Consider the following 115,343-nt stretch of genomic DNA (forward strand, 5'->3'; position numbering starts at 1 on the left):
ACCATTATCTTCAACCATTCTGTTCAACACATCTCATCGCGACAAACCGATTTTCTTGCTGTAGCATTCTTTTTTACCAGCCGGAGATTGTTATGAAACACACGATTAAAATCGCGCTGATAGGTGACTATAATGTGGCTGTCGCCGCCCATCGAGCTATCCCATCAGCACTCGAACTGGCCGCACGCCATCTCAACCTCACGGTCAAATATCAATGGCTAAGCAGTGAAACCCTCTCATCTACTACGCTGTTAAAGCGATTTGATGCGGTATGGTGTATTCCTGCCAGCCCATATCGTAACGATGACAATATCCTCGCCGCGATCCGCTTTGCTCGGGAATCGCAGATGCCCTTCCTTGGCACCTGTGGCGGCTGCCAATATGCCCTGCTGGAATATGCACGTAATGTGCTCCAATGGCAGGATGCCAATAATGCTGAGGTAACACAGGAAGGCCGCCTGGTGATCACACCATTACAATGCGAACTGGTTGAAAAACAGGGTGATATCCATCTCGATCCCGAGTCACTCATCGGCAGAGCTTATGGGGTAATCGATATTACAGAAGGCTACCGTTGTCGTTATGGTATTAACGAAGACTTTCGTGCCGAATTTCAGATGGCTACCCTGAACGTTTCCGGCATAGATAACGAAGGCGATATCCGCGCCATTGAGTTATCCGATCATCCATTCTTTGTGGGTACCTTGTTCCAGCCGGAACGTGCCGCACTAAAAGGGATAGCACCGCCTGTAGCAATCGCCCTCGTTGAGGCAGCATTGGTACACTAAAAATCAACATTTATCGTTATAGCACCAGAGCGGGGCATTTATATAACAATGTTCTGTTTTGGTGCATTCCATACCTTTGATTTATCCCTCCATACCTATTATTTATGTCTTCCGAGTGCTGATACGATTTAATTCCCCCACCCATGAAATAATAATAACGACTTGGCATTATTTTTGCTTTCCTAGTGATGACGGCACAATGTCTATAGAACATAGAGCCGACAGACAGGGTAGGCGAAGTAAAACTGCGCCAAAAAACACAACAACACATAACTATTAACTAGGCTCATACGATGATTATGAAAAAAGTGATTATGTCTACACTGGTTGCCAGTGCTTCACTGTTTGCCTTCATCAATCAGGCACATGCTGGCGCAACGCTGGATGCGATTCATAAAAAGGGGTTCGTACAGTGTGGCATAAGTGATGGACTTCCCGGTTTTTCGTATGCCGATGCCAAAGGCAAATATACCGGTATTGATGTTGATATCTGCCGGGGTGTTGCTGCCGCTATTTTCGGTGATGCCACCAAGGTCAAATACACACCTCTGACAGCAAAAGAACGCTTCACTGCGCTACAATCCGGTGAAGTAGATATCCTTTCCCGTAATACCACCTGGACCTCATCCCGTGACGGTGGAATGGGTTTCCTGTTTGCTGGTGTTAACTACTATGACGGTATCGGTTTCCTTACCCATAGCAAAGCCGACCTGAAAAGCGCTACGGAGCTGGATGGTGCCACTGTTTGTATTCAGGCGGGCACTGACACCGAGTTAAACGTGGCGGATTACTTCAAAGAGCACCACATGAAGTATACGCCAGTGACGTTTGATCGTTCTGACGAGAGTGCTAAAGCGCTGGAGTCCGGCCGTTGCGACACACTTGCTTCCGACCAGTCACAGTTGTATGCCTTGCGTATCAAGCTGAGCAAACCAGCAGAATATGTTGTACTGCCAGAGGTTATCTCCAAAGAGCCTCTGGGACCGGTCGTTCGCCGTGGCGATGATGACTGGTTCTCCATCGTACGCTGGACACTATTTGCCATGCTAGACGCAGAAGAAATGGGCATAACGTCCAAGAATGTCGACCAATTGGCCGCTAAGCCGACTACCCCAGATATGGCGCACCTGCTGGGTGCAGAAGGCGACTTCGGTAAAGATCTGAAACTCCCGAAAAACTGGGCGTATAACATCGTTAAACAAGTGGGCAACTACGGTGAAGTATTCGAACGTAACGTAGGCCAGGGCAGTCCTCTGAAAATCAAACGTGGCCTGAACAGATTGTGGAACCAAGGTGGCATTCAGTATGCTCCGCCAGTTCGTTAATCCTTCCTGCTAAAAAAACCAGGTACGGCTGCATAGCCAGCCGTACCTCTGTTTTATCGTTACTGAGGCTCCGACATGCTGCAACGCCCAACTGTGAAAGGTGATATTTCACTAACTAATCCAGCGGTGCGCGCCTGGTTGTACCAAATCATTATTGTTATTGCCATTTTGTTTATAGTGATCTACTTGCTGCATAATGCCGTTACCAATCTGGACCGGAGTGGTATTAGATCAGGTTTTGCTTTTCTGCATGACAACGCCGGTTTTGGCATTATCCAGCATCTGATTGATTATCAGGAAGGCGATACCTATGGCCGCGTATTTTTTATCGGCCTGCTCAACACCTTATTGGTATCTGTCATCTGTATCATTTTCGCATCGCTACTGGGATTCGTAGTAGGGTTATCCCGTCTTTCTGACAACTGGCTGCTGCGTAAACTCTCCACTATCTACATCGAGACGTTCCGTAATATTCCACCGCTGTTGCAGATTTTCTTTTGGTATTTTGCGGTACTACGCAATCTGCCAGGGCCGCGTCAGGCATTCAGTGCTATGGACGCATTTTTTCTGAGCAACCGTGGTCTGTATATTCCAGCCCCCGGCCCTGGTCCCGGCGCATTACCGGCAGCCTTGGCGCTTATTATCGTGTTGGTACTGACTATTGTCATAAGCCGCTATAACAACCGCTATCACGCGCTGACAGGGCAACATCGCAGAACCTGGCCTATCCCACTGGTTGTATTGTTCATCCTGCTGGGTTTGTCTCATCTGGCTTTTGGTCATGCGATCCACTGGGATTTCCCGGCATTAAAAGGCTTTAACTATCGGGGAGGAATAGTACTGATTCCAGAACTGGCCGCACTGGCACTGGCGCTTTCGGTATATACCTCATCATTTATTGCCGAGATTATTCGTTCCGGTATTCAGTCTGTCTCTCATGGGCAGCATGAAGCCGCGCTGTCACTGGGTATTCCCAAACCAGTTACATTGCGTAAAGTCATTCTTCCCCAGGCATTACGCGTCATCATTCCACCACTAACCAGCCAATATCTGAATGTGGTGAAAAACTCCTCATTAGCCGCAGCAATTGGCTATCCAGACATGGTGTCTCTGTTTGCTGGTACCGTACTTAACCAGACTGGACAAGCAATTGAAACCATTGCCATGACGATGTCGGTATACCTGATTATCAGCCTGCTGATTTCGTTACTGATGAATATCTACAACCAGAAAATCGCCTTAATTGAGCGCTAGGAATAGGGTGATTATGATTACGAACACACCATCCAATCCAACACCTATCCACAGTGCTATCGCCTGGAGCCGGCGCAATCTGTTTTCCAACGTGACCAACAGCCTGCTGACACTGTTTTGTCTGTGGCTGCTATGGCAACTGATTCCACCGCTGCTGAACTGGACGATCTTCAATGCCAACTGGGTTGGGACATCACGTTCCGACTGTACCCGAGACGGGGCCTGCTGGGTGTTTATTCATGCCCGGTTTGGTCACTTCATGTATGGGTTGTATCCGACAAAAGAGATCTGGCGCATCAATTTCGCACTGACACTCGCACTGATCAGTATTCTGCCAATGTTCTGGAGTAATCTGCCCCGTCGTGGACGCTATATCGCTTGCTGGTGCGTCATTTATCCCGTGCTGGCATGGTGGCTGTTACACGGTGGAGTCGGTGGCCTGCCTCTCGTTGAAACCCGTCAGTGGGGTGGGCTTACACTGACAATAATTATCGCTGCCATAGGGATTGCTGGTGCTTTACCACTGGGAATACTTCTGGCATTGGGACGCCGTTCCCAAATGCCAGTGATACGGATACTCTGTGTTGTCTTCATTGAGTTCTGGCGCGGTGTGCCGTTAATTACCGTCCTGTTCATGTCATCAGTCATGCTGCCATTGTTCTTAACAGAAGGCACCAGCATAGACAAACTATTACGTGCGCTGGTTGGTGTCATTCTGTTCCAGTCAGCCTATGTAGCAGAAGTGGTTCGCGGTGGCTTGCAGGCACTCCCCAAAGGCCAATACGAAGCGGCACAATCTTTGGCTCTGGGCTACTGGCGTATGCAAGGGCTGGTTATTCTGCCACAAGCACTGAAAATGGTTATTCCCAGTCTGGTGAATACCATTATTTCATTGTTCAAAGATACCAGTCTGGTCATCATCATCGGGCTGTTTGATTTGTTCAGCAGTATCCAACAGGCGACGGTCGATCCAGCCTGGCTAGGGATGTCAACGGAGGGCTATGTCTTTGCTGCCATGATCTATTGGATCTTCTGTTTCAGTATGTCGCGTTATAGCCAATATTTAGAAAAACGTTTTAATACCGAACACTCGTCTCATTGAGGTCATCCATGAACCAGGATTCTTTAACATCGTTTTCCGATTGCATGATCGCACTGGAAAATGTGAATAAGTGGTATGGGCAATTCCACGTACTGAAAGATATTAGCCTGCGGGTAAAACAGGGCGAGCGTATCGTTCTGTGTGGGCCATCCGGCTCTGGAAAATCAACGACAATACGCTGCATCAACCATCTGGAAGATCATCAACAGGGTCGCATCGTTGTTGATGGCATTGAGTTGAACGGCGACAGCCGTAATGTCGAAAAAATCAGAACAGAAGTCGGCATGGTGTTCCAGCATTTCAACCTGTTCCCCCACCTGAGCGTATTACAAAACTGTACATTAGCCCCATGCTGGGTACGCCATATGCCAAAAAAGGAGGCGGAAGAACTGGCAATGCATTATCTGGAACGAGTTCACATTGCAGCACATGCCCATAAATTTCCAGGACAGCTTTCGGGTGGCCAACAGCAGCGCGTAGCGATCGCCCGTTCATTGTGTATGAAACCTAAAATCATGCTATTTGATGAACCCACTTCTGCACTGGATCCAGAAATGGTGAAAGAGGTATTGGATACCATGCTCGGTCTGGCAGAAGATGGCATGACCATGTTGTGTGTAACGCATGAAATGGGCTTTGCTCGCACAGTTGCCAATCGCGTTATCTTTATGGATCAAGGTGAGATTGTCGAACAGGCGCCGCCGGATATTTTCTTCTCTAACCCACGCTCAGAACGGACCCAAACGTTCCTGTCACAGATACTTCATTAAACTACCCGAACCGGCCGGCTATGTCATCACTCATGCCTGCCGGTTCGATTGTCGAACATTATTTCAGCAGAACCTCATATTGAGGATTGAATTCATCGAATATCGGCAAGGCTGCCGCGCCCAACGCTACAGTACCGGTACCGGTCATCCCGATCCTGAGCCGCTGGTCGTCGCGATATTTACTACGCACCGAGCGCAATTGTCAACGCCACGATCTTTGACCGTTATTTGCCATTTTCATGCCCGCTAGATGCTTTCTTTACTGATGCTGTCCGCTTTCCGCCATTTCATCGTCACTGATTGGCGTGGCGTTTTTGGTCAGCACCCCAGCTTTACGTTTTTCCTTCAACCTATAGCTTTCTCCTTTGATATTCAGCGTGGTTGAGTGATGCAGCAGCCGATCCAGGATCGCCGTAGCCAGCACGTTATCTCCGAACATCTCTCCCCAGTCTGCGAAGCCTTTATTTGACGTCAGGATGATGCTCGCTTTTTCATATCGTCTGTTCAGCAACCGGAAGAACAGGCTGGCTTCCTCTCTGGTCATCGGCAGATAGCCTATTTCGTCCAGGATCAGCACCCGGGCATAACTCAGTTGCTGTAACTGACGCTCCAGACGGTTTTCCAGTTTCGCTTTCATCAGCGTCGCGATCAGTCTGTCCAGTGGCATGAACAGTACCCGATGCCCTGCATCCGCCGCTTTCACGCCGAGAGCAACGGCCAGATGGGTTTTCCCGACACCTGGAGGACCCAGCAGGATCACATTCTCGCAGCGCTCCACGAACGCCAGACCGGCCAGCTCCCGGACAACCTTACGATCGATGCCCGGCTGGAAGGTGAAGTCGAACTGCTCCAGCGTTTTGACCCATGGCAGACGCGCCTGCTTCAGTCGGGACTCCATGCCGCGCTGATGTCTGCCGTTCCACTCCTGCTGCAGCGCCATGCACAGGAACTCCCGGTAGTTCAGCTCTTTTTTAGCCGCCTGCTCCAGCAGGCTTTCAACGTGATAGCTCAGGTGCTCCATTTTCAGGCGACTCAGCAGCGCTTCAAGTTCATGCATCACAGCAACTCCTCATAAGCACTCAGTGGGCGATGTTCTACCATGCTGACCTGCTGCCAGAGCGGGGCGTGGTGTTCCGGCACAGTCTGCCAGCCAGACGATGCTGAACAGAGTCGGTGTGACGCCACCTGTTGCTCATTGCTGTAGATCCGCAACTCATCATCCAGTGAGATCCGTATTGAGACCGGCTGTCCACACAAGGTTTCAGGAACACTGTAACGATTGCCGCCAACCTCGATATAACTGTCCCAGGACACATGGCGGATGTCGAAGTAGCTGGTATCGAAGTCTGTATCCGGCAACGGCTGCAGATGCTCCTGTTCCAGCGCGAAGCGCTGTTCCGGTGTTTCTTTGAACTGGCGAAGCTCCCGTTTATCAGCAACATCCGCCATCCACTGCTCCAGTTGCTGGTTAACATGAGCGAAGCTGTCGAACGTGCGGTACCGGACGAAGAAGTTCTCCTTGAGATACTTCACCATCCGCTCTACTTTTCCTTTGGTTCTGGCCCTGCGTGGGCGGCAGGCCCGTGGCAGGAAGTCATAGTGATCGGCCAGCAAGAGGAACCCGGAGTTGAACACCACTTTTCCGTTGTTATTTTTCAGCACCGCTGCCTTCTGGTTATCAACCAGCACAGTTTTCACACTGCCATCGAAGTAGCGGAAGGCGCGAACCAGCGACTCATAGGTGTGTTCAGCATCCTGCTTTGGCGCGGCGAAGACATGGAAGCGTCGGGAGAACCCCAGCGTATTAACCGCGAAGTTAACTTTACACCGTAGCCCGGCAACCTCCAGCTCGACTTCGCCCCAGTCGTGCTGGAGCTGATATCCCGGCTGGGTTTCGAAGCGAACCGTTCTTTTTGATGGGCGCATTTTACGTTTGGGCTGGATGTAGTAACGCAGCATGGAACGCCCGCCGGTATAGCCCATTGCCTTAATTTCCGCGAGGATGACCTCGCTATTCCAGACATTCTCGGCCAGGCGCATGTCAATGTAGTCCATAAACGGTTTCAGCTTAACCATTTTGTGGCGAGTCTTTCTGGCTGGCGGTTCAGGGTATTTGAGGTAGCGTCTGACAGTTCGTTCAGAGCAACCCACCTGAGTCGCAATATCGACAATGTACGCACCCTGCTGGCGCATTTGCTTTATCATGTAAAAGTCCTCTCTGCTCAGCATGTTGATGTCCTTTCTGGTGTGAGAACCTAAAGGAAACAACATGTAGGGTGGAGCGGACAATACTAATGGTGAATTACCGTCTTATATCACTGGCGCTAACACAATAACGAATGTAACCGGTCGACAATTTTTTTTCACCAGCGATTGCGGCATCTGGCCACCGATAATCACCGCTTCCGCGTCAAAGATACATTCAATGATATTGATTCCCTGACCGGCGGCAGGCAATGCCGACTCAATCCAGCGGTCGAAACCGCTCTCGTCCACCCCCAGCAGATCTCCAGGCATGGCGGTCATCGGATCGAGTCCACAGGCTTCTCAGGCCGACTGCAACGAAAGATAGCGCTCCAGGCAACCATGATTACCACAGGCGCAGGCGCGACCAGACGGCTGCACCACCATATGGCCGATCTCGCCAGCATTGTGGGCATGACCAGTATAAATATGGCCGTCGGTAAAAATGCCGGCACCCAGCCCGGTTCCGATATAAAGATAAATAAAGGAATCCAACTTTTTGGCCACGCTGTGAAAACGCTCGCCGATAGCCGCCACTGTGGCGTCATTCTCCAGAGTGATCGGTAAACCAGTAGCCGCCGACAATTCCGCTACCTGGTCCCCCGATAAGGTGTGATCATTGAATGACAAATTGCAACAGGCTATCACCCACAATGCAAAAAACCACCTCCTGGGAGATGGTTTAAGCCGATAATGAAAAAGCCCTCTGCTTTCACAGAGGGCTTCGTCTTGTTGAATGCCTGGCAGTTCCCTACTCTCACATGGGGAGACCCCACACTACCATCGGCGCTACGGCGTTTCACTGCTGAGTTCGGCATGGGGTCAGGTGGGACCACCGCGCTATCGCCGCCAGGCAAATTCTGTTTCATCCCGACCGTCACACTTCCGCGCAACCATCAGAACCAATCTCGGAACATCACTGAAAATATGTCGTCTCTCTTCCAAAACACCTTCGGTGTTGTAAGGTTAAGCCTCTCGGGTCATTAGTACTGGTCAGCTCAACGCATCGCTGCGCTTACACACCCAGCCTATCAACGTCTTCGTCTTAAACGTCCCTTCAGGGGCCTCTAAGGCCCAGGGAAGACTCATCTCGGGGCAAGTTTCCCGCTTAGATGCTTTCAGCGGTTATCTCTTCCGCACGTAGCTACCGGGCAATGCAATTGGCATCACAACCCGTACACCAGTGGTGCGTTCACTCCGGTCCTCTCGTACTAGGAGCAACCCCCCTCAATCTTCCAACGCCCACGGCAGATAGGGACCGAACTGTCTCACGACGTTCTAAACCCAGCTCGCGTACCACTTTAAATGGCGAACAGCCATACCCTTGGGACCTACTTCAGCCCCAGGATGTGATGAGCCGACATCGAGGTGCCAAACACCGCCGTCGATATGAACTCTTGGGCGGTATCAGCCTGTTATCCCCGGAGTACCTTTTATCCGTTGAGCGATGGCCCTTCCATTCAGAACCACCGGATCACTAAGACCTGCTTTCGCACCTGCTCGAGCCGTCACTCTCGCAGTCAAGCTAGCTTATGCCTTTGCACTAACCTCCTGATGTCCGACCAGGATTAGCTAACCTTCGTACTCCTCCGTTACTCTTTGGGAGGAGACCGCCCCAGTCAAACTACCCACCAGACACTGTCCGCAACCCGGTTCACGGGCCCACGTTAGAACATCAAACATTAAAGGGTGGTATTTCAAGGTTGGCTCCACGCAGACTGGCGTCCACGCTTCAAAGCCTCCCACCTATCCTACACATCAAGGCTCAAGGTTCAGTGTCAAGCTATAGTAAAGGTTCACGGGGTCTTTCCGTCTTGCCGCGGGTACACTGCATCTTCACAGCGAGTTCAATTTCACTGAGTCTCGGGTGGAGACAGCCTGGCCATCATTACGCCATTCGTGCAGGTCGGAACTTACCCGACAAGGAATTTCGCTACCTTAGGACCGTTATAGTTACGGCCGCCGTTTACCGGGGCTTCGATCAAGAGCTTCGCCTTGCGGCTTACCCCATCAATTAACCTTCCGGCACCGGGCAGGCGTCACACCGTATACGTCCACTTTCGTGTTTGCACAGTGCTGTGTTTTTAGTAAACAGTTGCAGCCAGCTGGTATCTGCGACTGCGCAACGCTCCATCCGCAAGGGACTTCACCTCGCACAGCGTGCCTTCTCCCGAAGTTACGGCACCATTTTGCCTAGTTCCTTCACCCGAGTTCTCTCAAGCGCCTGAGTATTCTCTACCTGACCACCTGTGTCGGTTTGGGGTACGATTCGATGTTACCTGGAGCTTAGGGGCTTTTCCTGGAAGCGTGGCATTTGTCACTTCGACACCGTAGTGCCTCGTCATCACGCCTCGGCGTTGACAGCGCTCCGGATTTGCCTGGAGCACCCACCTACACGCTTAAACCGGGACAACCGTCGCCCGGCCAACATAGCCTTCTCCGTCCCCCCTTCGCAGTAACACCCAGTACAGGAATATTAACCTGTTTCCCATCGACTACGCCTTTCGGCCTCGCCTTAGGGGTCGACTCACCCTGCCCCGATTAACGTTGGACAGGAACCCTTGGTCTTCCGGCGTGCGGGTTTTTCACCCGCATTATCGTTACTTATGTCAGCATTCGCACTTCTGATACCTCCAGCAATCCTCACAGACCACCTTCAACGGCTTACAGAACGCTCCCCTACCCAACGGACATATCCTTAAGTCAACTCGACGTAATGAACGCTTTGACGTCGCGGCGCTCCGTCAATCGGTTTTCGCATAATTGTCTTAAGTGATATGTCCGCTGCCGCAGCTTCGGTGCATGGTTTAGCCCCGTTACATCTTCCGCGCAGGCCGACTCGACCAGTGAGCTATTACGCTTTCTTTAAATGATGGCTGCTTCTAAGCCAACATCCTGGCTGTCTGGGCCTTCCCACATCGTTTCCCACTTAACCATGACTTTGGGACCTTAGCTGGCGGTCTGGGTTGTTTCCCTCTTCACGACGGACGTTAGCACCCGCCGTGTGTCTCCCGTGATAACATTCTTCGGTATTCGTAGTTTGCATCGAGTTGGTAAGCCGGGATGGCCCCCTAGTCGAAACAGTGCTCTACCCCCGAAGATGACTTCACGAGGCGCTACCTAAATAGCTTTCGGGGAGAACCAGCTATCTCCCGGTTTGATTGGCCTTTCACCCCCAGCCACAAGTCATCCGCTAATTTTTCAACATTAGTCGGTTCGGTCCTCCAGTTAGTGTTACCCAACCTTCAACCTGCCCATGGCTAGATCACCGGGTTTCGGGTCTATACCTTGCAACTTGACGCCCAGTTAAGACTCGGTTTCCCTGCGGCTCCCCTATTCGGTTAACCTTGCTACAAAATATAAGTCGCTGACCCATTATACAAAAGGTACGCAGTCACCCCACCCCAAAGCACTCACCGCTTGTCTTGTGTGTTGGGCGTCGCAAAAGACGCGCCGCCACCGCGATGCTGCTGTTGCGGTGCCTTCATCACCAGAGAATGCTTTGGTGGTGGGGCTCCCACTGCTTGTACGTACACGGTTTCAGGTTCTGTTTCACTCCCCTCGCCGGGGTTCTTTTCGCCTTTCCCTCACGGTACTGGTTCACTATCGGTCAGTCAGGAGTATTTAGCCTTGGAGGATGGTCCCCCCATCTTCAGACAGGATATCTCGTGTCCCGCCCTACTCGTCGAACTCACAGCAAGCGCATCTTTGTGTACGGGACTATCACCCTGTACCGTGCGACTTTCCAGACGCTTCCACTGATGCACAAACTGATTCTGGTTCTGGGCTCTTCCCCGTTCGCTCGCCGCTACTGGGGGAATCTCGGTTGATTTCTTTTCCTCGGGGTACTGAGATGTTTCAGTTCCCCCGGTTCGCCTCATGTCACTATGGATTCATGACATGATAGTGTGTCGAAACACACTGGGTTTCCCCATTCGGGTATCGTCGGGTATAACGGTTCATATCACCTTGCCGACGCTTTTCGCAGATTAGCACGCCCTTCATCGCCTCTGACTGCCTAGGCATCCACCGTGTACGCTTAGTCGCTTAACCTCACAACCCGAAGGTGTTTCTTCTTTTCTGAATGGCTGCGCCTCATGAATACTGCGTTGTGCCGTACTCGGTATGCTCATGGACATCACGTCCACTGCGCTTCCTCCGTGCGGTACGCCTTGTCTTCATCGGGCTCGCTCATTCATCGATTCGGAATATCCGGGATGCGATTATTTGAGAGACTCTGATACAGCCAACTCCCGCCATCAAGGCAGGTTTCGCTGTATCGTTTCAATTTTCAGCTTGTTCCAGATTGTTAAAGAGCAAATAACATAAACCTGACTATCGCTAATCAGCTTTAGGTTATCGTCGACCGTGCCTTTCACCCACTGTCATTTTTGGCGTCCCCTAGGGGATTCGAACCCCTGTTACCGCCGTGAAAGGGCGGTGTCCTAGGCCTCTAGACGAAGGGGACACATCATGTCGGCTTCGCTGACGCGCGCTCTGTTTTCATCAGACAATCTGTGTGAGCACTTCACACAACGGCTATCTTTGGTAAGGAGGTGATCCAACCGCAGGTTCCCCTACGGTTACCTTGTTACGACTTCACCCCAGTCATGAATCACAAAGTGGTAAGCGCCCTCCCGAAGGTTAAGCTACCTACTTCTTTTGCAACCCACTCCCATGGTGTGACGGGCGGTGTGTACAAGGCCCGGGAACGTATTCACCGTAGCATTCTGATCTACGATTACTAGCGATTCCGACTTCATGGAGTCGAGTTGCAGACTCCAATCCGGACTACGACGCACTTTATGAGGTCCGCTTGCCCTCGCGAGTTCGCTTCTCTTTGTATGCGCCATTGTAGCACGTGTGTAGCCCTACTCGTAAGGGCCATGATGACTTGACGTCATCCCCACCTTCCTCCGGTTTATCACCGGCAGTCTCCCTTGAGTTCCCGCCATTACGCGCTGGCAACAAAGGATAAGGGTTGCGCTCGTTGCGGGACTTAACCCAACATTTCACAACACGAGCTGACGACAGCCATGCAGCACCTGTCTCTCAGTTCCCGAAGGCACAAGTCTGTCTCCAGTCTCTTCTGAGGATGTCAAGAGTAGGTAAGGTTCTTCGCGTTGCATCGAATTAAACCACATGCTCCACCGCTTGTGCGGGCCCCCGTCAATTCATTTGAGTTTTAACCTTGCGGCCGTACTCCCCAGGCGGTCGACTTAACGCGTTAGCTCCGAAAGCCACGGCTCAAGGCCACAACCTTCAAGTCGACATCGTTTACAGCGTGGACTACCAGGGTATCTAATCCTGTTTGCTCCCCACGCTTTCGCACCTGAGCGTCAGTCTTCGTCCAGGGGGCCGCCTTCGCCACCGGTATTCCTCCAGATCTCTACGCATTTCACCGCTACACCTGGAATTCTACCCCCCTCTACGAGACTCTAGTCTGTCAGTTTTGAATGCAGTTCCCAGGTTAAGCCCGGGGATTTCACATCCAACTTAACAGACCGCCTGCGTGCGCTTTACGCCCAGTCATTCCGATTAACGCTTGCACCCTCCGTATTACCGCGGCTGCTGGCACGGAGTTAGCCGGTGCTTCTTCTGCGGGTAACGTCAATGAAACACTCTATTAAAGCGCTCCCCTTCCTCCCCGCTGAAAGTACTTTACAACCCGAAGGCCTTCTTCATACACGCGGCATGGCTGCATCAGGGTTTCCCCCATTGTGCAATATTCCCCACTGCTGCCTCCCGTAGGAGTCTGGACCGTGTCTCAGTTCCAGTGTGGCTGGTCATCCTCTCAGACCAGCTAGAGATCGTCGCCTAGGTGAGCCATTACCTCACCTACCAGCTAATCCCATCTGGGTTCATCCAATGGCGTGAGGCCCGAAGGTCCCCCACTTTGGTCTTGCGACGTCATGCGGTATTAGCTACCGTTTCCAGTAGTTATCCCCCTCCATCAGGCAGATCCCCAGACATTACTCACCCGTCCGCCGCTCGCCGGCGGGGAAGCAAGCTTCCCCCCGCTGCCGCTCGACTTGCATGTGTTAGGCCTGCCGCCAGCGTTCAATCTGAGCCATGATCAAACTCTTCAATTTAAGATTTGTTTGATATGCTTCCGAAGAAGCGATGCTCAAAGAATTTATAACTGTTTATTCGTAATGAATTTACTGTCAGTCACTCTTCAAGTCTTTTCGTATTGATTACGATAGGGTCCTGTGAGTGCCCACACAGATTGTCTGATTATATTGTTAAAGAGCGTTCGTCGCGGCACTGCCGCTGACGTGAGGTCGCGTATACTACGCTATCCTCTTGCAGAGTCAACGAATAATTCGTTTTTCCCGGCCTGACTCTGCGTTGTGTTGTTCACCAGCGCCGGGTCAGTGGAGGCGCATTATAGGGACTTCCTGACAGGCCGCAATAGGTATTTATCACAAAAATGATCGTTTGCTGCATTCCACAGCAAAATGCCGTTTTATACCCTTTTTCGCACAGAGTTATCCACAATACTTTCCAGAACTGAAATTTGACGAGCGTCACGCAAACGTTTTCGCTACAATTCGTCCCCTGATAAAATAGGTGCCCAATATCGAGCGTTACCTGAATATTTATCTAGAAGCCCCCATTTTTGCTTTCTACATACGCAATATTCACGTGGCGCTCTTTACATTACGAACCTAAGCCAAGGGATCAAACCATCATGCAACAACGTCGTCCTATCCACCGCGCTCTGCTCAGTGTTTCAGACAAAGCCGGCATCGTCGAATTTGCTCAGGCACTCTCACAACGAGGTATTGAGCTACTCTCTACTGGTGGTACCGCACATTTGCTGGCCAACGCAGGTCTGCCTGTCACCGAAGTATCGGATTACACCGGATTCCCGGAAATGATGGATGGACGGGTCAAAACACTGCATCCCAAGGTACACGGCGGCATTTTGGGTCGACGCGGTCAGGATGATGGAATTATGGAACAACACGGTATCAAGCCGATCGACATGGTAGTGGTAAACCTTTATCCGTTTGCCCAGACAGTTGCCAGGGAAAATTGCTCACTGGAAGATGCCGTGGAAAATATTGATATCGGTGGCCCAACGATGGTGCGCTCCGCCGCCAAGAACCATAACGACGTGGTCATTGTGGTTAAAAGCAGCGATTACAACACCATTATTCAGGAAATGGATGCCAATCAGGGTTCCCTGACCTATAAAACCCGTTTTGATTTGGCGATTAAAGCCTTTGAACATACCGCTGCGTACGACAGTATGATCGCTAACTATTTTGGCAGCATGGTACCGGCTTACCATGGTGATACCACTCAGCCGTCTGGCCATTTCCCCAGAACACTGAATCTGAACTTCATCAAAAAGCAGGATATGCGCTATGGTGAAAACAGCCACCAACAAGCAGCGTTCTATATAGAAGAGAAAATCTCCGAAGCCTCTGTGGCCACCGCTCAACAGCTACAGGGCAAAGCACTCTCCTACAACAATATTGCAGATACCGATGCAGCGCTAGAATGCGTGAAAGAATTCGACGAACCTGCCTGTGTTATCGTCAAACATGCCAACCCTTGTGGCGTCGCCATCAGTACTTCCATTTTGGATGCTTACGAACGCGCCTATAAAACCGACCCAACCTCAGCCTTTGGCGGCATTATTGCGTTCAACCGTGAGTTGGATGCCGACACCGCTAAAGCCATTATCAGCCGCCAGTTCGTGGAAGTGATCATTGCACCTTCTGCCAGTGAAGAAGCGTTGCAGGTAACCGCCGCGAAGCAGAACGTCCGTGTTCTGACCTGCGGGCAATGGCAGCAGAAGGTATCCAGTCTGGATTTCAAACGCGTTAATGGCGGCCTGCTGGTGCAAGATCGTGATCTGGGGATGGTGGATGCGTCGCAACTACGCGTAGTAACCAAACGTCAGCCAACCGATGCTGAACTGCGTGATGCGTTGTTCTGCTGGAAAGTCGCCAAATTTGTCAAATCCAATGCGATTGTCTATGCCCGCGACAATATGACCATCGGTATTGGCGCTGGCCAGATGAGCCGTGTTTACTCCGCCAAGATCGCTGGCATCAAAGCCAGTGACGAAGGACTGGAAGTCAAAGGTTCCGTGATGGCATCCGATGCATTTTTCCCGTTCCGCGACGGTATTGATGCCGCTGCCGCAGTGGGTATCTCTTGTGTAATTCAGCCCGGGGGCTCTATTCGTGATGATGAAGTCATTGCATCTGCCAACGAGCACGGAATTGCTATGCTGTTTACCGATATGCGCCACTTCCGTCATTAATCCGGGATTATAACCATGAATATTTTAATTATTGGCAATGGTGGGCGTGAGCACGCGCTGGCCTGGAAAGCCGCTCAGTCATCGCTGTCTGACAAAGTCTATGTGGCTCCGGGTAACGCCGGTACCGCGCTGGAACCAACACTGGAGAACATCAGTATTGCCGCGACGGATATTCCCGCATTGGTGTCTTTCGCCCAGCAAAACGCTATCGGCCTGACCATCGTTGGTCCAGAAGCACCATTGGTGATTGGCATAGTGGATGCTTTCCGTGCTGCGGGATTGAAAATCTTCGGACCGACGCAGGCAGCTGCACAACTGGAGGGATCCAAGGCATTCACCAAAGATTTTCTGGCACGCCATCATATTCCGACAGCGGAGTATCAAAACTTTACCGAAGTTCAGCCAGCACTGGAGTATATCCGCCAACGGGGTGCGCCTATCGTAATCAAAGCAGATGGTTTGGCCGCGGGTAAAGGTGTTATTGTCGCCATGACGCTGGAAGATGCGGAAAATGCTGTAACCGACATGTTGGCAGGCAATGCGTTTGGTGATGCAGGTCACCGTATCGTGGTAGAAGAGTTTCTGGACGGTGAAGAAGCCAGCTTTATCGTTATGGTAGATGGCGAACATGTGCTACCGATGGCGACCAGTCAAGATCATAAGCGAGTTGGTGATAAAGATACTGGCCCCAATACCGGGGGCATGGGCGCTTACTCTCCAGCACCGGTGGTCACGGATGAAATTCACCAGCGCGTCATGGAACAGGTGATTTGGCCAACCGTGCGTGGTATGGCCGCCGAAGGAAATGTGTATACCGGTTTTCTGTATGCCGGTTTGATGATCTCCGCCGATGGTCAACCAAAGGTAATTGAATTTAACTGTCGTTTTGGCGATCCGGAAACCCAGCCAATCATGTTACGCCTGCGTTCTGATTTGGTCGCATTATGCCTGGCCGCCTGTGAAGGCAAGTTAGATAAAACAAGCTCTGATTGGGACGAACGTCCATCTTTAGGGGTGGTACTGGCAGCGGGAGGTTATCCAGCGGATTACCGCACCGGTGACGTGATTAACGGCCTCCCCTCTCAGGAAGTAGCGGATGGGAAAGTCTTTCATGCGGGTACCGTGTTAAACGGTAAAAATGTGGTAACCAATGGTGGTCGAGTCTTATGCGTTACTGCTCTGGGTAATAGCGTGGCAGCTGCACAGCAACGAGCCTACGAGCTGGCGAAAGATATTCATTGGGATGGCTGTTTCTGCCGTCAAGATATCGGTTATCGCGCTATCGACCGCGAAAAAGCCTGATTTATCTTCCAGGTGGGCCCTCTGGGCTCACCTCTCCACCCCACCTCGCGAGCTTCCCATCTCCGCCAAATTTACATCACATTAATTTTGCCAGGGATGTCACTATCTCCGGCTTGGAGATAAATAACGTATGTCACTCCCACATGTCTATGGTTTTGGCAGTAGGTTCCCAACGGCAAAAATCGGTGTTCACCACTAACAACAACTGCGAACCTTCAGGGGACTCCAGCCAGGCAATACTGAGCACACCGGTCGAGTGCTGACGGCGTTGGGCAATCCACGACAAAGATGAGCGATCCAGATCCGGGCGTACCAGTTGTCCATTGCAGGTCATTACTTGATTATTCTGCCATATGCCCTGTTTGAGCTGTATATTACCTACCCGCAATGCATCACTTAACTCCAGCATACGTTTGGCATCAAACTGATACAGCGCTATTTCATCCTCAGACACAGACTCTCGGTGTTCAGGAAATTGACGTTGCATATAGCTGACGGTGCCATTGGCATCAAAACGCAAACGGGTCTCTTCTTTTGGCGGTCCAGATTTACTTTGTTGGATTTCGCGCACGGTACCCTGCTGGAACCGGTAATGGGTAATTTGCGTATTCTGGCCCTGATGCGGACTATAAACCGTCATCAGCGTCGTGACATGTTGCTGAACATCATCTTTACGCCATAAACGCACGACACCGCGATCAGCAAGATATCCTCCCGCATAGAAGTCTGATGGAGGCGAATGGGAACTGCAGGCGGTCATCAGCATGACGCCCACCCCAATACAGATGCTGCGAAAGAAAAACAAAAGGGGCATATTCGCCCCTCTGTTTAAACCTTTTCCCAACATACCGTTATTTTACAGCGTCTTTCAATGCTTTACCGGATACAAAAGCAGGCACATTGGCAGCAGCAATTTTGATTTCTTTACCCGTTTGCGGATTGCGGCCAGTGCGCTCATTACGATGATTGACTTTGAAAGTACCAAAACCGACTAATTGTACTGCATCACCTTCTTTCAGAGACTCAGTAATCGCCGCCAGAGTCGCTTCCAACGCTGCTTTGGCGTGAGCCTTAGAAAGGTCAGCTTTATCAGCAATTACATCAATCAGTTGAGTCTTATTCATAAGTTATCCTTACAGTGTGTTTATCACTTGCTAAGCATCGAGTGCGCCGGAAATGCCATAACAGCGATCTCCTGCATACACGCACCGACAGCCACTTTTTTTACGCTCCCCAAATGTAGACCAGACAGGGTGCGGATGTGAAGTCTCACAGGCCATTTCAGGCCTTAAATCACGTTTTACCGTGTTATTGGTATAAATTTATCCCAATATTACTGCTACCGTCCTCACGCAAGTCTGCGCGCAGCCCTTTTATCAATTCTATATCACGCTCTTCGCAGGCTGCCAACAAACGAAAAATCTCCCATTGAATGTCCCATTCCTGTTCAATAGCGGGCAGAATTTTCAGTTCTTCATCTGTCATTTCCCGACCCGCCTGCGTCATTTCCAGCATGGCCACAGTACGAATGGAAGTTTCACTGATAGCAATGGTATGTTCCAGTGTTTCACCGCTTAAACGGGAGTGAACAAGTTCTCCCAAAGCAATACAGGCATCAATCGCGGGGTAAACGCCGTAAATATCATAATTTTCAGCAGACGGGACCGCATCTTCAAGTTTTTCCAACTGATTATCAAAGTTGACTTTGACATCCTTGACCACCAGCGTTTCCCAGACCAGGTCGAGGATACGCCGGTAGACCTGAGCATCACCGAAGCCGGTTTGCTGGCAAAATTCATGATAATTAGGGTACATCCGCTCACAAAGGCATGCCATAAAAGTGACATGTTGCCAACTTTCCAGTTTTTCCAAACGCAAATGAATAGGGTTACGTAACATCGGTCATCTCACATAAATTATGGGCGGGAGTGTACCTGAAATCAGGCCAATGCCCTATTCCTGAATTCCTAAAGTGCGTTTATCAGTATTATTCATCATCACTGCTGCTGCCAGCGCTGGAAGGTCTTCCGATTTGATGCCACGGCATCCGCCCAGCGGGTCGGCTCAGGTAAACGGTAGCCACGAACACAGCGCGTTACCCATGCTAACGCGGTATTGATACTGACGCGATGTCCAGTGGAAACAAACAGCGGATTACAACGTACCTTGCTTCTCCACACCCACCCGATCTGTTCACCATGATCAAACAGCGGCTGCTGGCTGCCCACGGGTTCTTCCAGCGGAGAAAACTGGCCGCATAGCCGGCGCTTCGCCACGCCAATGGTAGGTATATTTACCAGCAGGCCAAAGTGGCTGGCCACACCAAAACGACGGGGATGGGAAATACCGTGACCATCCACAAACAGTAAATCAGGTCGATGTTGCAATTTTTCCCACGCGGCCAGCAGCGCTGGATATTCGCGGAAAGAAAGGAAGCCGGGGATGTAAGGCATGATCGTAGGGATACGGGCAATCTGATATTCCACCAGCATCAGCGACGGATATTCAAGTATCACAATCGCCGCTCGTGTCACCGCGCCTTGCTGCTCGAATCCTACATCAGCACCAGCGATATAAGCAGGTTGCTCAAACGGTAAATTATCACGGCAAATGACCTGTGATGCCTTGTCGAGTTGCTCTTCGCGCAGTGCCTGAATATCCATCATGCCATCCGATGATAGGGAGCCGATAACCGATGCACCGCATCAACAAAAATGCCTGGATTTTCAGGCGGCACATCCTGATGAATACCGTGTCCCAGATTGAATACATGGCCACTACCGGAGCCGAATCCATTCAGTATTGTCGCCACTTCCTGCTCGATCCTGGACGGAGAGGCATACAGCATGGAAGGATCCATATTCCCTTGCAGAGCGACACGATTTCCCACCCGATGTCGGGCCTCGGCAATATCGGTGGTCCAATCCAGTCCCAGCGCGTCACAACCAGTACCGGCCATGGCTTCCAGCCATTGACCGCCGCCTTTGGTAAACAGAGTGACCGGTACTCGTCGTCCCTCATGTTCACGCAGCAATCCATCAACAATTTTATGCATATAATGCAAGGAAAACTCGCGGTAATCTGCACAACTCAGCGCGCCACCCCAGGTATCAAAAATCATCACAGCCTGCGCACCGGCCTTAATCTGGGCATTCAGATACAATGTGACGCTATCCGCCAGCTTATCCAGTAACAGATGCAATGTATCCGGTGAGGTAAACATCATTTTCTTAATAACGGTGAAAACCTTACTGCTACCGCCTTCTACCATGTAGGTTGCCAGCGTCCACGGGCTACCGGAAAAACCAATCAGCGGCACGGCACCCGCCAGATTTTTACGGATAGTACGTACCGCATTCATCACGTAGCCCAGTTCCAGTTCAGGATCCGGTACCGGCAATTTTTCCACATCCGCATGACAAGTGATTGGCGAAGTAAATCTCGGCCCTTCACCGGTTTCAAAATAGAGCCCCAGTCCCATGGCATCGGGAACCGTGAGAATATCCGAAAATAGAATGGCCGCATCCAGATTATAACGACGCAGCGGTTGCAGCGTCACCTCACAAGCCAGATCGGCATCCTTGCACAGTGACATAAAATCTCCGGCCTGTTCCCGTATAGCACGATATTCCGGCAGATAACGACCTGCCTGACGCATCATCCATACTGGGGTCACATCCACTGGCTGACGTAACAGCGCACGCAAATAGCGATCGTTTTTCAGATCAGTCATATTTTTTCCTTTAGTATCAACTCACTGGCATCGTTATTATTGGCAACCATCTACAACCAAACCGTGTGACCACGAAATTCAGCGCCACCAGGTGTTACGAACCTGTTCAATCGTCAGCCTCGCGGCACAGCACTACGGTATCTTCAATCAGACGACGAGCCACCGTACCCGGTGGCGGTAATTCCGGCAACCGATCATAACGGAACCAGGCTGCATCCCGCAGTTCTGAAGGGTCTGCTTGCAGCTCTCCCCCCGCATATTCCGCCATGAAGGCCATCATCAATGAATGAGGGAACGGCCAAGGCTGAGAGCATACATAGCGCAGATTTTTGACATGGACATGACTCTCTTCCATGACTTCTCGCGCAACTGCCTGCTCCAGCGTTTCACCCACCTCTACAAAACCCGCCAACGTGGTATACATATTGCCGCGATGGCGCAAATGCTGGGCCAGCAGAATTTTATCCTGATGCTGGATGGCCACGATCACACAAGGAGCAATCTGTGGGTAATAACGTTCCTTACAGTGTGAACACAGGCAGGCCAGCTCTGTAGTACTGGTGTGCATTTCATGTCCGCAGTAGCCACAAAAGCGATGCGAACGATAGAACTCAGCCAACTGTACACCCCGTCCCGCCAGATGGAACAGACCGGCATCCTGACTCAGCAACTGACGCACTGATCCCATGCTGTCCGTCATAGAACGTGATACTAGCCATACCAGCACGCCCTGCCACTCGCCGATCTGGCGGGCGCGAAAATTCTGCAAATCCCATTGCGCGGCGGTTCCCTGCGGCAATTCGCCCTGTGGTAACCAGATCTGATTACCATGGCTGACGACCCACCAGCCGCTTTCATCACCTTTTAGTATCAGTTCCATACTTTTAATGCCTCACTCATTACCAGATTGACATTTTACAGCTATGTTTAATGGATAATTACACTGCTAACAGTCATCATTGATGTATGAAGGGAGTCAATAATGCTAAAGCAACTACAAAGTTTGACTGAGTATGTTGGCGGCAATAATGCGTTAATCGATCAGTGGCTACAAGCTCGTAAACAGTTACTGATCACTTACTATCACTTGGTCGGCATGAAGCCAAATAAAGAAACCCATACCCGTCTGGATGAAAAAGCGCTGGATGATTTCTGCCATAATCTGGTCGACTATCTTTCAGCTGGCCATTTCCACATTTACGAACGAATGCTGCAAGAAGTTGCCCCATTGAATGAAAAAAAGCGAGCGCTCGCCGCACAGCTCGATTCGATATTACAAGGCAACACACAGCAAATCATGGACTTTTATGATAGTCATCTGGTTGCCGCCATCGATCAAGATAACTGTTTCGAATTTCAGCAAACATTATCAAGCGTGGGGGAATCCTTGGCAATGCGCTTTACCCTGGAAGACCACATGATCCGGCTAGTATTTGAACAGTAAATCAGACTGAACTATCGATAGTGCAGGGCGCCTTTTCAGCTGATGTAACTTTTTGACACCAGGCCGGGCTCGGCATAAAGTGGTAACGTTTTATCCGCTCCAGCGTTTTGGAGCTATATCTTGTCGGAGTGCCCCGCACATATCATCGTGCACGGGCTGAGACCGTTAATTCGGGATCCGCGGAACCTGATCAGGCTAATACCTGCGAAGGGAACAAGAGTAATCCATTCTGTTGAACCCCAGCGCCATAGGCATTTATCCGGGTTCACACCCTGTCATTACTCCCTCCGAACTCCAGACAAGCAATCTTCCCATTCAGTATTTATAGGAACTTGCTATGTCTACAGAAAAGAAAGCCCCTGGTCGTCGTGAGCAACGCGCCGCCGCCCAACAGTTTATTGACACCCTTCGGGGTACCGCATTCCCGAATTCACAGCGAATTTACATTTCTGGCTCACGCGAAGATATCCGTGTTCCCATGCGGGAAATTCAGCTCAGCCCCACCTTGACTGGTGGTAGCCGGGAGAATCCCAGTCATGAACCCAACGAGCCCGTCCCCGTCTATGATACGGCTGGCCCATATGGCGACCCTGACGCTACACCAGACGTTCACCTCGGCCTGGAAAAAGTCCGGGCCGCCTGGATAGCCGAGCGCAACGACACACAAGCGCTTTCTCAGGTCAGTTCTGGTTTTACCCAGCAACGCCTGGCCGATGCAGGATTGGATCATCTGCGGTTTGAACAATTGCCGCAACCGCAGTGTGCCAAAACCGGCAAGCGGGTAACGCAACTGCATTATGCTCGTCAGGGGATCGTCACACCCGAAATGGAATTCATTGCCATCCGTGAAAATATGGGGCGTGAACGTATCCACAGTGAGGTGCTGCGCCAGCAACACCCCGGCCAAAGCTTCGGTGCCAACTTGCCCGACAGTATCACCCCGGAATTTGTACGTCAGGAAGTTGCCGCCGGACGCGCCATTATTCCCGCCAATATCAATCATCCCGAGTCAGAACCGATGATTATCGGCCGTAATTTTCTGGTGAAGGTCAATGCCAATATCGGTAACTCCGCCGTGACATCGTCCATCGAAGAAGAAGTGGAAAAGCTGGTGTGGTCAACACGCTGGGGTGCGGACACCGTGATGGATTTGTCCACCGGACGTTATATTCATGAAACTCGTGAGTGGATACTACGTAACAGCCCGGTTCCCATTGGTACGGTACCTATTTATCAAGCTCTGGAAAAAGTTAATGGCGTTGCGGAAAATCTGACCTGGGAAATGTTCCGCGACACACTGCTGGAACAGGCAGAACAAGGCGTTGACTATTTCACCATCCATGCTGGGGTGCTGCTGCGCTATGTGCCGATGACCGCCAAACGCCTGACGGGCATTGTCTCTCGCGGTGGCTCCATCATGGCGAAATGGTGTCTTTCTCATCATCAGGAAAATTTCCTGTATCAGCACTTTCGTGAAATTTGTGAACTCTGTGCAGCCTATGATGTATCCCTGTCATTGGGTGATGGTCTTCGCCCTGGCTCTATTCAGGACGCCAACGATGAAGCCCAGTTCGCCGAGCTCCACACGCTGGGTGAGCTGACCAAAATCGCCTGGGAATATGACGTTCAGGTCATGATTGAAGGCCCCGGTCATGTGCCGATGCAAATGATCCGCCGCAACATGACTGAAGAGCTGGAGCATTGCCATGAAGCGCCGTTCTACACGCTCGGCCCACTCACCACCGATATTGCACCGGGCTATGATCATTTCACCTCCGGTATTGGTGCGGCCATGATTGGCTGGTTCGGTTGCGCCATGCTGTGTTATGTCACGCCAAAAGAGCATTTGGGATTGCCAAACAAGGATGATGTCAAGCAAGGGCTGATTACCTACAAGATCGCCGCCCACGCGGCCGACCTGGCCAAAGGCCACCCTGGCGCACAGATCCGCGACAACGCCATGTCAAAAGCACGCTTTGAATTTCGCTGGGACGATCAGTTTAATCTGGCGCTCGATCCGCAAACCGCTCGCACTTATCACGACGAAACCCTGCCGCAGGAATCCGGCAAAGTGGCCCATTTCTGCTCCATGTGCGGCCCCAAATTCTGCTCAATGAAGATTTCCCAGGAAGTACGTGATTACGCCGCGCAGCAGGAAGCCGTGGCCCAGCCCATTGATGTCGGGATGGCGCAGATGTCAGCAGAATTCCGTGCCCGCGGCAGCGAGCTATACCACACTGCCACCAGTCTGCCACAGGAGGAATCCTGATGAGCCGCGTCTTCCCCTCCACCGCGGAACAGCTCGGGCTCTATCCGGTGGTGGACAGCGTGTTGTGGATCAACCGCCTGCTGAACGCCGGTGTGAAAACCATTCAGTTGCGGATCAAAGACCTGTCGGACGATCAGGTAGAGCCAGAGGTGATTCAGGCAATCAACCTGGGACGACAATTTCAGGCACGGCTGTTCATCAATGACTATTGGCGATTGGCGATCAAACATCAGGCTTATGGCGTCCATCTGGGACAGGAAGATCTGGATACTGCTGATCTCGCCGCCATTCATCAGGCTGGTCTGCGGTTGGGTGTTTCCACCCATGATGATACCGAGCTGGAACGCGCTGTTGCCGTCAATCCTTCCTACATCGCATTAGGGCACATCTTCCCAACGCAAACCAAAGCCATGCCGTCATCACCACAGGGTCTGCCTGAACTGACCCGGCACATCAGCGCACTCCAGGGGCGTTTTCCCACGGTTGCCATTGGCGGTATCAGTGTCGATAAGGTTCCTGCCGTACTGGCGACCGGCGTTGGCAGCATCGCGGTAGTCAGTGCCATTACCCAGGCACCGGACTGGCGTCAGGCAACCACCACATTACTTCGGATGATTGAAGGACGGGAGAAATAACGTGTTAAACGATCAGGAGTTTATGCGTTATAGCCGCCAGTTACTGCTAGAGGACGTCGGCGCTGAAGGTCAAAAAAAGCTCGCGGCCGCCTGCGTGTTGCTGGTAGGTATGGGTGGACTCGGTTCACCTGCGGCTCTGTATCTGGCCGCGGCAGGGGTGGGTAAGCTATTGCTGGCGGATAGTGACGAGCTGCATATTTCCAATCTTCAACGACAAATTCTCTACCGCACTCGTGATATTTCCCAACCCAAAGCCATGCTGGCTCAGCGTCAGTTGCAGGCGCTGAATCCCACTATTACCTGTGTGGCGCTTAACCGACGGCTGGAAAACGGTGTCCTGCAACAAGCGGTAGCGAAAGCCGATCTGATACTGGACTGTAGTGACAACATGGCCACTCGCCATGCTGTCAATGCCGCCTGCGTTGCAGCAGAGAAAACCCTGATCAGTGCCAGTGCGGTAGGACTCAGCGGTCAACTACTGGTACTGACGCCGCCTTATGCTCACGGCTGCTATGCCTGTCTGTATCCAGATGCCAGCGAACCGCAGCGTAACTGCCGTACCGCTGGGGTATTAGGTCCGGTGGTTGGCGTAATGGGCACATTACAGGCGCTGGAGGCTATCAAACTACTGTGTGGCCTGCCCTCTCCACTCAACGGCAAACTGCGCTTATTCGATGCCCGGCAGCATAGCTGGAGCACATTACAACTAACGCCTTCTCCAACGTGCCCGATATGCGGAGACCATCCATGAAAATCCGGCTCAATGAAGAAACGTTGGAACTGGAAAAACCCGTAAACATTGAACAGTTGCTCAATCAGCTGAACCGCCTCCAGCCCGGTACAGCACTGGCCATCAATCAGATCATCATTCCACGCAGTGCCTGGCATCAACATCAGGTACAGGAAGGGGATGACATTTTGCTTTTTCAGGCGATAGCAGGAGGATGAATGCTACATATTGCCGATACAACATTTTCATCCCGGTTACTGACCGGTACCGGGAAATTTGCCAGCGCGGAACTGATGCTGGAAGCGTTGCAGGCTTCCGGATCGCAATTGGTGACAATGGCGATGAAACGCGTGGATCTGACGGGCGGTAACGACGCTATTCTGGCCCCTTTACGACAGTTGGGCGTGAGACTGCTTCCCAATACGTCCGGTGCCAAAACCGCAGACGAAGCCATATTTGCTGCTCATTTGGCACGTGAAGCGTTAGGTACTCACTGGGTGAAGCTGGAGATTCACCCAGATATGAGGTACCTGTTACCCGACCCGATAGAAACCCTGAAGGCAGCAGAACAGCTGGTCAAAGAGGGATTTGTGGTACTCCCATACTGTGCTGCCGATCCGGTGCTATGTAAGCGTCTGGAGGAGGTGGGTTGTGCCGCGGTCATGCCGCTGGGGGCGCCGATCGGTTCGAACCAGGGTCTACAGACCCGCGATTTTCTACGCATCATCATCGAACAGGCACGGGTGCCGGTAGTGGTGGATGCTGGCATTGGCGCCCCCAGTCATGCCGCAGAAGCTATCGAGATCGGCGCCGATGCGGTGCTGGTGAATACCGCCATCGCTGTAGCCCACGACCCGGTAAACATGGCGCAGGCGTTTCGGTTGGCGATAGAAGCCGGAACGTTGGCACGGCAAGCAGGTTTGGGCCGCCGTCAACAGGTTGCCAGCGCTACCAGTCCGTTGACCCATTTTCTGCAACAGACAACAGAGGCAGTTGGCTAATGGAAACCCATTTTCAACAACGTTGGCAACAGTTGCACTGGGATGACCTGACACTGCGGATTAACAGCCAAACAGCCGCCGATGTGGAACGGGCATTGACAGCGGACCAACTCAGCCGCGATGACTTTATGGCACTGATCTCTCCAGCCGCCAGGCACTATCTCGAACCATTGGCACAGCGTGCCCAGCAGTTAACCCGCCAGCGATTCGGCAATACCGTCAGCTTTTATGTACCACTGTATCTCTCTAATCTGTGCTCCAATGATTGTACTTACTGCGGTTTTTCCATGAGCAACCACCTCAAGCGTAAGACGCTGAATGAAGAAGAAATTCTGCGTGAATGTTTGGCAATCAAAGAAATGGGGTTCAATCACCTGCTGCTGGTGACGGGCGAACATCAACGGAAGGTGGGAATGGATTATTTTCGCCAGGTATTCCCGATCATCCGCCCGCATTTCAGTTCACTGATGATGGAAGTACAACCGTTGAATCAGGCTGAATATGCGGAACTGAAAATGCTGGGGCTGGATGGCGTCATGGTGTATCAGGAAACTTATCATCCATCGACTTACGCTCAACATCATCTGCGCGGCCAGAAACAAGACTTCAGTTGGCGACTGGATACACCAGATCGACTGGGTAACGCCGGGATCGACAAGATCGGATTAGGCGCGTTGATCGGTCTTTCCGATAGCTGGCGTACTGACTGCTATATGGTGGCCGAACACCTGCTGTATTTGCAGCAAACCTACTGGCGGAGCCGCTATTCAATCTCCTTCCCGCGTTTACGCCCTTGTGCCGGAGGTATTGAGCCTGCGTCAATTATGGATGAAGCCCAGTTAATGCAGGTCATCTGTGCGTTTCGCCTACTTTCTCCAGATATTGAGCTCTCCCTCTCAACCCGGGAATCATCGTTCTTCCGTGACCACATGGTTCCAATCGCCATCAACAACGTCAGCGCCTTCTCCAAAACCCAACCGGGTGGCTACGCGGACAATCATCCAGAGCTGGAGCAGTTTACGCCCCATGATGGTCGACGCCCGGAAGAGGTGGCTGCCGCCATTGTCAAGGCGGGTTTACAACCGGTCTGGAAAGACTGGGAAGGGTATCTGGGCCGACCGGCCACACACCAGTAATGCCAGAACGGCAATGTTACGGGGCGCTGACGCCCCGTATTACCCTACGGTTATCACAGGATTGTTCATCATTTCTGCAATCACGTTCCCCAGCCTGACGATACCTTCCTCACGCTCTGGCGTGAGCGGCATAGCATAGCTCAACCGCAGGCAATGACGATACTTGCCAGCCACAGAAAATAGTGACCCTTCATAAACCCTGATTTTCTCGCTGACCAGCCGTTGGTTCAGCCGCACGCCATCAAACGTTTCCGGAAACTCAATCCACAGCACAAATCCACCTTGTGGTCGACTGATACAGACCTTCTCCGGAAACGTGTGCCTCACCCGGTTGACAAAACTTCCCAGGTTACGTTGATAAAGCGCACGCATGCGGCGCAAATGCGGCATGTAATGCCCTTGCCGAATAAACTCTGCCACGGCCTGTTGAGGACAAATGGCAACAGACCCGGTACTGGTGTATTTCATGTGTAGCGCTCGATCCAGATAGCGCCCCGGAACTATCCATCCCACTCGCAGACCAGGTGCCAACATTTTTGAAAACGAGCTGCACAACAGGACTCGCCCCTCATAATCCAAAGATTTCAGGGTGATCGGGCGCGGGTAGTCATATGCCAGTTCACCATACACATCATCCTCAATGATGGCGATATCATAGCGCTGCGCCAACATCATCAATGCCCGCTTGCGGTGTTCCGGCATAATAAATCCCAGCGGATTATTACAATTCGGTACCGTCAGCACCGCTTTCACCGGCCATTGCTCCAGCGCCAACTCCAATGCTTCAAGGCTCATCCCTTGAGAAAAATCAGTAGGAATTTCAATAACCTTAATACCAAAACCACACAGTATCTGCATGATGCCATGAAATACCGGCGACTCAATAGCCACAATATCACCGGGGTTACACACGGACCGAACCGCTATGGACAGCGCTTGCGTACAACCATTGGTGATAACAATATCCTGTTCAGACAACTGGCAGCCACTATCAATCATCAACCGGGCAATCTGTTCACGCAGCCGCGGTAACCCATGCAGACTGTCATAGTTCAGCATGGAGATATCCTGTTTTTGCCCAATACGGCTAATATTCTTCCATAACGGCTTAAGTGTGGTCGGCGTGAGGTCGGGAATGCTGCCGCCCAATTGCAGAATATCGGGATCAGAACGGGAACAGATCTGTTCCAGTACCGAATCCCACGTAGTGATTTCCACCGGACGCTGTACCGGTCGCGTCATGGCAGGAATGGGGGCCACCGCCATACGTGGCTTCACAAAGTAGCCAGAACGCGGCAGTGGCACGATTAATTGCTTCTCTTCCAGCAAATGGTACGCCTGCTGGACGGTACTAATACTGACACCATGCTCCTGACTCAGTGAGCGCACTGACGGCAAACGTTCACCACACTGATACAACCCTTGTTCAATTCGCTGTATCAATATGGTGGCCAGAAATTGATATCGCGTCATCTGTATCCCCCGAATAAATAGAAATAAGAAAAAACAATACAGATAAGCTCCAAAACAACCGTTCAGATACGGTATCGCGCATTTTGTATCATAAATAAAGTAAATTTCTGAATCTGTATCAATTCCAATCTCTCCTGCATGATGGCAGTCAACCAGCGACAGGGGAGAAAAACCATGACAAAACGACTTATTACCCGGCTACGCATACACTTGAGCCTGCGCATGCTTTATCAGCTCTGGCGGCACCGAAAGGCACAAGCTGAATCAAAAAAACTACTGTTGAGCATGAATGATGACCGTCTAAAAGATATTGGTTTAACACGCGCAGATATACACAACCTGTTCTCGTCAAGAAAAGACCGTTAAATCGTGCTGACTGTATGCAGTTACAGATTTACAAGCTACAAGACAGCTGGCATGGAGAAGATCGAACTGACAAGACAGGAAGTTGTTCGACGGTGATAATCTGATACAAACGGTAGTTATGTTCTTGCACAAAGGAAACGTCCAGCTTGTGCGGCGTAACGCAACACACTGAAACATTTTCAGACAATCGGTTTTTCTGTACAGCACGATATGCAAGGCAACAAACAGCATCTCGCACCACACCGTGCTCATGGCTACAGTGGGCACGCTGGTAAAACGTGCACCAGCCGGGGCGAACAGTCCGGGCGTCCCGCTCACCAGACCGCCGATACAGGTTCGCCTGTATCGGCCCTTCCCATCCATAATCAGACAGAGCTACTCAATAGGATAGCCGGGCATAGCCCAGACAGAGGGCCAGTCTCCCGGTTGCCCGCCATTGCATTCAGGCTGATAGTTATAAGCGACCAGTTGGAAGTTTTTACCGTCAAACACCCACTGCGCACTCTCACCACAATCCGCAATACCGCGCCCTTTGGCGGAGTAGTACAGCATGCCGATTTCCGGATCGTACTCCGCTTCAGTGAACCAGCGAATTTTGTCATCCTGACTGTCCGCTATTTTTATAGGTCGCGACAATACCAGTAATTGCGCACCCTGCGGATTATTGCGTGGTGTGACAAACAGCATGCTGGAAGATTGATAAGCGCCCATACCACAGTTCAGCATGACCAACGCCAACTCATTGGTCAGCGGTTCTGCTTCACTCAATGCACGAGCCTCTTTGCTCAAACCACAACCTTCTTCTTCCAGAATGGATCTTTTAGCCGCGACTACCGCATCGATAAGTTCGTCAGTTTTCACCAACGGCGGCGGTTGAATATAAGCAGGGTTGATATCCTGACTCACCGGCACGGCGGGAACAGATGAAACGTCACCGTCTCCCACTTGCAGTAATGCACTACGGTTATTTAACCGTCCTTGTCGTTCATCCACCAGCAATAATGCGGCATTTAAACCCGTCAGGGAGATTGCTTCTTCTTCACTGGTGCTATCTGCAGACAACGTTAACCATTTGGCATTTTTAGTCGCCTGAACAAAGCGCTGAATGGCATCAAGTTGCTCGGTATGTACATAGAAAGCGCCCTCTTCTTCATCTGGCTGCCACGCAGGTTGAGTCAATGGGAACCGCACACCATCCATAAAAAGCGCCTGCCGTTTGTCCGCCAAATCAAAATCCAGGGAGATTTTTCCCTGTGGGCCTGATTCACGCTTGAGTGTAACGCGTAGGTAAGCATCACTATTCCTGACATCACAATCATTCAGGTTATTGCAGGTCACCTGCCAATGTTTGAACATCTTTTGTATTGGCTTTACCCCTTGCCAGGGAGATGGAGATGTCGTGACGTTCTGGGCGTTAACCGGGCTGATAATCAACTGAGTCAGTAATATGACAAAAAGTATTGTTTTTAATCGCATTGAACATGCCTTTTTGATGCGTCCATCAGAATGTTATAGCGCAATAATCAAATGTTCTGTGCATAAAAAACGCCGGAAGTGTTTTTAAACGCTGTGTAGCAACGGATCAAAGCAGGGTCGGCGGCAGATAGACGCCATAAAAAAACCGCTCCTTACTGCTAAGGAGCGGTTTTTATCAAGCCTGACTAACGATTACTTGTCGTCGTTGTTACCCAGACCAGCATTCAACAACTCTGCCAAATTGGCCGTAGCTTCTTCAGCGCTAACCTGAGGCGTAACCGGGGTATCAACCACCTGACGACGGCGCATACGCTCCTGGTGGTACGAATAACCAGTCCCAGCCGGGATCAAACGGCCCACGATCACGTTTTCTTTCAAACCGCGCAGCTCATCACGTTTACCCGCAACCGCAGCTTCAGTAAGCACACGAGTGGTTTCCTGGAATGATGCCGCAGAGATGAAGGACTCGGTAGCCAGAGAAGCCTTGGTGATACCCAGCAAATCTCGGGAATACGTTGCCGAGATCTTGCCGTTTGCTTCCAATTGGCGGTTGGCGATCTTAACGCGGGAAATTTCCGCCTGTTCGCCTTCCAAGAACTCCGAGCTACCTGAACTCGCGATGGTACATTTACGCAGCATCTGACGAACGATAACTTCAATGTGCTTATCGTTAATCTTAACACCTTGCAGACGGTAAACGTCCTGAACCTCGTTGGTGATATAGCGCGTAACAGCATGGACACCACGCAGACGCAGAATATCATGCGGAGATTCCGGGCCATCGGAGATAACATCACCGCGTTCTACGAGTTCACCTTCAAACACGTTGAGCTGACGCCACTTCGGAATCATCTCTTCATACGGTTCACTGCCATCTATTGGTGTAATCACCAGACGACGTTTACCTTTGGTTTCTTTACCGAAGGAAACGACACCGCTGATTTCGGCCAGAATAGCCGGTTCTTTCGGACGACGGGCTTCGAACAGATCCGCAACACGTGGCAAACCACCGGTAATATCCTTGGTACCGCCGGATTCCTGCGGGATACGTGCCAGTGTGTCACCTGCATTGATTTGTACACCATCTTCCAACTGGACAATGGCTTTACCCGGCAAGAAGTATTGAGCAGGCATATCCGTACCCGGAATCAATACATCATTGCCATTGGCATCTACAATTTTCAACGCCGGGCGTAGTTCTTTACCACCACCGGTACGTTCCGCACTATCCAGTATCACGATAGAGGACAACCCAGTCAGTTCGTCAGTTTGACGAGTGATGGTCTGGGTGTCGATCATATCAGTGAAGCGAATGTTACCGCTCACTTCAGTGATAACCGGCATGGTATGCGGATCCCAATTAGCAACAGTTTCGCCACCGACAACATCAGCACTATCGCCCTTCGCCATGACCGCACCATAAGGCACTTTATAGCTTTCTTTGGTGCGACCGAATTCATCAATCAGCTTCAATTCGGTATTACGCGATGTAATCACCAGTTTACCCACGTTGTTCATAACGAACTTCGCGTTAAACAGTTTCAGGCTACCTTTGTTTTTCACCTGAATACTGGATTCAGCTGCCGCACGAGACGCCGCACCACCAATGTGGAACGTACGCATGGTCAGCTGAGTACCTGGTTCACCGATAGACTGTGCCGCGATAACCCCGACTGCTTCACCCTTGTTGATGATGTGCCCACGCGCCAGGTCACGTCCATAACACTTGGCACAAACGCCAAAGTCAGTTTCGCAACTTACGACAGAACGGACTTTAACCGCATCGACAGAGTTTTCTTCCAGCAGGTCACACCATTTCTCGTTCAGCAACGTATTACGTGGAACCAGAATATCAGCTGTACCCGGTTTGATAACGTCTTCAGCCGTCACACGACCAAGCACACGCTCACGCAACGGCTCTTTAACGTCACCGCCCTCAATAACCGGGGTCATCATGATACCTTCGTGAGTACCACAATCATCTTCAGTGACTACCAGATCCTGCGCCACATCAACCAAACGGCGAGTCAGATAACCGGAGTTTGCGGTTTTCAGTGCCGTATCCGCCAGACCTTTACGAGCACCGTGAGTAGAGATGAAGTACTGGAGTACGTTCAGACCTTCACGGAAGTTTGCGGTAATAGGTGTTTCGATGATGGAGCCATCCGGCTTCGCCATCAGACCACGCATACCCGCCAACTGACGAATCTGTGCCGCAGAACCACGCGCACCGGAGTCGGCCATCATAAAGATACTGTTAAAAGAAACCTGTTGCTCAACTTCGCCATCACGATTAACCACATCTTCAACAGACAGGTTTTCCATCATCGCCTTGGCAACGCGTTCGTTTGCCGCAGCCCAGATATCGATAACCTTGTTGTAACGTTCACCAGCAGTTACCAGACCAGACTGGAACTGTTCCTGGATCTCTGCAACTTCGGTTTCTGCTTCTTCGATAATCCCCGCTTTCTTCTCTGGGATCACCATATCATCAATACCTACGGATACACCTGAACGGGCAGCGTAAGCAAAACCGGTGTACATGATCTGGTCAGCGAAGATAACCGTCGGCTTCAGGCCCAAAATGCGATAACAGGTGTTCAGCATTTTAGAGATAGCTTTTTTACCTAACGGCTGGTTAACGATAGAGAACGGCAGACCTTGAGGAACGATCATCCACAGGATCGCACGGCCTACAGTTGTATCGATAATAGACGTCCGGTGTATCGACTCGCCTTCGGTATTCCTGATCTCTTCGGTGATACGCACTTTGACACGCGCATGCAAGGAAGCCAGGCCGGCGCGATAAATACGCTCAGCTTCTTTCGGCCCCGTCAACACCATGCCTTCGCCTTTGGCGTTAACACAGTCACGGGTCATGTAGTACAGACCCAACACCACGTCCTGGGAAGGAACGATGATTGGCTCACCATTCGCCGGTGACAGAATGTTGTTGGTGGACATCATCAACGCACGCGCTTCCAACTGGGCTTCCAGTGTCAGCGGTACGTGAACAGCCATCTGGTCACCATCGAAGTCGGCGTTGTATGCCGCACAAACCAGCGGATGCAGCTGGATGGCTTTACCTTCGATAAGTACAGGTTCAAACGCCTGAATACCCAAACGGTGCAGAGTTGGCGCACGGTTTAGCAGTACCGGGTGTTCGCGAATCACTTCGTCGAGGATATCCCAGACGACAGCTTCTTCACGCTCAACCATTTTCTTGGCTGCTTTAATGGTGGTAGCCAGACCACGCAGTTCCAGCTTGCCGTAGATGAACGGTTTGAACAGCTCCAGCGCCATTTTCTTCGGCAGGCCGCATTGATGCAGGCGCAGGTACGGACCCACGGTAATAACGGAACGACCGGAGTAGTCCACGCGTTTACCCAGCAGGTTCTGACGGAAACGTCCCTGCTTACCTTTGATCATGTCAGCCAGCGATTTCAGCGGACGCTTGTTGGAACCAGTGATCGCACGACCGCGCCGACCATTATCCAGCAGTGCATCGACCGCTTCCTGCAACATACGTTTTTCATTGCGTACGATGATATCCGGCGCAGCCAGATCCAGCAGACGTTTCAAACGGTTGTTACGGTTTATCACCCGACGATACAGATCGTTCAGATCAGAAGTCGCAAAACGGCCGCCATCCAGTGGTACCAGCGGACGCAGATCCGGCGGCAATACGGGCAGAACGGTCAAAATCATCCACTCTGGTTTGTTACCAGACTGTATAAAGGCTTCCAGCAACTTGACGCGCTTGGTCAGCTTCTTGCGTTTGGTTTCAGAGTTGGTTTCATTCAACTCTTCACGCAGCTGTTCGCATTCCTGCTCCAGATCCATGCTTTTCAACAAGGCCTGAATAGCTTCGGCACCCATTTTGGCATCGAACTCATCACCAAACTCTTCCAGCGCATCCAGATACTGCTCTTCAGTCAGGATCTGTCGGCGCTCCAGGTTGGTCATACCGCCTTCAACCACTACATAGGATTCAAAGTACAGTACGCGTTCGATATCACGCAGCGGCATATCCAGCAGTAAACCGATGCGGGATGGCAACGATTTCAGGAACCAGATGTGTGCCGTTGGAGAAGCCAGTTCGATGTGTCCCATACGTTCACGACGCACTTTGGTCTGGGTCACTTCAACGCCGCACTTCTCACAAATAACACCACGGTGTTTCAAGCGCTTGTACTTACCGCACAAGCACTCGTAATCTTTTACTGGCCCAAAGATACGAGCACAGAAAAGGCCATCACGTTCAGGTTTGAACGTACGATAGTTAATAGTCTCTGGCTTTTTAACTTCACCAAAAGACCAGGAACGGATCATGTCTGGCGAAGCCAGAGCAATTTTGATCGCATCAAACTCTTCGGTTTTAGTTTGCGCTTTCAGAAACTTCAATAAGTCTTTCACGGATTGGCTCCTGTCGGAGTTAGACCTGTTAGACACCTGAACCGAAATTCAGGTGTCTCTGTAACGAATGCCAGCAACTCGATCGAGCTTTAATTAATCTTCTTCCAGCTCGATGTTGATACCCAGCGAACGGATTTCTTTCAACAACACATTGAAGGACTCCGGCATGCCTGGTTCCATCCGGTGATCACCATCCACGATGTTTTTATACATCTTGGTACGGCCATTCACGTCATCAGATTTCACCGTCAGCATTTCCTGCAGAGTATAGGCTGCACCGTAAGCTTCCAGCGCCCACACTTCCATCTCACCGAAGCGCTGACCACCGAACTGCGCCTTACCACCCAACGGCTGCTGAGTAACCAGACTATAAGAGCCGGTAGAACGGGCATGCATCTTGTCATCCACCAAATGGTTCAGTTTCAGCATGTACATGTAGCCCACAGTAACCGAGCGCTCGAATTGCTCACCAGTTCGACCATCGAACAACGTAATCTGACCGGAAGTTGGCAGATCACCCAGTTTCAGCAATTCTTTAATCTCGCTTTCTTTGGCACCGTCAAATACCGGTGTGGCGATAGGCATACCTTTTTTCAGGTTTTCCGCCAGCCTCAGCACTTCTTCATCGGTAAAGGTGTTCAAGTCAACTTTCTGGCGAACGTCATTACCCAAATCATAGGCTTTCTGGATAAATTCACGCAATTTGGATACTTCTTCCTGCTGCTTCAGCATGGCATTAATCTTGTCACCAATACCTTTCGCAGCCATACCCAAATGGGTTTCCAGAATCTGACCGATGTTCATACGTGATGGTACACCCAGCGGGTTGAGTACGATATCTACCGGCGTGCCGTTTTCATCGTAAGGCATATCTTCGATCGGGTTGATCTTGGAGATAACACCCTTGTTACCGTGGCGACCAGCCATCTTGTCGCCTGGCTGAATCTGACGTTTAACCGCCAGGTACACCTTAACGATCTTCAGTACGCCCGGAGCCAGATCATCACCTTGAGTGATCTTGCGACGTTTAGCTTCGAGTTTTTTCTCGAACTCGTGTTTCAATTCGTCATACTGCTCCGCCAACTGTTCTAACTGATTTTGCTTCTCTTCATCAGTCAAACCCAGTTCCAGCCAACGCTCACGCGGCAGTTTGTCCAACTTCTCAGCTTCAATGCCACCGGCAACCAGCACGTAGTGAATACGGGCAAACAGGCCGGCTTCCAGAATCTGCAGCTCTTCCGTCAGGTCTTTTTTGGCCTGCTTCAACTGCATTTCTTCGATTTCCAGCGCACGTTTGTCTTTTTCCACACCATCGCGGGTAAAGACCTGAACATCGATAACCGTACCGGAAACACCGTTTGGCACACGCAGTGACGAATCTTTAACGTCAGACGCTTTTTCACCAAAGATGGCTCGCAGCAGCTTCTCTTCCGGCGTCAGTTGAGTTTCGCCTTTCGGCGTTACTTTACCCACCAGAATATCACCACCGGTCACTTCAGCACCGATATAGACAATGCCGGACTCATCCAGTTTGGAGAGCGCTGCTTCACCCACATTCGGGATATCCGCAGTAATCTCTTCAGGCCCTAACTTGGTATCACGGGATACACATGCCAGTTCCTGAATATGGATAGTCGTGAAACGATCTTCCTGTACTACACGCTCGGATACGAGAATGGAGTCTTCGAAGTTGTAACCATTCCACGGCATGAACGCCACGCGCATGTTTTGACCCAGAGCCAATTCACCCAGGTCGGTAGACGGGCCGTCAGCCAACACATCACCGCGTTCAACCGGCTCACCCAGTGATACGCAAGGCATCTGGTTGATACAAGTGTTCTGGTTGGAACGGGTATATTTGGTCAGGTTATAGATATCAATGCCGGCTTCGCCCGGATACATTTCATCTTCGTTAACCTTGATCACGATACGGGAAGCATCTACGTACTGAACGGTACCACCACGTTTGGCAACGGAAGTTACACCCGAGTCCACCGCTACCGCACGCTCCATGCCAGTGCCTACCAGCGGCTTATCAGCACGCAGAGTCGGTACCGCCTGACGTTGCATGTTCGCACCCATCAATGCACGGTTGGCGTCATCGTGTTCCAGGAACGGAATCAGTGATGCACCGACAGAAACCACCTGCTGGGTGGAAACGTCCATATAGTCAACTTGATCGCGGCTAAACAGGCTGGATTCGCCTTTGTTACGACAAGTAACCAATTCATCTATGAAATGGCCTTCTTCGTCCAGATTGGTGTTCGCCTGGGCAATAACGTAATTGCCTTCTTCAATCGCGGACAGGTAATGAATTTCATCTGTCACCACATCATCACGGACACGACGATACGGGGTTTCCAGGAAACCATATTCGTTAGTCTGTGCATATACAGACAACGAGTTAATCAGACCGATGTTAGGACCTTCAGGTGTCTCGATAGGACATACACGACCATAGTGTGTCGGATGTACGTCTCGAACTTCAAAGCCCGCACGTTCACGGGTCAGACCGCCAGGGCCCAGAGCAGAAATACGACGCTTATGCGTAATTTCAGACAGTGGGTTGTTCTGATCCATAAATTGAGACAATTGACTGGAACCGAAGAACTCTTTTACTGCAGCAGAAATCGGCTTGGCATTGATCATATCCTGCGGCATTAATGTGTCCAGATCGCCCAATGACAGGCGTTCTTTCACCGCACGCTCAACACGCACCAGACCCACACGGAACTGGTTTTCAGCCATTTCACCAACAGAACGGATACGACGGTTACCCAGGTGGTCGATATCATCCACCTCACCTTTACCGTTACGGATATCGATGAGCTTCTTCATCACTTCGATGATGTCTTCTTTGCTCAGGATACCGGAACCTTCGATCTCCTCACGCAGCAAAGAACGGTTGAACTTCATACGACCAACCGCCGACAGATCATAACGATCTTCAGAGAAGAACAGGTTTTCAAACAGTGTTTCAGCCGCTTCACGTGTCGGTGGCTCACCCGGACGCATCATGCGGTAAATTTCAACCAATGCACTCAGACGATCACTGGTTGGGTCGACACGCAGCGTCTCAGACATATACGGACCATGATCAAGATCATTGGTAAACAGCGTTTCGATATGTTTGTGGCCTGCCTGGCTCAGTTTAGCCAGCAAATCCAGCGACAGTTCCATGTTCGCCATCGCGATCACTTCACCCGTGCCGACATCAATATAATCTTTAGCCAATACTTTACCGGCAATGTATTCCACCGGTACTTCAATACGCTCAATGCCATCTTTTTCTAACAGACGGATATGGCGAGCCGTGATACGACGGCCTTTTTCAATGTAGACCTTGCCATTCGCTTCAATATCAAAAGAAGCAGTTTCGCCACGTAAGCGCTCTGGCACCAGTTCCATCTGCAACTTATTGTTGTCGATTTCATAGGCTACTTTGTCGAAGAACAAATTCAGAATTTCTTCGGTAGAGTAACTCAATGCACGCAGAATGATGGTCGCAGGTAATTTACGGCGACGGTCGATACGGACAAACAGATTGTCTTTCGGGTCGAATTCAAAATCCAGCCAGGAACCACGGTAAGGAATAATACGTGCGTTATACAGCACCTTACCGGAAGAGTGGGTTTTACCCTTGTCGCTGTCAAAGAACACACCTGGACTACGGTGCAACTGAGATACGATAACGCGCTCAGTACCGTTAATGACAAAGGTGCCGTTTTCTGTCATGAGCGGAATTTCGCCCATGTAAACTTCTTGTTCTTTAATATCTTTAACGGTGCCTTCCGGCGCTTCGCGCTCGTAGATCACCAGACGCAACTTCACACGCAGCGGTGCAGAAAACGTTACACCACGGATTTGACACTCTTTAACGTCAAACACCGGCTCGCCCAAGCGATAGCTAACGTATTGCAGCTCTGAATTACCGCTGTAACTCTTAATTGGGAAAACAGAACGGAATGCTGCTTCCAATCCGTACTGACCTTCCGGATCTTGCTCGATGAACTTCTGGAACGAGTCAAGCTGGATAGAAAGGAGATAAGGTATGTCCAACACTTGCGGACGTTTACCAAAATCCTTACGAATACGTTTTTTCTCGGTATAGGAGTAAACCATAGGGTTCCTCAACTCGCTGAAAAGTCGAACCACTCTGTCCGTCCTAAATAAAAAGGACAGTTCATACAACACCGTTTATATCGATCGGAAAATGGAACACTTTCCGCAATATTTATTTCTATCACTCTTAAATCATTTCATTACACCGTGTACAGAGAAAAGCTCTAACAAGAAGTGCAATATATTAAGTCGTCGATAGAAAAAAATATTGTGGGCTAATCAGTGGCCAAACAGTGTGGAACACCACTGACTCCCTACAGCGCAAAAAGGCTGGTGACCCAAAAGTCACCAGCCGCCAGCCTGATTAAGTCAGGCTGCAACCTGGAAGTTAAACTTATTTAACTTCAACAGAAGCACCAGCTTCTTCCAGGGATTTTTTCAGAGCTTCAGCGTCATCTTTGCTGATAGCTTCTTTAACAACAGCCGGTGCAGATTCAACCAGATCTTTGGCTTCTTTCAGGCCCAGGCCACTTGCGCTACGAACGGCTTTGATAACCGCAACTTTGTTAGCACCGATAGCAGACAGGATAACATCGAACTCAGTTTTTTCTTCAGCAGCTTCAGCCGGACCCGCAGCAGCAACAGCTACAGCAGCCGCAGCAGAAACGCCGAATTTTTCTTCCATTGCAGAAACCAGATCAACAACGTCCATAACAGACATCGCTGCTACTGCTTCCAGAATTTGGTCTTTAGTGATAGACATAACAATTGTTCCTAAGAATCAGAAATAGTTTATACGTTAGCAAATCCGATAACAGAAAAAGTGCAATTAAGCAGCTTCTTTCTGGTCGCGAACAGCAGCCAGAGTACGGACCAGTTTGCCGGCAGCGGCTTCTTTCATGGTCGACATCAGACGTGCCAGTGCTTCTTCGTAAGTCGGCAGCGTTGCCAGACGGTCAATTTGAGCCGCCGGAATCAACTCACCTTCAAAGGCTGCAGCTTTAACCTCAAATTTTGCATTCGCTTTGGCGAACTCTTTGAACAAACGGGCAGCAGCACCCGGGTGTTCCATAGAATATGCAATCAAGGTTGGACCAACAAACGTGTCTTTCAGGCATTCAAATTGAGTGCCTTCAACGACGCGACGCAGCAGGGTGTTGCGAACAACACGCATGTATACGCCAGCTTCACGACCTGCTTTACGCAGTTCGGTCATTTTATCTACGGTAACGCCACGAGAATCCGCAACAACCGCAGACTGCGCGCCTTTGGCCACTTCACTGACTTCAGCAACAATCGCTTGTTTGTCTTGAAGATTTAATGCCATTAGCTTTTGCTCCTGGATTTAGCCGGAGAAATTCTCCGGAACTCACTTCACCTGACACCAAAATAGCGAACAGGCGTTAAAACACGGTGAGCAGAATCCAGCAAAGACTATTTCTATAAAAATAAAGAAAAAATGTTCTTTAGGCTCTGTCACCGTCTACGCAGGAAGATTAAGTTTCTTACGAAACACCTGCGGTCTTGGACGGAGGCCTGGATTAGGCCAGGCTCCAACCGAAAATTCGTTTTTGTTCCTTAATGGAACAACGGGCGTAAGATTATAAAGAAATCTCACGTCCCGGTAAAGAAAAACAAAAACTATCAGCCTGCAACAGCGTTCAGGCCACTCTGATCGATGGCAACACCAGCACCCATCGTGGTCGACAGACTGACTTTCTTGATGTACACGCCTTTCGCCTGAGCTGGCTTCGCTTTTTTCAGCGCAATCAACAGAGACTCCAGGTTTTCTTTCAGTTTGTCAGAATCGAAATCAACCTTACCTATCGTGGTATGGATGATACCGTTCTTGTCGTTACGGTAACGAACCTGACCGGCTTTAGCATTTTTAACTGCTTCAGCAACGTTAGGCGTCACAGTACCCACTTTCGGGTTTGGCATCAGACCACGTGGTCCCAGAATCTGGCCTAATTGGCCGACAACGCGCATTGCATCCGGAGAAGCGATAACTACGTCGAAATTCATTTCGCCTTTTTTGATCTGATCAGCCAGATCGTCCATACCTATCAGGTCAGCACCAGCAGCTTTAGCCGCTTCAGCGTTTGCACCTTGAGCAAACACAGCGACACGTACAGTACGTCCAGTGCCATGCGGCAGAACAGTTGCACCACGTACGTTCTGATCAGATTTACGTGCATCGATGCCGAGATTAACAGCAACATCCACACTTTCGACAAATTTAGCGGTGGCCAGCTCTTTGAGCAGAGCAACAGCTTCGTTGATGTCATATTGTTTGGTCACATCAACTTTTTCACGGATCACGCGCATGCGCTTGGTCAGCTTAGCCATTTATTAATCCTCCACTACCAGGCCCATGGAACGAGCAGTACCTTCAATGGAGCGCGACATGGCCTCCACGTCAGCACCAGTCATGTCCGCAGCTTTGGTTTCTGCGATTTCACGTACCTGAGCACGGGTTACTTTACCGACTTTGTCTTTGTTCGGTTTACCGGAACCAGACTTGATACCAGCCGCTTTTTTCAACAGCACTGCGGCTGGCGGCGTTTTGGTAACGAAGGTGAAGGAACGGTCAGAATAAACAGTGATAACAACCGGAATCGGCAGGCCTTTTTCAACGCTGTCAGTCTTAGCATTGAATGCCTTACAGAATTCCATGATATTAACACCCTGCTGACCCAAAGCCGGACCGACTGGCGGGCTCGGGTTAGCCATACCAGCTGCAACCTGCAGCTTAACGTAGGCTTGAACTTTCTTGGCCATTTAACTTTCCTCGAATGGGTAATAGCGCTTTAAAAATAAAGCTCCCCGCAGTTATAAACAGTTTGTTTTATGTGCCTGCTGGCACATAAAACAAAGGCGCGAAATTGTAGGTCAATTTCGCGCCAGATACAAGCAGCAATTTTTATTCGACGAAGGCGTTACTAGCCTTTCTCAACCTGACCAAAGTCCAATTCTACCGGCGTTGCACGACCAAAGATAGAAACAGATACTTTCAGGCGACTTTTCTCGTAATCAACTTCTTCGACCACACCGTTAAAATCGGCAAATGGACCATCATTAACACGAACCATTTCACCCGGCTCAAATAGCGTTTTCGGACGCGGTTTATCACCAACCTGTTGCAGGCGATTCATAATGGCATCGACTTCTTTGTCGCTAATAGGTGCCGGGCGATCAGACGTTCCGCCAATGAATCCCATGACACGCGGCACGCTACGTACCAAATGCCAGCTAGCGTCATCCATTGTCATCTGCACCAGCACATAACCGGGGAAAAATTTACGCTCACTTTTACGGCGCTGTCCACCACGGATTTCCACCACTTCTTCTGTTGGGACCATCACTTCACCAAAGTGATCTTCCATGTTCTGAAGTTTAATGTGTTCACGCAATGATTGAGCAACACGACTTTCAAAACCAGAAAACGCCTGAACGACGTACCAACGTTTCTTTGGAGCTTCAGACATTTTAGAACCTCAGGCCAGTAATCAACGACACCAGACGGACCAAGATACCGTCCAATCCCCACAGAATTAGTGACATAACGGCAGTAACTGCAGCAACAATCAGCGTAGTGTGTAGCGTTTCCTGGCGTGTTGGCCATATGACCTTACGTACCTCGGTACGAGCTTCACGAGCAAACAGGACTGTTGCCTTACCTTTCGTAGTAAGCAACGCTATACCACCAGCAATAGCAATTAGGATGACAACAACCAATGCACGTAGCGGTAAACTGAACTCGCGGTAGTAATAGTTACCTACAATAGCAGCGACCAGCAAAACAGCTACTACCAGCCATTTAAACATCTCCAGGCCACGCCCGCTGCCCTGAGCTTCGGTATTCGCACTCATAAACCAACCTGTCACAATAATTCAGACAAATAATCTTTGCCCTGCAATCTAGGGCAAACCAGACCGAAAACTGTTCTTGAAGAAAACAATTCGGGATTTACGCCGTTTCTACAGAGCCTATCTCACCAATGATTATACTTCACAATCGCTGATGAGATAGGTTCTACCATGACAGCGTAGAAAAAGGGCATCAAATGATGCCCTTTTACCGCATGTCGCGTCAAATTTTATCAGCAATTAAGCGATAACTTTAGCAACAACGCCAGCACCTACTGTACGGCCGCCTTCACGGATAGCAAAACGCAAACCGTCGTCCATTGCGATTGGCGCAATCAGGTTTACTACCATCTTGATGTTGTCGCCCGGCATTACCATCTCTACGCCTTCCGGCAGTTCGATCGTCCCCGTGACATCAGTCGTACGGAAATAGAACTGCGGACGATAGCCTTTGAAGAACGGCGTATGACGGCCTCCTTCATCCTTGCTCAGAATATAAACTTCTGATTCAAACTGTGTATGCGGCTTGATTGAACCCGGTTTAGCCAGTACCTGACCACGTTCCACTTCATCACGCTTGGTACCGCGCAGCAGAACACCAACGTTCTCACCCGCACGGCCTTCGTCCAGCAATTTACGGAACATTTCAACACCGGTACACGTGGTTTTCGTGGTGTCTTTGATACCCACGATTTCAACTTCTTCACCCACTTTGATGACGCCGCGTTCTACACGACCCGTCACTACCGTACCACGACCAGAGATGGAGAATACATCTTCAATCGGCAGCAGGAACGGTCTGTCAATCGCACGTTCAGGTTCTGGAATATAGGTATCCAGGGCTTCCGCCAGCTCAATGATTTTGGCTTCCCACTCAGCGTCGCCTTCCAACGCTTTCAGCGCAGAACCGCGAATTACCGGAGTGTCATCACCCGGGAAATCGTACTGAGACAGCAGCTCACGCACTTCCATCTCTACCAGTTCCAGCAGTTCTTCGTCATCAACCATGTCACATTTGTTCAGGAACACGATGATGTACGGAACACCAACCTGACGAGCCAGCAGGATGTGCTCACGGGTCTGAGGCATTGGGCCGTCAGTCGCGGCAACCACCAGGATCGCGCCATCCATCTGAGCAGCACCGGTGATCATGTTTTTCACATAGTCAGCATGCCCTGGGCAGTCAACGTGTGCGTAGTGACGAGTCGGGGTATCATATTCAACATGAGAAGTGTTGATGGTGATACCACGTGCTTTTTCTTCCGGCGCGTTATCGATTTGGTCGAATGCACGAGCCTGGCCACCGTAGGTTTTAGCCAGAACACTTGTGATAGCAGCGGTCAGCGTTGTTTTACCATGGTCAACGTGGCCGATAGTACCGACGTTAAGGTGCGGTTTTGTACGTTCAAATTTTTCTTTAGACATCGATTGTCCCTCTAAGACACGGATAAATCGGTGGTATCACCACATTAACCAAGTAATCACTTGTTAAGTTTTTAACAGAAAAAAATCAGGAGGAAAATAAAGGAGTGGTGCTGATAGGCAGATTCGAACTGCCGACCTCACCCTTACCAAGGGTGCGCTCTACCAACTGAGCTATATCAGCACATTATGGAGCGGGCAGTGGGAATCGAACCCACATCATCAGCTTGGAAGGCTGAGGTAATAGCCATTATACGATGCCCGCATCCTAGAACTCGGCTACCTGACTTCTCCGTAAACTCTACAAAAGCAAAGTACGACTTATACTCTACTTTTTCGATTCGGCTTTTGAATATATACCGTATCGATTTTATCCTATTACCGGATTGGATTTGGTGGTGGGGGAAGGATTCGAACCTTCGAAGTCTGTGACGGCAGATTTACAGTCTGCTCCCTTTGGCCGCTCGGGAACCCCACCTGATTACTATACTTGATGGTGCCGGCTGCCGGAATCGAACTGGCGACCTACTGATTACAAGTCAGTTGCTCTACCTACTGAGCTAAGCCGGCATCAAGTGCTGCGCATTCTAGGTAGACAGAACCGCCTATGCAACAAAAAAATTGCGGAAAATGCACTATCGCTTAGATTTTGCACAAAAATGAACGTTGTTTCACATTGCCGTCAATGATTTGTGCAAATAAGCGACAAGAGAGAATTCGATACAGAAAAATACCGCATTCATGTCAAAACTGAAAGCCAGTCATGCCCCCATTGCATATATCTTCCCCGCACCAAAAGAGGGCAACTGCACACCCTGATACAATGCCCTCTGGCATAGTGTAGGGAATTTCCCTGTCATTTACCTAACTACATACTGGAACGATTATTGCTTATTTAGAAGTAATTCAGTGACTCATTAACCCTTATTCCAGGAGAGACTCCATGAAGATAGTATTACTTAATGTCGCGACTCTACCGGTTTACCGTTATGAGTTAGCCAACTTATTGGTGGATGCTGTCACAGAAGGAGCTTCGGTAGGATACGAAACCCCATTTTCTCATGAAGAGGCGGAAAGATATGTACATGGTTTAAGGCCTTCAGTTGCAGAGGGAGAACGCCTTCTATGGATAGCGCGTAACGCTGATGGTGTGGTGGGTAGTATACAGCTTGAACTGTGTCAGAAATCAAATGGGCAAAACCGCGCTGAAATTCAAAAGTTACTTGTGCATAGCCATGCTCGCAGGCAAGGAATAGGTAAGCAATTACTCTCCACTCTTGAAAAGGCCGCACTACAATACCGGCGTGGATTACTTTATCTGGACACTCAGGCAGGCTCCCCAGCCGAGTCTTTTTACCGTTCACAAAGGTATCGCTATCTGGGAGAACTTCCTGACTATGCCAGCTCGCCAAATGGCTATTACCATCCGACAGCCATTTATTATAAGCGTCTGTTTGCCGTTAATCGTATGGAACGATCGCTAGCGAGCTAGCATTAACCGGTACCTTAAGGAAATAAGGTACCGATCTTCCCACTGATTTCTGCTTCTTTTTTTTACCCTCCTGATGGTAACCTGCCTGTCATGCACTTAATTACTTAAAGAAAGGTTACAATGGTATCCATTTAGCCAGCGAAACAGAGAGTCTTATCTCAACGTACTGGCTGATAGATCCCCTTTCTTAATCTGTACTGGTAGGCAGAAGCACATTTATGAGAAATAGAAAGCAATCTTTGGCAACGCCTTATCTGCAATTTGATCGTCAGCAATGGGCTACCTTACGTGATTCCGTGCCATTGACACTGACGGAAGAGGATATAGTTAAACTTAAAGGTATTAATGAAGATCTATCCTTGGATGAAGTTGCTGAGATTTACCTGCCATTATCTCGTTTACTGAATTTCTATATCAGTTCTAACCTGCGCCGTCAGGCGGTTCTGGAACAATTTCTGGGTACTGATGGACAGAAAATCCCCTATATCATTGGTATTGCCGGGAGTGTGGCGGTTGGTAAAAGTACGACTGCCCGTGTATTACAAGCATTATTGAGCCGTTGGCCAGAACATCGCAGTGTCGAATTAATTACTACGGATGGTTTTCTACATCCAAACAAAGTGCTCAAAGAAAGAGATCTAATGAAAAAGAAAGGATTTCCCCAATCCTATGATATACATAGTTTGGTGAGATTCGTTTCAGATATTAAATCCGGGTATTCCCGTGTCACCGCACCTGCTTATTCCCATCTGACTTATGATATTGTACCTGGATGTTATAAAATCATAGAACAACCTGACATTCTCATTCTTGAAGGGCTGAATGTTCTACAAAGTGGGATGAACTATCCTCATGATCCACATCGCGTTTTTGTATCTGATTTTGTTGATTTTTCTATTTACGTCGATGCACCAGAAATATTGTTAAAAAGTTGGTATATCAATCGCTTTCTGAAATTCAGACAAGGCGCTTTTACTAACCCTGATTCCTATTTCCATAATTATGCAAAATTAACAGAAAAAGAAGCGGTAGAAATTGCTTCACAACTTTGGCAAGAGATTAATGGCCTTAATCTTAAACAGAATATTCTTCCCACACGAGAAAGAGCCAGTTTAATAATGACGAAAAGCGAAAATCATGCCGTCAAATATGTTAGTCTGCGTAAATAATATAAGAGGGGCTATCAATCCCCTTTATATAATTACATTCCTCTCAAAGAAATCTCACCACCTATATAAGGCGTTATTACTCCATCCTGCTCCAGGAGTAAGGCTCCCTGACTATTAATCCCTCTGTCAATGCCCTTTATTTCACGATTACCGACAATCAACTTAACGGGACGATTATAGAAATTATCTAGAAATTTCCAACGATGAATAAAAGGGTCAAGCCCTTTTTGTTCAAATAATATTAATGCCGCACGTAATTCCGTTATAAGCCTAGCGGAAAGAATGTTCCTGTCGATATTAACGCCAACCTCCTGCAAATTAATCCATCCTTGATTGATCACATCTACATCTGGCTCACGCATGCATAGATTAATCCCTGCGCCAATGACCAAATGAGCCACATCACCTGTACGACCATTGAGTTCGACTAAAATGCCGGCTAATTTGCGATCCTTTAAATAGAGATCATTAGGCCATTTTACACGGACACCGTCAGCTCCCAAACTGTGTAACACTTCCGCCATAATAATGCCGATAACCAAACTCACTCCTATTGCCGCAGCGGGTCCTTGCTCCAGACGCCAATACATAGACAAATAAAGATTGGCACCAAACGGTGAAAACCATCTTCTGCCACGACGCCCACGTCCCGCCTGTTGATATTCGGCAACACACGCATCACCTGATGAGAGTGAGTCAAAGCGATCCAGCAGATACTGATTTGTAGAGTCGATCACAGGCAAGACGGTTACCCGGCCTTCATTTAGTGAATTCAGGATTTTCTCTTCACTAAGTAGTTGCATCTTCGCAGGGAAACAATAACCTTTACCTGTAACAGTAAATACGTCGATACCCCATTCACGGATAGTTTGAATATGTTTGTTAATTGCAGCTCGACTCATCCCCAGCAATTCACCCAAATATTCTCCTGAGTAAAACTCTCCATCAGATAAAATGGAAATAATCTTAAGCGGAACAGTATTATCTTTCATGATAGAACCTCCATGGCATTAACTTCACCATCATGGGCAATAAACCTCACCTCTGGTTCCAACCATATATCAAATTTCTCAGCGACCTGAAGTAAAACATAATGCGCCAGGTTGACAATATCCTGGCTTGTTGCTTCATTTCGATTAATCAATACCAGAGCCTGCTGATTATGTACAGCAGCGCCACCAATCTGAAATCCTTTCAGATTACATTGATCTATAAGCCATCCGGCTGCAATTTTAACATCACCACCAGGTTGAGGATAATGGGGAGCCCGAGGATATCTCTTTAATAACTCGATTGCTTGCTGCTCACTAATTACTGGATTTTTAAAAAAACTTCCCGCATTTCCAATAATAGCAGGATCAGGTAATTTACTACGCCGCATGTCGCACACAGCGTCAAAAATTTGCTTTGGTGTTATAGTTTGAGTATCAAGGCAGGTCAAAGTGCCATATTCCAATACAGGTTCCCATGCTTTTTTCAAACTTAATCCTACAGCAGTAATTGCAAACCCATTACGATACTGATGCTTAAAAATACTTTCACGGTAACCAAACTGACACTCGTTTGCAGTCAGTCGATTTGTTATACCAGAATTAAGATCTAACAGATCCACATATGAACAAAATTTTTTTAATTCAACGCCATAGGCCCCAATATTCTGAATAGGTGCTGAACCTACACAACCAGGAATTAATGCAAGATTCTCTAGACCGGCGATATTGCAGTTCAGAGTATATTCAACCAAATGATGCCAGTTTTCCCCAGCCCCTACATGTAGATCCCAGGCTATATCCTTTTCTTCTATTTCAATATGTTTAATTCTATTCAGGATCACGCTCCCTGAAAAATCTTCCAGAAAAAGGACATTACTTCCCTCCCCTAAGATTAGGGCTGGTTGTTGAAGTGTCTTTGCTCGATTCCAGGCAAAAATCAACTGTTCCCGAGTTTTAGCAACGACTACATCTGCAGCACAGACAGGTAGAGAGAAAGAATTGAGTTGTTTTAAAGATGTGGCAGAGTTCATGATAATATTCAACACTCAGCAATTCAGATATCCATAGTCTACCTGATTCAGATAAATTATTTTGAGGAAGAATAATAACTCTACGAAAAAGCAAAAACCCACAATATCCACTGAAGGTTTGCCGTTATTTGATACTGACCCGGCGACAGCATGCTGAGCAGATATCCCACCGCGCATGCCGGCTGCATCAACACTACCAACGTGAAAAAGCCCTCTGCTTTCACAGAGGGCTTCGTCTTGTTGAATGCCTGGCAGTTCCCTACTCTCACATGGGGAGACCCCACACTACCATCGGCGCTACGGCGTTTCACTGCTGAGTTCGGCATGGGGTCAGGTGGGACCACCGCGCTATCGCCGCCAGGCAAATTCTGTTTCATCCCGACCGTCACACTTCCGTGTAACCATCAGAACCAATCTCGGAACATCACTGAAAATATATCGTCTCTCTTCCAAAACACCTTCGGTGTTGTAAGGTTAAGCCTCTCGGGTCATTAGTACTGGTCAGCTCAACGCATCACTGCGCTTACACACCCAGCCTATCAACGTCTTCGTCTTAAACGTCCCTTCAGGGGCCTTTAAGGCCCAGGGAAGACTCATCTCGGGGCAAGTTTCCCGCTTAGATGCTTTCAGCGGTTATCTCTTCCGCACGTAGCTACCGGGCAATGCAATTGGCATCACAACCCGTACACCAGTGGTGCGTTCACTCCGGTCCTCTCGTACTAGGAGCAACCCCCCTCAATCTTCCAACGCCCACGGCAGATAGGGACCGAACTGTCTCACGACGTTCTAAACCCAGCTCGCGTACCACTTTAAATGGCGAACAGCCATACCCTTGGGACCTACTTCAGCCCCAGGATGTGATGAGCCGACATCGAGGTGCCAAACACCGCCGTCGATATGAACTCTTGGGCGGTATCAGCCTGTTATCCCCGGAGTACCTTTTATCCGTTGAGCGATGGCCCTTCCATTCAGAACCACCGGATCACTAAGACCTGCTTTCGCACCTGCTCGAGCCGTCACTCTCGCAGTCAAGCTAGCTTATGCCTTTGCACTAACCTCCTGATGTCCGACCAGGATTAGCTAACCTTCGTACTCCTCCGTTACTCTTTGGGAGGAGACCGCCCCAGTCAAACTACCCACCAGACACTGTCCGCAACCCGGTTCACGGGCCCACGTTAGAACATCAAACATTAAAGGGTGGTATTTCAAGGTTGGCTCCACGCAGACTGGCGTCCACGCTTCAAAGCCTCCCACCTATCCTACACATCAAGGCTCAAGGTTCAGTGTCAAGCTATAGTAAAGGTTCACGGGGTCTTTCCGTCTTGCCGCGGGTACACTGCATCTTCACAGCGAGTTCAATTTCACTGAGTCTCGGGTGGAGACAGCCTGGCCATCATTACGCCATTCGTGCAGGTCGGAACTTACCCGACAAGGAATTTCGCTACCTTAGGACCGTTATAGTTACGGCCGCCGTTTACCGGGGCTTCGATCAAGAGCTTCGCCTTGCGGCTTACCCCATCAATTAACCTTCCGGCACCGGGCAGGCGTCACACCGTATACGTCCACTTTCGTGTTTGCACAGTGCTGTGTTTTTAGTAAACAGTTGCAGCCAGCTGGTATCTGCGACTGCGCAACGCTCCATCCGCAAGGGACTTCACCTCGCACAGCGTGCCTTCTCCCGAAGTTACGGCACCATTTTGCCTAGTTCCTTCACCCGAGTTCTCTCAAGCGCCTGAGTATTCTCTACCTGACCACCTGTGTCGGTTTGGGGTACGATTCGATGTTACCTGGAGCTTAGGGGCTTTTCCTGGAAGCGTGGCATTTGTCACTTCGACACCGTAGTGCCTCGTCATCACGCCTCGGCGTTGACAGCGCTCCGGATTTGCCTGGAGCACCCACCTACACGCTTAAACCGGGACAACCGTCGCCCGGCCAACATAGCCTTCTCCGTCCCCCCTTCGCAGTAACACCCAGTACAGGAATATTAACCTGTTTCCCATCGACTACGCCTTTCGGCCTCGCCTTAGGGGTCGACTCACCCTGCCCCGATTAACGTTGGACAGGAACCCTTGGTCTTCCGGCGTGCGGGTTTTTCACCCGCATTATCGTTACTTATGTCAGCATTCGCACTTCTGATACCTCCAGCAATCCTCACAGACCACCTTCAACGGCTTACAGAACGCTCCCCTACCCAACGGACATATCCTTAAGTCAACTCGACGTAATGAACGCTTTGACGTCGCGGCGCTCCGTCAATCGGTTTTCGCATAATTGTCTTAAGTGATATGTCCGCTGCCGCAGCTTCGGTGCATGGTTTAGCCCCGTTACATCTTCCGCGCAGGCCGACTCGACCAGTGAGCTATTACGCTTTCTTTAAATGATGGCTGCTTCTAAGCCAACATCCTGGCTGTCTGGGCCTTCCCACATCGTTTCCCACTTAACCATGACTTTGGGACCTTAGCTGGCGGTCTGGGTTGTTTCCCTCTTCACGACGGACGTTAGCACCCGCCGTGTGTCTCCCGTGATAACATTCTTCGGTATTCGTAGTTTGCATCGAGTTGGTAAGCCGGGATGGCCCCCTAGTCGAAACAGTGCTCTACCCCCGAAGATGACTTCACGAGGCGCTACCTAAATAGCTTTCGGGGAGAACCAGCTATCTCCCGGTTTGATTGGCCTTTCACCCCCAGCCACAAGTCATCCGCTAATTTTTCAACATTAGTCGGTTCGGTCCTCCAGTTAGTGTTACCCAACCTTCAACCTGCCCATGGCTAGATCACCGGGTTTCGGGTCTATACCTTGCAACTTGACGCCCAGTTAAGACTCGGTTTCCCTGCGGCTCCCCTATTCGGTTAACCTTGCTACAAAATATAAGTCGCTGACCCATTATACAAAAGGTACGCAGTCACCCCACCCCAAAGCACTCACCGCTTGTCTTGTGTGTTGGGCGTCGCAAAAGACGCGCCGCCACCGCGATGCTGCTGTTGCGGTGCCTTCATCACCAGAGAATGCTTTGGTGGTGGGGCTCCCACTGCTTGTACGTACACGGTTTCAGGTTCTGTTTCACTCCCCTCGCCGGGGTTCTTTTCGCCTTTCCCTCACGGTACTGGTTCACTATCGGTCAGTCAGGAGTATTTAGCCTTGGAGGATGGTCCCCCCATCTTCAGACAGGATATCTCGTGTCCCGCCCTACTCGTCGAACTCACAGCAAGCGCATCTTTGTGTACGGGACTATCACCCTGTACCGTGCGACTTTCCAGACGCTTCCACTGATGCACAAACTGATTCTGGTTCTGGGCTCTTCCCCGTTCGCTCGCCGCTACTGGGGGAATCTCGGTTGATTTCTTTTCCTCGGGGTACTGAGATGTTTCAGTTCCCCCGGTTCGCCTCATGTCACTATGGATTCATGACATGATAGTGTGTCGAAACACACTGGGTTTCCCCATTCGGGTATCGTCGGGTATAACGGTTCATATCACCTTGCCGACGCTTTTCGCAGATTAGCACGCCCTTCATCGCCTCTGACTGCCTAGGCATCCACCGTGTACGCTTAGTCGCTTAACCTCACAACCCGAAGGTGTTTCTTCTTTTCTGAATGGCTGCGCCTCATGAATACTGCGTTGTGCCGTACTCGGTATGCTCATGGACATCACGTCCACTGCGCTTCCTCCGTGCGGTACGCCTTGTCTTCATCGGGCTCGCTCATTCATCGATTCGGAATATCCGGGATGCGATTATTTGAGAGACTCTGATACAGCCAACTCCCGCCATCAAGGCAGGTTTCGCTGTATCGTTTCAATTTTCAGCTTGTTCCAGATTGTTAAAGAGCAAAATACTTCACAGCATACTGTTGCCAATATACTCTGAAGTCTTTTTTTGTATGGTGGAGCTATGCGGGATCGAACCGCAGACCTCCTGCGTGCAAAGCAGGCGCTCTCCCAGCTGAGCTATAGCCCCATCGCATGAAAACCTTTACACAAATTTCCGTCAGGCAAGGCGTCATTCTCGACACAGACTCTCGCCCGTGGCAAAAACACAACACAGCATGGAAAGAAATTGGTAGGCCTGAGTGGACTTGAACCACCGACCTCACCCTTATCAGGGGTGCGCTCTAACCACCTGAGCTACAAGCCTATAAAGGTATTTCTGCTCGTACTTCATCAGACAATCTGTGTGAGCACTTCACACAACGGCTATCTTTGGTAAGGAGGTGATCCAACCGCAGGTTCCCCTACGGTTACCTTGTTACGACTTCACCCCAGTCATGAATCACAAAGTGGTAAGCGCCCTCCCGAAGGTTAAGCTACCTACTTCTTTTGCAACCCACTCCCATGGTGTGACGGGCGGTGTGTACAAGGCCCGGGAACGTATTCACCGTAGCATTCTGATCTACGATTACTAGCGATTCCGACTTCATGGAGTCGAGTTGCAGACTCCAATCCGGACTACGACGCACTTTATGAGGTCCGCTTGCCCTCGCGAGTTCGCTTCTCTTTGTATGCGCCATTGTAGCACGTGTGTAGCCCTACTCGTAAGGGCCATGATGACTTGACGTCATCCCCACCTTCCTCCGGTTTATCACCGGCAGTCTCCCTTGAGTTCCCGCCATTACGCGCTGGCAACAAAGGATAAGGGTTGCGCTCGTTGCGGGACTTAACCCAACATTTCACAACACGAGCTGACGACAGCCATGCAGCACCTGTCTCTCAGTTCCCGAAGGCACAAGTCTGTCTCCAGTCTCTTCTGAGGATGTCAAGAGTAGGTAAGGTTCTTCGCGTTGCATCGAATTAAACCACATGCTCCACCGCTTGTGCGGGCCCCCGTCAATTCATTTGAGTTTTAACCTTGCGGCCGTACTCCCCAGGCGGTCGACTTAACGCGTTAGCTCCGAAAGCCACGGCTCAAGGCCACAACCTTCAAGTCGACATCGTTTACAGCGTGGACTACCAGGGTATCTAATCCTGTTTGCTCCCCACGCTTTCGCACCTGAGCGTCAGTCTTCGTCCAGGGGGCCGCCTTCGCCACCGGTATTCCTCCAGATCTCTACGCATTTCACCGCTACACCTGGAATTCTACCCCCCTCTACGAGACTCTAGTCTGTCAGTTTTGAATGCAGTTCCCAGGTTAAGCCCGGGGATTTCACATCCAACTTAACAGACCGCCTGCGTGCGCTTTACGCCCAGTCATTCCGATTAACGCTTGCACCCTCCGTATTACCGCGGCTGCTGGCACGGAGTTAGCCGGTGCTTCTTCTGCGGGTAACGTCAATGAAACACTCTATTAAAGCGCTCCCCTTCCTCCCCGCTGAAAGTACTTTACAACCCGAAGGCCTTCTTCATACACGCGGCATGGCTGCATCAGGGTTTCCCCCATTGTGCAATATTCCCCACTGCTGCCTCCCGTAGGAGTCTGGACCGTGTCTCAGTTCCAGTGTGGCTGGTCATCCTCTCAGACCAGCTAGAGATCGTCGCCTAGGTGAGCCATTACCTCACCTACCAGCTAATCCCATCTGGGTTCATCCAATGGCGTGAGGCCCGAAGGTCCCCCACTTTGGTCTTGCGACGTCATGCGGTATTAGCTACCGTTTCCAGTAGTTATCCCCCTCCATCAGGCAGATCCCCAGACATTACTCACCCGTCCGCCGCTCGCCGGCGGGGAAGCAAGCTTCCCCCCGCTGCCGCTCGACTTGCATGTGTTAGGCCTGCCGCCAGCGTTCAATCTGAGCCATGATCAAACTCTTCAATTTAAGATTTGTTTGATATGCTTCCGAAGAAGCGATGCTCAAAGAATTTATAACTGTTTATTCGTAATGAATTTACTGTCAGTCACTCTTCAAGTCTTTTCGTATTGATTACGATAGGGTCCTGTGAGTGCCCACACAGATTGTCTGATTATATTGTTAAAGAGCGTTCGTCGCGGCACTGCCGCTGACGTGAGGTCGCGTATACTACGCTATCCTCTTGCAGAGTCAACGAATAATTCGTTTTTCCCGGCCTGACTCTGCGTTGTGTTGTTCACCAGCACCGGGTCAGTGGAGGCGCATTATAGGCACTTCTCCTGGCCTGACAAGGGGTAATTGCAAAAAAAATCACAAGTGCGTTTTTTTTCACCGATACGCGGGAATAAACCACGTTATGCTGATCTTTTCAGTGCTATTTGTCCAAACTCTTGAGCAAATCGCGCAACCTGTTCCCAATCAGTATATTCGATTTCTTTTGTACTATCCGTTTCTCCCCCCGTCATGTGCATGATCAGTTGGATCATCACGCGGTCAAACCAACGGTAATTCGGATAACGTAATGCACCAGCGAAGACAGCTCCCAAGTCAGGTTGCCAAGGCGAACGTAGCAGAAACTTACGTGTATAAGCATTAGTTTGTAGTGATCTTTTTTCAGGTTTGCGGGCAGTTAAATTTACTGAAAAAAAAGCACTCGGTTTTTGCTGCAATAAGGAGAGATGCTGATGAATAAACTTTTTCAGTGAAGGATGAAAATGGCCGTACCGTATCGAAGCACCAATCATGATTTGATCATATTTCCCGATATCGACTTCATGGGTATTGAGGATATTAACGACATCGCACTCCAACGTACCTTTTAATATGGTAGCAATATAAGAGGCTATCGATCTCGTTTGCCCATCTCTACTAGAAAACAATATTAACGCTTTCATTGCACCGAGTCCTCTTCCGTTATTCCCGCCAAAAAGTAGGAGTAAATAGTACCAGCAGTGTGAATACTTCCAGACGGCCAAACAACATTGTTACGATCAAAATCCACTTTGCAGCGTCATTCATGGAAGTAAAATTATCAGCTACCGCACCCAGCCCAGGCCCGAGGTTATTCAATGTCGCCGCTACAGCAGCAAAAGCGGAAAAATCATCGACGCCAGTCGCAATAATAGCCAGCATACTGACAATAAATACCAGTGCATAAGCTGAAAAAAAGCCCCATACGGCTTCGAGTATACGCTCCGGTAACGCTCGATAACCAAGCTTAATGGTATAAACCGCATTCGGGTGCACTAATCGCTTCAGCTCTCGGGAGCCTTGCAAAAACAGCAGCAAAATACGAATAACTTTCAAACCACCGCCAGTGGAACCAGCACAGCCACCGATGAACGCCGAGCATAGTAACAGAACAGGCAAAAACAGTGGCCAGTTTGAAAAGCTTCCAGTAGTGAAGCCCGCCGTCGTTGCCATCGACACTACCTGGAAAAAAGCCTGATTTAGTGTTTCGATACCGCTTTTATACACATCATGGAACCACAGTATTACAGTACAGATAACCACCAGTGATATCTGTACGCTAATAAACATACGGAACTCGGAATCACGCCAATAGACTTTCAGGCTTCGACCACTGAGTACAGCAAAATGCAAACTGAAATTACAGCCTGAAATCAAAAGGAATATGGCAATGATCGTGTTAATGGTCGGACTATTGAAATACCCGATACTGGCATCATGAGTAGAAAATCCACCAATAGAGATGGTTGAAAAGCTATGGCTGATAGCATCAAACACCGACATTCCGGCCAGCCAGAGTGATATCGCGCAGATGATGGTCAACAGGACGTAAATCAGCCACAGTGTTTTAGCCGTTTCAGCAATGCGCGGACGTATCTTGTTGTCTTTCAATGGTCCTGGCATTTCGGCACGATAAAGCTGCATCCCCCCGACACCGAGGATTGGCAGAATAGCCACTGCCAGCACAATAATTCCCATCCCCCCCATCCATTGCAGCATTTGCCGATAAAACAGGATGGCTTTCGGCATCGAATCCAGCCCCACCAATGTGGTTGCACCTGTCGTTGTCAGACCAGAAAAAGACTCAAAGAAAGCATCCGTTATCGTCATACTAGGATGTTCGGCGAAGAGAAAAGGCAATGCGCCTACGCTACCCAACACCGTCCAGATAAGCACCACTATCAAAAATCCCTCGCGGGTTTTGAGTTCATGCTTTTGCTTGCGATTGGGCAACCACAGGATAAGGCCGATGATCAGAGCGACGATAAATGTCTGAGTAAAAGCCCGACCGGCACCATCACGATAAATCAGGGCGACCAACCCGGGAATAAACATCGTTCCGGAAAAAAGCATGACCAGCAGGCCAACAATGCGGGTTATGGCACGCAAGTGCATTACAGATGCCTTCCTTATGGTTCAATAAACAACGCTGGGACTATTGTGAAATTGGCAGTAAATGTAACACCCCACGGCTAATATCACGCAACCTCATCTCAGCTTCATCTACAGTATGGACGGGGAGAGCCAGCCGGATTCTAACGTCCGCGCCATACTCGTTTGATACTATTTTTCCCCCCAGATAATGCACTATTGACTCAACCTGGGGTAGTAGTGAATATTTGCACTGCAGGTGATACTCTTGCAGCAATATCTTCTGCTTTAGTACCAGCAGCTTTAATGCCTGCTGGACGCCACCGCCATAAGCCTTTACCAAGCCTCCGGTTCCCAGCTTCACCCCACCATAATAGCGCACGACAACAGCGGTAATTTCACCGACACCGCTGCCCATCAGTTGCGCCAATATAGGTTTACCGGCTGTACCGGCAGGCTCACCATCATCAGAAAATCCAAGCTGCTGGGAATCATTAGGCGCACCCGCGATAAATGCCCAGCAGTGATGAGTGGCTGCCGGATGATGCTTCCTGATGCCTTGAATAAAGGCCTTGGCCGCATCAATACCGTCAGTAGCGCTTAATTCTGTGATAAAACGGCTTTTTTTAACTTCTTCGCTGTAGCTGACCGCAGAGACAGGAACTGGATAAACAAGCATCAGTTCAGATTCAGCGCCCGAGTTATATTCTCAACGCGATTCTCATGCATCACGATATTATCTTCAATGCGAATACCGCCAAATGGCTGCAATGCATCAATTTTCTGCCAATTAAAATACTGGCGGAAATTACCGTGACGCCATGGTTCCAACAGCGAATTGATAAAATAAATCCCTGGCTCAATTGTCAGAACCATACGGGGTTCAAGAATACGGGTACAACGCAGGTACGGATGCTGGGTGGGTGCCGCCAGCGATGTACCGGTATCGTCCTGCATAAAACCAGCGACATCATGCACCTGTAATCCCAGCGGATGCCCCAACCCATGTGGCAGGAACGGGCTGGTTATCCCTGCATCAACTATGGCTTCTTCGCTCATATCACTCACCAATTGATGTTTTTTCAACAAACTGGCGATACGCTGATGCATCTGAAGATGGTAATCAGTGTAACGGACACCCACCTTCATGGTTTCAATCAATGCTTGCTGTTCATGGTTTAAATCCTTCACCAAGGCAGCAAACTCATTGTCACTCTGAGCAGAATAAGTGCGGGTGATATCCGCCGCATAACCGTTGTACTCTGCGCCGGCATCAATCAGGAAACCACGGGTTTTCGCAGGTGCCCGATGTTCCAGTTGAGTGTAATGCAATACAGCGGCATGTTCATTTAACGCCACTATATTACTGTAAGGCACATCGGTGTCACGGTGGCCGGTGGCCGCCAGATAGGCCAGATTAATATCGAACTCACTCATACCAGACTGAAAAGCATCATATGCGGCACGATGGCCTGCAACCGCCGTTTTCTGCGCCTCACGCATGCAGGCAAGTTCATAATCGGTTTTATAGGCACGATAGTAATGCAGATAATCCAGCACACCTTGCGGATTAATATTTTCCGGATTAAAACCAAGCGTCAGTGCACGTTGTGGAACATAGCCGATATAGGCGACTCGCTGGAGTGGTGTCGGCAACAATTGGCCAATATCATCGACACGATGCAATGCAGTCATATCAATGTCATTAGTCCAGAAACTTTCCGGCATCGGGGCAACGTTATGCCAGTAATCAACCGGAGAGTAAAACCACAGTTTTGGTGGGTTAACACCGTCCACCCATAACCAGCAATTAGGCACTTGTGTCACCGGCAACCAAGCTTTGAACTGTGGGTTAACCTTGAACGGGTACTCATGATCATCCAGAAACACCGTCAACAGTTCTCCGGAATGAATCAGTAAAGCATCAAGATTATGACGCGCCAAAACGGCCTGCGTACGCTGCTGCAAGGTCACCAAATGTTGCTGATACAGAGAAGTCATCGTTTCCATCAGAATCTCCATTGATAACAGTGAATTCTTCATTTTAACACAGTGGCACAATGACGGCATTGCTCTGCGCTTTGTGATCTTTTCGGCAAAAAATTAATCACTTATTTGCATTTTATTAACATCAAATCCACAATTTTAGTGTTTGGTCATACCAGCCAACTTGCTTAATCTGGAGACAGAAATGCTTTATCAAGGCGAAAACCTCTATGTTAACTGGCTTGAAGATAGCATTGCTGAGCTGGTGTTTTCTGCGACAGGGTCAGTTAATAAACTGGATATACAGACAGTCAGTAGCCTCGGTGCTGCTCTGGATATACTGGCACTACAGCATGATCTAAAAGGTTTGGTACTGCGTTCGGATAAACCCACATTTATTGTCGGGGCAGATATTACCGAATTCCTCTCTTTATTTGCGGCCCCTAAAGAAAAACTGCATCAATGGCTGACGGATGCAAATGACATTTTCAGCCGTCTGGAAGATTTGCCAGTACCGACGATTTCTGCCATCAAAGGTTATGCTCTGGGTGGCGGCTGCGAATGCGTGCTGGCAACCGATTTCCGCATTGCCACTGCAGATATACGAATCGGCTTACCGGAAGTGAAGTTGGGGATCATGCCCGGCTTTGGCGGTACGGTTCGACTGCCTCGTTTGCTGGGTGCGGATAGCGCGCTGGACATTATCGCCGCAGGTAAAGATATCGGTGCTGAAGCGGCACTGAAAGTTGGCCTGGTTGATGCCGTCGTCGCAGACGATAAACTGGTTGCGGCGGCGTTATTCATGTTGCATCAGGCAATTGAAGGAAAGTTGAACTGGCGTGCTTATCGCGCGCCCAAACTGGTACCGCTAAAACTCGGTAAAGTTGAGGCCGCCATGAGTTTTGCTACAACCAAAGCCATGGTGATGCAAACCGCTGGGAAACATTATCCCGCCCCGATCACTGCGGTAAAAACCATTGAAGCGGCAGCGGGTTTGTCCCGTGATACCGCCCTGCGCATTGAAACAAAGAATTTTGTCGCCCTCACACAAACTGACGCAGCCCGTACTCTGGTGGGAGTATTTCTGAATGATCAGTATGTTAAGGGAAAAGCGAAAAAACAGGTGGGGAGTACTTCCGCCCCCAAAGAGGCCGCCGTCGTAGGTGCAGGGATCATGGGTGGCGGTATCGCCTACCAGTCGGCATTAAAAGGCGTTCCCATCCTGATGAAAGATATTAATGAAACCGCGCTGACACTCGGTATGAACGAGGCGGCCAAACTACTGAATAAGCAACTGGAACGCGGAAAGCTCAATGGCGTAAAAATGGCGGGTATTTTTTCCAGCATTCATCCCACATTAAATTACACCGGTTTTGAACATGCTGATGTGGTCGTCGAAGCCGTGGTAGAAAATCCCAAAGTGAAAGCCAGCGTATTGGCTGAAACTGAATCCCACGTCCATGAAGATACAGTTATCGTGTCCAACACTTCGACCATTCCGATTGTGAAACTGGCCCAGGCACTGAAGCGACCACAGAACTTCTGCGGTATGCATTTTTTTAATCCGGTTCACCGGATGCCGTTGGTAGAAATCATTCGTGGTCCGCAAACTGACGAAAAAACCATTTCCCGTGTTATCGCCTATGCGCTCCACATGGGGAAAACCCCTATCGTGGTAAATGATTGCCCGGGATTTTTCGTTAACCGTGTCCTGTTTCCCTACCTTGCTGCTTTCAGTTTGCTGATGCGTGATGGCGCGGATTTTCGTGAAATTGACAACGTGATGGAACGACAGTTTGGCTGGCCAATGGGGCCGGCATACCTGCTGGATGTCGTGGGAATCAATACGGCCCATCATGCTCAATCTGTTATGGCAGAAGGCTTTCCCTCACGTATGGACAAAAATTACCGCGACGTTATTGACGTGTTATTTGAACATCAGCGGTTTGGTCAAAAAAATGGGGTGGGTTTTTATCGTTATCAGACCGACAACAAGGGTAAACCACATAAAGAATCCGATGAGAACATTGATGAGCTGCTGGCCACAGTTTGTCAGGCACGTCGTCGGTTCAGTGCCGAAGAGATCGTCTCCCGCCTGATGATCCCGATGATTAACGAAGTGGCGCTCTGCCTGGAAGAAAACGTGATCGCCAGTCCGGCTGAAGCGGATATGGCGCTGATCTACGGCCTGGGATTTCCTGCGTTCCACGGTGGAGCCTGCCGCTATTTCGACACCCTGGGCAGCGCGCGTTATCTGGAGATGGCTCAGCCACTGTCACACATGGGGCCGCTCTATCAAATTCCTGAAAGTGTGCGGCAAAAAGCCAGAAATAAAGAAGGTTATTATCCGACTGTCGTGCCTCACGCCGACATCTCCCATCGTCAACCAGCATAAGGTTTATATTTATGGAAAAAGTAGTGATTGTTGACGCTGTGAGAACCCCAATGGGGCGATCCAAAGCGGGAGCATTCCGTCAGGTACGATCTGAGGATCTATCTGCACATCTGATGCGCAGTCTGTTAAGCCGAAATCCTGCGCTGAAAGCGGACAGTATCGACGACATTTACTGGGGCTGCGTGCAACAAACACTGGAGCAGGGATTTAATATCGCCCGTAATGCGGCTCTGCTGGCAGAAATTCCTCATACCGTACCCGCCGTGACGGTTAACCGTTTATGTGGTTCTTCCATGCAGGCGTTACACGACGCAGCGCGGGCCATTATGGTAGGCGACGCCCAGGTTTGCCTGATTGGTGGTGTTGAACATATGGGCCATGTGCCTATGAGCCACGGTGTGGATTTTCATCCTGGTCTGAGCAAAACGGTGGCAAAAGCCGCTGCCATGATGGGGTTGACAGCAGAGATGCTGGCACGAATACACCATATCAGCCGTGAAATGCAGGATGCATTTTCCGCCCGCTCCCATCAACGTGCCTATGCTGCCACACAGTCCGGTGCGTTCCACAAAGAAATCATTCCCACTACCGGTCACAATGCCGATGGAGTTTTACTGTGTTTTGAAGATGATGAAGTCATCCGTCCTGATACCGACATTGCCACTCTGGCAGCACTTAAACCCGTATTTGACCCGATAAACGGTACCGTAACTGCAGGTAGTTCATCCGCGCTTTCCGATGGCGCAGCAGCCATATTGGTGATGAGTGAATCCCGCGCCAACGCCCTGGGATTAGCACCAAGAGCATACATTCGTGCGATGGCTGTTGTGGGTTGTGAACCCTCTATTATGGGATATGGACCCGTGCCAGCCACACAGTTGGCACTGAAACGCGCCGGACTGAGCATTTGTGATATTGGACTGTTTGAGATGAATGAGGCCTTTGCTGCACAAACATTACCGTGCATAAAAGATCTGGGTTTACTGGATGTGATGGACGAAAAGGTAAACCTCAACGGTGGGGCCATCGCGCTTGGTCATCCACTAGGATGCTCTGGAGCGCGTATCTCGACTACACTAATTAATCTGATGGAACGGCATGATGTGCAATTTGGCATAGCCACCATGTGTATTGGTTTCGGCCAAGGTATCGCCACTGTTTTTGAACGTATCTGATGGTGTAAACGCTACACGTTGTAGCCCATTATGAGAAACATGGGGATGAGGTTCACGAAGGACACCTCCCCCGGCGCCAGATATCTCGGTTGAATAACCGACCCACATTACATCAAGATATGTTCCCGTCAGAAAACGGGGATTCAGATAAAAGCAAAGGCATCACTGAACATATGCGCCACCAGCGCTCCGCGCTCATTGCAGAAACGTTCACGAGCAATCTTTGCCATCTCAAATCGACCGGCAATATAGATATCATACTCGGCCAATGAGCCAAAATCCTGTAGTACAGCGCTTAAAACCGTACCCGCTCGGCCATGCCAATGCTCGTCCGGTTGCTCAACAACCGGAATCACCTTCAAATTGGTATGCTGAGATGCCAGCGATTCCAACTCAGCCAAATCATACAGGTATTTGCGTTCACGACCGCCCCAATAAAAAGAAATTGAACGCTCCGGCTGCTGTGCCAGCGCTGTTAACAAAATGGAACGCGTATAAGAAAATCCGGTCCCACCGGCAATCAGTATCAATGGGCGATCGCTCTCCTCACGGAACCAGGCATCCCCATAAGGAATATCAACTATCAGGGATTCCTCTTTCAGGATGCGCTCCATTACCGCCATCGCATACAGATTCAGTTCAGAGGCCCCGATGTGCAGTTCAATAAAATTCTTTTCCATTGGTATGGAAGCCATTGAGAATGGGCGTTTATCCCGTTCATCCATCACTACCATTAAATACTGACCGGCACGGAAGGAAAAAGGGGCTGAAGGCAATAAACGCACCCGGAAAACCGTATCAGTTATTGCTTCGACCGAAGTCACTTTACAGCTCAATGTTGTCATGCGTTCCCTCTATCGGGTCATCAAAGCAAAATGGGGAACAGGGCAATGGCGAATTAACGTCGTTTACCGCTGTCACTAAAAATGGCTAAATCATCCCAGATAGCATCAACACGGGCACATACCTGGGGATCTCTTGTAATTGGATGTCCCCATTCACGTTGTGTTTCGCCTGGCCATTTGTTGGTAGCATCCAGCCCCATTTTGGAGCCTAATCCAGAAACCGGTGAAGCAAAATCCAGATAATCAATGGGTGTGTTTTCAACCAGAAGCGTATCACGAGCGGGATCCATACGCGTAGTTATCGCCCAGATAACATCTTTCCAGTCGCGGGCATTAATATCATCGTCACAAACAATAACAAACTTGGTATACATAAATTGCCGCAGGAAAGACCAAACACCCATCATCACCCGTTTAGCATGTCCGGCATACTGCTTCTTCATAGTAACCACCGCCAGACGGTAAGAACAACCCTCTGGAGGAAGATAGAAATCAACAATTTCCGGAAACTGCTTTTGCAGAATCGGGACAAAAACTTCGTTCAATGCCACGCCCATAACAGCCGGTTCATCCGGTGGACGCCCAGTATAGGTTGAATGGTAAATCGCGTCCCGCCGTTGGGTGATATGTGTGACGGTAAACACCGGGAAGTTATCCACCTCGTTATAGTAACCGGTATGATCGCCATACGGACCTTCAAGCGCCAACTCTCCGGGTTCAATATAACCTTCAAGCACAATTTCAGCATTGGCGGGAACATCCAAATCATTGGACAGACATTTCACAACTTCAGTTTTGTAGCCACGCAGTAAACCCGCGAAAGCATACTCTGAAAGAGTATCCGGTACAGGTGTCACCGCCGCCAGGATCATCGCCGGGTCAGCACCTAACGCCACGGCAACCGGGAAACGTTTCCCCGGATGTTCCTGACACCACTCCTGATAATCCAGCGCACCGCCACGGTGGGATAACCAGCGCATAATAAGCTTGTTTTTCCCTAATACTTGTTGACGGTAAATAGCCAGATTCAGCCGATCCTTAAACGGACCGCGGGTGACCGTCAATCCCCAGGTGATCAGCGGAGCAGCATCCCCCGGCCAGCAGTGCATCACCGGAATACGGCTCAAGTCCACGTCATCCCCTTGCCATACAATCTCCTGACAAGGTGCTTCAGATAAACGTTTTGTCGGCATATTAAGCACTTGACGAAACGTAGGCAGTTTATCCACCAAATCTCGAAAACCGTGTGGTGGCTCCGGTTCTTTCAAAAAAGCCAGTAACTTGCCAACATCACGTAATGCGCTGACATCTTCCTTCCCCATTCCCATTGCAACACGTTTAGGTGTACCAAACAGGTTGCAAAGCACCGGCATATTATAACCTTTGGGTTTTTCAAACAGCAGCGCAGGGCCTTCAGCCCGCAGGGTACGATCAGCAATTTCAGTCATTTCCAAATAAGGATCAATAGGCTGATTAATGCGTTTTAATTCGCCTTTCTCTTCAAGCAGGGAGAGAAACTCACGTAAGTCACGGTATTTCATGCTGATCATCTGAGTAGTCGAAGGTGCCTCTATTATAAAGTCTCTTCGACATGCTGTCGCTCCTGGTGCCGCTATTTATCCCGGCTTTCTTTTGCTATCCTCCTCAGAATAACGCAACAGAATAGTGAAATTATGGAAGTCTGGTATCTACTTTATTGTAAACGCGGTCAATTGTTACGGGCGAGATCGCACCTGGAGCGCCAGGAAGTAACGTGCCTGAGCCCAATGATTACGCTGGAAAAAATGGTGCGAGGGAAGCGTATTGAAGTCAGCGAACCGCTATTCCCCAACTATCTGTTTGTGGAGTTCGATCCCGAACGGATTCACACCACAACCATCAGCGCGACACGTGGTGTAAGCCATTTTGTTCGTTTTGGCGCATTGCCGGCCACTATTCCGCAGAATGTGATCGACGAACTGTCTCAATATCAAATCCAGATTTTAACTGACCCTAAAACACCGCAACCCGGCGATCAGGTAATGATTATGGAGGGCATATTCAGTGGGCTGCAGGCTATCTATACCGAACCTGATGGAGAAGCACGTTCTATGCTACTGCTTAATCTGCTGAACAAACAGGTCAAGCAGAGCATTGATAACCGGCAATTCAAAAAGATTTAGTCCGCCAGAGGCACGTTGACTCTGACGGTACATCAAACAATTAGCGTTCCAGATGCTGATCATGTAACCACTGTGCCACTCGCTTGGCAAAGTAAGTCAATACACCGTCCGCGCCTGCCCGTTTAAAACACAACAGTGATTCCATTACCAACGGCTGCTCCTGCAGCCACCCATTCTGGATCGCTGCCATCTGCATGGCATATTCCCCTGAAACCTGATAAGCAAATGTGGGAACACCAAACGTATCTTTCACACGGCGGACCACATCCAGATAAGGCATACCCGGTTTTACCATTACCATATCGGCCCCTTCCTGCAGATCCTGGGCGATCTCCTGCAATGCTTCATCACTGTTAGCCGGATCCATCTGGTAGGTTTTTTTATTGCTACCTTTCAGATTACCTGAGGAGCCCAATGCATCACGAAAAGGCCCGTAGTAACAGGAAGCATATTTAGCGGAATACGCCATAATCTGGGTGTTAAACAACCCTCGTGTTTCCAGGGTTTCACGAATAGCACCGATGCGCCCATCCATCATATCGCTGGGTGCCACAATTTCAGCACCCGCTTCAGCATGGGATAATGCCTGACGAACCAGTATCTCTTTGGTGATGTCATTGACCACATAACCCTGTTCGTCAATGACGCCATCCTGACCGTGAGTGGTGTAAGGATCGAGTGCCACATCAGTCAGTAGACCTAATTCAGGAACCGCATCTTTGAGGGCGCGCACCGTGCGTTGAACCAACCCATCAGGGTTATATGATTCCTCTGCGTGAAGTGATTTTTTATCCGCCTCAATCACTGGAAATAACGACAGGACAGGTATACCCAGTTTGGCGATGATCTCTGCTTCTTTCACGACTTCATCTATTGTCAGCCGATAGACTCCCGGCATGGAAGGGACTTCCTGTCGGTCATGATTTCCCTCCATGACAAACACGGGATAGATCAGATCATTCACGGTTACCTGATGTTCAGCCACCAGGCGACGACTGAAATCATGACGACGAATACGGCGCATCCGCCGTCCGGGAAACGTACCGGGAAAAGCATTGCTCATATATTATTCTCCTGAATCAGGCCAGCCGGAAAACCCGGCGGGCGTTTTCATCTACTCTCTCCCCCAGCAGGCTGGCATCCTGACCGCGCCAGGTCGCCACCTGACGGACAATATGTAGGAGAAAGCAGGGTTCGTTACGGCGGGATGCAGGTTTAGGATGTAAATCCCGGGGTAACAAATACGGTGCATCGGTTTCAAGTAATAGCCGATCATCGGGGATATATTCCAGCAAAGCACGCAGTTCCAGGCCACGACGTTCATCACAGACCCAACCCGTGATCCCCACCATCAATCCAGCATTCAGACAATCGTCCAGTTCATGACGAGTTCCCGTAAAGCAATGCACAACGGCCGCAGGAAGCTTATCCAACCAGGGAGTCAACAGACTGATAAAGCGTGAATGGGCATCGCGGCAATGTAAAAACACTGGCAATGATCGTTCCGCCGCGATTGCCAGTTGAGCGGTAAAAGCACGCTCCTGCTGTGATGGAGTAGAGAAGTTACGATTAAAATCCAAACCACTTTCTCCTACTGCCACAACCTTGTCACGCAGTGTCAAACTGTAAATCTGTTCTGCCACCACGTCTGTCCAGGTGCTCGCCTCATGGGGATGAACGCCCGACGTAGACCAGCAATAATCAGGAAAAATAGTCGTCAGCGCGGCGGCATGTTCACTGTCTGATGCATTACTCCCAGTCACTAACAACCCGGTAACTCCGGCCTGCCGAGCCCGAATAATGACCTGTTCTCGGTCCTTGGCAAACTGAGAACTGGTAAGGTTGACACCAATATCAAACATCCTTTCCACCTCGTTTCTGTTCCCAGAACATCAGGGATGATGAAAAAAACGAAACCTCTCATCGAGAGGTATGCTGACGAGAACGATGTTTGCGGTCTTAAAATAGGGCAACATGATTAATCAGTCAGACAAGGCCCGGTAAGATAAATTACCGGGCTGGTAAAATTACTGTGAAGAGTCTTCGGTGGTGGCGTTATCCTGACGGCGTCCCTTACCAACATAAAACCGGGAGCAAAATATACCGACTTCAAACAACAGATACATGGGGATCGCCAATAGTGTCTGGGATAAAACATCTGGTGGAGTCAGCAACATGCCGACGACAAAAACCCCTACCAGCACATAAGGACGTTTCTTCTTCAGGTCCTGAGGCGTAATCACACCACTCCAGCACAACAGAACTATCGCCACCGGAACTTCAAATGACACACCAAATGCCATGAACAATGCCATGACAAAATCAAGGTAGTTATTAATGTCGGTTGCGATCATGACCCCTTTCGGTGCCGTATGAGCGAAAAAACTGAACGCCAGTGGGAATACCACAAAGTACGCAAATGCCATACCCAGATAAAACAACAAACTGCTGGAAATCAACAGTGGAACCATCAGACGGCGTTCATGCTTATACAACGCCGGTGCGACAAATGCCCACACTTGATACAACACTAACGGAGCCGCCACAAATACCGAAATAATCATGGTAAGTTTTATCGGCGTAAAGAAAGGCGATGCCACGTCAGTAGCAATCATGCTCGCGCCAACAGGAAGCTGTTTGATCAATGGAGCAGAGACAATCTGGTAAATGTCATTAGCAAAATAGATCAGCGCCAAGAACACGACCAGCACACAGATAATGCTATTTATTAACCGCTTTCTCAGCTCGATCAGATGGCTAATCAGCGGTTGTGTTTCATCAACGGCCATACACTAATGATCATCACCTAGTTGAGAAGTGGGAACCGCAGCAATTTGCTCAGGTTTTATTTTTTTATCGGACTCAGGTACTACTGTATCTGGCATGTTTTCCAATGACGGAGTTATCACAGGAGTAACCGGTGTCTCTTCCTGTTCTACAACCCCGTCATAGATGACTTCAGGATCGTTCGGCGGCTCCACAGGAACCGTATGCTCAGGTTTGGCAACATAGCTGCGTTTCATGGCTTCGGCGGCTTCTTTCAGTTCGTCCATGGAAGCTTTAAGCTCTGGAGATAAATTACTCAGGCTACTGGCCTGCTCTACTTTTTTCAGGCTGTCCTGCAATTCCTGCAACTTCAATTCCTGTGATAACTCATTTTGTACGGTAGAAGCCAATGAGCGCAGTGTTCTGATCCAACCGGCAACCGTTCTTACTGCGATAGGCAATCTCTCCGGCCCCAAGACTACCAGGCCGATTATCATCACCAGCAGCAGTTCACTAAACCCGATATCAAACACAGATTACACCTGTTCTTTATTCTTGCTCTTCTCTTCCTGCTTGGCTTCCGGCTTTTGATCCGCAATGGATTTAGTCGCAAAGTCAGCATCTTGCTGTGTTTTTTCGTCGTCGGCAGATGGCGGCTCTTCACTGATGGCTTTTTTAAAGCCTTTAATTGAAGCACCGAGATCTGATCCCAACGTTCTCAGCTTATTGGTGCCAAACAACAACACCACGATGACCGCGATGATCAACAAACTAGGAATACTAATACCGCCCATAACGCTTTACCTCTTTATACAAGGGATAACTATCAAGATCACCACTATTATAAACGGTAATCATGCTACTGATTATGATCTTATTCAACGAGTACAGCGCCAACCAATCAGCCAGGCAACAACACCTGCGGCTATCAAACCAGCGGGTACAATATCCGCTTCAACATGACTGGCTAACAGCAATGTCCCGCTAATTAACAGTGCCGCCCCTACACCTAGCAAATAACGGGATTGACCATGACGAACCCGTTGAACATGTAGTTCATTGGCGAGTTGCTCCATACTCTGCCGCAACATCTTATGTTGCTTTAATCCGTCATAAAACAATTCCGGAATTTCAGGCAATTTTTCCGCCCAAAATGGTGCTTTTTCTTTAAATGCACGCAACATCGCAGGTAACCCAACCTGATCTTTCAGCCAGGTTTCCAGAAAAGGCTTGGCGGTTTTCCATAAATCTAACTGAGGATAAAGCTGGCGTCCTATCCCTTCAATATAAAGTAATGTTTTCTGGAGTAATACCAGTTGCGGCTGCACTTCCATATTGAAGCGACGCGCCGTATTAAAGAGGTTCAATAATACATGGCCGAATGAAATTTCCGCCAACGGCTTTTCAAAAATGGGTTCACAAACAGTACGAATAGCGAACTCAAACTCTTCTACATTGGTATCCGCAGGAACCCAGCCAGAGTCCACATGCAGTTCAGCAACCCGACGGTAGTCTCGGTTGAAAAAGGCAATGAAGTTTTCCGCCAGATACCGCTTATCTTCCTTGTTAAGAGAACCGACGATGCCGCAATCAATACCAATATATTGCGGATCTTCAGGATGTTCATAGCTGATAAAGATATTGCCCGGATGCATATCCGCATGGAAGAAACTATCCCGAAAAACCTGAGTGAAAAATACTTGCACACCACGTTCAGCCAGCAAAGGCATGTTAACACCGTGCTTCTTGAGCGTATCCACATCAGAAACCGGAATACCGTAAATACGCTCCATAACCAACACGCGTTCGGTGCAGTAATCCGAATAAATCTCTGGTATGTAAAGCATAGGGCTATTGATAAAGTTGCGTCGCAGTTGGATGGCGTTTGCTGCTTCACGCAGCAGGTTCAGTTCATCCAAAAGCGTTTTTTCATATTCACGTATGACTTCACGTGGTCGCAGACGACGGCCATCCGATAACAAAATTGGCAACCAGCTAGCCAGCCGATTCATTAGGCGCATATCGGCTTTAATCACTGGCAGGATGTCCGGGCGAATCACTTTAATCACAATATCTTTGCCCGATGTTTTCAGTTTAGCCGTATGCACCTGAGCAATGGATGCCGAAGCCAGTGGGATCGAGTCAAAATCATCAAACCAGGTTTCCAGCGATCCGCCCATTGACGCTTCAATCTGCTTACGAGCCAGAGCACCATCAAAAGGCGCTACCCGATCCTGCAACATTGCCAGTTGATCAGCGATAGCAGGTGGAAACAAATCCCGTCGAGTAGACATCATCTGCCCGAACTTAATCCACACTGGCCCGAGATCCTGTAATGCCAGACGCATACGCTCCCCTAACGGCATGTCTTTATGACGGTTAGGCAACCAGAACAGGAAATAACGACCCAAACGAAGAGGGAACGTCAGGCGTATCCGCGGAATCAATTCATCCAGTCCATAACTCAATAGTACACGGATAATTCGGTAAAGGCGGACCAACTCTCCTGGCGTCATTGAGATCTCTCCAGCTTTGCCAACCTTTCGGTTAATGCACTCACAGATTGCTCCAACGCAGTCACTTCATCCTGGAACCAGAGACCTTCCAGCTTGCCTGGTACCAGACGCCACTCTTCTGTGAGCGTTTCAGATAAATAATGCTGCTGACGGCACAGCGTACGAGTCAATGTCCCTACCGTTTTATGTGCAGCCTGGCTCAATCCTTCTGCCACAACGTCACCAAGATAAGGCGCTAACCATTCAGCAGGATCGAACTCTGCCAGATCCAGCAACCCGATAAATTGTTGGATGACCTGAATATCACCTTCTACTATCAGTTCACCACTGCGCATCAACGCGGAAAGGTGTTGGCGATCACGCAATTTCATCAAAGCGGATAGCCGGGTTTGCAAATGGCAATCAGGCACATCCTCCCATTGACTCACGATATCCAGGTGATGCTCAGTAAAAACCAGCACCAGCGGCGTGCTTAGCTCGGCGACGTCAATACACAGCGTTTTCCCATGCAAACGTTGACGTGCGGCCTTCATACTCCGGTCACGAAACAATAGCTGATTAAACGCCGTTTCCAGCGCAGCGATCAGTACAGGCATTAACAGCATTGGTATTCCCAAACTCAGAATTTAAAACCGCGATGTAATGCAACAACTCCACCGGTCAGATTAAAATAATTGACGTTGTCAAATCCCGCGTCACTCATCATGTTTTTCAGCGTTTCCTGATCCGGGTGCATCCTGATAGATTCTGCCAGATAACGATAGCTATCGGCATCACTTGCCACCATTTCGCCAATACGAGGCAGTATGTGAAAAGAGTAGGCGTCATAGACCTTACTGAGCATTTTCACTGTCGGCTTGGAAAATTCCAGCACCAGTAAACGGCCACCAGGTTTCAGCACGCGATACATGGAGCGCAACGCCTTCTCTTTGTCAGTGACATTGCGCAGGCCGAAAGCAATGGTAATACAGTCAAAAAAATCATCTGGGAAAGGCAAGGCCTCTGCATTGGCCTGGACATAATCGACATTGCCAATCACGCCATTGTTACGCAGCTTTTCACGACCGACCTTCAACATTGAAGCATTGATATCCGCCAGTACAACCCCACCGTCATCACCGACCAGACGTGAGAATTTGGCAGTCAAGTCTCCAGTGCCGCCGGCAAGATCCAGCACATGCTGACCGCGCCGCACGCCACTGCACTCAATGGTGAATCTTTTCCAGACACGATGAATACCAAAAGACATCAGGTCATTCATCAAATCATACTTTGTAGCCACAGAATGAAAAACGTCGGCGACCATGCCTTCTTTTTCTTCTTTCGCTACGGTGCGAAAACCAAAATGTGTAGTTTTCTCTGAATTGTCTACCATGTTATCCGCCTACCATTCAGTCAAAATTTGGATCTACCTACTAATGGGGAGAGTGTAACAGACCCAAGTTAAAAGCTACCGTCCTTATTTACCGATATACCGAGAGAAGTGAGAGCACCGTATACCTACCACATAAAGGATGCTGGAACAGTTTATACCTGTACGACAGCGACTTACGCTGGTTTTTCATCAACGGGCTCGTCGTCCTCGACAATCGGGTGATACTCCACATTGACTGACTCGGCATCGTCAATCAACGATGCGTTAATAGGCCGTTTTATTTCTACGCCCAATGCCCGGAAACCTTCCGCCTGATTAATCAGATTTCCGCGGCCTGAAGAGAGTTTTTTCATGGCCTGACGATAACTTCCCTGTGCTTTTTCCAGGCTTTGCCCCAGTGATGACATATCGTCAACGAACAGGCGTAGCTTGTCGTACAACCGGGAAGCTCGCTCAGCGATCTGTTGTGCATTGCGGCTTTGTTGCTCGTAACGCCATAAATTATTAATCGTCCGCAACGCTACCAGTAAGGTAGCAGGACTGACCAGCATAATATTATGTTTAAGCGCTTCGGTGATAACATCTGGCTGGCGATTAATAGCGACCAGGAATGCGGGTTCCACCGGAATGAACATCAATACATAATCCAGCGAGCGCAATCCCGGTAATTGTTGATAATCTTTGTTACCCAAAAGACGGATATGACTGCGGATTGACACCAAGTGCTCATTGAGTGCGGCGGACCGTTCGATCTCATCATCGCTGTTAAAGTAACGTTCATAGGCCACCAACGACATCTTGGCGTCAATGACCACATCTTTACCATGTGGCAGGCGCACGATGACATCCGGCTGTAAACGTGAGTGAGTGTCGGTCTGCACACTGACTTGAATTTGATATTCATGCCCTTCGCGCAGCCCGGAACTTTCCAGCACCCGGCTCAACACCACTTCACCCCAATTTCCTTGTGTTTTGTTGTCACCTTTCAGTGCGTTGGTCAGGTTAACCGCTTCCTGTGTCATCCGGGCATTAAGTTGTTGCAGATTACGGATCTCATGCGCCAGCGTATGGCGTTCCCGGGCTTCGGAACCGAAGCTTTCCTGCACCTGACGACGAAATCCATCCAGTTGTTCCCGCAATGGTGTCAGCAAACGATCCAGACTCTGTTGATTCTGCTGATCGACCTTACGGCCACTGTGCTCAAAAATTCGGTTGGCGAGGTTTTCAAATTGAGTGGAGAGACGCTGCTCACTGTTGGTCAGCAAGCGCTGCTTTTCTTCAGCCGCCAGACGCGTCTCTTCCAGGCGGATAGTCACTTCCCGTAATTCAGCTTCTTGTGCGCCATTGGCCTCCCGAAGCGCCCGCAGTTCCTGATTAAGCTGCTCACATTCCTGGCGCAGTTCCACCAGTTGCTGCAACTTCTCCTGGCTGGCTGCCAGTTGCCCATGCAGTGTTCGCAATTCCATTTCCTGCTGACCAAGTCGCTGCTGATCCTGTTGCCTGGCCTGCTGGCTCTCATTTAAAGACTGACGGGCCTGTTCCAACGCTTGTGCCAACAAACGCTGCTCTGTTTCAGATCGCGCCTGCCGCTGTTGCTGAAGCAAACCCGCAATGAGCCAACCTAGTAGCAAGCCTACTGCTACGCCACCAATACCATAAAATAGAGAGATATCCACACGGCCTCCGCTTTACCTCGCTGCTGCCCGTCAAGGTAAATTGATACTGTATGGATGTCCAGAAGGAATTGGACAGATACGTCAAGCGGTGGGAGGCGGCTTCAGAAATCCACTGCATTAAAGACGTTCGCGTTGCAGTCAGTCCCCGGTTATTGCACAACACATTATCAGACCACGCTATGCACGGTTAATCATCAGCGCTCGTATCTCACGACTCGACTGCGATTAAGCAGCAACTGTAGTTGATCACCATCCAGATAGAGGCCAAACCGCTTCTCCCACGGGCCATCCTGCGCAATGGCACGTCCCCGGCCTTGACCGAGGGATTTGAGTGTGGCGGTAATCGCTGCCGGGCCAATACCCATGGCCAATTGGTCGCCATCAATCACCAGTTCACTGCGGGTGTCTGCCAGCCGCCAGCATCCCTGAATGTGAGATAAGCTGTCATCAGCCGTCGCCGGGACAAAACGGCGTGGTGCATGACCAATTTCACCCTCAATCGCCATACCATTTTGTCGAAGACGCATCGGTAAATGGCTGGAAAGGGATATTGCCACTTCGGGCTGCCCACTGTGATACAGCGTTTCTGCGGCCCCCAGCCAACAGGCACTTTTCTCGTTGATCTCCAGCCAATCGCCGCCCTGTTCCGCCACGTAAAGACCGGGAGTCAGCGAATGGCCTTGCTGCGGCAACGGCTGATCCAGCAGCGCCGCCATAACACGCATCGCACTATCGTAGGTCGTGACATCCTCGCGGTTGGCAACCAGTGTGACACCAACTTGTCGCGCCGGGTCGAGCAGGAAATAACTTTTGTAACCCGCATGAGAACCACCGTGCCCGACCAGCAATGCATCGCCGACCCGGCTGTGGGTAATGCCCAGCCCATAACCGGTAATCCGGCCATCATTCATCCGGCGTGGTTGCGTCAAGCGGGATAATACGCCGTCGCCGGGACCCGAGTTCATCAGCAGCGATTGCAGCCAGACCGTCAAATCCTGCACGCTGCCAGCGACACAACCGGACGACGACAGATGCAAACCTGCGCTGGCAAGCTGCCAGCCCGTTGCGCCTTGCCAATACCCCGGCATCAGGCCAGGGACAATATCAAACCAGGTTTCCGGCGCATGAAGTTGAATACCCAAGGGTTCACACACTTGCTGGCGTAATAGATCAGAGAAGTAAATACCTTTGGCTTTTAGCGCTTCCTCTACCAATCGATAACCCGTGTTGGAGTAGGAAATCTCGCTGCCCGCTGGGTAGTTGAGTGAGCCCCATTGTGTCAAAAAATCCAGTAGATCTGCCGCCGAGGTCGCGTTGTAAACAGAAAGTCCCAGCAATGACAAGGTTTCCCGCACATCCGGAAGACCGGAGGTCATATCCAGCGCCTGACCTACCGTGACGTTACCGTTATCACCACGCAGTTGTGGCAAATGCTGGTTCAAGGTGTCGGTGAGGGAAATAGCATGGCTGGCGGGGCCGGTGACCATGGCGGCGAACAGATGCTTGGTCACAGATGCGAAACGCACCACACTGTGGGGGGTAAACGGCGTCTGCTGCGCCAAATCCGCCAGGCCGCCACAACATACGGACTGAATCTGTTTGCCATCAAACAGAGCGATGGCACCGCCTGGCTGTGCGCCTTGATTCCAGGCGTGGGTCAGCGACTGGGCCACATCGATGGCGCGCTGCCAATGCAGTGTCATACTGGCTCCTCCAGTGTCATACTTAAATCATACAGCTCAGCCGTGTGAGGATGCCGAATACGTCGCGCACGTAAGTCATCGGCACTGAGCTGTTCCACCATTTCGCCGTTCTGCATCACCCCGATACGCTGGCAAAGATGCGAGACTACCGCCAGATTATGACTGACCATAATGTAGGTCAGTTTTCGCTCCGCTCGCAGGTCGGTAAGCAGATTGAGAATTTCCGCCTGCACCGACACATCCAGCGCGGACGTCGGCTCATCCAGCAGTAATACTTCAGGTTCGGCGATTAACGCCCGGGCAATGGCGACACGTTGGCGTTGCCCACCGGACAGCTGATGTGGGAAACGAAAACGTACCGCAGACGGTAACCCTACTTCGTCCAGTGCCTGCGTAATGCGTTGTTCAGCACGATCAACACGATGTATCAACAACGGTTCATGCAAAATACGGTCAATCGTCTGGCGTGGATGCAGAGAACCATACGGGTCCTGAAATACCATCTGCACCTGACGAAAGAACGTCCGGCCGCGATGCGCGGATAACGCCATGCCACCAAAGGTAATGGTGCCGCTCCAGTGGTTATTCAGCCCCGACAACGCCCGCAAAATAGTGGATTTACCGGACCCACTTTCACCAACGATGCCAAAGCTGGCCCCGCTCGCCACCTCAAATGAGACGCCTTTTACCACCGCTATAGACCCAAATGAGATGCGCAAATTCTCTAACTTAATCATGCGTCCCTCCAGGCAATATCACGTTTCATCACCGGCAACCGTTCCCGTGGATGCAAGAGCGAGGGCAAGCACTCCAGCAATCCGCGCGTATACGGATGTTGTGCCTGTTGCAGTTGATTGGCGGCCAACATTTCCACGATCCGCCCGGCATACATCACTGCCACCCGATCACAAAAATGCGACACCAATGGCAGATCGTGACTGATCAGGATCAGCCCCATCCCTCGCTGCGACACCAGATCGTCGATCAGCCGCAGGATCTCCGCCTGCACCGTGGCATCCAACGCACTGGTAGGTTCGTCGGCAATCAACAGCTCCGGGTCAGGCGCCAACATCATGGCGATCATCACCCGTTGGCCCATCCCACCGGATACTTCATGCGGGTAACTGCTGGCCACTCGCTCCGGATCACGGATACGCACTTGCGCCAGCAGATCCACCGCCGCGTCCATCGCTGCACGCTTGCTGCCGCCTTTGTGTTGCCGCCACGACTCTGCCACCTGCTGGCCAATAGTCATCACCGGATTCAGCGAATATTTCGGGTCCTGCAAAATAAAACCCACACGCCTGCCACGAATCTGGCACAGCGTTTTTTCACTGGCGCCACGCAGATCGATGCCATCAAAGCTGAGCTTATCGGCCTGTATCCCCGCATTACCCGGCAGCAATTGCATCAGACTACGGGCCGTCAACGATTTACCGGAGCCACTTTCTCCAACGATGGCAAACTTTTCTTTGCCGACATTCAGCGATACGCCGCGTACCGCTTCAAAGGTTTCTGCCCGATGGGTAAAGGCGATACGCAGATTTTCAATTTCCACCAGCATTTAGCGCTCCTTGGGATCCAGCACATCGCGCAGACCGTCGCCCAGAAAATTAAACGCCAGCGAGGTCAGAAAAATAGCGATACAAGGCATCAGCGGCACCCACCATTCGGTGAACAGAAAACGACGGGCGGTAGCAATCATCGTGCCCCACTCCGGCGAGGGCGGCTGCGCCCCCATGCCGAGAAAACCAAGACTGGCGGCGGTGATAATAATGGAACTCATATCCAGCGTGATGCGCACAATCAGGCTCGGCAAACACAACGGCATGATATGGCGCAGAATAATGCGCATCGGTGTTGCCCCAGTCAGGCGGTTGGCAGCGATAAAATCGCTGTAGCGGTACTGCATCGTTTCGGCGCGCGCCAGTCGGGCATAGGGTGGCCAGGCCGTGAGCGCTATCGCCAGAATCGCACTTTCCACACCGGGTTTAAGCGCCGCGACAAATGCCAGCGCCAGCACCAGCCGGGGAAATGACAAAAAGATATCCGTCAAACGCATCAGAATCTTATCCAGCCAACCCCCGATGTAACCAGCGATACACCCCACCAGCAATCCAATAGGCGCGGTGATGGTCACAACGGCGATCACCATCCCCAGAGTGGTGCGACCACCATACAAAATACGGCTGTACACATCGCGTCCCAGTTCGTCCGTACCCAACCAATGTTGGACAGAAGGCGCCGCTAACCTGTTGGACAGGTCCTGAAAGCCGGGGGAATACGGTGTCAGTAACGGCGCAGCCAGCGACAGCAACAACACCGACACGATAATCATCAAACCTACCATCGCCAATGGGTTGGTGCGCAATCCCAGCCATAGCCGATAGCGTTGTCCCCACACCGCCTGACGGCGTGTGGTTGGCGTTTCGTCGAGCAACCAGGCTCGTGAGACAAAAGAAGTCATGTTACGCGGGGATCCAAAAGTCGATAGAGAATATCAGCCAGCAAATTGAGCAGTACGTAGACTGCTCCCACCAACAGCGTGGCACCGACTACCGGATTCATGTCAGCATTCAACAGTGCGGTCGTAAGATACTGGCCCAGACCCGGCCAGGAAAAGACGTTCTCGGTCACCACCGCACCTTCCAGCAGACTGGCATAGGTCAACGCCAGCACCGTCACCAATTGCACCGCCACGGTGGGAAACGCGTGTCGCCAAATCACCCGGCGCGACGACAGCCCTTTTGCGCGCGCCGTAGTGATGAACTCACCGCTGAGCGCATTCAACATAAAAGTACGTGTCATACGCGTGATGTACGCCATGCTGAAGTACGCCAGAATCAATACCGGTTGCACCATATGTGCCAGCGCATCTTTAAAGGCGTCGATATCCCCGGCCAGCAGGGAATCCACGGTCAGCAACCCGGTGACCTGCGGCACCATATCTTGAAAAATAATGTCCTGACGACCCGGTCCCGGCGCAATACCCAGTACGGCATAGAAGATAAGCAGACTGAGCAGCGCCAGTATGAAGACAGGTAATGAATGTCCGGCCAGACAGATGACCCGGATAGTCTGATCCAGCCAACTGCCCTGCCGTACTGCTGCCCATACGCCCAGCGGAATGCCCACCAGGGCCGCGATGATAATGGCGGCGGTCGCCAGCTCAAGCGTGGCGGGAAAGTAACGGAAAATGTCATCCGTAACAGAGTTGGACGTAAGAATGGAACGCCCCAGATCGCCGTGCAATAGTTGGTTGATATAGTGGCCGTATTGCATCCAGATTGGTTGATCCAGCCCCAGCTCCTGACGCGCCCGCTCTACCACGGGTTGCGGGGCGCTATCTCCCAGCATTGCCAGTACCGGATCGGTCGGCATCACCCGACCAATACAGAACGTCAGGATGGAAAGCCCCAACAACGTCAGGGCCAGACTGCCGAGCGTACTGAAAAAACGCATCAGTATCCGCATCAGGCTTTCTTCACCAATTGATAAGGGCTTTTACGTAATACAGACATCTGTATACCACTGACGTTTTTACCGCTGGCGATATTCATCTGTTCTTGCATCATCATCACGAACGGGCTGTGCTCACGGTGTTCACGCTGGATGGTTTCATACAGGGCAATACGCTTGGCCGGATCGGTTTCGTGCAATGCCTGTTCCGTCATCTCATTGAATTTTGCATCAGACCAGCCACAACGCCATGCCAACGTACGATTGCGGGCACCATCGCTGTTATCCGTGTTGACACAAAATGCTTCGGTATTGGAATTAGGATCGAAGTAATCCGCTCCCCATACGGTCATCGCCAACTGATGCTGACGGGCGCGCATTTTGGTGAGCACCTGACGGTTTTCCGCCGCAATCAGTTTCACTTTGATGCCAATCGCACCCAGTTGAGTCTGCACCGCCTGCGCAATATCCGGATACGGCTGTGGCGAGTAGTGATCCAGCGTGATTTCAAAACCATCCGGATAACCTGCTTCCGCCAGCAATGCTTTGGCTTTGGTCACATCCAGATGGAATGGCGTATCAGCCAGTGCCGACGGAAAACCGCGTGGCAGGAAGCTTTGATGTACTTTGTGCGTCATCGGCACAATGTTCTGCTGGATACTGTCATAATCCAGCGCCCATTTGATCGCCTGCCACACCTGCGGTTTTTTCAGCAATTCGTTAGTGGTATTGCAGGAAAGAAACATCACGCTGGATACAAGTTGCTGCACCAAATGGTAATGGCTGTCATTGAGGAGCGGGCGGATCTGCTCAGTAGTCAGATTACGGGCGATATCCACATCCCCTTTCTGCAACATCAACAACTGTGCCGAAGGGTCGACGATGTGTTTCATGATGATGCGTGTGATTGGGTTCTTGGACGGGAAATGCGGGTTTTTCTTCAGAATCACGCTCTCGCTGGCTTTCCAGCTCACCAGTTCAAAGGGACCGGAACCGGCGCTATTAAGCTTCAGCCACTGGTTACCCAAATCGTTGCCCTGCTGGTTAGCCAGCGCGGCCTTTTTCTGCACAATACTGCCAACTGGCGCGGACAGGCAGTACAGCAGGAAGGATTCTGACGCCGGTTGATCCAGATTAATCACCAGCGTATGTGTGTCAGGAGCCGTAACATGCTGCTCAACGTTGTCTTTGGTGAAACCGAACTGATTGATGATAAATGCCGGGCTTTTATCCAGTTTTACTGCACGTTGCAGTGAAAAGGCCGCATCTTCCGCTGTCACCGGGCTACCATCGAAGAACGTCGCTTTGGGATCAATATGAAAGGTAAACGTCTTGCTGTCGTTACTGACTTCCCAATCGGTGGCCAGCTCACCTTGCACCTCCTGCGGATTGCTCGGATTTGGCATCACCAATCGCTGATAGAGATTGCCGCTGATTTCAGAACCCGTCGCTTCAAAGCCCTCTTGTGGGTCGAGGCTGGTCATATTATCAAGCTGCATCGCCATCACCAGAATAGAAGGTGGTGTGGCGGCAAAAGCGGAATTGAGGCTAAGGTAAGAGAGAAAAGGCACAGCGGTACATCCGGCAAGAAAACGTCTTCTGGTAACCATAAATCCCCCAAGTGATTGATATATAAATAAAACTAATATATTTAGTATCAAGCTTCGTCTTGACAGCGGCAAACGGCACTGGCTTAAATGAGCACAGCAAAGAGTGATTTTTTCTTTGCCAGGATTGCCCCATGATGGTGCAAAACAGGCTTCATCAGAGCAAAGAGCGTTTTATTTCAAACAAGTACCGGGACTTTCGCCCATGACCGACAAGCTGATTTGTAATACCGAGCGCATCCCCGTTTTTGACGGTCACAACGACGTGCTGTCACAGTTGTGGCGTCAACACCGAGAGCACCCGGTTGAAGCCTTCATCACCGGTCCGGCACAGGGTCAGATCGACCTGCCTCGTATCCGGCAAGGCGGACTGGCTGGCGGATTGTTTGCCACCTATATCCCCTCCCCACAACCGAAAGCAATAACCGTACCAGACGGTGATCCTCTGTTTACCCCGCATGCCACACCGTCAATGCAAGACGCACGTGATATCGCTTTTTTCATGCTCTCCACACTGTTGCGTATTGAGGCCGACTCCGCCGGTCGAGCAAAAATTTGCCGCAGCGTGGCAGACATCCGCCGCTGTATGGCGGAAGGCGTACTGGCGATGGTGATGCATATTGAAGGTGCGGAGATGCTGGATGCGGACCTGAATCTTCTGGATATTCTTTACGCCGCCGGATTACGTAGCCTGGGGCCGCTGTGGAGTCGCCCGAATATTTTCGGTTCCGGCGTCCCGTTTCGCTTTCCATCTTCGCCAGATACCGGAGATGGACTGACCAAAGCGGGTATCCGGCTGGTACGTGCCTGTAATGCCAAACGCATCATGGTGGATGTCTCGCATATGGATGAGAAAGGTTTCTGGCAGACCACCGACATTTCCGACGCTCCGTTGGTCGCCAGCCACTCCAATGCCCATGCGTTGTGCGCGCAATCCCGCAATCTGACTGACCGTCAACTCGCCGCGATCCGTGATAGTCAGGGATTTGTCGGGGTAAATTTTGGCACCGCGTTCCTGCGCGAAGATGGCAGAAAAGACCCGAACGCCACCGTGCAGGAAATTGTTCGCCATGTGGAATATCTACTGGAGAAAGTCGGTGAAAATAGCGTGGGATTTGGCTCCGATTTCGATGGCACCACTACGCCACCAGACCTGAAAGATATCGCCAGTCTCCCCATTTTGGTGCAAGCGCTGGCCGCACAGGGTTATGAACGCTCGTTGCTGGAAAAGATCTGTTACGGTAATTGGCTGCGTGTACTCGATGCTACCTGGGGTGAGTAGCATTCCGTCGAAATAATAAGCAAAAAAAGCAGGAATGGCGTAAATATTGCATAAACCTATGGCATGGATAGCTTGGAATGTGAACGCGATCGGTTCATTTGGAGTATCTGTTCATTTGGAATAAATAATAGCTATTCGGGGCAAGATAAATGCGGTTACGTCATATCGAGGTATTTCAGGCAATTGTGCAAGCCGGCACCATCAGTGGTGCTGCACGGTTACTTAACGTCTCCCAGCCTAATGTCAGTCGGGTACTGAGCCACGCCGAACAACAACTCGGTTTTGCTCTGTTTGAACGCCGGGCCCAAGGATTGATTGCCACGGTAGAAGGACAGCGTTTGATCCCCGAAGTCCAGGCGCTCTACAATCATTTGCAGGCCATCAATTCCCTGACCGAACAGATTCGCAAAGGTAAGGGACAAACGGTACGACTGGGTGCCGCCCATGCTTTCGGGCAGATGATCGTCGCTCCGGCGATGGTGGAATATCACCAACAAGCGTTACTGGTAAATGTCGAGTTGGTTACCGAGCATTTCAGTACGCTATGTCAAAATATTCTGCAACATCAGCTTGATTTCGCACTGGTATTTGGTCAACAGGTGCCTTCAGACTTACTGGCGGAACCGTTGTTCCAGTCCACAATGATGGCATTGTTACCCAAAGACAGCCCACAACAAGGCCCGGTAACGCTGGAATGGTTATGTGATAACAACCTGTTGATGATGCAGCAGCAGGATCCCCTTGGTCAGGTGGTTCACCGCGCCCTGCGTGATAAGGGGCTGAAACCGGCCGCGTCGCTGTTTATCAAAACCTATTCGGTGATTGCCGACATGGTGTTGGCAGGCGGTGGTACCGGCATCGTCGATCTCTTTACCGCACGTCGCTATGCCGACCAGTTGAAAATTGTGCCTATCGCCCAGCCATTGCCGTTTGAAGTCATGCTGATCAGTCGCCGGGATACGCCACAGTCACGCGCAGCGTTACAACTCAAACATGTGCTGAAAAACAAATGCTGGGAACTGGCCAGCCAATGCAGTTCCATACTCAACGCCGCGTGATATAGCGCTCATATATCCACCATTTTTCACGTTGCCGACTGCGTTGGCTACGCTCAGTTATTCAGCCCTGCCCCTTTGGGGGCTGCTGCAAACCGCGTTCAAAGCTGCTCCCGAAGATTTGTTACCCGAATCACTCACTTATGTAAGCTCATCGTCATTCATTCGCTTGTCGCCCTCTGCACCTGGAAATCTATTGGATATAGCCACTTGCTCGGGCAATCATCCTCACCGATGGCAAAATTCCCGTTACTGCCGCCGGTCACAACGCTATACTCACATCATCACTTCTTTAAGGTATGCACCGATGATTCGTAGCATGACTGCTTACGCCCGGCGAGAAATCAAGGGTGACTGGGGCAGTGCAGCCTGGGAGCTGCGCTCCGTAAACCAACGTTATCTGGAAACCTATATTCGTTTACCGGAACAGTTTCGCGGCCTGGAACCGATAATCCGCGAACGCATCCGTAACCGCCTGACTCGCGGCAAAATTGAATGCAACCTGCGTTTTGAACTCGACCCACGCGCACAAGGCTCGTTGATCCTTAATGAAAAATTGGCCAAACAACTGGTGGAAGCCGCCAATTGGGTCAAAATGCAAAGCGATGAAGGTGAGGTCAACCCATTGGAAGTTCTACGCTGGCCCGGCGTAATGGTCGCCCAGGAACAAGATCTGGACGCCATCAGCGTTGAACTATTGCAAACGCTGGAAAGTACCATGGATGATTTTATCGCCGCCCGAGAAAGCGAAGGTAATGCGCTGAAAGCATTGATCGAACAACGTTTGGCGGGTGTCAGCGAAGAAGTTGCCAAAGTACGCGCACATATGCCGAATATTCTGCAATGGCAACGTGAGCGGCTGGTGAGCAAGCTGGAAGACGCGAATGTACAGTTGGAAAACAACCGTCTGGAACAGGAACTGGTATTGTTGGCCCAACGCGCCGACGTTGCCGAAGAGCTGGACCGACTGGAAGCGCACGTTAAGGAAACCTACAAAATCCTCGATAAACAGGAAGCCGTCGGTCGCCGTCTGGATTTCATGATGCAGGAATTCAACCGCGAATCCAACACGCTGGCGTCTAAATCCATCAACGCCGACGTAACGACCTCCGCCATCGAACTGAAAGTGCTGATTGAGCAAATGCGGGAACAAATTCAAAACATCGAATAGTTTTTTACCCGTCCAAGAATGTCTTAAAAGCCCTGTTATTTGCTTGTAAATACAGGGCTTTTTTATTTCCCTCGTCCAAATCGGTTTGCAGATGTCCGTTACCAACTACCTGTTTAGTGGTGAGCAGAATGGTGGGCAGCCCCCTCATTTTGGCTCAATAAGCGTTTTGCGGTGAGCAAATTGGTGGGCAGTAAGTTACCCAATTTTCGCATTTAACTCGCCACCACAACAGGTTAGCTGCTGATTCAATAAGCAAATCGGTGGTGGGCAGCCATTATTGCCCCCTCCATTATTTCAGCAACTATGGAGTAAACATGGGAAAACTCACAGCAAAACAGGTTATTGCATATAGCAAAGCCGAACCCAAAAAATATTCAGATGGTGAAGGGCTATACTTTTGCGTCCGTAAACAGGGCTCACCTTATTGGATGATCCGCTACACCACAGCCAAAGGAAGACGAGAAGCAACCTTGGGACAATTTCCTTTAATGTCGTTGGCAGACGCTAGAATTGCCGCCGCTTATTTTCGAAAAGAAGTACGCGACGGCATAGATCCTCTTCTGGAAAAACAGAAAATCGAGTTACCTGACATTGAAACCGTGGATCAACTGTTCCATGACTGGTATCGAACAGACCTGAGTCGACGACTCAAGCACCCCAAGATTCCGTATCGGGTTTACACCAAAGAGATAAGCCCAGTCATTGGCATTAAGTGTATTACTGAGGTGACCGCACGCGACGTGCGCGAAGTATTAGAGCGCATCCGAGAAAGTAACCGCCCTACCATTGCCAACGACACCTTGATGTACATGAAGCAGCTGTTTCGACATGCGATTAAGCTCGATTTAACGCTGAACAACCCAGCCGCAGCCTTCACTGTGGACGATGCCGGTGGCGTGCTGATGAGCTCTGACAATGCTGCCCTCAATAAATTCCCATTCAAAATCAGGTGATTGCTTCAATGCCGTGAATAATTGAAGAAGAACACCTTTTTTCGACCAAAGATTAAAACGACGGTAAATCGTGTTCCAGTCGCCAAAAGCGCAGGGGATATCGCGCCACGGACAACCGACACGCATTCTGTACAAAATACCTTCAAGTGTCATACGGTGTTCCGATTTGTTATAGACACGTCCGGTTTCAAGCAGGAGTCTGGATAGCTTTAACCCGTATTCATCTGTTAGCATTATTCGAGGCATGGTGATTTGGTGTGGATTGTTTTTTGGCGAAAGTGATTATATCAATTCGCCATGCCGCTCAATAATTCGCTTCGAAAGATCAACAGGCCCTAGCGAGCCAAAAACAAAACGCACTGCTGTCGTATTCCCTAGACAAAGGAAGATGTTAAATATCTTGGGCGAAAACTTAACATTGGCGATGAATAGACGCGGCATTACTCAAGAAATGATGCATAGCAGGACAGGGATCTCTAAGCCAACGCTACGCAAAATATCAAAAGGCGATCCTTCCGTTTCACTTGGTCACTACGTTAATGTTTTGGCAGTCCTCGGCTTGTTAGACGACCTAACCAAGGTCGCCCGTGATGACGAGCTGGGAAGAAAGCTGCAAGACATCCAATTGCTAAATAAAAAATAAGTGCGTCATATTCGTATAGCAGTAGCTCATATCAAATTAGCAAAACGTACCCAACAAGCTGGTAGCAGCAAAGAAGAAAGAGAGCTATTGAGGGGCTGTTTTATACTCGATCAGAACGTCATTACACTTTTATGCGCGTAAAAATGTAAAATTACGCACTTTTATGCGCGTAAAAGTGTAAGTTGAGTTATAGTATAGGCCGTTAACAATCTTAATTGGCGGGAAATGACAATGCAGCGTAACTTACTCAACGCCTTAATAGCATGGAAAAAACAACCTGTGCGCAAGCCATTATTGATCGATGGCGCAAGGCAAACAGGTAAAACCTATCTGCTGCAAGAGTTGTTTGGTAACATCTTTGCCAACATCCTTCGTATCGACTTTCTTGAAAATCCCGCCCACAAAGAAGCGTTCGATGGCTCACTGTCACCTGACGAGCTAATAATGAACATTGAGCTTTTGACCAATCAGGCGTTCAACCCAGAAACCGATCTGCTGATATTAGATGAAATTGGCGAATGTGAACGTGCCGTTACTTCGCTTAAGTATTTTGCCGAAAAAGCACCGTCCTATTTTGTCGCAGCCAGCGGCTCAAACATTGGTTTGCTCAACACCTTCCCTGTAGGCAAGGTAGAACAATACAATTTACGACCACTGACCTTCCAAGAATTTATTTATGCATCAAACGAGCAAGCGCTGATCAAAGCGTTTGATAGTCAAGCAAGCACACCGGCAGTGCACACTAAATTGATGGATAAACTAACAGACTACTTTTTTACCGGTGGTATGCCAGAAGCTGTTTCTGCTTGGTATCGGTTTAAAGATTCAAGCATTTTAGAGCGGGTTGAAAAAGTCACAAAAATTCATGCCGATTTAGTTGAAGGTTATCGCCGCGATTTTGGTAAGTACGCGGGCAAGGTCGATGCCACACTGATTGAATCTGTGTTTAATAGCATTCCAGCGCAGCTATCACTTGTCAGCAATGAGTCCGTTAAACGCTTTAAATTTAAACATGTGCATGAGCGTAAATCTCGTTATAGCGATTTTGAAACCGCGATCCATTGGCTTAACTGCTGCCGTTTAGCCTTGCCAAACTACCCTATTGAAGGGATGCCAAAATCACCTCTGGCGGCCTATAAAAAAGAAAATATGGTTAAACTGTTTCTATTTGATGTGGGGCTGCTCAATCATATGCTAGGCAGCAGTTATAAAGAGATTAAGCAACAAAACTACGAATACAAAGGCTATATGGCTGAAAACTTTGTGCAACAAGAGCTCACTGCTATTGGCGTTGACCCAAGCTATTCATGGAATGACGCCCGCGCCGAAATCGAATTTATTTTGGCAACCGATGAAGGCGATATCATCCCTGTTGAAGTCAAAAGCGGCAAACGTACAAGAGCAAAATCGCTGGCATCCTACGTTGAAAAATGTGCTCCAAGTAAAACCTTTAAGTTAACTGGCACACAAGGCTCATCAGCGTTAGAACAAACCAATATCGTGATGCCTTTGTATTTCACACAGTATTTACCAAATAGATGGTAAAAGCGCGTTGCTTAGAATCCCAGAGGCCTACACAAAGTTACTTTGTAGGTAATAATCTATAGACCTTAAGGTGGGCATACAAGCTTTCAGGTAATCCATGCTGAGCGAATTTTCTAACACTCTATGATCGTTCTATAACCCCAATCATTTAAAGCAAATCACTCAAGCGATTTAACAGCGCTTTACGGCTATTATTCGCCACAACAAAGCGTTTAAAGCGTTGCTCAAACGCCGCTTCATCCGCTTTGAACTGATAGGCTTCGTTCAGATGATGCAAATAGCGTGATGCCGTATCATAGCCACTAGCGCAGGTGCGATTCGCTTGCTCTTGTGCTTGCTGCCAGCAACGCTCACGCTGATTGTAGATATCCGTCAACGCTTTTTCTTTTTCCGCTTTTTCGATGGCTAATTTTTTTGCGAGTGCCTCAGCTTGCTCTTGCTGTAATTGGCTTTGCGCTTGTTCAATGTAAGGGGTAATCAGATCGGGCGTTAACCAATACTGATAGGCTTCGTCCTTGTTAGCTGGTTCTTTTCGCGTCAGCGCTAAGGCTTGGTGTCGGGTTAACTGGCCTTGTTCAAAAAGCGTGCGTAATAGCGTGTCTTTCTGTGCTTCCGTGAGTTTGTTGAGCCACACATCAAACTGAAAATGGGCTTGTTTGGCTTGGTGACTTGGTTGTTCGTTCAGCACCATGGCGAGTGCCTTAACCAATGCTAAGGGAATATCATACAGCGCCGCAAAGGCCTGCACCTCTTCACTGAGGTGCTCAAAATCGAATAGAATTAACGGGACTCCCTCAAGTTCGTCATTAAAATCGCACTCTTTGAGCCACATAAAGTACACAAGACGCCAATTACCTTGCATTATCTCGCTGCGTAAACCAGCTAAATGCTGGAAAAAGTCGTCAGCATGTTCATCGTCAAAATATTCGTCATACTCTTCGATGGAAAAAATCAGCAGTTGCCACTCATCGCTTTGATGTACATGAAGCCCATCGCTTGAAAAACCAAGTAACGCATCAGGGATCGTTCCAGTTGGTAGCTTGATGTAAGCATCGATTGAGCCCCAATCAGCATAGTAAAAACCGATATCGAAGTATTTTAACATCAGCTCAGAAGGCTCCGCCTTTAAGTCTCTGTAGGTGTAATACACCTGAAAGGACGTAGCGCTGATCTCGGCACGGCTTGAGATGGCTCTGAGTGCTTGGCGTTCTTTAGCATCTAAATACCCATCCAGACGCTCGAATTTATAGTATTGATATTCGCTCACGATGACCTTGCTATGTATTTATTGTGAATTGAAAAGTTTGTTTTAACAAAGGCTGTACCTTAACCACTCTGGCGACGGGTTCAGCGTTTATATAACGTCTTGGGTCCATGGTCACAAATCCCCAAAACTGTAAAAATCGCTCAATAAACCTGGATTCGATGAGCATGCTTAAGTTTCTTTCCGGTGAGAAGTAATCATCTGCTGGGAATGCCAGCAATAAATCGGGGAAAGCCGTCATCACCTCTTTAACAAGCTGCTCAAAACTTCTGTGGCATTGAATTCGCCACAGCATAAACACCCAAAACGGTCGCAATTCGACATCGTATTCAAAGCCGTCCAAATATCCCCAGTTATATTTGCTGATGGCGGCTTCTAACATAGGTTTGAAAAATGCTTGTATACCTTCAGCCTGATACTGTTTTTGCGCTGATTTTTTCACATGGTAGCGGCCGCTACGTCGATAAATAATGCCGTTAATTTCGGCTAGCACTCTGGTGTAGTGCAAGGCATTGAATTGGTCTTCGTTACTGCCCGCAAACTCGCTGATACTTATGTCACGTTCGAATTGAGCAACGGCAAACTCAGGCAATAACTCACTGGCCTGTTTAACCAACTTAGCCGGTAAGTTGCCTTTACTCGTGGCTTTGAATGAGCCTTCTTGTGCCATGGCCTCATCAAGAATTAGCGCTAGATAAAGCATCACCGGGCTGGCAGAAAGTTCGTCTGGTGTGCTGATTGTCACCCACTGTAATTCATCAAAAGGCGCATAAAGCCAATTGGCCATTTGCGTTGGTGTCACGCCACAAAAATCGGGATGAGGTTGATTATTGCGGTCCTGCACTTTGTGTTGTAAAACTGCGTCGAGTTCATCAAGGCTCAAATTTGGGTTCATTGCCAGCATGGCTTCAACATCATCGAGGACTTGGGCATGTTGCTTGGAAACGCTGCTCATACAACAACGTTTAAATTTTTTACCACTGCCACAATAGCAAGGATCGTTTCGGCCGAGCTTCATTGTTGTCCCTTCTTATTGTTGTAGAAAAAGCGCGGCATTTTCCTGCTTGCGCTGTTCCAGTGTCTTAGCAATTACTGATACTGTCGTTTTACTGATCCCTTGTTGCTGGGCAAGATAAGTAAATTGTCTGAGTGCTTCTGCGACTTCTTCAATGACTTGCCTTGCATCATTCCAACTCCCATAGCCTGCACTTGCTGCAAGTTTTTGCATCACCTTAAGCGGCGGAGCTTTACCATAACCGCCAAAGGCAGTGGCGTGTTCGTTAAATGGATGCGGACTATAAGTGACATCGTAAAAGGGAGCAGGCTGCCACTGGCCGTCATCCGCTTGCAAAAAAGCCCAATTTTTACTGTGATCGTCTTGGTTAGACGACAGCAGGTTAAAAATGGCACGGCGAAATTGCAATTGTCCAACAGCTGGAGATTTACACAGCTGACGACTGGCTTTCATCAAATCAAAATAATCTAAACTTGGCACTCGGAAGTCTGCATCCATCAGCCCGCAGGCGCTGTGCATATGCAAGCGACCTGAACTGCGCGTACTGACTAAATCAGTATGTTCAGCGACATAATCAAAACGCTTGAGCGCCAACCATGCAAACGCACCGCTTGTATGCGGCGCTTCAATGAGTTGCCAAATTGGCGGTTGGCACTTAGCTTGCCCGGCCATTTGCAAATAGACCGCCTCACACAATCCTTCTTCATGCCCGAGCGCTAGATTTTTCGAGGTAAACTTAATCAGCCACGCTTCATCACCTGGCGGTGCAAAAGTTCGGCATTGCTTAGTTTCTCCGGCAGGCATATAAATCTGCGCCTTTGGTCTGGCCCCACCCGAACTACCACCCGCGACTAATGCGGCCAATACCTGTTGAGTATGTCCATCCAAATCATCGTTGTTGTTATCCATATAATCTGACATTGATGAATCGAACAGCGCTTGCGCTTCTATGCCCAACGTTGCTAAATCAATGTCAGCGTGCGTCGAGGCTGAAAGCTCAGACACCGGAGAAAAAGAAAGCGCTCCCATGCCTTTATCACCGACAAAAGCCAGCCGGTCCATCGCTGTTAATTGATTAGGCAGAATGCCCTTTTGCCGGAAAATACGATCTTGTAACAGCATACCCCAACCATCAGGTAAACAATCCCCAAATACGCCATGCACACCTTGGTGCGGCTCTTTAGGTGCTGCTTGAACTTGCGTATTCGCTTGCAAAGTAAAAGGCGATAAATTGCCAAACTTCTGTAAATAGCTGTCTGCATACTGAAAAAAAACGCCTTGCCGATTCTGCGCCAAGACCCCTACAGCAACCTGCTCACCTGAGCTTAACGTGCGGGTTACGGTGAGTTTTTGGATCGGTTTAAAACTCATCTTTTAGCACCTCATCGATACTAGTGGGCATAGTGACGCGCTCTTTGTTCGGTTGTGTGAGCTGATAAAGCCTATCCAATGAGTCGAGGGACTGCCAAAGCAACAGCAATTGGCGAAATGAAATTTGCCCAGTCAGTTCAAACTTCTTAATGGTGGCCGCAGGTACGCAGCTTCGCTCTGCCAGTGCAGCGCGTGACAGCTTTGCTTGTTGGCGTAACTCACGCAAATAAGCAGCATAAGCTTGGCTCACATCGGTATCATCAAGTAAGGTAAAATTCATCCGCAACAACTCATAGATACAGTTATGTCCATTATATCGGTAAAAAACCATAAATGGCTACTATTGTAGCCATAAATAAAAAAGGTATTGAAAATTTACTCGATAAAGCCTTTCAAAACTGCTATTTTCTACCTCTAACAGCAGCGTGAAAACGGCACTGTTTTTCCGTACTCATAACTAAGAAGCGCCACTAAGATTTAGTAAAAGCCATAGGCAAGTGGTGGGCAGTTTGGTGGGCAAACAGGCATTTTTGAACGGTTTCTTTTCGATAACTTATTGAGTTTGTTAAGGTCTAGGCCGCTACTCAATGAGCAGATTCAGAATATCGAATAATTCCGCCCTCCGCCACTGAATGTCATAATGCCCTGTTTTCAGGGCATTGTTATTTGTATCCGAATGACAAGACTACGTTATTCGTAGTATCTGGCTCAAGCAAAAACTACGATTATCGTAGTTATGAAACCAAAACCTAATTATCATGACATTTTCTGTCAACGGCTTAAGCAGGCGCGTAATACCAAAGGACTCTCGCAAAAACAGCTTGGTATTGACGCCGGGATAGATGAGTTTGTCGCCAGTACGCGCATCAATCGCTATGAGAGAGGTATACATCAGGCCAATATTGAGACGATTCAACTGCTGGCAGAGGTGCTGCAAGTGCCATTAGCTTATTTTTATACCGCCGATGATGAACTGGCCGAACTGATACTGGCATTTCAGGCCTTATCGCCAGAGGAAAAACCCGAGATTCTGGCGCTGATAAAAAGCCGGGTTGAACAGCGTCGCTAAGGATGGTTTCCCTGGTAATCCCTCCGAAAAAGCAGCGCATTCATCAGTAGAATTTTCTCGTGCTCCAAACACTGGAGATTCTCTATGGCCCGAAGGGTTGCGAAGCTCATAAATCACGCGTTACCGGCAACCAGATCACAATAAACGGTTATAAAACAACGTCTATCAACCTTCTTCAATATACCGCGATAAAAAGTCATACACCTCGGGGCGATGGCAATAGGAGACGTTGAAGCGCAACCAGGGTTCCTGACAGGGCTCAACGTGAAACAAGTGGCCCGGCGCCAGCAGAATGCCATGCTCGGCGGCGGTGCGGGTCATCGCCAGCAGATCAACCTCTCGCGGCAAACGGGCCCAGAGAAAAGGGCCGCCAGTGGGACGATGGAACAGATGAAGGCCAATGGCCTCAAACCGGTCGCATACCGCCTGCTGCGCGTCTGCCAGGCGGGCCGCGAGTCTTCCGAGGTGCGGGCCCAGGCCTTTTTCCGTCAGCATTGACCACAGCAGCATCTCGGTGAGTTCCGAGGTAGTGAGCCCGTGTATCATCTTGTAGAGCATCAGTTTTTCATTGAGCGTTTCGTCGCAGGCGATAAACCCAGCGCGCAGTTCCGGCGACAGGGTTTTCGAGAAACTGCCGATATAGCACACCCGCCGCAACTGATCCTGACTGGCCAGCGTGGTTGTGCCTAATGGCGCCAGCCCGGCCATAATGTCATTTTCCACCAGAGTGAAATCGTAGGTCTGCGCCAGGTGTAGCAGCCGGCTGACCATGGTCGAATTGAGCGAAGTGCCGGTGGGGTTATGGAGCTGACTGGTAGTGAAAAACAGTTTAGGACGATGCTGGCGTAACTGCCGCTCCAGTTCTGACAGATCGTAACCATCAGGCCGTCGTTGTATACCGACCAGGTTCAGGCCAAAAGCGCGCAATTGAATAAAAAAGGTGCTGTTGCCTGGGGAATCCACGAACACGGTATCCCCGGCACGTGTCAGGCAGTGGACCAGCAGAACTTGTGCCTGAGTGGCACCAGAGGTGGTCATGATTTGACGAGCCGGTACATGGATGTCCCGCCGGGCCAGTACCTGCTCTAACTGTTGGCGTAGCGGCAACAGCCCCTGCGGTGAGGCGTACTGCGTCAAACCGTGGGTTTTGTTGCGCGCCAGCCGGGTTAACGCCTGACGCACTCCGTCACCGTACAGCCATTGCGGATGGATCCAGCCGCAACCCGCTTTCAGTAACGCATTATCTTCTTCATATGCACGCTGGATCAGCCAGAGTCGATCCACCTTGACGCCGCTGCCCGGTTCAGCTTCGCCCACCCCGCGCGGTAGCGACGCGCTGACAAAGTATCCCCGCCCCGCCTGCGCCGTAAGAAACCCTTCCGCCACCAACCGACTGTATGCATTGGTCACAGTCATCACACTGACACTGAAAAACCGCGCCTGCTGGCGGATGGAAGGTAGCTTGCTGCCGGGCACCAGCTGTCTTTTGGCAATCTGCCCCGCGATACGGTCAACGATCTGTCTGACCAGTGGCTGTGTCGATGTGGTGTCCAGAAGCCCCATTAACGCCGCCCTCACTTGATTGTTTTTTGTTCTCTATTGGTGCAATAAATGCACTGCGATGATGAGTTTTTAATTAATTGCATATTGAGAGTGCAAGGCTAACACACTGTTATTAAATATTTTATTTCCACTGTATATATGTGCCTAGTGCGTCGACTCTTATACTGGCTCCGAATAAGCATCAATGCAAATAGCGTATTCGTTTACTAGACAACATGAGGACATGGCAATGAAGCATGACAGTGTATTCCCTGCGATTTTCCCTCTCCGTGTCCGGCGCCATTTGCCGTTGATTGGCGCATTTTCTCTCGCCGTCATGCACTGGTTTTCCGCTGCACCCGCCATTGCCAACACCCTGCGCATTGTGCCCGCGTCCAATATCACTGTACTGGATCCGATATGGACCACCGCCTACTCCAGTCGCAACTTCGGTTATATGGTGTTTGATACGTTGTTTGGTACCGACGCCAAAGGCAAGATTCAGCCGCAGATGGTGCAAAGCTGGCAAGTGAGCGATGACAAAAAAACCTGGACCTTCACGCTGCGCGATGGGCTGGCGTTTAGCGATGGCGCGCCGGTGACCAGCGCCGATGTTATCGCTTCGCTGAAGCGTTGGATGGCGCGAGATACATTAGGCGGCCTGATGGCTGGGGCGCTGGACCATGCAGAAGCGGTAGATGATAAGACCTTCAAGCTGGTGTTCCGCACTCCGTTTGGGCCGGTGCTGGAAGCACTGGGAAAACCATCATCGAACGTGCCGTTCATCATGCCGAAACGCATTGCCGATACCCCGGCAGATACGCCGATCAAGGAGATTGTCGGCTCTGGCCCCTATGTGTTCGAAGCGGATCGTTTTCGACCGGGCGAAAGCCTCTGGTTCCGCAAGAATACGGCTTACCATCCACGCAGTGAGCCGCCATCCGGTACCGCCGGGGGCAAACGGGTATTTGTCGATGAAGTGGAATGGAAAATCATCCGCGATCCACAAACACAAATGAATGCGCTGTTGGCCAATGAGGTGGACATACTGGAGCAACCTGCCTTCGAACAACTCCCTACACTCGCCAAAACACCTCATGTGCGGCTGGTCAATGCGCAGCCTAACGGTTTTCAGTTTATGTTCCGTTTCAACTTCATTCAGCCACCGTTCAATGACGTAAAGGTGCGTCAGGCAGCGATGTGGGCGCTCGGGCAGGAGCCGATGCTGCGCACCCAGGTGGGGCAGCCTAAATACTATCGCACCTGTGCCAGCCTGTTCCCTTGTGGCACGCCATATGCCTCCGATCCCGGCCCGGTTTTCACGGGTAAAGCTGACCTGGTGAAGGCCAGAGCGCTGCTGAAACAGTCTAGCTACAAAGGCGAACCCATCGTGCTGCTGCGCCCAACCGACAATACAACCATCGGCAAACTGCCGCTGGTCGCCCAGCAAATGCTGCAACAGGCCGGATTCAAAGTGCAGGTGATGAATATGGACTGGCCGAGCCTGGTGTCGCGGCGGGCGAAGAAAGACGCGCCCAACGCCGGTGGATGGAATGCCTTTATCAGTGCCTGGGGCGCGGAAGATGTACAGAACCCGCTGAATAACGCCATGCTGAACGCCACTGGCGATAAAGGATGGTTCGGCTGGCAAAACGACCCACATCTGGAGGAACTGAAAGCCCGCTTCGCGGCGGCTACTGACAATGCACAGAAGCAGCAACTCGCCCATGAGATCCAGAGTTACGCCTATCAGATCGTTACCCATGTGCCGTTGGGACAGTACATGATTCCGGCTGCGGTGCGTGATTCCGTCAGCGGCATCGTACCTGCCGGGGCACAGGTGTACTGGAATATCCGCAAGAGCGCCAAATAAGCCGGACGGGAGGTGGCTATGCTAGTGTTTATCGCAAAACGGCTGTTAGGCATGATCCCAGTGCTGATGATAGTAGCAGTGATCGTGTTCATGATTGTGCGACTAACCCCTGGCGACCCGGCGGCCATCATCGGCGGCAACGGCGCCAGCAGTGATGATTTGGCACGCATTCGTACCCAGTTGGGGTTGACCTTGCCGCTCTGGCAGCAGTTTGGCATCTGGTGCCAACATATGCTGAGCGGTGACCTGGGTTACTCCTTTTTCCTCAACACGCCGGTAAGCGAGCTGATCGAACAGCGGTTGGGACCAACGCTATCCCTGACGTTGTTGACGCTGGTGTTGACCGTGGTGATTGCCGTGCCGTTGGGCACACTGGCGGCCAGCCACATGGGAGGCTGGCTGGATCGGGCGGTGATGGCGTTTTCCGTGGCCGGTTTTTCCATTCCGGTGTTCGTTATCGGTTACGTGCTGATCTATTTCCTGTCCGTAAAAACCACTTTGCTACCCGTACAGGGTTACCAACCGCTGTCGGCAGGTTTCTGGGACTGGCTACGTCATCTGATCCTGCCATGTCTGTCTCTGTCCATCACCTACGTGGCGCTGCTCGCGCGAATGACGCGCGCTGCGGTTAGCGAGGCGCTCACTGAAGATTATATCCGTACTGCTCGCGCCAAAGGCATCGACGAGTGGCAGGTGGTTACTGCTCATGCCTTGCGCAATGCGGCTGTACCAGTGGCGACGGTTATCGGCATCAGTGCGGCGCTATTACTGGGTGGCGTGGTGGTCACCGAAACGGTGTTCGCCGTGCCTGGCTTGGGGCAGTTGACCGTGGACGCGGTGCTCAACCGTGATTTTCCGGTGCTGCAAGGGGTAGTGCTGTTTTTTGCGCTGGCCTATATGGTGGTGAATATGGTGGTGGATATCAGTTATCTGGTGCTCGATCCGCGCATTCGCTATTGACGCGTTGATTGATATAGGAGGCTAAGCAATGAATATACTGACAACGCTGTGGCGTAACCTGTCGGTCCGCTGGGGAGGGCTGGTACTGATATTGTTGTTATGCTTTGGCGGATTGGCACCGATGCTTGGCACCTTCGATCCCTCCCTCATGGATTATAACTTTATTTCCGTGGCGGCCGGTACGCGTGGAGACGTGACATTGGCGGATGGCAGCACTATCCCCCATCTTTTTCTGATGGGCAGCGATAGCATGGGGCGCGATATCTGGAGCCGGGTACTGTTTGGTACGCGCATCTCTCTGCTGGTGGGGGTTTCTACAGCCTTGCTGGCGGTGGTGGGCGGTAGTCTGATAGGGATGCTGGCCGGCTATTACCGTCGGCTGGATATGGTGCTGATGCGCATTGTCGATGGGCTGATGGCGATTCCCTCCGTACTGCTGGCGATTACTCTGGTAGCGATGTTAGGCGCCAGCCTGCCCACCGTGGTGCTGGCAATCGCCGTCCCGGAAGTACCGCGAGTGGCCCGACTGGTACGTTCACTGGTAGTTAGCCTACGTGACGAACCTTTTGTGGAAGCCGCCAGAATTATGGCTACCCCATCCATCACCATTCTCTGGCGCGACATCCTGCCCAACTCGCTGGCGCCGCTCCTGGTACAGGGCACCTTTATCGCCGCCTCGGCCATTATGACCGAAGCGATCCTGAGTTTCCTCGGGCTGGGGCTACCGGCGAACATTCCTACCTGGGGCAACATCATGTCGGAAGGACGTATCCAATTCGCTCAGGATCCCGGCAATGTACTGTTTCCGGCGCTGTTTCTGGTACCAGCGGTACTGGCATTTAATCTATTGGGCGATGGCCTGCGTGACGTATTTGATCCTAAATTCGCCCGGCGTGCCTGATGGCCGGTCATTCGGAGGTAACCATGTCTGCCGTATCCACACTCGATTTTGACCCCCGACTAACGCCAAAAGCTGATCCGGCGCTGCTGACGATCGACAGCTTGCAGGTGGCACTGCCCTCTGGCGCGGATCGCGCTGATGCGATTGAAGATCTGTCTTTAACGCTGTGGTCGGGACAAACCCTGTGCGTGGTGGGGGAGTCAGGTTCCGGCAAATCAGTGCTGGCTATGACGCTGATGGGCCTGCTGGACGCTGAACTGACTGTGCAGCAGGGCACGGTGCAGTTGGGGGATACCCTGCTGCTGGATCAAGGACGTTATGCGGCATCGTCCGTGCTAAAAGCATTACGCGGCGAGCAGATCGGTATGGTGTTTCAGGAACCCATGACCGCACTCAATCCGGTGGTCACCTGTGGCAAACAACTGGATGAGATGTTACGTGCGCACAGCCGGTTATCGCGCAATGAGCGTCTCACCGCCATTCTGGCGATATTTGCCCAGGTGCAATTACCCGATCCTAAACGCATCTACCACAGCTACCCGCATCAGCTCTCCGGTGGCCAGCGCCAGCGCATCGTGATCGCGATGGCGGTGATCCTGCGACCGCGTCTGTTGATTTGCGACGAACCCACCACCGCGCTTGACGTCACCACTCAGAAAGAAATTCTCGGACTAATCCACGAACTACAGCAGAAGAACGGCTGTGCAGTGTTATTTATCACCCATGACATGGGCGTGGTGGCGGAGATTGCCGACACGGTGCTGGTAATGCATTTGGGGCGGGTGATCGAGCAGGGAGATGCCATGCAGGTGCTGCGCCAACCGGTCCACTCCTACACTCGGATGCTGCTCAACTGTGTGCCTGATGGCGTGCCGCGTCGCACAGGCGACAAACAGCGTGGGCAGCCGCTGTTAAGTGCCGAGTCGGTGGCAAAAAGCTACGCCCGCCGCACGCTGTTAGGACGTAGCCAGAGTGTCGCGGCCCTGCACGATGCCAGCCTGGCGGTCTACTATGGGGAAACTGTGGGTGTCGTCGGTGAGTCCGGTTCTGGTAAGTCTACCTTTGCACGCTGCCTGATGCGGTTAATTGATCCCTCGGCGGGGGTAATTCGCTGGGGAGAGAAAGAGGTGCAATCTTGCCCGGAGCGCCAATTGTGGTCACTGCGTTCTCGGGTGCAGATGGTGTTCCAGGATCCTAACCGTTCCTTCAACCCCCGCCGCACCGTAGGCTCATCAATCTGCGAAGGGGCCATCAACTTCGGTATGAGCCGAGAGAGTGCGTGGGAACTGGCGGAAACCTTGATGGCTCGGGTGCGGTTGCCGCGCGATGCGTTATCTCGCTATCCGCGCCAGTTTTCTGGTGGTCAGCGTCAGCGATTGGCCATTGCCCGCGCACTGGCGTGTCAACCACGGGTGCTGATAGCAGACGAAGCGGTATCTGCGTTGGATGTCTCAGTGCAGCAACAGATCCTCGCGTTGCTGGAAGAGATCCAGCGCGATTTGGGGCTGGGGATAGTGTTTGTCACGCATGATCTGCGTGTTGCCGCCCGTTTGTGCGATCGGCTGATTGTGATGCAACGGGGAGAAATTATCGAACAAGGGCCGACTGCTGAACTGTTTGCTGCGCCACAGCAGGCGTATACACGCAGTCTGCTGCAAGCCATGCCGCGTTGGGAGGCGCCGTCGACACCTTAACCTCTTATTTCCCACTGTATTGAGTGAAACAAAAACGTTCAATTTGGCATGTACAGGATACTGTAATGATAAAGACCGTAATGAGCTGGGATGAATGGGCCGCATGTGATGCGACCGCAATGGTAGCGTTGGTGAAAAAAGGGGATGTCATGCCGGCGGAGTTGGCGCAGCAGACGGCGCAAGCTACGGCTCACGTCAATTCTCACATTAGTGCTGTTATAGAGCTGTTCGATGATGCTATCACCGTGCCGGAAACCGGCGGCACCCGGCTTGATGGCCCGTTTCGTGGCGTGCCTTTTTTGATAAAAGATCTCGGACCCGGGGTAAAGGGACGCCTGCAAGAACAGGGCTCAAAATTTCTCAAGGGTAACAGATCAACTGAAGACGCCTTTCTTACAACAAAGATCCGCGATGCCGGGTTGAATATCATCGGGCGCACCACCGCGCCAGAATTCGGCGTCTGTGGTTCAGCGGAAAATCCTGATATTTATGTCACGCATAATCCCTGGAACCCCAACTATACGACCTTTGGTTCTTCCGCTGGCGCAGCTGCATCGGTCGCGTCGGGTATCGTTCCCCTTGCCCATGCCACCGATGGCGGTGGTTCGATTCGTATTCCTGCCGGTTCTCATGGGTTGATTGGCCTTAAAAGCACCCGTGGTGTTTTTTCTATTGCTCCGGGGCTATCTGACATTACCGGCTACGTCTCGACACAAGGCTGTATCAGCCGCACCGTCAGAGATTCGGCCCTGTTTATCGACAGTTGCCGCGGAGGGGCGCCGGGAGAATTTATGCCCTACTGGAAGAGCGACGAACCTTATACCGAAATGATTAAAAGGGATCCGGCCTCACTGCGTATCGCGGTGTCCCACCAATGGGGGCAGTATAGCGCCGATCCGCATTTTGTCAGCGAACTGGAACGTACGGTGGCATTGTTACAGGAACTGGGGCATCAGGTGGAATGGGTGACGCCCGATATTGATTTCGATGCGGCGTTCCGGGCACAGACCGCCTGTTATATCAGTAACTTTGCCCAATTTATCCAGCGATTGCTGGAGAAAAAAGGACTTTCCGCACCGCCTGAGGATCTGGTTGAACCGATCAACATCAAGATCTGGCAGAAAGGAATTGATATGTCCTACAGCGAACGCTGGAAAATGCAGGATGTGTTCAATAGCACATCGCGCACGCTGGGTCGCTTCTATGAACAGTGGGATATCATTTTGACGCCGACCTTCTCAAAACCGACGCCGTTGATGGGCGAGACAAAATACCTCACACTGAGCGATAACCCCGATATGCTTGGCTGGTTCTATGATCTGTGGGATATCTTCTCCTATACACCGCTCGCCAGCCTCACGGGTACGCCCGGCATCTCTATCCCGCTGGCCTGGCAGCAGTCAGGTGTACCACTCGGAATGCATTTCCAGACCCGTCAGGCCAATGACGGCGTGTTATTGCAATTGGCGGCACAATTAGAACGTGCGTTGGGGGGATATTTCCTCAAAAATGCACGGCCTGCTGTGCATGTGACTCAATAACGACGCTAACGATAAAACACCATTTGCACCTTAAAACGAGCACTATCGTCATAATGCCCGTTTTAAGGTGCAGCGTGTCAGTAATTCCCCCCGAAGAAGCAGAGCGTTGATTAAGCTAGCGACGCAACTACTCGCTCGGCTGTGATAGTGTCTGTAATGTTTTCAGCAGCTCTTTATTGGTAAAAGGCTTCGCCAGAAAACCGCAGATAATGCCTTCAACGATGGCATGGCGAATAACCGGATCATCATAATAGTGATAACCGGAAACCAGCACTACACGCGGTCTTCGCTCTAGCAAGGTACTGGCCCGACGCGCCACTTCCAGACCGTCCATATCCGGTAACTTGGCATCTAAAAACACAAAGGAAAAATTGCCGGTCATCAGCTTAACGCAAGCATCTTCCCCACTGTAAGCGGTAATGACACTCATGCCTTGTGATTGAATAATATGGGAAATAGCCCAACACATGTCAGGCTCATCATCAACTATCAGAATGGGTGCGTTCATCATTTTAGAGTATAGGTAAGGTAACAATAATAGTGGAACCTTCACCCAGACAACTCTCTGCCTGTATGGAACCAAGGTGCTGTTGGATAATGCTGTAACAAATGGACAAACCCAAACCAGTACCTTGACCTACGGGTGAAGACGTGTGGAACGGATCGAAAATTTTATCCAACTCGCCGGCGGGAATGCCTACGCCAGTATCAGAAATACGCACAATAACCCGGTCTTCAAAGGTCTCTACCGCAATACTTAACACACCGCCTTCCGGCATCGCATTAATGGCATTAAGAAAAATATTCATGAACACCTGTTGCAGTAAGCCCGACACACCTGACACCAATATATTTCCTTTTTGCAACGGCAACAGGATCTGAATTTTCTGCACTTTGGCCTGGTTGGCGATCAGGTCGATAGTTTCTTTCAGCACCGTGATCAGATTGACCTCTACCATTTCGGTATCGAGGGAAGAACGGGCAAAACGGAGTAAATTCTCAATGATGGCCGAGGCTTTTTGAATGTTAGTCTGTATTTTTCTTGAACACTCTTTATGAAATTCAGCCGTAATCTCGTCTTCCAGCAAAAATTGCGCCGCTGAAGAACAAACAGCAAGAGGATTACGAATTTCATGAGCGATACCGCCCGCCATGACGCCCAACGCGGTCAACTTCTGTGATTGACGTAATTGCAGTTCCAATTTCCGACGTTCAGCCAAATCACGACCGACAACTACGGTGCCCACCGTTTGCCCATAGTCATCCTTCATTGGTGAAAATACCCATGAAATCAATATGCTGCCACCATTGTTAGGCGTTAATAAATGAAATTCAGTCGTATGTGATTCATTGCTGTTCTTCATACGCATGAAAATCAGACGCACCGCCTCCTTTTGGTTGGTATCGCAGAACTCAAAAAAGTATCGCCCATAGACTTCATGCGTGGGTAAACCTGACAGCTTTTCCGCCGCTGAATTCCACGTCAATATGCATCCTTCGATATCGGTCGAAAGAACAATGTCGCTGGCGTTTTCTACAACTGAAGCGAGGTGCCGTTCTACTCGATGGACTTCTTCAGACAGGCGAACCTGCTCGGTGACATCCTCCATGAACAGCATAATCTGGTTAATGGGGATGGGTAGAATAGAATAGTAATAAATCCGAATCGGTACGCCTGGCGCACGGTAGGTCATTTTCTGACCATTAACGGGTAATCCGCTACGGAATACATCCCGGATATGTGCTTCAAGACCCGTATTTTCCAAAATGACGCTCGGAAAGACGTCCGATAACGGGCGACCAATGGTATCCGGGTTGCCGCGATGACCTTTGATTAAAAAATTCTGATTGACTGAAACCACATGCAGTTTCTCATCCACCATTAACACGGAAGAAGGAATTGCATCCAATAGCATGTTGTAAAGAAGTTCAAAGTGGTTTTCTGACTGCTGTTCAAAAGGATTATCTGACATGGTAGCCTGTCGTTAACAAATTAGCTGGCGAAGTTATAGGGAGGCCAAGGCCCACTGATAACCCCTATATCCGTCATGTTGTCGGCCAGAGTATTAAATTGGTCGCGAAACGCCTGTAACCCGGTTCGTGGCACCAGATAGCTCAACAGGTAAGTCCGCTGACCATTAAACATACTGATTTCCGCGCAGTGTCGGCGATACAACCCCGTAAACGCATTATTCAGTAGTGCAGCCTGCCGTTCAGCGTGTTCAGGTACGGCATAAGCGAGTTTTCGACTCCGCAAATAGTCCAGACCACTCGCTTGCGGCGTAGTAACAGCATTATCCTCAGCCGACGCCAGGGATAACCGAATACCCATTTCGTCACAATTTTCCAGCTCAACCAATTGCGTTTGATAATGTGCCTCATGGTTGAGTAAATGCTGTGTTACCGCATCTTCATCTGCCAACACACAACCATAACGAATCGGAATAATCGTGGTCTGTTGATGAACATGCATTATCTGTTGGCCAAAAGCCAACGCTGCCGCGGGCTCGCGACTAACTTCTGCTTCACAAGGCTTGACCAGCGCCGCCAACGTTGCCGCTTTAACAAGCTGCATCGGCTCTTCACCGGCGTGCGGCGAACCGTCTGGTTCAAGCGTCAGTTGAGTATCCTCGGCAACAATGCCGTACAGTAGTAAGCTCATGATTCGTCAGGTTGGCAAAAACTGTAGGCTGCCCACGGACCTGTCACGCGAAAACTAAAACCGTAAGCTTCATAGCGTTCAACAATGTCAGCAACCTGCTGTTGAAACGCGGCAACGTCCTCCACCGGGAGTAAATACGCCCAATGCAAAATTTTATCGTCCAACAACCGACGTGAACGGAAATCACGGACCAAAGGATGTAATTCGTTCTGCATGGCAGTCAAAGCATGTGCCAACCAGTCACTCAACTCAGTGGTTAACCTGCGGCGTAATTTCTGCTCTTCCAAATGGCGGCGGCCTATGGCTTCGGGTAGGCAAAAGCGACCGGAGTCCAGACCTTCGGTGAATAAAACGTCAACGGCCTGTTTACGATCCAGTGTCGCTTCCAGTGCCCATTCCTGACAGCCGGTTATGCGACGTAGCGACACAAACACGTCAGTAGCGCGGCTTTTCATTTCCTGTTCCAACGCGTTCTGACTGGAAAACAGCGTGCCGAAGGGCAAAGGATAGACCGGACCTTGGGCCATCAGGCTGTCAATAATCTGCGCATGCCGACAAATACGCGGCGTTAGCCAAGTGACATTCTGTACATTGTCTTCACCCTTTTCACCCGTGAAATCGGAGAGTGCCACTGGGCTAATCACCGCATTCAATCCGGCACATTGATGTATATTAATCGGATGCTGATTATCAACGCCCAAAATTGGCGGCGCGGCTAAATCGGGCAACGTCAGGCCATACAGATAAATGGCCTGCTCAGTCTGTGCTTCTGTGTTCATCGTCATGCATCATCGCCAAACATTTCGGCAATCACTTCAGCAAAATCATGCTGTTCAATGCGTACCGTCAGCGCCACAGGGGTTTCTCCTACCGTTGACGGGCTCAGAACAGCTTCTTCAGACTGCTGGATTGCACGACGCAATGCCGCTAATGCGGCACGATTACACACCGCGGCCAATTCTGCACCGCTGGCACCATCACAACGTTCTGCCAAATCGTCGGCATGAATATTGTCACCCAACGGTTTATTACGTAAATGCACCGCCAGAATCTGCCGACGGGCGTCCTCGTCGGGCAGGCCCAATTCGATGATTTCGTCAAAACGTCCTGGTCGCAGCATCGCGGGATCGATCAAGTCCGCACGATTGGTCGCCCCCATAACGAAAACACCTTTGAGTTCTTCCAGCCCATCCATTTCAGATAAGAATTGGCTCAACACCCGTTCTGCGACATGTGAGTCGATAGCGCCCTCGTTACGGGCAGGAATCACAGAATCGACTTCATCAAGGAAAATAATGCAGGGCGCAGCCTGACGAGCTTTGAGAAACAGCTCTCGGACACCTTTTTCCGAATCACCGACATAACGCGACATCAGCGCCGGACCTTTAACTGAAATGACATTAACGCCACTTTCATTAGCAACGGCTTTGGCGATCAGCGTTTTCCCAACGCCGGGAGGCCCAGCTAACAGCAGACCTTTAGGCGGCTTAACACCCGCTTGTTCATAGAGCTCAGGGTACTTGATAGGCCACTCGACGGATTCGATCAATCGACGGCGTACGTCATCCAAACCGCCGACATCTTCCCAACGCACATCGGGAATATCGACGAACAGCTCACGAATCGCTGACGGTGATACTTCACACAAGGCGGCACGAAAATCATCCATCATCACCGTTAATTCGGCCAGACGATCATAAGGTAGCTCCGCCGAACTGAAATCGATTTCAGGCAGTAAACGGCGTAACGCACTCATCGCGGCTTCACGGCATAACGCTTCCAGATCGGCACCGACAAAACCGTGAGTGATATCGGCAAGCACGTTCAGATCGACATCAGCATTCAGCGGCATTCCCGTGCTATGAATTTCGATAATCTCGCGGCGACCTTCACGGTCTGGAATAGGAATGCTGATTTCACGGTCAAAGCGTCCCGGACGGCGCAACGCGGGATCAATCGCATTAGGTAGATTGGTCGCGGCAATGACAATGACTTTGCCTCGATTCTTGAGACCATCCATTAATGCGAGCAGTTGCGCAACGATACGTTTTTCTACATCACCGACGACCTTGTCGCGGTGTGGTGCAATAGAGTCAATTTCATCCAGAAAAATGATACTTGGCCCTTTGCGTCCGGCTTCCTCAAAAATTTTGCGTAAGTGGGCTTCACTTTCACCATAAAACTTATGCACAATTTCCGGGCCGCTGATGGTGAAAAATTGCGCATCGGTTTCTTGCGCAATAATGCGGGCGATGAGGGTTTTACCACATCCCGGGGGACCAGAGAGCAGTACACCTTTGGGGGCATCTATACCTAAACGTTCAAAGACCTCAGGATAGCGTAATGGTAATTCGATCATTTCTCGAATACGCCGCACCTGGTTTTTAAGGCCGCCAACATCCTCATACGACAAACGTTGTGTGCTATGACTCGAATTCCCGACAGCATTTGATTTGCCAATCACCAGTGTCGTGGTCGGATCAATCAGTACCGCACCATCAGGTATGGTACTTTCGACTTTAAAATCAGCAGAACGGCTGCCAAACAGGTGCGCGCGCAGCAGATCGCCTTTCTGTACGGGCAACCCATCGAGCAGGCTACCGATATAATCCAGGTCACGTTGGTTGGGCGTAATCGTGGTGGGAATGAGGACGATCTGTGTGGCGTGTTTGCAAGAAGCGGGTTCAATCTGCACTTTTTCATCTAAACTCAGGCTGGTATTACGCCGCGTCAAACCATCCAGTTGTACGATGCCTTTATTCCGCATATCGGGATAAGTCGGCATCAATTTAGCAATCCCGGTGCCTTTTTTACTGGTTAACTGCACTATGTCACCGACAGCCAGATTTAACCTGGCCATATCGGCCGGATCTAAGCGAGCATAACCGCGCCCAGCATCCTTTGGCAGAGCCTCGGCGACCTTGAGCTTGAGTTCTTCAGACATGACTGCCTCATTTTCCTAATTTGACTTCCAAAATGCCATTACGGCAAGACCGTTCCATCGCCTTGTCATCGAATGAGCACGGCAACACGATTTCTTTATGATATTTTTTACTGCCTCTTTCCGAGTGTAACGTCAGAATGTCGCCATTCAATTCGACTTGCACATCTTCATCAGCGACCCCCGGCATTTCTGCCAGTACCAGCACATGATCACTTTCTTCGATAACATCAACCAACGGTTCAGACACCTCCTGCACCGTAGCTTCCCCGGTTTGCTCATCCCGGCGTATGTTGCCAAAAGGTTCTACCCGATTTTCCTGGTTTCCATCCAAACCCATCTTGATGGAGAAACCATACACGGCTTTGGCATTCTTACCGTCGTTCGTGTCAATATCGAACGCACCGCTACGCTTTATCTGTTCGCCGGTTTCAACCAATTTTTCCACCAGATCGCCCAAACCGCGCAAAATGCCTTCAACATTCCCTGTCACATCATTTTTTTTTTACTACTCATGATTGTTTACCTCGGCTGCATTGATCTTTTTGAGTTTAGAGTGCAGCGTTTTATAGTCAATATTCAAACGCCGCGCTGCTTCTGCCTTGTTATTGCCTGTTTTCTCTAATGTGTCTTGAATGATAATTCGCTCTATTTGATCAATATTGAGTTGAGTGATCTCTTTAAGAGACGAACCTTCCAGACAGAAATTCTGTATCGTTCTCAGATACGGATTTTTCGTTGATTGCGGAAAGTGATCTTCTTTGATGACAAGGCCTAAATCATCAACCCCTACTCTTTTGTCGGATACCAAAACAGCACGGCGGATGACAGCGCGTAACTCTCGCACGTTACCCGGCCATGGATAACGTAACAGTGTTTCTTTAGCCGCAACGGACAAATCAGGCGGTGTTTTGTTCAATTCGACACTGGTTTCGGCGATAAACCGATTGGACAAAAACAGAATATCCTCGTGCCGATTGCGTAACGGCGGAATCCGAATGACATACTCATTCAATCGGTAATAGAGATCCTCGCGAAATTTCCCTTTAACTACCGCGTCCAGTAGATCATCATTGCTGGCAGCCAGGACTCGCACATTGACAGGAATGGGTTTAGTCGCGCCAATACGATAGACAACGTGCTCTTGTAGCACACGCAGTAGCTTGGCCTGTGCGGATAAAGACATGTTGGCGATTTCATCCAGGAATAACGTACCGCCGTCAGCCGCTTCAAACTTACCCGCATGAACCTGATCAGCCCCGGTGTACGAGCCTTTTTCATGACCAAATAGTTCATTTTCGATTAACGAGTCGGGTATGGAGCCACAATCAATGGGAACAAAAACCCCTGTGGCATGCTGACTGGCTAAATGGATGTTTTTCGCAACCAATTCTTTGCCAGTTCCCGTTTCACCCTGAATAACGACAGAAAAATCCGTATGAGCCACGTTGACGACATCTCTGATCACCGACTGAATCTCGCGGCTATTCCCCATCATGGCAGCGATACGCGTTTTAGTATCCTTGCTGGCTTTGCAGTTTGAATCGTAGTTACCCCAACGCATTTGCATCGCACGATTCACCAGATCTAATACTCGTTTGTTATCAAACGGCTTGGGAATGTAATCCCATGCACCAGCTTTGATAGCACCAACCGCGCTAAGAATGCCGACATTGCCAGTAATAATGATAACGGGGAGTTGCGGATACAGAGCATGGGCATTGGCTAACACCTCCATGCCACTGTGTTTAGGGAGAATACTATCAAGTAACAGTACATCCGGTTCACGCTGAGACAACAACTTTATTGCCATGTCGCCATCGTAACCTTGCTGAGTTTCACAACCAGCCTTTTCCAGCAAGTGTGATAGCAGGTCACAAATATCTTTGTCGTCATCAATTATTAAAACATAGCCAGGATCAATACTTTTCATCGACTATATCCAATTGGTTATTTTGTTTTTAATAATAGTTAAACAATGCAGAAAGAGAAAAAACCACCCTTTTACCTTGCATGCATTTGATGCAGAAAGAGCGATTAACCGCCCTGATTTCTCTTTAAAAATTAACACCCAATATTATTGAACAACATCTCTCATATTTATAGTTCAATTTTAAGATAACACAATTCCCTTTTCGATTTCATGACAATAAAAGCAGCAATTATTTCTATTTATTAACAAATATTTTAAAGCTATCAATTGGTTAACTGATATAAGTTCATTCTGATGTTACAGATAACACTTCATCATCTATCTGCCGATTATGATAATAATATTAGAATATTATCCCGCTAATTTTATCCCTTGACGCACGATTTCTATGACATTGAACTAATGTAACCAGTAGAAATCCGATGTAAAAAATGCGCAAAATCACATAAAAACGTTATTTTTTAGCAAAAAAATCGTTTACAGATGTCACATGTAGTATCAATTCTGGTAATCGACCATACGAGACCGAACTGAAGAGACACCAATTAATTACATTTTTATTACATTTACATTGCATCTGGATTTAAAGTAACCCCCTGAAGAAAAATATTGCTATTTAATAATAGCGCTTCATGGCGAAAACACCGATCAAAAGCTTTACAATGTTTCTATGTCTCTGCATACAGTATATATCTTTATCATTTCGAAATTTTTGATCAAAAAACTACAATATTTATTATTTAAGTTTTAATGATAATTTAAAATTTGTATAACAATAAAAAAGCGACACATTTCCTTTAATCAGTCCCCTCACACAAAAGAACATATAAGTTATATTTATGCCATATCAACATATGGCATAAATAAACCCATTTTATAAAAATAATTATTTTGTAAAAAGATATATAATGAATAGACGTCAAGATGTAGGGTGACGGCAAGAGATAAATCTCAGTGCGCTTGTTCAGATAAGTGATTAGAGTGAACGAACACAGCCAACACACCCGCAACTTGCAAGATGACGGGTATGGTGGCTAGATACTTTCCCCTCCTGGGGGTTTACCTAACGGTTGAATAAAAACAATATCTGTGGGCAGCTTCGCTTCAATATTGTGCATAAGCCCCAGGAAAAGTATCGCCATCTCGCCATCTTGCAGCGTTTCATCAATGCGCTGAGCAATATAATCATCCCGCCGGTTCAATAATGTTTTTGCTGTTTCCAAGGACGCTTCGGTTTGCTCCGTAGATTGTAACAACTGCGTCATCAGATCGCGCTCTTGCAACAATAGTTCAGGGGACTCTGTTCCCATCAGAATTGCGCCTTTATGTTGCAACGTAAGCAAGAGCTTGTAATTCTGGCTACCAGCGTTAGCAACATCGGTCACTATTTCATTTTCTTTTCCACAAACCGGCAGACCATCCTGATAAAGTTTCAGATGTGTATAGTCCAGATCTAAACCCTCAATCGTAGTGGTAATCATTGTCCAGAACCCCTCGACGGCAGCAAGATACGCACGCGTTTGAGTTTCGGTTCGCAAATGACTTGCCGCTTCGCTCAATGTCCCTAAATCTTTAGGGCTATGAATAATGGGAAAATGAATCAGCGCTCGCATAAAAAAGATAATCCTTATAAATGAGTTTCTTCTATGACGGACGGTGCCGCTTCCAAACGAGCCTCTAGCCGCTGCAGACGTTCTTCCAACTCTGGAGCAGGCGCTGATGATGACACTCTGGCTCTGGAATCAAACGCCGGATTGCCACTCCACCAATCCAGCCCCATTTCTACCGCTTTATCTACGGAACAGATAAGCAGGCGAATTTCCAGTGTCAGCAATTCGACTTCAACCAGTCTGATGCGAATGTCACCGCTGATGACAACCCCTTTGTCCAGTAATCGCTCTAACAAATCCGCTACGGTGGTCGAATCGGTTGAATGGGTTAGTTTTTTGTTGCCGCTCATGGTGCAAATCCTTATAGGGTAAACAACCTAAAGACCTCAAATCCTCATCCCCTTCTCTCTAAAATCAAAAGCATATATACCCAATAAATTTCAACACACAGGAAGGCGACAATCGAGTAAATCCCCAAGGCTTACTCCAGTATGTGACTGGGGTTAGCGTAGGCAGACAACGCACCTGCAACTTGAAAGATGATCTATACCGTACTGATGCTCTTAATTCTTGGATCCAGGGTATCCTGAACATGGATCTCACTGCGTAGAAAACACTGCTGGCGATATCGCTTGCGACTTAATATAGGATTCAAACCTGATAAATAGGCCACGTTAATATCCTGAAACTTATATGGATGTCGGTGTTATTTCCCCAACGCGTTCAAGGATATCGAGTGACAGCCGGAACAAACCATCTCGTTCATAACGTTGTGAAATGGTCAACAGCGCCGTTTGCGCGGTTTTACTCTCCTTGCTGTCAGGATATTGCTCGATTATTTTCAGATAGATATCCGCTGCTTGTCGCAGTTCATCTTGTTCAAACCATGCATTGCCCATACGCAGTAAAAGACCACGCGTAGCCGCATTTATGTCATTGGTAGTATTAACCATGGTACACACCCTCTGCCGAAAACAGACTGATAGCATTTATATGGGAACTAAAAAATAATCGTATGTTGTTGTTCATCATACAATCTCCTTACAGCAATCGGCCTAGCGGGCCTAAGTCCAAGTTCAAATCATCATCCTTGAAGCCAAAAACGTCGCACAAATGTGTCAATTCCTCGGCTTGGCGCATTAGCGCCAAACCCAAACGCTCGACTTCTTCATCACTAAGCGAACCCGAATCCATCCGCCTTATAGCTTGACGCTCCAGTAGTTCGTGCAGCAGTTTGACCAGGGTCAGGACGAGTTGCGCCAAACCATCACGGACGCGTTCTCCATCGATGTCTATTTTATGTCGATTAGCTTCAGTAATTGGCCGTTGTATTGCTGGCGATGTCGGGCCGAACACAGGACTATGGTGCGATAACTGATTGGTTGTCATAGTGTTACTCCCTACCGGGTAAACGGTTTTTCGCTTCTACAGAAGAAACCAAAGCCTGTAGGCTTAAATAAATCAAATCAATATTAGCGACTGAAATGGTGATATCAGCGACAATCACCACACCTTTGTTCAGAACGCGGTCCAAGGCCTCACACAGAGAGACCTGTTGCTGTTCATCCTGATACTGTTTATTCACTGGCATAATGTGTACGCTCACAGTTTATAAAAACAATGCCGAACCCAATGTCTTTAGCTTGCTCAATCCAGTAGGTTCTGTTTGCCGGAAAATCTGCGCGTGTGGTTGGCTGGGGAACATCTCATCTGCGCACTTCAGCTCCAACGATTCTCGACTCGTGATTGCCTGGCACAGCGTGCAATCGCTGGGAGGTGTAATCTGGTTGATAAACAACGCGTTTGCCGTTAAACCTAATCGCTGCAATGCGCATGTCATTTCATAGGTCTTCTCGAGTGCCAAATGCGTCGGAACAGTAACTGCATACAACCCCGTTTGTTTGGTGTCCTGCAGTAGAGCGCGTAGATTTTTTAATTCGCGTGAAAGCTGTACCAAACGTTCCGATAAATGCGGGAAACGCATGACTTTGCGATATTTCAGCAATAACGAGAAAAACTGTTTTAGCCAATCCCGAATCAATTCAGGCAACTCTAATAAACGTAGCAAATGTCCGCTAGGTGCGCCATCCACGATGACCATGTCATAACGGCCGCTGTCTAGATGATCCATGATCGCAGTCAATGCCATGATTTCATCTAATCCGGGGGGCGCGAGATCGAGCAAATGCTCCAACACTTCACGATCAAAAGTAATATCCAGATTGGGTAACGTATCCAGCAAGAAAGCTTCTAATTCCGCACGATATCCCTGCCGGATTTTGTCAAAATCGGCTTGTGCATTAATTTCCTGGGCATCAATGTTAACCAACACCGATATAGGCTGCTGCTGTAGGGTTACACCCAGACAATCACTCAGCGAGTGAGCAGGATCGGCTGAGAACAACAGAATACGCAATTCTGGATATTCACTGTTCAGACGCAATGCCGTAGCACAGGCCAGCGTCGTTTTACCTACCCCACCTTTACCTGCAAAAATCAGCAGTCGGAATGTGCTGGCAGGCAGCGAAATGGAACTCTCTACACGTAAAGGCAGTTGATGATGACACGTCGTAGCCATGACTTCGTTTTCATCAAGTAAACGGACCCCGGACCAAAATTCGTGAAGCAACGCACCACGCGGTTCGATGGCAAGCAAAGGCAACGTCCAGAATACGTGCCCAGGCAAACGTTGGTATCCGTTCTGGAGCGCAAGCATTTGTCTGTTACGCTCAACACAACAGGTTGGACAGTCATTTTCAGGAAATAGTCGATTGACCACTAAATCGGACAGAAACACCCGTTGCTGATTCAACGCGCCAGCAAGATCAATGCTTTCTTCCACACTCATCGCTTCCGCCAGCATCACTAACACAAAACAACAACGCGTGGAATCCGTCACCAGCTCGTGCATAGCTTTAAGTGAATCATTCATGTCCAGCAGAAAATGATCCAGATGATCCAATCGATTATCACCGGCAAAACGTTTCCGGATATAACGCTGTTTGGCAAGCAGGGTATCCAGAGCGGTCAACCACCGATAAATCAAATCCGGCATTTCCAAAAGCCGCAATGTATGACCTGTAGGGGCAGTATCAATAATAATACGATAGTAAGTATCTTTTTGAATCCATTCAGCTATTTCAAGATAAGCGGCCAATTCATCCATGCCGGGAAGCGCGGTATCCATCAATCCTTGTACGTCGTTTTGATCGAGAACAGTGCCGCGATACGCTATCTCTTTCAGAACACCTTCATGCTGCGATTTAAATTCATGCAAGGAGGCTGCGGCATTTAATTCACGTACGTCCAGATTTTTTGGCAATACCAGATCGGAGAGAATATTTTGCAGGGAATGTGCTGGATCGGTAGAAACCAGCAAAAAATGGTGCTGCGGCTGTTCTTGCGCCAGCCTTAACGCCGTCGACGTCGCACAGGTACTTTTACCTACTCCTCCCTTACCGCCGAAGAAAACCAGTTTCAGCGGCGACTCCAGTAAGAACTTGGGATAAATAGCAGGTTTCATTTTGTCGTACCCTCTGGCTCATCCTCTTCGTCGTCGTCCTCGTCGTCGTCATCCTCGTCGTCGTCGTCGTCCTCGTCGTCATCATCCCCGTCGTCGTCCCCGTCGTCGTCCTCTTCGTCGTCGTCCTCTTCGTATTCGTCGTCTTCGTCGTCTTCGTCATCCCCAGGCTCGTCGCCTAGCATGTCATCTTCTTCATCCAGTGCGTCTAATCTATCCAGCAGTACAGCTTCCTGTTGTTCAAATTCATCTTCGGTAATCTGGCCAGTCTCCAGTAACATATAAAGATCAGTCAAACTTTCACGAATACGATCCGCCTCACCAGCCAATTCGTCTTCCGCCAGTTCGTGAATTTGCCGAAAAATCCACATGACGCCTTTGACAGGAGAAAACAGGATGTCATCGATCAGCAGCATGGCTTAGCCTCAGTCAGAGAGAGTACCAGCGCGGGTCAACGTTTTCTTCTTCGCTGTAGGAGCATGTAAATCCAGAGTAACGAAATTATGCGGTGCCCATGGGCCGGTATAATCGAACAGATAAACGTTATCGAATAACTTTGATGCCTCAAAAACGCCTTTGGCAAATTCATCCATCCGTTCTCTTGCTACCAAACAGGCTAGATTCATTACGTCTTTTTCTTTTTTAACCGGGTTTTCAATAATCTCTTCGCAATAATCCAACAGAACTTCTTTTACTTTTTCCGTCGATTCTTTTCTGTCTCCACTACGCAATGACTCGTACAAATTACCCAGCCGAATCTTCTCTTCACGGTGATTATTGGCATTGGAATTTCCATTCCAGATTTCATCGCGCGTTTCACTTAAGACTGGATATGTAGCAACAAAATATTCATAAATATTAGTAACATCCCAGGAAACACGTAGCCCCATTTCCACACAGCCATCCAAGCGTTCAAAATGTTCTCTGATCGTATCCTGATTAGCGACCAGCAAATTCTTTACTGCTTCAGCATTACGGGCAATAACCCCAAAGCGCATCGGCAATACGGTACCTTCTTCAGTCAACTTATGTAATACAGCCTGATGCGCCGTGATATTACGTCTTTCCGGACGTAACCGGGTACTGAGCGTATCGCTGACCACAGCTCTTAAGCCATCTTGATCAATAGAATAAACCGGTGCTGCTTCCAATCCGCGTATTTTATAGTTAGGCGTTGAGTCATCGGAAACACAGAGTGCATAAAGCACCTTGGCACGATGATTTCTGGATT

The 115,343-nt window shown here is 49.8% G+C and carries 94 protein-coding genes, 7 tRNA genes, 6 rRNA genes, 3 pseudogenes and 1 riboswitch (1 of these 111 only partly in view); of the genes and pseudogenes, 32 read left to right on the forward strand and 78 right to left on the reverse strand.

Going from position 1 to position 115,343, the window contains the following annotated elements; genetic code table 11:
• Nucleotides 1-92 precede the first annotated feature (92 nt).
• The 5 genes from RS889_RS21755 to RS889_RS21775 all read left to right on the forward strand — a co-directional run bounded on the left by RS889_RS21755 (nt 93) and on the right by RS889_RS21775 (nt 5,239).
• Nucleotides 93-788, forward strand: coding sequence for a CTP synthase C-terminal region-related (seleno)protein (locus RS889_RS21755; protein WP_315708683.1), 696 nt, complete (start codon nt 93-95; stop codon nt 786-788).
• 299 nt (nt 789-1,087) lie between these two features.
• On the forward strand, nt 1,088-2,113 hold the full coding sequence (locus tag RS889_RS21760; RefSeq protein WP_315711159.1) for an amino acid ABC transporter substrate-binding protein: 1,026 nt from the start codon (nt 1,088-1,090) through the stop codon (nt 2,111-2,113).
• A 75-nt stretch (nt 2,114-2,188) separates the two neighbouring features.
• Nucleotides 2,189-3,367 carry an amino acid ABC transporter permease gene (locus tag RS889_RS21765; protein ID WP_021014076.1) on the forward strand — a complete coding sequence of 393 codons (1,179 nt, stop codon included), beginning with the start codon at nt 2,189-2,191 and terminating at the stop codon, nt 3,365-3,367.
• A gap of 13 nt (nt 3,368-3,380) precedes the next feature.
• Nucleotides 3,381-4,469 (forward strand): amino acid ABC transporter permease, encoded by a 1,089-nt coding sequence (locus RS889_RS21770; RefSeq protein WP_315708684.1) that lies wholly within the window; start codon nt 3,381-3,383, stop codon nt 4,467-4,469.
• A gap of 8 nt (nt 4,470-4,477) precedes the next feature.
• The gene (locus RS889_RS21775; RefSeq protein ID WP_315708685.1) at nt 4,478-5,239 is read left to right on the forward strand and encodes an amino acid ABC transporter ATP-binding protein; all 762 of its coding nucleotides are present in this window, start codon (nt 4,478-4,480) and stop codon (nt 5,237-5,239) included.
• Nucleotides 5,240-5,297: 58 nt separating this feature from the next.
• On the opposite strand, the pseudogene RS889_RS21780 reads toward RS889_RS21775, so the two are convergent.
• The 8 genes and pseudogenes from RS889_RS21780 to RS889_RS21815 form a co-directional block, all read right to left on the reverse strand.
• Nucleotides 5,298-5,435: pseudogene (locus RS889_RS21780) on the reverse strand (sugar kinase); the annotation flags it as partial.
• A gap of 63 nt (nt 5,436-5,498) precedes the next feature.
• Entirely contained in the window at nt 5,499-6,296 is a 798-nt protein-coding gene (istB, locus tag RS889_RS21785) for an IS21-like element helper ATPase IstB (protein WP_315708686.1), read from the reverse strand.
• Nucleotides 6,296-7,468 (reverse strand): IS21 family transposase, encoded by a 1,173-nt coding sequence (gene istA, locus RS889_RS21790; RefSeq protein WP_315707433.1) that lies wholly within the window; start codon nt 7,466-7,468, stop codon nt 6,296-6,298. Before istA ends, istB begins: the two co-directional genes overlap by 1 nt.
• Nucleotides 7,469-7,597: 129 nt before the next feature.
• Nucleotides 7,598-8,095, reverse strand: a pseudogene (locus RS889_RS21795) (ROK family protein); the annotation flags it as partial.
• Nucleotides 8,096-8,221: 126 nt separating this feature from the next.
• Nucleotides 8,222-8,337: ribosomal RNA gene (gene rrf, locus RS889_RS21800) — 5S ribosomal RNA — on the reverse strand.
• A 108-nt stretch (nt 8,338-8,445) separates the two neighbouring features.
• Nucleotides 8,446-11,536: ribosomal RNA gene (locus tag RS889_RS21805) — 23S ribosomal RNA — on the reverse strand.
• 339 nt (nt 11,537-11,875) lie between these two features.
• Nucleotides 11,876-11,951, reverse strand: a tRNA-Glu gene (locus RS889_RS21810).
• A gap of 81 nt (nt 11,952-12,032) precedes the next feature.
• A 16S ribosomal RNA gene (locus RS889_RS21815) occupies nt 12,033-13,575 on the reverse strand.
• The 16S, 23S and 5S rRNA genes sit together here with 1 tRNA gene alongside, the layout of an rRNA operon.
• A gap of 602 nt (nt 13,576-14,177) precedes the next feature.
• On the opposite strand from RS889_RS21815, the gene purH reads away from it, so the two are divergent.
• Both purH and purD read left to right on the forward strand, forming a co-directional pair.
• Nucleotides 14,178-15,767 (forward strand): bifunctional phosphoribosylaminoimidazolecarboxamide formyltransferase/IMP cyclohydrolase, encoded by a 1,590-nt coding sequence (gene purH, locus RS889_RS21820; protein ID WP_315708687.1) that lies wholly within the window; start codon nt 14,178-14,180, stop codon nt 15,765-15,767.
• Nucleotides 15,768-15,782: 15 nt separating this feature from the next.
• Nucleotides 15,783-17,069, forward strand: coding sequence for a phosphoribosylamine--glycine ligase (purD, locus tag RS889_RS21825; protein ID WP_315708688.1), 1,287 nt, complete (start codon nt 15,783-15,785; stop codon nt 17,067-17,069).
• A gap of 133 nt (nt 17,070-17,202) precedes the next feature.
• Here the strand turns inward: purD and RS889_RS21830 are convergent, their stop codons facing one another.
• From RS889_RS21830 to nudC, 6 genes are all read right to left on the reverse strand, one after another.
• Nucleotides 17,203-17,916: a DUF1481 domain-containing protein gene (locus RS889_RS21830; RefSeq protein ID WP_315708689.1), complete on the reverse strand. Its 714-nt coding sequence runs from the start codon at nt 17,914-17,916 to the stop codon at nt 17,203-17,205.
• Nucleotides 17,917-17,920: 4 nt separating this feature from the next.
• Complete coding sequence (gene hupA, locus RS889_RS21835; protein WP_021014068.1) at nt 17,921-18,193, reverse strand: nucleoid-associated protein HU-alpha; 273 nt, start codon at nt 18,191-18,193, stop codon at nt 17,921-17,923.
• 184 nt (nt 18,194-18,377) lie between these two features.
• A complete protein-coding gene (locus tag RS889_RS21840) occupies nt 18,378-18,968 on the reverse strand; it encodes a YjaG family protein (RefSeq protein ID WP_021014067.1) in 591 nt (196 codons plus the stop codon).
• A gap of 98 nt (nt 18,969-19,066) precedes the next feature.
• A complete protein-coding gene (gene nfi / locus RS889_RS21845) occupies nt 19,067-19,735 on the reverse strand; it encodes a deoxyribonuclease V (RefSeq protein ID WP_037380496.1) in 669 nt (222 codons plus the stop codon).
• Nucleotides 19,732-20,802 carry a uroporphyrinogen decarboxylase gene (hemE, locus tag RS889_RS21850; protein WP_315708690.1) on the reverse strand — a complete coding sequence of 357 codons (1,071 nt, stop codon included), beginning with the start codon at nt 20,800-20,802 and terminating at the stop codon, nt 19,732-19,734. Before hemE ends, nfi begins: the two co-directional genes overlap by 4 nt.
• 106 nt (nt 20,803-20,908) lie before the next feature.
• Nucleotides 20,909-21,682 carry an NAD(+) diphosphatase gene (gene nudC / locus RS889_RS21855; RefSeq protein WP_021014064.1) on the reverse strand — a complete coding sequence of 258 codons (774 nt, stop codon included), beginning with the start codon at nt 21,680-21,682 and terminating at the stop codon, nt 20,909-20,911.
• A 102-nt stretch (nt 21,683-21,784) separates the two neighbouring features.
• Between nudC and RS889_RS21860 the strand changes: the two genes are divergently transcribed.
• From RS889_RS21860 to thiH, 7 genes are all read left to right on the forward strand, one after another.
• Complete coding sequence (locus RS889_RS21860; RefSeq protein ID WP_021014063.1) at nt 21,785-22,246, forward strand: Rsd/AlgQ family anti-sigma factor; 462 nt, start codon at nt 21,785-21,787, stop codon at nt 22,244-22,246.
• A gap of 114 nt (nt 22,247-22,360) precedes the next feature.
• Nucleotides 22,361-22,476, forward strand: a riboswitch (TPP riboswitch).
• Between the two features lie 107 nt (nt 22,477-22,583).
• Nucleotides 22,584-24,515, forward strand: coding sequence for a phosphomethylpyrimidine synthase ThiC (gene thiC, locus RS889_RS21865; RefSeq protein WP_315708691.1), 1,932 nt, complete (start codon nt 22,584-22,586; stop codon nt 24,513-24,515).
• Nucleotides 24,515-25,150: a thiamine phosphate synthase gene (gene thiE / locus RS889_RS21870; protein ID WP_315708692.1), complete on the forward strand. Its 636-nt coding sequence runs from the start codon at nt 24,515-24,517 to the stop codon at nt 25,148-25,150. The genes thiC and thiE overlap by 1 nt, the downstream gene beginning before the upstream one ends.
• Before the next feature lies 1 nt (nt 25,151).
• Nucleotides 25,152-25,901, forward strand: coding sequence for a HesA/MoeB/ThiF family protein (locus RS889_RS21875; protein WP_021014060.1), 750 nt, complete (start codon nt 25,152-25,154; stop codon nt 25,899-25,901).
• Nucleotides 25,898-26,098 (forward strand): sulfur carrier protein ThiS, encoded by a 201-nt coding sequence (thiS, locus tag RS889_RS21880; RefSeq protein WP_021014059.1) that lies wholly within the window; start codon nt 25,898-25,900, stop codon nt 26,096-26,098. Before RS889_RS21875 ends, thiS begins: the two co-directional genes overlap by 4 nt.
• Nucleotides 26,099-26,881: a thiazole synthase gene (locus RS889_RS21885; protein WP_315708693.1), complete on the forward strand. Its 783-nt coding sequence runs from the start codon at nt 26,099-26,101 to the stop codon at nt 26,879-26,881.
• Nucleotides 26,881-28,017 carry a 2-iminoacetate synthase ThiH gene (thiH, locus tag RS889_RS21890; RefSeq protein ID WP_315708694.1) on the forward strand — a complete coding sequence of 379 codons (1,137 nt, stop codon included), beginning with the start codon at nt 26,881-26,883 and terminating at the stop codon, nt 28,015-28,017. The genes RS889_RS21885 and thiH overlap by 1 nt, the downstream gene beginning before the upstream one ends.
• Before the next feature lie 39 nt (nt 28,018-28,056).
• Here thiH and RS889_RS21895 read toward each other — a convergent pair whose 3' ends face one another.
• Nucleotides 28,057-29,490, reverse strand: coding sequence for an aminotransferase-like domain-containing protein (locus RS889_RS21895; protein WP_315708695.1), 1,434 nt, complete (start codon nt 29,488-29,490; stop codon nt 28,057-28,059).
• Nucleotides 29,491-29,712: 222 nt separating this feature from the next.
• Here RS889_RS21895 and RS889_RS23920 point away from each other — a divergent pair, with 222 nt between their 5' ends.
• Complete coding sequence (locus tag RS889_RS23920) at nt 29,713-29,856, forward strand: YjiS-like domain-containing protein (protein ID WP_416354392.1); 144 nt, start codon at nt 29,713-29,715, stop codon at nt 29,854-29,856.
• A 375-nt stretch (nt 29,857-30,231) separates the two neighbouring features.
• Here RS889_RS23920 and RS889_RS21900 read toward each other — a convergent pair whose 3' ends face one another.
• The 14 genes from RS889_RS21900 to RS889_RS21965 form a co-directional block, all read right to left on the reverse strand.
• Nucleotides 30,232-31,332: a DUF1176 domain-containing protein gene (locus RS889_RS21900; protein ID WP_315708696.1), complete on the reverse strand. Its 1,101-nt coding sequence runs from the start codon at nt 31,330-31,332 to the stop codon at nt 30,232-30,234.
• Between the two features lie 192 nt (nt 31,333-31,524).
• Nucleotides 31,525-35,748: a DNA-directed RNA polymerase subunit beta' gene (rpoC, locus tag RS889_RS21905; RefSeq protein ID WP_315708697.1), complete on the reverse strand. Its 4,224-nt coding sequence runs from the start codon at nt 35,746-35,748 to the stop codon at nt 31,525-31,527.
• A gap of 93 nt (nt 35,749-35,841) precedes the next feature.
• The gene (gene rpoB / locus RS889_RS21910; protein ID WP_290181287.1) at nt 35,842-39,870 is read right to left on the reverse strand and encodes a DNA-directed RNA polymerase subunit beta; all 4,029 of its coding nucleotides are present in this window, start codon (nt 39,868-39,870) and stop codon (nt 35,842-35,844) included.
• 334 nt (nt 39,871-40,204) lie between these two features.
• Nucleotides 40,205-40,573, reverse strand: a complete 369-nt coding sequence (gene rplL, locus RS889_RS21915; RefSeq protein ID WP_021014051.1) for a 50S ribosomal protein L7/L12 — start codon at nt 40,571-40,573, stop codon at nt 40,205-40,207.
• A 66-nt stretch (nt 40,574-40,639) separates the two neighbouring features.
• Nucleotides 40,640-41,137 carry a 50S ribosomal protein L10 gene (rplJ, locus tag RS889_RS21920; protein WP_021014050.1) on the reverse strand — a complete coding sequence of 166 codons (498 nt, stop codon included), beginning with the start codon at nt 41,135-41,137 and terminating at the stop codon, nt 40,640-40,642.
• A gap of 317 nt (nt 41,138-41,454) precedes the next feature.
• Nucleotides 41,455-42,159 carry a 50S ribosomal protein L1 gene (gene rplA, locus RS889_RS21925; protein ID WP_021014049.1) on the reverse strand — a complete coding sequence of 235 codons (705 nt, stop codon included), beginning with the start codon at nt 42,157-42,159 and terminating at the stop codon, nt 41,455-41,457.
• Nucleotides 42,160-42,162: 3 nt separating this feature from the next.
• Nucleotides 42,163-42,591 carry a 50S ribosomal protein L11 gene (gene rplK / locus RS889_RS21930; RefSeq protein WP_021014048.1) on the reverse strand — a complete coding sequence of 143 codons (429 nt, stop codon included), beginning with the start codon at nt 42,589-42,591 and terminating at the stop codon, nt 42,163-42,165.
• Nucleotides 42,592-42,752: 161 nt separating this feature from the next.
• Nucleotides 42,753-43,298 (reverse strand): transcription termination/antitermination protein NusG, encoded by a 546-nt coding sequence (gene nusG / locus RS889_RS21935; protein WP_021014047.1) that lies wholly within the window; start codon nt 43,296-43,298, stop codon nt 42,753-42,755.
• Between the two features lies 1 nt (nt 43,299).
• The gene (gene secE, locus RS889_RS21940) at nt 43,300-43,683 is read right to left on the reverse strand and encodes a preprotein translocase subunit SecE (protein WP_021014046.1); all 384 of its coding nucleotides are present in this window, start codon (nt 43,681-43,683) and stop codon (nt 43,300-43,302) included.
• A 237-nt stretch (nt 43,684-43,920) separates the two neighbouring features.
• Nucleotides 43,921-45,105, reverse strand: coding sequence for an elongation factor Tu (gene tuf, locus RS889_RS21945; RefSeq protein ID WP_021013352.1), 1,185 nt, complete (start codon nt 45,103-45,105; stop codon nt 43,921-43,923).
• 105 nt (nt 45,106-45,210) lie between these two features.
• Nucleotides 45,211-45,286: transfer RNA gene (locus RS889_RS21950), tRNA-Thr, on the reverse strand.
• A gap of 6 nt (nt 45,287-45,292) precedes the next feature.
• Nucleotides 45,293-45,367: transfer RNA gene (locus RS889_RS21955), tRNA-Gly, on the reverse strand.
• A gap of 128 nt (nt 45,368-45,495) precedes the next feature.
• A tRNA-Tyr gene (locus RS889_RS21960) sits at nt 45,496-45,580 on the reverse strand.
• Between the two features lie 16 nt (nt 45,581-45,596).
• Nucleotides 45,597-45,672: transfer RNA gene (locus tag RS889_RS21965), tRNA-Thr, on the reverse strand.
• Between the two features lie 373 nt (nt 45,673-46,045).
• On the opposite strand from RS889_RS21965, the gene RS889_RS21970 reads away from it, so the two are divergent.
• Complete coding sequence (locus RS889_RS21970; RefSeq protein WP_021014045.1) at nt 46,046-46,594, forward strand: GNAT family N-acetyltransferase; 549 nt, start codon at nt 46,046-46,048, stop codon at nt 46,592-46,594.
• A gap of 218 nt (nt 46,595-46,812) precedes the next feature.
• The gene (gene coaA, locus RS889_RS21975) at nt 46,813-47,763 is read left to right on the forward strand and encodes a type I pantothenate kinase (RefSeq protein WP_021014044.1); all 951 of its coding nucleotides are present in this window, start codon (nt 46,813-46,815) and stop codon (nt 47,761-47,763) included.
• Between the two features lie 32 nt (nt 47,764-47,795).
• Here coaA and birA read toward each other — a convergent pair whose 3' ends face one another.
• The 11 genes from birA to pepQ form a co-directional block, all read right to left on the reverse strand.
• Nucleotides 47,796-48,755: a bifunctional biotin--[acetyl-CoA-carboxylase] ligase/biotin operon repressor BirA gene (gene birA / locus RS889_RS21980; RefSeq protein ID WP_315708698.1), complete on the reverse strand. Its 960-nt coding sequence runs from the start codon at nt 48,753-48,755 to the stop codon at nt 47,796-47,798.
• The gene (murB, locus tag RS889_RS21985; RefSeq protein ID WP_315711161.1) at nt 48,752-49,789 is read right to left on the reverse strand and encodes a UDP-N-acetylmuramate dehydrogenase; all 1,038 of its coding nucleotides are present in this window, start codon (nt 49,787-49,789) and stop codon (nt 48,752-48,754) included. The genes birA and murB overlap by 4 nt, the downstream gene beginning before the upstream one ends.
• A 243-nt stretch (nt 49,790-50,032) precedes the next feature.
• Nucleotides 50,033-50,148, reverse strand: a 5S ribosomal RNA gene (gene rrf, locus RS889_RS21990).
• 108 nt (nt 50,149-50,256) lie between these two features.
• Nucleotides 50,257-53,347, reverse strand: a 23S ribosomal RNA gene (locus RS889_RS21995).
• Between the two features lie 317 nt (nt 53,348-53,664).
• Nucleotides 53,665-53,740: transfer RNA gene (locus RS889_RS22000), tRNA-Ala, on the reverse strand.
• 100 nt (nt 53,741-53,840) lie between these two features.
• Nucleotides 53,841-53,917 (reverse strand) — tRNA-Ile (locus RS889_RS22005).
• Nucleotides 53,918-53,986: 69 nt separating this feature from the next.
• Nucleotides 53,987-55,529, reverse strand: a 16S ribosomal RNA gene (locus RS889_RS22010).
• Nucleotides 55,530-55,915: 386 nt separating this feature from the next.
• Nucleotides 55,916-56,455, reverse strand: a complete 540-nt coding sequence (gene hemG / locus RS889_RS22015; protein WP_021014041.1) for a menaquinone-dependent protoporphyrinogen IX dehydrogenase — start codon at nt 56,453-56,455, stop codon at nt 55,916-55,918.
• A gap of 19 nt (nt 56,456-56,474) precedes the next feature.
• The gene (trkH, locus tag RS889_RS22020; protein ID WP_315708699.1) at nt 56,475-57,926 is read right to left on the reverse strand and encodes a Trk system potassium transporter TrkH; all 1,452 of its coding nucleotides are present in this window, start codon (nt 57,924-57,926) and stop codon (nt 56,475-56,477) included.
• A 40-nt stretch (nt 57,927-57,966) separates the two neighbouring features.
• A complete protein-coding gene (locus tag RS889_RS22025; protein ID WP_021014039.1) occupies nt 57,967-58,581 on the reverse strand; it encodes an IMPACT family protein in 615 nt (204 codons plus the stop codon).
• Nucleotides 58,581-59,912: a Xaa-Pro dipeptidase gene (gene pepQ, locus RS889_RS22030; RefSeq protein WP_315708700.1), complete on the reverse strand. Its 1,332-nt coding sequence runs from the start codon at nt 59,910-59,912 to the stop codon at nt 58,581-58,583. Before pepQ ends, RS889_RS22025 begins: the two co-directional genes overlap by 1 nt.
• Before the next feature lie 181 nt (nt 59,913-60,093).
• Between pepQ and fadB the strand changes: the two genes are divergently transcribed.
• Together fadB and fadA are read left to right on the forward strand one after the other, a co-directional pair.
• A complete protein-coding gene (fadB, locus tag RS889_RS22035) occupies nt 60,094-62,283 on the forward strand; it encodes a fatty acid oxidation complex subunit alpha FadB (protein ID WP_315708701.1) in 2,190 nt (729 codons plus the stop codon).
• Between the two features lie 11 nt (nt 62,284-62,294).
• Nucleotides 62,295-63,458 (forward strand): acetyl-CoA C-acyltransferase FadA, encoded by a 1,164-nt coding sequence (gene fadA / locus RS889_RS22040; protein ID WP_315708702.1) that lies wholly within the window; start codon nt 62,295-62,297, stop codon nt 63,456-63,458.
• 143 nt (nt 63,459-63,601) lie between these two features.
• Here the strand turns inward: fadA and fre are convergent, their stop codons facing one another.
• The gene (gene fre / locus RS889_RS22045) at nt 63,602-64,303 is read right to left on the reverse strand and encodes an NAD(P)H-flavin reductase (protein WP_021014034.1); all 702 of its coding nucleotides are present in this window, start codon (nt 64,301-64,303) and stop codon (nt 63,602-63,604) included.
• 53 nt (nt 64,304-64,356) lie between these two features.
• Entirely contained in the window at nt 64,357-65,853 is a 1,497-nt protein-coding gene (gene ubiD / locus RS889_RS22050; protein ID WP_315708703.1) for a 4-hydroxy-3-polyprenylbenzoate decarboxylase, read from the reverse strand.
• Nucleotides 65,854-65,976: 123 nt separating this feature from the next.
• Here ubiD and rfaH point away from each other — a divergent pair, with 123 nt between their 5' ends.
• Nucleotides 65,977-66,465: a transcription/translation regulatory transformer protein RfaH gene (gene rfaH, locus RS889_RS22055; protein ID WP_021014032.1), complete on the forward strand. Its 489-nt coding sequence runs from the start codon at nt 65,977-65,979 to the stop codon at nt 66,463-66,465.
• Nucleotides 66,466-66,505: 40 nt separating this feature from the next.
• Here rfaH and hemB read toward each other — a convergent pair whose 3' ends face one another.
• The 15 genes from hemB to RS889_RS22130 form a co-directional block, all read right to left on the reverse strand.
• On the reverse strand, nt 66,506-67,528 hold the full coding sequence (gene hemB / locus RS889_RS22060; RefSeq protein WP_315708704.1) for a porphobilinogen synthase: 1,023 nt from the start codon (nt 67,526-67,528) through the stop codon (nt 66,506-66,508).
• A 16-nt stretch (nt 67,529-67,544) separates the two neighbouring features.
• Entirely contained in the window at nt 67,545-68,327 is a 783-nt protein-coding gene (gene tatD / locus RS889_RS22065) for a 3'-5' ssDNA/RNA exonuclease TatD (protein WP_315708705.1), read from the reverse strand.
• A 165-nt stretch (nt 68,328-68,492) separates the two neighbouring features.
• Entirely contained in the window at nt 68,493-69,254 is a 762-nt protein-coding gene (gene tatC / locus RS889_RS22070; protein WP_315708706.1) for a Sec-independent protein translocase subunit TatC, read from the reverse strand.
• A gap of 3 nt (nt 69,255-69,257) precedes the next feature.
• A complete protein-coding gene (tatB, locus tag RS889_RS22075; protein ID WP_315708707.1) occupies nt 69,258-69,764 on the reverse strand; it encodes a Sec-independent protein translocase protein TatB in 507 nt (168 codons plus the stop codon).
• Nucleotides 69,765-69,767: 3 nt separating this feature from the next.
• Nucleotides 69,768-70,025: a Sec-independent protein translocase subunit TatA gene (gene tatA, locus RS889_RS22080; RefSeq protein WP_315708708.1), complete on the reverse strand. Its 258-nt coding sequence runs from the start codon at nt 70,023-70,025 to the stop codon at nt 69,768-69,770.
• Between the two features lie 84 nt (nt 70,026-70,109).
• Nucleotides 70,110-71,747 (reverse strand): ubiquinone biosynthesis regulatory protein kinase UbiB, encoded by a 1,638-nt coding sequence (ubiB, locus tag RS889_RS22085; protein ID WP_315708709.1) that lies wholly within the window; start codon nt 71,745-71,747, stop codon nt 70,110-70,112.
• Nucleotides 71,744-72,352, reverse strand: a complete 609-nt coding sequence (ubiJ, locus tag RS889_RS22090; protein WP_315708710.1) for a ubiquinone biosynthesis protein UbiJ — start codon at nt 72,350-72,352, stop codon at nt 71,744-71,746. The genes ubiB and ubiJ overlap by 4 nt, the downstream gene beginning before the upstream one ends.
• Before the next feature lie 14 nt (nt 72,353-72,366).
• Nucleotides 72,367-73,122, reverse strand: a complete 756-nt coding sequence (gene ubiE / locus RS889_RS22095; protein ID WP_021014024.1) for a bifunctional demethylmenaquinone methyltransferase/2-methoxy-6-polyprenyl-1,4-benzoquinol methylase UbiE — start codon at nt 73,120-73,122, stop codon at nt 72,367-72,369.
• 173 nt (nt 73,123-73,295) lie between these two features.
• Nucleotides 73,296-74,798 carry a DNA recombination protein RmuC gene (rmuC, locus tag RS889_RS22100; protein ID WP_315708711.1) on the reverse strand — a complete coding sequence of 501 codons (1,503 nt, stop codon included), beginning with the start codon at nt 74,796-74,798 and terminating at the stop codon, nt 73,296-73,298.
• 194 nt (nt 74,799-74,992) lie between these two features.
• Nucleotides 74,993-76,501 carry a serine hydrolase domain-containing protein gene (locus RS889_RS22105; protein WP_315708712.1) on the reverse strand — a complete coding sequence of 503 codons (1,509 nt, stop codon included), beginning with the start codon at nt 76,499-76,501 and terminating at the stop codon, nt 74,993-74,995.
• Nucleotides 76,498-77,238 (reverse strand): ABC transporter ATP-binding protein, encoded by a 741-nt coding sequence (locus tag RS889_RS22110; protein WP_021014021.1) that lies wholly within the window; start codon nt 77,236-77,238, stop codon nt 76,498-76,500. Before RS889_RS22110 ends, RS889_RS22105 begins: the two co-directional genes overlap by 4 nt.
• Entirely contained in the window at nt 77,235-78,065 is an 831-nt protein-coding gene (locus RS889_RS22115) for an ABC transporter ATP-binding protein (RefSeq protein ID WP_315708713.1), read from the reverse strand. The genes RS889_RS22110 and RS889_RS22115 overlap by 4 nt, the downstream gene beginning before the upstream one ends.
• A complete protein-coding gene (locus tag RS889_RS22120) occupies nt 78,066-78,968 on the reverse strand; it encodes an ABC transporter permease (protein ID WP_021014019.1) in 903 nt (300 codons plus the stop codon).
• On the reverse strand, nt 78,965-79,975 hold the full coding sequence (locus tag RS889_RS22125; RefSeq protein WP_315708714.1) for an ABC transporter permease: 1,011 nt from the start codon (nt 79,973-79,975) through the stop codon (nt 78,965-78,967). Before RS889_RS22125 ends, RS889_RS22120 begins: the two co-directional genes overlap by 4 nt.
• Nucleotides 79,975-81,570, reverse strand: coding sequence for an ABC transporter substrate-binding protein (locus tag RS889_RS22130; protein ID WP_315708715.1), 1,596 nt, complete (start codon nt 81,568-81,570; stop codon nt 79,975-79,977). The genes RS889_RS22125 and RS889_RS22130 overlap by 1 nt, the downstream gene beginning before the upstream one ends.
• 202 nt (nt 81,571-81,772) lie before the next feature.
• Between RS889_RS22130 and RS889_RS22135 the strand changes: the two genes are divergently transcribed.
• The 4 genes from RS889_RS22135 to RS889_RS22150 all read left to right on the forward strand — a co-directional run bounded on the left by RS889_RS22135 (nt 81,773) and on the right by RS889_RS22150 (nt 86,028).
• Complete coding sequence (locus RS889_RS22135; RefSeq protein ID WP_290181262.1) at nt 81,773-82,849, forward strand: dipeptidase; 1,077 nt, start codon at nt 81,773-81,775, stop codon at nt 82,847-82,849.
• 149 nt (nt 82,850-82,998) lie between these two features.
• A complete protein-coding gene (locus RS889_RS22140; protein ID WP_021014015.1) occupies nt 82,999-83,907 on the forward strand; it encodes a LysR family transcriptional regulator in 909 nt (302 codons plus the stop codon).
• Between the two features lie 304 nt (nt 83,908-84,211).
• Nucleotides 84,212-85,075, forward strand: a complete 864-nt coding sequence (locus RS889_RS22145; RefSeq protein ID WP_021014014.1) for a YicC/YloC family endoribonuclease — start codon at nt 84,212-84,214, stop codon at nt 85,073-85,075.
• Between the two features lie 314 nt (nt 85,076-85,389).
• Nucleotides 85,390-86,028 carry a tyrosine-type recombinase/integrase gene (locus RS889_RS22150; protein ID WP_315708716.1) on the forward strand — a complete coding sequence of 213 codons (639 nt, stop codon included), beginning with the start codon at nt 85,390-85,392 and terminating at the stop codon, nt 86,026-86,028.
• On the opposite strand, the pseudogene RS889_RS22155 reads toward RS889_RS22150, so the two are convergent.
• A pseudogene (locus RS889_RS22155) lies at nt 85,963-86,274 on the reverse strand (transposase); the annotation flags it as partial. The gene RS889_RS22150 and the pseudogene RS889_RS22155 overlap by 66 nt on opposite strands.
• A 142-nt stretch (nt 86,275-86,416) precedes the next feature.
• On the opposite strand from RS889_RS22155, the gene RS889_RS22160 reads away from it, so the two are divergent.
• Nucleotides 86,417-86,671 (forward strand): helix-turn-helix domain-containing protein, encoded by a 255-nt coding sequence (locus RS889_RS22160; RefSeq protein WP_315708717.1) that lies wholly within the window; start codon nt 86,417-86,419, stop codon nt 86,669-86,671.
• Nucleotides 86,672-86,902: 231 nt separating this feature from the next.
• Nucleotides 86,903-88,216, forward strand: coding sequence for an ATP-binding protein (locus RS889_RS22165; protein WP_315708718.1), 1,314 nt, complete (start codon nt 86,903-86,905; stop codon nt 88,214-88,216).
• A gap of 148 nt (nt 88,217-88,364) precedes the next feature.
• On the opposite strand, the gene RS889_RS22170 is transcribed toward RS889_RS22165, so the two are convergent.
• Genes RS889_RS22170 through RS889_RS22185 form a run of 4 tightly spaced genes read right to left on the reverse strand, consistent with a single transcriptional unit; the run spans nt 88,365 to nt 92,146 of the window.
• A complete protein-coding gene (locus RS889_RS22170; RefSeq protein WP_315708719.1) occupies nt 88,365-89,483 on the reverse strand; it encodes a hypothetical protein in 1,119 nt (372 codons plus the stop codon).
• A gap of 10 nt (nt 89,484-89,493) precedes the next feature.
• Entirely contained in the window at nt 89,494-90,498 is a 1,005-nt protein-coding gene (locus RS889_RS22175; protein WP_315708720.1) for a YecA family protein, read from the reverse strand.
• Nucleotides 90,499-90,510: 12 nt separating this feature from the next.
• Complete coding sequence (locus tag RS889_RS22180) at nt 90,511-91,866, reverse strand: type II toxin-antitoxin system HipA family toxin (protein ID WP_315708721.1); 1,356 nt, start codon at nt 91,864-91,866, stop codon at nt 90,511-90,513.
• A complete protein-coding gene (locus RS889_RS22185; RefSeq protein ID WP_315708722.1) occupies nt 91,856-92,146 on the reverse strand; it encodes a helix-turn-helix domain-containing protein in 291 nt (96 codons plus the stop codon). The genes RS889_RS22180 and RS889_RS22185 overlap by 11 nt, the downstream gene beginning before the upstream one ends.
• Nucleotides 92,147-92,602: 456 nt before the next feature.
• Between RS889_RS22185 and RS889_RS22190 the strand changes: the two genes are divergently transcribed.
• Entirely contained in the window at nt 92,603-92,935 is a 333-nt protein-coding gene (locus tag RS889_RS22190; protein ID WP_021013998.1) for a helix-turn-helix domain-containing protein, read from the forward strand.
• 165 nt (nt 92,936-93,100) lie between these two features.
• Here RS889_RS22190 and RS889_RS22195 read toward each other — a convergent pair whose 3' ends face one another.
• The gene (locus tag RS889_RS22195) at nt 93,101-94,498 is read right to left on the reverse strand and encodes an aminotransferase-like domain-containing protein (RefSeq protein WP_315708723.1); all 1,398 of its coding nucleotides are present in this window, start codon (nt 94,496-94,498) and stop codon (nt 93,101-93,103) included.
• A 229-nt stretch (nt 94,499-94,727) separates the two neighbouring features.
• On the opposite strand from RS889_RS22195, the gene RS889_RS22200 reads away from it, so the two are divergent.
• From RS889_RS22200 to RS889_RS22220, 5 genes are all read left to right on the forward strand, one after another.
• Nucleotides 94,728-96,350, forward strand: coding sequence for an ABC transporter substrate-binding protein (locus RS889_RS22200; RefSeq protein WP_315708724.1), 1,623 nt, complete (start codon nt 94,728-94,730; stop codon nt 96,348-96,350).
• Nucleotides 96,351-96,368: 18 nt separating this feature from the next.
• A complete protein-coding gene (locus RS889_RS22205; RefSeq protein ID WP_021013995.1) occupies nt 96,369-97,310 on the forward strand; it encodes an ABC transporter permease in 942 nt (313 codons plus the stop codon).
• Nucleotides 97,311-97,338: 28 nt separating this feature from the next.
• A complete protein-coding gene (locus RS889_RS22210; RefSeq protein WP_315708725.1) occupies nt 97,339-98,211 on the forward strand; it encodes an ABC transporter permease in 873 nt (290 codons plus the stop codon).
• Nucleotides 98,212-98,234: 23 nt separating this feature from the next.
• On the forward strand, nt 98,235-99,905 hold the full coding sequence (locus RS889_RS22215; RefSeq protein WP_315708726.1) for a dipeptide ABC transporter ATP-binding protein: 1,671 nt from the start codon (nt 98,235-98,237) through the stop codon (nt 99,903-99,905).
• Between the two features lie 65 nt (nt 99,906-99,970).
• Nucleotides 99,971-101,446 (forward strand): amidase, encoded by a 1,476-nt coding sequence (locus tag RS889_RS22220; RefSeq protein WP_315708727.1) that lies wholly within the window; start codon nt 99,971-99,973, stop codon nt 101,444-101,446.
• 127 nt (nt 101,447-101,573) lie between these two features.
• Here RS889_RS22220 and RS889_RS22225 read toward each other — a convergent pair whose 3' ends face one another.
• The 15 genes from RS889_RS22225 to RS889_RS22295 form a co-directional block, all read right to left on the reverse strand.
• Nucleotides 101,574-101,915, reverse strand: coding sequence for a response regulator (locus tag RS889_RS22225; protein ID WP_315708728.1), 342 nt, complete (start codon nt 101,913-101,915; stop codon nt 101,574-101,576).
• 43 nt (nt 101,916-101,958) lie between these two features.
• Nucleotides 101,959-103,419, reverse strand: coding sequence for a PAS domain-containing sensor histidine kinase (locus RS889_RS22230; protein WP_021013990.1), 1,461 nt, complete (start codon nt 103,417-103,419; stop codon nt 101,959-101,961).
• A gap of 20 nt (nt 103,420-103,439) precedes the next feature.
• Complete coding sequence (locus RS889_RS22235; RefSeq protein WP_315708730.1) at nt 103,440-104,108, reverse strand: GvpL/GvpF family gas vesicle protein; 669 nt, start codon at nt 104,106-104,108, stop codon at nt 103,440-103,442.
• On the reverse strand, nt 104,105-104,893 hold the full coding sequence (locus tag RS889_RS22240) for a GvpL/GvpF family gas vesicle protein (protein ID WP_315708731.1): 789 nt from the start codon (nt 104,891-104,893) through the stop codon (nt 104,105-104,107). Before RS889_RS22240 ends, RS889_RS22235 begins: the two co-directional genes overlap by 4 nt.
• Nucleotides 104,890-107,052, reverse strand: coding sequence for a CDC48 family AAA ATPase (locus tag RS889_RS22245; protein ID WP_021013987.1), 2,163 nt, complete (start codon nt 107,050-107,052; stop codon nt 104,890-104,892). Before RS889_RS22245 ends, RS889_RS22240 begins: the two co-directional genes overlap by 4 nt.
• Nucleotides 107,053-107,059: 7 nt before the next feature.
• Entirely contained in the window at nt 107,060-107,542 is a 483-nt protein-coding gene (locus RS889_RS22250) for an Hsp20/alpha crystallin family protein (RefSeq protein ID WP_021013986.1), read from the reverse strand.
• Between the two features lie 15 nt (nt 107,543-107,557).
• Nucleotides 107,558-108,982, reverse strand: coding sequence for a sigma-54-dependent transcriptional regulator (locus RS889_RS22255; RefSeq protein ID WP_021013985.1), 1,425 nt, complete (start codon nt 108,980-108,982; stop codon nt 107,558-107,560).
• 1,034 nt (nt 108,983-110,016) lie between these two features.
• Nucleotides 110,017-110,595: a hypothetical protein gene (locus RS889_RS22260; RefSeq protein WP_315708732.1), complete on the reverse strand. Its 579-nt coding sequence runs from the start codon at nt 110,593-110,595 to the stop codon at nt 110,017-110,019.
• A gap of 14 nt (nt 110,596-110,609) precedes the next feature.
• Nucleotides 110,610-110,942: a gas vesicle protein gene (locus RS889_RS22265; protein WP_021013983.1), complete on the reverse strand. Its 333-nt coding sequence runs from the start codon at nt 110,940-110,942 to the stop codon at nt 110,610-110,612.
• 339 nt (nt 110,943-111,281) lie between these two features.
• Complete coding sequence (locus RS889_RS22270) at nt 111,282-111,545, reverse strand: tetratricopeptide repeat protein (RefSeq protein ID WP_315708733.1); 264 nt, start codon at nt 111,543-111,545, stop codon at nt 111,282-111,284.
• An 88-nt stretch (nt 111,546-111,633) separates the two neighbouring features.
• On the reverse strand, nt 111,634-111,981 hold the full coding sequence (locus RS889_RS22275; RefSeq protein ID WP_021013981.1) for a gas vesicle protein K: 348 nt from the start codon (nt 111,979-111,981) through the stop codon (nt 111,634-111,636).
• A 4-nt stretch (nt 111,982-111,985) separates the two neighbouring features.
• Nucleotides 111,986-112,183, reverse strand: coding sequence for a gas vesicle protein (locus RS889_RS22280; RefSeq protein WP_021013980.1), 198 nt, complete (start codon nt 112,181-112,183; stop codon nt 111,986-111,988).
• A gap of 18 nt (nt 112,184-112,201) precedes the next feature.
• Nucleotides 112,202-114,115: an ArsA family ATPase gene (locus tag RS889_RS22285; RefSeq protein ID WP_021013979.1), complete on the reverse strand. Its 1,914-nt coding sequence runs from the start codon at nt 114,113-114,115 to the stop codon at nt 112,202-112,204.
• The gene (locus tag RS889_RS22290) at nt 114,112-114,528 is read right to left on the reverse strand and encodes a gas vesicle protein GvpG (RefSeq protein WP_315708734.1); all 417 of its coding nucleotides are present in this window, start codon (nt 114,526-114,528) and stop codon (nt 114,112-114,114) included. The genes RS889_RS22285 and RS889_RS22290 overlap by 4 nt, the downstream gene beginning before the upstream one ends.
• A gap of 9 nt (nt 114,529-114,537) precedes the next feature.
• Nucleotides 114,538-115,343, reverse strand: the 3' portion of a protein-coding gene (locus RS889_RS22295; protein WP_084297577.1) for a GvpL/GvpF family gas vesicle protein. 16 nt of this gene lie beyond the right edge of the window; the window shows 806 of its 822 coding nt (coding positions 17-822); the start codon falls outside the window, past its right edge; the stop codon is at nt 114,538-114,540.

Source organism: Brenneria uluponensis, assembly GCF_032395385.1.
Lineage (GTDB): Bacteria > Pseudomonadota > Gammaproteobacteria > Enterobacterales > Enterobacteriaceae > Prodigiosinella > Prodigiosinella aquatilis.

Bases quoted from the DNA above. Each gene is read 5' to 3' on its own strand.
- thiH (WP_315708694.1), top strand. From the start codon at position 26,881: ATGGAAACCCATTTTCAACAACGTTGGCAACAGTTGCACTGGGATGAC.
- RS889_RS22125 (WP_315708714.1), bottom strand. From the start codon at position 79,975: ATGCGGATACTGATGCGTTTTTTCAGTACGCTCGGCAGTCTGGCCCTG.
- tatC (WP_315708706.1), bottom strand. From the start codon at position 69,254: ATGGCCGTTGATGAAACACAACCGCTGATTAGCCATCTGATCGAGCTG.
- coaA (WP_021014044.1), top strand. From the start codon at position 46,813: ATGAGAAATAGAAAGCAATCTTTGGCAACGCCTTATCTGCAATTTGAT.
- RS889_RS22195 (WP_315708723.1), bottom strand. From the start codon at position 94,498: ATGGGGCTTCTGGACACCACATCGACACAGCCACTGGTCAGACAGATC.
- purH (WP_315708687.1), top strand. From the start codon at position 14,178: ATGCAACAACGTCGTCCTATCCACCGCGCTCTGCTCAGTGTTTCAGAC.
- RS889_RS21970 (WP_021014045.1), top strand. From the start codon at position 46,046: ATGAAGATAGTATTACTTAATGTCGCGACTCTACCGGTTTACCGTTAT.
- RS889_RS22120 (WP_021014019.1), bottom strand. From the start codon at position 78,968: ATGACTTCTTTTGTCTCACGAGCCTGGTTGCTCGACGAAACGCCAACC.
- RS889_RS23920 (WP_416354392.1), top strand. From the start codon at position 29,713: ATGCTTTATCAGCTCTGGCGGCACCGAAAGGCACAAGCTGAATCAAAA.
- RS889_RS21900 (WP_315708696.1), bottom strand. From the start codon at position 31,332: ATGCGATTAAAAACAATACTTTTTGTCATATTACTGACTCAGTTGATT.
- RS889_RS22235 (WP_315708730.1), bottom strand. From the start codon at position 104,108: ATGAGCTTACTACTGTACGGCATTGTTGCCGAGGATACTCAACTGACG.
- RS889_RS22165 (WP_315708718.1), top strand. From the start codon at position 86,903: ATGCAGCGTAACTTACTCAACGCCTTAATAGCATGGAAAAAACAACCT.
- ubiB (WP_315708709.1), bottom strand. From the start codon at position 71,747: ATGACGCCAGGAGAGTTGGTCCGCCTTTACCGAATTATCCGTGTACTA.
- RS889_RS22150 (WP_315708716.1), top strand. From the start codon at position 85,390: ATGGGAAAACTCACAGCAAAACAGGTTATTGCATATAGCAAAGCCGAA.
- tuf (WP_021013352.1), bottom strand. From the start codon at position 45,105: ATGTCTAAAGAAAAATTTGAACGTACAAAACCGCACCTTAACGTCGGT.
- RS889_RS22260 (WP_315708732.1), bottom strand. From the start codon at position 110,595: ATGCGAGCGCTGATTCATTTTCCCATTATTCATAGCCCTAAAGATTTA.
- RS889_RS22275 (WP_021013981.1), bottom strand. From the start codon at position 111,981: ATGACAACCAATCAGTTATCGCACCATAGTCCTGTGTTCGGCCCGACA.
- ubiD (WP_315708703.1), bottom strand. From the start codon at position 65,853: ATGATCAGCATGAAATACCGTGACTTACGTGAGTTTCTCTCCCTGCTT.
- fadA (WP_315708702.1), top strand. From the start codon at position 62,295: ATGGAAAAAGTAGTGATTGTTGACGCTGTGAGAACCCCAATGGGGCGA.
- thiS (WP_021014059.1), top strand. From the start codon at position 25,898: ATGAAAATCCGGCTCAATGAAGAAACGTTGGAACTGGAAAAACCCGTA.
- rfaH (WP_021014032.1), top strand. From the start codon at position 65,977: ATGGAAGTCTGGTATCTACTTTATTGTAAACGCGGTCAATTGTTACGG.
- RS889_RS22265 (WP_021013983.1), bottom strand. From the start codon at position 110,942: ATGAGCGGCAACAAAAAACTAACCCATTCAACCGATTCGACCACCGTA.
- fadB (WP_315708701.1), top strand. From the start codon at position 60,094: ATGCTTTATCAAGGCGAAAACCTCTATGTTAACTGGCTTGAAGATAGC.
- RS889_RS21755 (WP_315708683.1), top strand. From the start codon at position 93: ATGAAACACACGATTAAAATCGCGCTGATAGGTGACTATAATGTGGCT.
- RS889_RS22105 (WP_315708712.1), bottom strand. From the start codon at position 76,501: ATGACACTGCATTGGCAGCGCGCCATCGATGTGGCCCAGTCGCTGACC.
- rplA (WP_021014049.1), bottom strand. From the start codon at position 42,159: ATGGCTAAGCTGACCAAGCGCATGCGCGTGATCCGTGAAAAAGTTGAT.
- RS889_RS22255 (WP_021013985.1), bottom strand. From the start codon at position 108,982: ATGAAAAGTATTGATCCTGGCTATGTTTTAATAATTGATGACGACAAA.
- rplJ (WP_021014050.1), bottom strand. From the start codon at position 41,137: ATGGCATTAAATCTTCAAGACAAACAAGCGATTGTTGCTGAAGTCAGT.
- RS889_RS22140 (WP_021014015.1), top strand. From the start codon at position 82,999: ATGCGGTTACGTCATATCGAGGTATTTCAGGCAATTGTGCAAGCCGGC.
- secE (WP_021014046.1), bottom strand. From the start codon at position 43,683: ATGAGTGCGAATACCGAAGCTCAGGGCAGCGGGCGTGGCCTGGAGATG.
- RS889_RS22190 (WP_021013998.1), top strand. From the start codon at position 92,603: ATGAAACCAAAACCTAATTATCATGACATTTTCTGTCAACGGCTTAAG.
- rplL (WP_021014051.1), bottom strand. From the start codon at position 40,573: ATGTCTATCACTAAAGACCAAATTCTGGAAGCAGTAGCAGCGATGTCT.
- RS889_RS21770 (WP_315708684.1), top strand. From the start codon at position 3,381: ATGATTACGAACACACCATCCAATCCAACACCTATCCACAGTGCTATC.
- RS889_RS22145 (WP_021014014.1), top strand. From the start codon at position 84,212: ATGATTCGTAGCATGACTGCTTACGCCCGGCGAGAAATCAAGGGTGAC.
- RS889_RS21860 (WP_021014063.1), top strand. From the start codon at position 21,785: ATGCTAAAGCAACTACAAAGTTTGACTGAGTATGTTGGCGGCAATAAT.
- nfi (WP_037380496.1), bottom strand. From the start codon at position 19,735: ATGATGGATATTCAGGCACTGCGCGAAGAGCAACTCGACAAGGCATCA.
- thiC (WP_315708691.1), top strand. From the start codon at position 22,584: ATGTCTACAGAAAAGAAAGCCCCTGGTCGTCGTGAGCAACGCGCCGCC.
- fre (WP_021014034.1), bottom strand. From the start codon at position 64,303: ATGACAACATTGAGCTGTAAAGTGACTTCGGTCGAAGCAATAACTGAT.
- thiE (WP_315708692.1), top strand. From the start codon at position 24,515: ATGAGCCGCGTCTTCCCCTCCACCGCGGAACAGCTCGGGCTCTATCCG.
- RS889_RS22225 (WP_315708728.1), bottom strand. From the start codon at position 101,915: ATGTGTTGGGCTATTTCCCATATTATTCAATCACAAGGCATGAGTGTC.
- hupA (WP_021014068.1), bottom strand. From the start codon at position 18,193: ATGAATAAGACTCAACTGATTGATGTAATTGCTGATAAAGCTGACCTT.
- rplK (WP_021014048.1), bottom strand. From the start codon at position 42,591: ATGGCCAAGAAAGTTCAAGCCTACGTTAAGCTGCAGGTTGCAGCTGGT.
- birA (WP_315708698.1), bottom strand. From the start codon at position 48,755: ATGAAAGATAATACTGTTCCGCTTAAGATTATTTCCATTTTATCTGAT.
- RS889_RS21775 (WP_315708685.1), top strand. From the start codon at position 4,478: ATGAACCAGGATTCTTTAACATCGTTTTCCGATTGCATGATCGCACTG.
- RS889_RS22130 (WP_315708715.1), bottom strand. From the start codon at position 81,570: ATGGTTACCAGAAGACGTTTTCTTGCCGGATGTACCGCTGTGCCTTTT.
- RS889_RS22135 (WP_290181262.1), top strand. From the start codon at position 81,773: ATGACCGACAAGCTGATTTGTAATACCGAGCGCATCCCCGTTTTTGAC.
- RS889_RS22245 (WP_021013987.1), bottom strand. From the start codon at position 107,052: ATGTCTGAAGAACTCAAGCTCAAGGTCGCCGAGGCTCTGCCAAAGGAT.
- RS889_RS22210 (WP_315708725.1), top strand. From the start codon at position 97,339: ATGAATATACTGACAACGCTGTGGCGTAACCTGTCGGTCCGCTGGGGA.
- RS889_RS22280 (WP_021013980.1), bottom strand. From the start codon at position 112,183: ATGCCAGTGAATAAACAGTATCAGGATGAACAGCAACAGGTCTCTCTG.
- trkH (WP_315708699.1), bottom strand. From the start codon at position 57,926: ATGCACTTGCGTGCCATAACCCGCATTGTTGGCCTGCTGGTCATGCTT.
- RS889_RS22200 (WP_315708724.1), top strand. From the start codon at position 94,728: ATGAAGCATGACAGTGTATTCCCTGCGATTTTCCCTCTCCGTGTCCGG.
- istA (WP_315707433.1), bottom strand. From the start codon at position 7,468: ATGCTGAGCAGAGAGGACTTTTACATGATAAAGCAAATGCGCCAGCAG.
- RS889_RS22230 (WP_021013990.1), bottom strand. From the start codon at position 103,419: ATGTCAGATAATCCTTTTGAACAGCAGTCAGAAAACCACTTTGAACTT.
- hemG (WP_021014041.1), bottom strand. From the start codon at position 56,455: ATGAAAGCGTTAATATTGTTTTCTAGTAGAGATGGGCAAACGAGATCG.
- RS889_RS21885 (WP_315708693.1), top strand. From the start codon at position 26,099: ATGCTACATATTGCCGATACAACATTTTCATCCCGGTTACTGACCGGT.
- RS889_RS22185 (WP_315708722.1), bottom strand. From the start codon at position 92,146: ATGAATTTTACCTTACTTGATGATACCGATGTGAGCCAAGCTTATGCT.
- tatA (WP_315708708.1), bottom strand. From the start codon at position 70,025: ATGGGCGGTATTAGTATTCCTAGTTTGTTGATCATCGCGGTCATCGTG.
- RS889_RS22180 (WP_315708721.1), bottom strand. From the start codon at position 91,866: ATGAGTTTTAAACCGATCCAAAAACTCACCGTAACCCGCACGTTAAGC.
- hemE (WP_315708690.1), bottom strand. From the start codon at position 20,802: ATGACTGATCTGAAAAACGATCGCTATTTGCGTGCGCTGTTACGTCAG.
- RS889_RS22215 (WP_315708726.1), top strand. From the start codon at position 98,235: ATGTCTGCCGTATCCACACTCGATTTTGACCCCCGACTAACGCCAAAA.
- istB (WP_315708686.1), bottom strand. From the start codon at position 6,296: ATGCATGAACTTGAAGCGCTGCTGAGTCGCCTGAAAATGGAGCACCTG.
- RS889_RS22110 (WP_021014021.1), bottom strand. From the start codon at position 77,238: ATGATTAAGTTAGAGAATTTGCGCATCTCATTTGGGTCTATAGCGGTG.
- RS889_RS22290 (WP_315708734.1), bottom strand. From the start codon at position 114,528: ATGCTGCTGATCGATGACATCCTGTTTTCTCCTGTCAAAGGCGTCATG.
- RS889_RS22285 (WP_021013979.1), bottom strand. From the start codon at position 114,115: ATGAAACCTGCTATTTATCCCAAGTTCTTACTGGAGTCGCCGCTGAAA.
- nudC (WP_021014064.1), bottom strand. From the start codon at position 21,682: ATGGAACTGATACTAAAAGGTGATGAAAGCGGCTGGTGGGTCGTCAGC.
- RS889_RS21765 (WP_021014076.1), top strand. From the start codon at position 2,189: ATGCTGCAACGCCCAACTGTGAAAGGTGATATTTCACTAACTAATCCA.
- RS889_RS22160 (WP_315708717.1), top strand. From the start codon at position 86,417: ATGTTAAATATCTTGGGCGAAAACTTAACATTGGCGATGAATAGACGC.
- purD (WP_315708688.1), top strand. From the start codon at position 15,783: ATGAATATTTTAATTATTGGCAATGGTGGGCGTGAGCACGCGCTGGCC.
- RS889_RS21895 (WP_315708695.1), bottom strand. From the start codon at position 29,490: ATGACGCGATATCAATTTCTGGCCACCATATTGATACAGCGAATTGAA.
- RS889_RS22205 (WP_021013995.1), top strand. From the start codon at position 96,369: ATGCTAGTGTTTATCGCAAAACGGCTGTTAGGCATGATCCCAGTGCTG.
- nusG (WP_021014047.1), bottom strand. From the start codon at position 43,298: ATGTCTGAAGCTCCAAAGAAACGTTGGTACGTCGTTCAGGCGTTTTCT.
- RS889_RS22175 (WP_315708720.1), bottom strand. From the start codon at position 90,498: ATGAAGCTCGGCCGAAACGATCCTTGCTATTGTGGCAGTGGTAAAAAA.
- ubiJ (WP_315708710.1), bottom strand. From the start codon at position 72,352: ATGCTGTTAATGCCTGTACTGATCGCTGCGCTGGAAACGGCGTTTAAT.
- ubiE (WP_021014024.1), bottom strand. From the start codon at position 73,122: ATGGTAGACAATTCAGAGAAAACTACACATTTTGGTTTTCGCACCGTA.
- RS889_RS22115 (WP_315708713.1), bottom strand. From the start codon at position 78,065: ATGCTGGTGGAAATTGAAAATCTGCGTATCGCCTTTACCCATCGGGCA.
- RS889_RS21840 (WP_021014067.1), bottom strand. From the start codon at position 18,968: ATGTTACGTAACCCTATTCATTTGCGTTTGGAAAAACTGGAAAGTTGG.
- RS889_RS22025 (WP_021014039.1), bottom strand. From the start codon at position 58,581: ATGCTTGTTTATCCAGTTCCTGTCTCTGCGGTCAGCTACAGCGAAGAA.
- RS889_RS22270 (WP_315708733.1), bottom strand. From the start codon at position 111,545: ATGGTTAATACTACCAATGACATAAATGCGGCTACGCGTGGTCTTTTA.
- tatD (WP_315708705.1), bottom strand. From the start codon at position 68,327: ATGTTTGATATTGGTGTCAACCTTACCAGTTCTCAGTTTGCCAAGGAC.
- RS889_RS22240 (WP_315708731.1), bottom strand. From the start codon at position 104,893: ATGACGATGAACACAGAAGCACAGACTGAGCAGGCCATTTATCTGTAT.
- hemB (WP_315708704.1), bottom strand. From the start codon at position 67,528: ATGAGCAATGCTTTTCCCGGTACGTTTCCCGGACGGCGGATGCGCCGT.
- RS889_RS22220 (WP_315708727.1), top strand. From the start codon at position 99,971: ATGATAAAGACCGTAATGAGCTGGGATGAATGGGCCGCATGTGATGCG.
- RS889_RS21830 (WP_315708689.1), bottom strand. From the start codon at position 17,916: ATGTTGGGAAAAGGTTTAAACAGAGGGGCGAATATGCCCCTTTTGTTT.
- pepQ (WP_315708700.1), bottom strand. From the start codon at position 59,912: ATGGAAACGATGACTTCTCTGTATCAGCAACATTTGGTGACCTTGCAG.
- RS889_RS21760 (WP_315711159.1), top strand. From the start codon at position 1,088: ATGAAAAAAGTGATTATGTCTACACTGGTTGCCAGTGCTTCACTGTTT.
- rpoB (WP_290181287.1), bottom strand. From the start codon at position 39,870: ATGGTTTACTCCTATACCGAGAAAAAACGTATTCGTAAGGATTTTGGT.